The 103,964-nt window shown below is 62.3% G+C and carries 89 protein-coding genes, 1 pseudogene and 2 riboswitches (1 of these 92 only partly in view); of the genes and pseudogenes, 41 read left to right on the top strand and 49 right to left on the bottom strand.

Going from position 1 to position 103,964, the window contains the following annotated elements:
• Nucleotides 1-161: 161 nt before the first annotated feature.
• The 3 genes from ACFRFQ_RS25855 to ACFRFQ_RS25845 are packed head-to-tail and all read right to left on the bottom strand — an operon-like array spanning nt 162 to nt 2,052.
• The gene (locus ACFRFQ_RS25855; RefSeq protein ID WP_378664133.1) at nt 162-1,172 is read right to left on the bottom strand and encodes an NADP-dependent oxidoreductase; all 1,011 of its coding nucleotides are present in this window, start codon (nt 1,170-1,172) and stop codon (nt 162-164) included.
• The gene (locus tag ACFRFQ_RS25850; protein WP_033234010.1) at nt 1,172-1,597 is read right to left on the bottom strand and encodes an organic hydroperoxide resistance protein; all 426 of its coding nucleotides are present in this window, start codon (nt 1,595-1,597) and stop codon (nt 1,172-1,174) included. The genes ACFRFQ_RS25855 and ACFRFQ_RS25850 overlap by 1 nt, the downstream gene beginning before the upstream one ends.
• Nucleotides 1,594-2,052 carry a MarR family winged helix-turn-helix transcriptional regulator gene (locus ACFRFQ_RS25845; protein ID WP_378664128.1) on the bottom strand — a complete coding sequence of 153 codons (459 nt, stop codon included), beginning with the start codon at nt 2,050-2,052 and terminating at the stop codon, nt 1,594-1,596. The genes ACFRFQ_RS25850 and ACFRFQ_RS25845 overlap by 4 nt, the downstream gene beginning before the upstream one ends.
• Nucleotides 2,053-2,195: 143 nt before the next feature.
• Between ACFRFQ_RS25845 and sthA the strand changes: the two are divergent.
• Nucleotides 2,196-3,607: pseudogene (gene sthA, locus ACFRFQ_RS25840) on the top strand (Si-specific NAD(P)(+) transhydrogenase).
• Here sthA and ACFRFQ_RS25835 read toward each other — a convergent pair.
• Nucleotides 3,591-4,628, bottom strand: a complete 1,038-nt coding sequence (locus tag ACFRFQ_RS25835; RefSeq protein ID WP_378664188.1) for a helix-turn-helix domain-containing protein — start codon at nt 4,626-4,628, stop codon at nt 3,591-3,593. The pseudogene sthA and the gene ACFRFQ_RS25835 sit on opposite strands and share 17 nt — an antisense overlap.
• Before the next feature lie 241 nt (nt 4,629-4,869).
• On the opposite strand from ACFRFQ_RS25835, the gene ACFRFQ_RS25830 reads away from it, so the two are divergent.
• Nucleotides 4,870-7,515, top strand: coding sequence for a LuxR C-terminal-related transcriptional regulator (locus tag ACFRFQ_RS25830; RefSeq protein ID WP_378664126.1), 2,646 nt, complete (start codon nt 4,870-4,872; stop codon nt 7,513-7,515).
• Between the two features lie 6 nt (nt 7,516-7,521).
• On the opposite strand, the gene ACFRFQ_RS25825 is transcribed toward ACFRFQ_RS25830, so the two are convergent.
• Nucleotides 7,522-8,277, bottom strand: a complete 756-nt coding sequence (locus ACFRFQ_RS25825) for a TipAS antibiotic-recognition domain-containing protein (protein ID WP_378664123.1) — start codon at nt 8,275-8,277, stop codon at nt 7,522-7,524.
• A gap of 269 nt (nt 8,278-8,546) precedes the next feature.
• On the opposite strand from ACFRFQ_RS25825, the gene ACFRFQ_RS25820 reads away from it, so the two are divergent.
• The 3 genes from ACFRFQ_RS25820 (at nt 8,547) to ACFRFQ_RS25810 (ending at nt 13,529) form a co-directional block, all read left to right on the top strand.
• Entirely contained in the window at nt 8,547-12,002 is a 3,456-nt protein-coding gene (locus tag ACFRFQ_RS25820) for an indolepyruvate ferredoxin oxidoreductase family protein (protein WP_378664120.1), read from the top strand.
• A 151-nt stretch (nt 12,003-12,153) separates the two neighbouring features.
• Nucleotides 12,154-12,960, top strand: a complete 807-nt coding sequence (locus ACFRFQ_RS25815) for a MerR family transcriptional regulator (RefSeq protein ID WP_378664117.1) — start codon at nt 12,154-12,156, stop codon at nt 12,958-12,960.
• On the top strand, nt 12,957-13,529 hold the full coding sequence (locus ACFRFQ_RS25810; protein WP_378664114.1) for a hypothetical protein: 573 nt from the start codon (nt 12,957-12,959) through the stop codon (nt 13,527-13,529). Before ACFRFQ_RS25815 ends, ACFRFQ_RS25810 begins: the two co-directional genes overlap by 4 nt.
• Before the next feature lie 11 nt (nt 13,530-13,540).
• On the opposite strand, the gene ACFRFQ_RS25805 is transcribed toward ACFRFQ_RS25810, so the two are convergent.
• Complete coding sequence (locus ACFRFQ_RS25805) at nt 13,541-15,181, bottom strand: amidohydrolase (RefSeq protein WP_378664112.1); 1,641 nt, start codon at nt 15,179-15,181, stop codon at nt 13,541-13,543.
• 140 nt (nt 15,182-15,321) lie between these two features.
• Between ACFRFQ_RS25805 and ACFRFQ_RS25800 the strand changes: the two genes are divergently transcribed.
• From ACFRFQ_RS25800 to ACFRFQ_RS25790, 3 genes are all read left to right on the top strand, one after another.
• On the top strand, nt 15,322-15,930 hold the full coding sequence (locus ACFRFQ_RS25800) for a TMEM175 family protein (RefSeq protein WP_378664109.1): 609 nt from the start codon (nt 15,322-15,324) through the stop codon (nt 15,928-15,930).
• A 221-nt stretch (nt 15,931-16,151) separates the two neighbouring features.
• Nucleotides 16,152-16,556 (top strand): ABC transporter permease, encoded by a 405-nt coding sequence (locus ACFRFQ_RS25795; protein WP_378664107.1) that lies wholly within the window; start codon nt 16,152-16,154, stop codon nt 16,554-16,556.
• A gap of 164 nt (nt 16,557-16,720) precedes the next feature.
• Complete coding sequence (locus ACFRFQ_RS25790; protein ID WP_378664104.1) at nt 16,721-19,147, top strand: ATP-dependent Clp protease ATP-binding subunit; 2,427 nt, start codon at nt 16,721-16,723, stop codon at nt 19,145-19,147.
• Here ACFRFQ_RS25790 and ACFRFQ_RS25785 read toward each other — a convergent pair.
• Both ACFRFQ_RS25785 and ACFRFQ_RS25780 read right to left on the bottom strand, forming a co-directional pair.
• On the bottom strand, nt 19,140-21,089 hold the full coding sequence (locus ACFRFQ_RS25785; RefSeq protein ID WP_378664101.1) for an FAD/NAD(P)-binding protein: 1,950 nt from the start codon (nt 21,087-21,089) through the stop codon (nt 19,140-19,142). The two genes, ACFRFQ_RS25790 and ACFRFQ_RS25785, sit on opposite strands and share 8 nt — an antisense overlap.
• A 180-nt stretch (nt 21,090-21,269) precedes the next feature.
• On the bottom strand, nt 21,270-22,691 hold the full coding sequence (locus tag ACFRFQ_RS25780) for a short-chain fatty acyl-CoA regulator family protein (RefSeq protein ID WP_378664098.1): 1,422 nt from the start codon (nt 22,689-22,691) through the stop codon (nt 21,270-21,272).
• A gap of 167 nt (nt 22,692-22,858) precedes the next feature.
• Here ACFRFQ_RS25780 and prpD point away from each other — a divergent pair, with 167 nt between their 5' ends.
• From prpD to ACFRFQ_RS25760, 4 genes are all read left to right on the top strand, one after another.
• Nucleotides 22,859-24,361, top strand: coding sequence for a 2-methylcitrate dehydratase PrpD (gene prpD / locus ACFRFQ_RS25775; RefSeq protein WP_378664095.1), 1,503 nt, complete (start codon nt 22,859-22,861; stop codon nt 24,359-24,361).
• Nucleotides 24,361-25,278: a methylisocitrate lyase gene (gene prpB, locus ACFRFQ_RS25770; RefSeq protein ID WP_378664092.1), complete on the top strand. Its 918-nt coding sequence runs from the start codon at nt 24,361-24,363 to the stop codon at nt 25,276-25,278. The genes prpD and prpB overlap by 1 nt, the downstream gene beginning before the upstream one ends.
• Nucleotides 25,275-26,396 (top strand): bifunctional 2-methylcitrate synthase/citrate synthase, encoded by a 1,122-nt coding sequence (locus ACFRFQ_RS25765; RefSeq protein ID WP_378664090.1) that lies wholly within the window; start codon nt 25,275-25,277, stop codon nt 26,394-26,396. The genes prpB and ACFRFQ_RS25765 overlap by 4 nt, the downstream gene beginning before the upstream one ends.
• A gap of 138 nt (nt 26,397-26,534) precedes the next feature.
• Nucleotides 26,535-29,924, top strand: coding sequence for a pyruvate carboxylase (locus ACFRFQ_RS25760; protein ID WP_378664087.1), 3,390 nt, complete (start codon nt 26,535-26,537; stop codon nt 29,922-29,924).
• A gap of 58 nt (nt 29,925-29,982) precedes the next feature.
• On the opposite strand, the gene ACFRFQ_RS25755 is transcribed toward ACFRFQ_RS25760, so the two are convergent.
• The 13 genes from ACFRFQ_RS25755 to ACFRFQ_RS25695 all read right to left on the bottom strand — a co-directional run bounded on the left by ACFRFQ_RS25755 (nt 29,983) and on the right by ACFRFQ_RS25695 (nt 43,871).
• Nucleotides 29,983-31,020, bottom strand: a complete 1,038-nt coding sequence (locus ACFRFQ_RS25755) for a polysaccharide deacetylase family protein (protein WP_378664084.1) — start codon at nt 31,018-31,020, stop codon at nt 29,983-29,985.
• Nucleotides 31,004-31,795, bottom strand: coding sequence for a class I SAM-dependent methyltransferase (locus ACFRFQ_RS25750; protein ID WP_378664081.1), 792 nt, complete (start codon nt 31,793-31,795; stop codon nt 31,004-31,006). Before ACFRFQ_RS25750 ends, ACFRFQ_RS25755 begins: the two co-directional genes overlap by 17 nt.
• 228 nt (nt 31,796-32,023) lie before the next feature.
• A complete protein-coding gene (gene fahA / locus ACFRFQ_RS25745; RefSeq protein ID WP_378664185.1) occupies nt 32,024-33,208 on the bottom strand; it encodes a fumarylacetoacetase in 1,185 nt (394 codons plus the stop codon).
• 2 nt (nt 33,209-33,210) lie between these two features.
• The gene (locus tag ACFRFQ_RS25740) at nt 33,211-34,071 is read right to left on the bottom strand and encodes a hypothetical protein (RefSeq protein WP_378664078.1); all 861 of its coding nucleotides are present in this window, start codon (nt 34,069-34,071) and stop codon (nt 33,211-33,213) included.
• Nucleotides 34,068-35,267, bottom strand: a complete 1,200-nt coding sequence (locus ACFRFQ_RS25735) for a homogentisate 1,2-dioxygenase (RefSeq protein ID WP_138872131.1) — start codon at nt 35,265-35,267, stop codon at nt 34,068-34,070. The genes ACFRFQ_RS25740 and ACFRFQ_RS25735 overlap by 4 nt, the downstream gene beginning before the upstream one ends.
• A gap of 111 nt (nt 35,268-35,378) precedes the next feature.
• On the bottom strand, nt 35,379-35,930 hold the full coding sequence (locus tag ACFRFQ_RS25730) for a MarR family winged helix-turn-helix transcriptional regulator (protein ID WP_138872132.1): 552 nt from the start codon (nt 35,928-35,930) through the stop codon (nt 35,379-35,381).
• A 117-nt stretch (nt 35,931-36,047) separates the two neighbouring features.
• Entirely contained in the window at nt 36,048-38,312 is a 2,265-nt protein-coding gene (gene metE, locus ACFRFQ_RS25725) for a 5-methyltetrahydropteroyltriglutamate--homocysteine S-methyltransferase (RefSeq protein WP_378664071.1), read from the bottom strand.
• Between the two features lie 134 nt (nt 38,313-38,446).
• Nucleotides 38,447-38,648, bottom strand: a riboswitch (cobalamin riboswitch).
• A gap of 107 nt (nt 38,649-38,755) precedes the next feature.
• Entirely contained in the window at nt 38,756-39,190 is a 435-nt protein-coding gene (locus ACFRFQ_RS25720) for a helix-turn-helix domain-containing protein (RefSeq protein WP_138872134.1), read from the bottom strand.
• Nucleotides 39,191-39,406: 216 nt separating this feature from the next.
• A complete protein-coding gene (locus ACFRFQ_RS25715; protein ID WP_378664068.1) occupies nt 39,407-40,015 on the bottom strand; it encodes a response regulator in 609 nt (202 codons plus the stop codon).
• Entirely contained in the window at nt 40,012-41,136 is a 1,125-nt protein-coding gene (locus ACFRFQ_RS25710; RefSeq protein WP_378664065.1) for a sensor histidine kinase, read from the bottom strand. Before ACFRFQ_RS25710 ends, ACFRFQ_RS25715 begins: the two co-directional genes overlap by 4 nt.
• The gene (locus ACFRFQ_RS25705) at nt 41,137-41,910 is read right to left on the bottom strand and encodes an ABC transporter permease (protein WP_378664063.1); all 774 of its coding nucleotides are present in this window, start codon (nt 41,908-41,910) and stop codon (nt 41,137-41,139) included.
• Nucleotides 41,910-42,848: an ABC transporter ATP-binding protein gene (locus tag ACFRFQ_RS25700; RefSeq protein ID WP_378664060.1), complete on the bottom strand. Its 939-nt coding sequence runs from the start codon at nt 42,846-42,848 to the stop codon at nt 41,910-41,912. The genes ACFRFQ_RS25705 and ACFRFQ_RS25700 overlap by 1 nt, the downstream gene beginning before the upstream one ends.
• A 45-nt stretch (nt 42,849-42,893) precedes the next feature.
• Complete coding sequence (locus tag ACFRFQ_RS25695) at nt 42,894-43,871, bottom strand: DMT family transporter (RefSeq protein ID WP_378664058.1); 978 nt, start codon at nt 43,869-43,871, stop codon at nt 42,894-42,896.
• Nucleotides 43,872-43,939: 68 nt separating this feature from the next.
• Between ACFRFQ_RS25695 and ACFRFQ_RS25690 the strand changes: the two genes are divergently transcribed.
• From ACFRFQ_RS25690 to ACFRFQ_RS25675, 4 genes are all read left to right on the top strand, one after another.
• Entirely contained in the window at nt 43,940-44,485 is a 546-nt protein-coding gene (locus ACFRFQ_RS25690) for a CGNR zinc finger domain-containing protein (RefSeq protein ID WP_378664055.1), read from the top strand.
• Between the two features lie 111 nt (nt 44,486-44,596).
• The gene (locus tag ACFRFQ_RS25685; protein WP_378664052.1) at nt 44,597-45,895 is read left to right on the top strand and encodes an NtaA/DmoA family FMN-dependent monooxygenase; all 1,299 of its coding nucleotides are present in this window, start codon (nt 44,597-44,599) and stop codon (nt 45,893-45,895) included.
• A gap of 222 nt (nt 45,896-46,117) precedes the next feature.
• A complete protein-coding gene (locus tag ACFRFQ_RS25680; protein ID WP_378664050.1) occupies nt 46,118-46,435 on the top strand; it encodes a nuclear transport factor 2 family protein in 318 nt (105 codons plus the stop codon).
• Nucleotides 46,435-47,550: a DNA alkylation repair protein gene (locus ACFRFQ_RS25675; protein ID WP_378664048.1), complete on the top strand. Its 1,116-nt coding sequence runs from the start codon at nt 46,435-46,437 to the stop codon at nt 47,548-47,550. The genes ACFRFQ_RS25680 and ACFRFQ_RS25675 overlap by 1 nt, the downstream gene beginning before the upstream one ends.
• Here ACFRFQ_RS25675 and ACFRFQ_RS25670 read toward each other — a convergent pair.
• Genes ACFRFQ_RS25670 through ACFRFQ_RS25660 form a run of 3 tightly spaced genes read right to left on the bottom strand, consistent with a single transcriptional unit; the run spans nt 47,498 to nt 50,375 of the window.
• Nucleotides 47,498-48,295, bottom strand: coding sequence for an ABC transporter ATP-binding protein (locus ACFRFQ_RS25670; RefSeq protein WP_378664045.1), 798 nt, complete (start codon nt 48,293-48,295; stop codon nt 47,498-47,500). The two genes, ACFRFQ_RS25675 and ACFRFQ_RS25670, sit on opposite strands and share 53 nt — an antisense overlap.
• Complete coding sequence (locus tag ACFRFQ_RS25665; protein ID WP_378664042.1) at nt 48,292-49,332, bottom strand: FecCD family ABC transporter permease; 1,041 nt, start codon at nt 49,330-49,332, stop codon at nt 48,292-48,294. Before ACFRFQ_RS25665 ends, ACFRFQ_RS25670 begins: the two co-directional genes overlap by 4 nt.
• Nucleotides 49,329-50,375, bottom strand: a complete 1,047-nt coding sequence (locus ACFRFQ_RS25660) for an ABC transporter substrate-binding protein (RefSeq protein WP_378664039.1) — start codon at nt 50,373-50,375, stop codon at nt 49,329-49,331. Before ACFRFQ_RS25660 ends, ACFRFQ_RS25665 begins: the two co-directional genes overlap by 4 nt.
• Nucleotides 50,376-50,418: 43 nt before the next feature.
• Nucleotides 50,419-50,551, bottom strand: a riboswitch (cobalamin riboswitch).
• A 235-nt stretch (nt 50,552-50,786) separates the two neighbouring features.
• Between ACFRFQ_RS25660 and ACFRFQ_RS25655 the strand changes: the two genes are divergently transcribed.
• Nucleotides 50,787-51,875: a 3-deoxy-7-phosphoheptulonate synthase gene (locus ACFRFQ_RS25655; RefSeq protein WP_378664036.1), complete on the top strand. Its 1,089-nt coding sequence runs from the start codon at nt 50,787-50,789 to the stop codon at nt 51,873-51,875.
• 52 nt (nt 51,876-51,927) lie between these two features.
• Here the strand turns inward: ACFRFQ_RS25655 and ACFRFQ_RS25650 are convergent, their stop codons facing one another.
• The 8 genes from ACFRFQ_RS25650 to ACFRFQ_RS25615 all read right to left on the bottom strand — a co-directional run bounded on the left by ACFRFQ_RS25650 (nt 51,928) and on the right by ACFRFQ_RS25615 (nt 61,733).
• Nucleotides 51,928-52,731 (bottom strand): sugar phosphate isomerase/epimerase family protein, encoded by an 804-nt coding sequence (locus tag ACFRFQ_RS25650; protein ID WP_378664033.1) that lies wholly within the window; start codon nt 52,729-52,731, stop codon nt 51,928-51,930.
• Nucleotides 52,728-54,455 (bottom strand): FAD-dependent oxidoreductase, encoded by a 1,728-nt coding sequence (locus ACFRFQ_RS25645; protein WP_378664030.1) that lies wholly within the window; start codon nt 54,453-54,455, stop codon nt 52,728-52,730. The genes ACFRFQ_RS25650 and ACFRFQ_RS25645 overlap by 4 nt, the downstream gene beginning before the upstream one ends.
• Entirely contained in the window at nt 54,452-55,546 is a 1,095-nt protein-coding gene (locus tag ACFRFQ_RS25640) for a Gfo/Idh/MocA family protein (protein WP_378664027.1), read from the bottom strand. Before ACFRFQ_RS25640 ends, ACFRFQ_RS25645 begins: the two co-directional genes overlap by 4 nt.
• Nucleotides 55,546-56,358, bottom strand: coding sequence for an aldo/keto reductase (locus ACFRFQ_RS25635; RefSeq protein WP_378664025.1), 813 nt, complete (start codon nt 56,356-56,358; stop codon nt 55,546-55,548). The genes ACFRFQ_RS25640 and ACFRFQ_RS25635 overlap by 1 nt, the downstream gene beginning before the upstream one ends.
• Nucleotides 56,355-58,307, bottom strand: coding sequence for an FAD-dependent oxidoreductase (locus ACFRFQ_RS25630; protein WP_378664022.1), 1,953 nt, complete (start codon nt 58,305-58,307; stop codon nt 56,355-56,357). Before ACFRFQ_RS25630 ends, ACFRFQ_RS25635 begins: the two co-directional genes overlap by 4 nt.
• 44 nt (nt 58,308-58,351) lie before the next feature.
• Nucleotides 58,352-59,233: a shikimate dehydrogenase gene (locus ACFRFQ_RS25625; protein WP_378664019.1), complete on the bottom strand. Its 882-nt coding sequence runs from the start codon at nt 59,231-59,233 to the stop codon at nt 58,352-58,354.
• A 66-nt stretch (nt 59,234-59,299) separates the two neighbouring features.
• Nucleotides 59,300-60,676, bottom strand: a complete 1,377-nt coding sequence (locus ACFRFQ_RS25620; protein WP_378664016.1) for an MFS transporter — start codon at nt 60,674-60,676, stop codon at nt 59,300-59,302.
• Between the two features lie 154 nt (nt 60,677-60,830).
• Nucleotides 60,831-61,733 (bottom strand): LysR family transcriptional regulator, encoded by a 903-nt coding sequence (locus ACFRFQ_RS25615; RefSeq protein ID WP_378664013.1) that lies wholly within the window; start codon nt 61,731-61,733, stop codon nt 60,831-60,833.
• Between the two features lie 150 nt (nt 61,734-61,883).
• Between ACFRFQ_RS25615 and ACFRFQ_RS25610 the strand changes: the two genes are divergently transcribed.
• The 4 genes from ACFRFQ_RS25610 to ACFRFQ_RS25595 all read left to right on the top strand — a co-directional run bounded on the left by ACFRFQ_RS25610 (nt 61,884) and on the right by ACFRFQ_RS25595 (nt 65,996).
• On the top strand, nt 61,884-62,576 hold the full coding sequence (locus ACFRFQ_RS25610) for an SDR family NAD(P)-dependent oxidoreductase (protein WP_378664011.1): 693 nt from the start codon (nt 61,884-61,886) through the stop codon (nt 62,574-62,576).
• Between the two features lie 44 nt (nt 62,577-62,620).
• Complete coding sequence (locus ACFRFQ_RS25605; RefSeq protein WP_378664008.1) at nt 62,621-63,472, top strand: hypothetical protein; 852 nt, start codon at nt 62,621-62,623, stop codon at nt 63,470-63,472.
• A 154-nt stretch (nt 63,473-63,626) separates the two neighbouring features.
• Complete coding sequence (locus ACFRFQ_RS25600) at nt 63,627-64,976, top strand: DUF222 domain-containing protein (protein ID WP_378664005.1); 1,350 nt, start codon at nt 63,627-63,629, stop codon at nt 64,974-64,976.
• Nucleotides 64,977-65,186: 210 nt separating this feature from the next.
• Nucleotides 65,187-65,996: a crotonase/enoyl-CoA hydratase family protein gene (locus tag ACFRFQ_RS25595; protein WP_378664003.1), complete on the top strand. Its 810-nt coding sequence runs from the start codon at nt 65,187-65,189 to the stop codon at nt 65,994-65,996.
• A 14-nt stretch (nt 65,997-66,010) separates the two neighbouring features.
• Here the strand turns inward: ACFRFQ_RS25595 and ACFRFQ_RS25590 are convergent, their stop codons facing one another.
• From ACFRFQ_RS25590 to pcaH, 6 genes are read right to left on the bottom strand one after another with little or no spacing between them, the layout of a single operon-like run.
• Nucleotides 66,011-67,222 (bottom strand): acetyl-CoA C-acetyltransferase, encoded by a 1,212-nt coding sequence (locus ACFRFQ_RS25590; RefSeq protein WP_378664000.1) that lies wholly within the window; start codon nt 67,220-67,222, stop codon nt 66,011-66,013.
• A gap of 25 nt (nt 67,223-67,247) precedes the next feature.
• A complete protein-coding gene (locus ACFRFQ_RS25585; RefSeq protein ID WP_378663997.1) occupies nt 67,248-68,072 on the bottom strand; it encodes an IclR family transcriptional regulator in 825 nt (274 codons plus the stop codon).
• The gene (pcaD, locus tag ACFRFQ_RS25580) at nt 68,069-69,250 is read right to left on the bottom strand and encodes a 3-oxoadipate enol-lactonase (protein WP_378663994.1); all 1,182 of its coding nucleotides are present in this window, start codon (nt 69,248-69,250) and stop codon (nt 68,069-68,071) included. Before pcaD ends, ACFRFQ_RS25585 begins: the two co-directional genes overlap by 4 nt.
• Complete coding sequence (pcaB, locus tag ACFRFQ_RS25575; protein ID WP_378663991.1) at nt 69,247-70,575, bottom strand: 3-carboxy-cis,cis-muconate cycloisomerase; 1,329 nt, start codon at nt 70,573-70,575, stop codon at nt 69,247-69,249. The genes pcaD and pcaB overlap by 4 nt, the downstream gene beginning before the upstream one ends.
• A 12-nt stretch (nt 70,576-70,587) precedes the next feature.
• Nucleotides 70,588-71,229 (bottom strand): protocatechuate 3,4-dioxygenase subunit alpha, encoded by a 642-nt coding sequence (gene pcaG / locus ACFRFQ_RS25570; protein WP_378663988.1) that lies wholly within the window; start codon nt 71,227-71,229, stop codon nt 70,588-70,590.
• Entirely contained in the window at nt 71,222-71,941 is a 720-nt protein-coding gene (gene pcaH / locus ACFRFQ_RS25565; RefSeq protein ID WP_378663986.1) for a protocatechuate 3,4-dioxygenase subunit beta, read from the bottom strand. The genes pcaG and pcaH overlap by 8 nt, the downstream gene beginning before the upstream one ends.
• Nucleotides 71,942-72,206: 265 nt before the next feature.
• Here pcaH and ACFRFQ_RS25560 point away from each other — a divergent pair, with 265 nt between their 5' ends.
• From ACFRFQ_RS25560 to ACFRFQ_RS25530, 7 genes are read left to right on the top strand one after another with little or no spacing between them, the layout of a single operon-like run.
• Nucleotides 72,207-73,634 (top strand): aromatic ring-hydroxylating dioxygenase subunit alpha, encoded by a 1,428-nt coding sequence (locus ACFRFQ_RS25560; protein ID WP_378663983.1) that lies wholly within the window; start codon nt 72,207-72,209, stop codon nt 73,632-73,634.
• 2 nt (nt 73,635-73,636) lie between these two features.
• Nucleotides 73,637-74,224, top strand: coding sequence for a 3-phenylpropionate/cinnamic acid dioxygenase subunit beta (locus ACFRFQ_RS25555; protein ID WP_378663980.1), 588 nt, complete (start codon nt 73,637-73,639; stop codon nt 74,222-74,224).
• Nucleotides 74,221-74,532 (top strand): hypothetical protein, encoded by a 312-nt coding sequence (locus ACFRFQ_RS25550; protein WP_378663977.1) that lies wholly within the window; start codon nt 74,221-74,223, stop codon nt 74,530-74,532. Before ACFRFQ_RS25555 ends, ACFRFQ_RS25550 begins: the two co-directional genes overlap by 4 nt.
• A complete protein-coding gene (hcaB, locus tag ACFRFQ_RS25545) occupies nt 74,529-75,311 on the top strand; it encodes a 3-(cis-5,6-dihydroxycyclohexa-1,3-dien-1-yl)propanoate dehydrogenase (RefSeq protein ID WP_378663974.1) in 783 nt (260 codons plus the stop codon). Before ACFRFQ_RS25550 ends, hcaB begins: the two co-directional genes overlap by 4 nt.
• 38 nt (nt 75,312-75,349) lie before the next feature.
• Complete coding sequence (locus tag ACFRFQ_RS25540; RefSeq protein WP_378663971.1) at nt 75,350-75,547, top strand: ferredoxin; 198 nt, start codon at nt 75,350-75,352, stop codon at nt 75,545-75,547.
• Entirely contained in the window at nt 75,544-76,746 is a 1,203-nt protein-coding gene (locus ACFRFQ_RS25535; RefSeq protein ID WP_378663968.1) for an NAD(P)/FAD-dependent oxidoreductase, read from the top strand. The genes ACFRFQ_RS25540 and ACFRFQ_RS25535 overlap by 4 nt, the downstream gene beginning before the upstream one ends.
• Nucleotides 76,743-77,465: a class II aldolase/adducin family protein gene (locus tag ACFRFQ_RS25530; protein WP_378663965.1), complete on the top strand. Its 723-nt coding sequence runs from the start codon at nt 76,743-76,745 to the stop codon at nt 77,463-77,465. Before ACFRFQ_RS25535 ends, ACFRFQ_RS25530 begins: the two co-directional genes overlap by 4 nt.
• A 71-nt stretch (nt 77,466-77,536) precedes the next feature.
• On the opposite strand, the gene ACFRFQ_RS25525 is transcribed toward ACFRFQ_RS25530, so the two are convergent.
• The 7 genes from ACFRFQ_RS25525 to ACFRFQ_RS25495 all read right to left on the bottom strand — a co-directional run bounded on the left by ACFRFQ_RS25525 (nt 77,537) and on the right by ACFRFQ_RS25495 (nt 83,721).
• A complete protein-coding gene (locus ACFRFQ_RS25525) occupies nt 77,537-78,097 on the bottom strand; it encodes a VOC family protein (protein ID WP_378663962.1) in 561 nt (186 codons plus the stop codon).
• A gap of 75 nt (nt 78,098-78,172) precedes the next feature.
• Complete coding sequence (locus ACFRFQ_RS25520) at nt 78,173-78,640, bottom strand: nuclear transport factor 2 family protein (protein WP_378663960.1); 468 nt, start codon at nt 78,638-78,640, stop codon at nt 78,173-78,175.
• On the bottom strand, nt 78,641-79,789 hold the full coding sequence (locus ACFRFQ_RS25515; protein ID WP_378663957.1) for a CaiB/BaiF CoA transferase family protein: 1,149 nt from the start codon (nt 79,787-79,789) through the stop codon (nt 78,641-78,643).
• Nucleotides 79,786-80,400 carry an NADPH-dependent FMN reductase gene (locus tag ACFRFQ_RS25510; RefSeq protein WP_378663954.1) on the bottom strand — a complete coding sequence of 205 codons (615 nt, stop codon included), beginning with the start codon at nt 80,398-80,400 and terminating at the stop codon, nt 79,786-79,788. Before ACFRFQ_RS25510 ends, ACFRFQ_RS25515 begins: the two co-directional genes overlap by 4 nt.
• 15 nt (nt 80,401-80,415) lie before the next feature.
• Entirely contained in the window at nt 80,416-81,588 is a 1,173-nt protein-coding gene (locus ACFRFQ_RS25505) for an acyl-CoA dehydrogenase family protein (RefSeq protein ID WP_378663951.1), read from the bottom strand.
• Between the two features lie 8 nt (nt 81,589-81,596).
• Nucleotides 81,597-82,706 (bottom strand): acyl-CoA dehydrogenase family protein, encoded by a 1,110-nt coding sequence (locus tag ACFRFQ_RS25500; RefSeq protein WP_378663948.1) that lies wholly within the window; start codon nt 82,704-82,706, stop codon nt 81,597-81,599.
• A 10-nt stretch (nt 82,707-82,716) separates the two neighbouring features.
• On the bottom strand, nt 82,717-83,721 hold the full coding sequence (locus ACFRFQ_RS25495; protein WP_378663946.1) for an LLM class F420-dependent oxidoreductase: 1,005 nt from the start codon (nt 83,719-83,721) through the stop codon (nt 82,717-82,719).
• A 334-nt stretch (nt 83,722-84,055) separates the two neighbouring features.
• Here ACFRFQ_RS25495 and ACFRFQ_RS25490 point away from each other — a divergent pair, with 334 nt between their 5' ends.
• The 6 genes from ACFRFQ_RS25490 to ACFRFQ_RS25465 all read left to right on the top strand — a co-directional run bounded on the left by ACFRFQ_RS25490 (nt 84,056) and on the right by ACFRFQ_RS25465 (nt 91,809).
• Complete coding sequence (locus ACFRFQ_RS25490) at nt 84,056-84,871, top strand: enoyl-CoA hydratase/isomerase family protein (protein WP_378663943.1); 816 nt, start codon at nt 84,056-84,058, stop codon at nt 84,869-84,871.
• A 10-nt stretch (nt 84,872-84,881) separates the two neighbouring features.
• Nucleotides 84,882-86,501 carry a hypothetical protein gene (locus ACFRFQ_RS25485; RefSeq protein ID WP_378663940.1) on the top strand — a complete coding sequence of 540 codons (1,620 nt, stop codon included), beginning with the start codon at nt 84,882-84,884 and terminating at the stop codon, nt 86,499-86,501.
• A gap of 18 nt (nt 86,502-86,519) precedes the next feature.
• Entirely contained in the window at nt 86,520-88,070 is a 1,551-nt protein-coding gene (locus ACFRFQ_RS25480; RefSeq protein WP_378663938.1) for a class I adenylate-forming enzyme family protein, read from the top strand.
• Nucleotides 88,067-88,981 (top strand): VOC family protein, encoded by a 915-nt coding sequence (locus tag ACFRFQ_RS25475; protein WP_378663935.1) that lies wholly within the window; start codon nt 88,067-88,069, stop codon nt 88,979-88,981. Before ACFRFQ_RS25480 ends, ACFRFQ_RS25475 begins: the two co-directional genes overlap by 4 nt.
• Before the next feature lie 18 nt (nt 88,982-88,999).
• On the top strand, nt 89,000-90,130 hold the full coding sequence (locus ACFRFQ_RS25470) for an alpha/beta hydrolase family protein (protein ID WP_378663932.1): 1,131 nt from the start codon (nt 89,000-89,002) through the stop codon (nt 90,128-90,130).
• Nucleotides 90,131-90,228: 98 nt separating this feature from the next.
• Nucleotides 90,229-91,809: an ABC transporter substrate-binding protein gene (locus ACFRFQ_RS25465; RefSeq protein ID WP_378663929.1), complete on the top strand. Its 1,581-nt coding sequence runs from the start codon at nt 90,229-90,231 to the stop codon at nt 91,807-91,809.
• 300 nt (nt 91,810-92,109) lie between these two features.
• Here ACFRFQ_RS25465 and ACFRFQ_RS25460 read toward each other — a convergent pair whose 3' ends face one another.
• From ACFRFQ_RS25460 to ACFRFQ_RS25445, 4 genes are read right to left on the bottom strand one after another with little or no spacing between them, the layout of a single operon-like run.
• Complete coding sequence (locus tag ACFRFQ_RS25460) at nt 92,110-93,033, bottom strand: ABC transporter permease (protein ID WP_378663926.1); 924 nt, start codon at nt 93,031-93,033, stop codon at nt 92,110-92,112.
• Nucleotides 93,034-93,046: 13 nt separating this feature from the next.
• Entirely contained in the window at nt 93,047-93,988 is a 942-nt protein-coding gene (locus ACFRFQ_RS25455; RefSeq protein ID WP_378663923.1) for an ABC transporter permease, read from the bottom strand.
• Nucleotides 93,988-94,845 carry an ABC transporter ATP-binding protein gene (locus ACFRFQ_RS25450; protein ID WP_378663920.1) on the bottom strand — a complete coding sequence of 286 codons (858 nt, stop codon included), beginning with the start codon at nt 94,843-94,845 and terminating at the stop codon, nt 93,988-93,990. The genes ACFRFQ_RS25455 and ACFRFQ_RS25450 overlap by 1 nt, the downstream gene beginning before the upstream one ends.
• Complete coding sequence (locus tag ACFRFQ_RS25445; RefSeq protein ID WP_378663917.1) at nt 94,842-95,885, bottom strand: ABC transporter ATP-binding protein; 1,044 nt, start codon at nt 95,883-95,885, stop codon at nt 94,842-94,844. The genes ACFRFQ_RS25450 and ACFRFQ_RS25445 overlap by 4 nt, the downstream gene beginning before the upstream one ends.
• Before the next feature lie 908 nt (nt 95,886-96,793).
• On the opposite strand from ACFRFQ_RS25445, the gene ACFRFQ_RS25440 reads away from it, so the two are divergent.
• From ACFRFQ_RS25440 to ACFRFQ_RS25410, 7 genes are all read left to right on the top strand, one after another.
• A complete protein-coding gene (locus ACFRFQ_RS25440) occupies nt 96,794-98,041 on the top strand; it encodes an ABC transporter substrate-binding protein (RefSeq protein ID WP_378663914.1) in 1,248 nt (415 codons plus the stop codon).
• A gap of 508 nt (nt 98,042-98,549) precedes the next feature.
• Nucleotides 98,550-99,800, top strand: a complete 1,251-nt coding sequence (locus tag ACFRFQ_RS25435; RefSeq protein WP_378663912.1) for an ABC transporter substrate-binding protein — start codon at nt 98,550-98,552, stop codon at nt 99,798-99,800.
• Nucleotides 99,801-99,893: 93 nt separating this feature from the next.
• Nucleotides 99,894-100,775, top strand: coding sequence for a branched-chain amino acid ABC transporter permease (locus ACFRFQ_RS25430; protein WP_378663909.1), 882 nt, complete (start codon nt 99,894-99,896; stop codon nt 100,773-100,775).
• Nucleotides 100,776-100,778: 3 nt separating this feature from the next.
• Nucleotides 100,779-101,903: a branched-chain amino acid ABC transporter permease gene (locus ACFRFQ_RS25425; RefSeq protein ID WP_378663906.1), complete on the top strand. Its 1,125-nt coding sequence runs from the start codon at nt 100,779-100,781 to the stop codon at nt 101,901-101,903.
• Nucleotides 101,900-102,703 carry an ABC transporter ATP-binding protein gene (locus ACFRFQ_RS25420; protein WP_378663902.1) on the top strand — a complete coding sequence of 268 codons (804 nt, stop codon included), beginning with the start codon at nt 101,900-101,902 and terminating at the stop codon, nt 102,701-102,703. The genes ACFRFQ_RS25425 and ACFRFQ_RS25420 overlap by 4 nt, the downstream gene beginning before the upstream one ends.
• Nucleotides 102,696-103,472 carry an ABC transporter ATP-binding protein gene (locus tag ACFRFQ_RS25415; protein ID WP_378663899.1) on the top strand — a complete coding sequence of 259 codons (777 nt, stop codon included), beginning with the start codon at nt 102,696-102,698 and terminating at the stop codon, nt 103,470-103,472. The genes ACFRFQ_RS25420 and ACFRFQ_RS25415 overlap by 8 nt, the downstream gene beginning before the upstream one ends.
• A protein-coding gene (locus ACFRFQ_RS25410; protein WP_378663896.1) for an NADPH-dependent FMN reductase crosses the window boundary here: on the top strand, nt 103,469-103,964 show its 5' portion. The gene runs 80 nt beyond the window's last position; the window shows 496 of its 576 coding nt (coding positions 1-496); the start codon lies at nt 103,469-103,471; its stop codon lies off the right edge, out of view. The genes ACFRFQ_RS25415 and ACFRFQ_RS25410 overlap by 4 nt, the downstream gene beginning before the upstream one ends.

Raw genomic sequence — 103,964 nt, 5'->3', positions numbered from 1 at the left:
TTCCCCGCACAAATTTTGAAACGATGGGGGGTTGTCTAGCCCTTTTGCACTATTTACCACCCGGTCTAGTTGGGGGGGGCCCCACCCAACCCGCCCGCCCGCGAACCCAGAGGTTCGCGGCCGTCGCTGCCGGTCAGACGATTACAGAAGTGGTACCTCGACTAGAGCGTGACAACCATCTTGCCGGTGTTCGCGCCGCGCATCAGATCGATGAACGCCTGCGGGGCGTTGTCGAGACCTTCGACAATGGTCTCGTCCCACGCAATCTTGTTGTCGGCGAGCCACCCCGCCATGTGGGTGCGGAATTCAGGGCTGAGATGGCGGTAGCCGCCAACCAGGAATCCGCGCAGTGTGAGCTGCTTGCCGATCGCTGCCGCCAAGTTGTGCGGGGCAGTGGGCTTTTCGGTGGTGTTGTATTGAGCGATGGCGCCGCACATGGCGATTCGGCCACCGGAGTTCATAGCATCGATCGCAGCCTCGAGGTGCTCACCGCCGACGTTGTCGAAGTAGACGTCGATGCCGTCGGGCGCCGCAGCAGCAAGAAGTTCGGTGACCGGTCCGTCGTGGTAGTCGAACGCGGCATCGAAGCCGAGTTCGAGAAGACGAGCAACCTTGGCCGGAGAACCCGCGCTACCGATCACACGCTTGGCACCCAGGAGCTTTGCGATCTGGCCGACCAGTGATCCGACGGCTCCTGCTGCGCCGGAGACGAATACGGTGTCACCTTCTTTGAACTCGGCCACAGCGGTCAGACCCGCGTACGCGGTCAAGCCCGTCATGCCGAGCGCGCCGAGGTAGGCCGTGGCCGGCGCAATGGACGTGTCAGCGGGAGTTGCCGCTGCCCCGTCGAGAATCGCGTACTCACGCCAGCCGAGGCCGTGGACAACAACGTCTCCGACCGCCCGATCGGCGGCCTTCGAGGCGATAACCTCACCGACTGCACCACCGTCGAGCGCTGCGCCGATCTGGAAGGGCGGCAGATACGACTTCACGTCGTTCATGCGTCCACGCATGTACGGGTCGACCGAGATTGCGATGTTGCGCACCAGGATCTGGCCGTCTTCGAGTTCGGGAAGCGTGACTTCGACCGTCGAGAAGTTCTCGGGGGTCGGCCAGCCGTTCGGCCTGGACGCCAGATGGATCTCGTGGCTGATTGTGGGGGTGGAGCTCATTAATCGTCCTTACTTACTTCGAGGGTGACCTCGATGTTGCCGCGAGTTGCGTTGGAGTACGGGCACACCTGGTGTGCCTTCTCCGTCAGCTCGACGGCCTGTTCATGGGGCAAATGTGGGAGTGAAACTTCAAGTGTCACAGCAAGTCCGAAGCCGCCGGCGTCGTTCGGGCCGATGCCGACGCGTGCGCCCACCGCAGAATCTGCGACATTGGCCTTCTCTGCTCGGGCAACCATTTGCAGTGCAGAGTGGAAGCACGCCGCATAACCGGCGGCAAAAAGCTGCTCGGGATTGGTGCCGTCGCCGCTGCCGCCCATTTCCTTCGGGATGGCCAGGCCGAGATCGAGGCGTCCGTCGGAGGTGCGGGCGTGGCCGTTGCGACCTTCGCCGGTGGCCAGTGCTTCTGCGGTGTACACGATGTTCATGGCTTCTTCTTTCCGTCGACAGCGTTCGATGTTTGAAGGTTCTTGCCTAGTCGGACGAGGACTTCCCGAAGTTTCACCAGTTCTTCGAGATCAAGTCCCGTCGACTCGGCGAGCGTGCGGGGTATCTCTTCTGCCTTGCTGCGCAGTGACACGCCACTCTCGGTCAGATGGATCTCGACGCGGCGCTCGTCGCTGGTCAGACGTCGGCGCTCGATGAGTCCTGAGCTTTCGAGTCGCTTGAGCAGTGGGGAGAGGGTGCCCGTGTCGAGATCGAGTGCGTCGCAGATATCTCGAACCCCGCGGCCGTCACGTTCCCAGAGTGTCAGCAGGACCAGATACTGGGGATAGGTAATCCCCAAGTCCTCCAGCATGGTTCGGTAAGCGGCCGTAGTTGCTCGCGACGCCGAGTAGAGGGCGAAGCAGAGCTGGTGTTCGAGGGCGAGCGGGTTGGTCACAAGAAAGACTGTAGCGCACAGTTTGATTGTGCACAACTAAATGGTTCACAATATTTTCCGTGACTCCTCGATCAGGTGGATCGTTCACGGAGTATTGACACGACCGCCACCTGGCCGACGCGTGTGCACGGTACTTCTGAACGATGACTGATTCGACGGAATACGACTTGGTCGTCATCGGCTCCGGTCCTGGCGGGCAGAAGGCAGCCATCGCGGCCGCCAAGCTGGGCAAACGGGTGGCGATGGTGGAGAAAGGCAACATGCTCGGGGGAGTGTGCGTCAATACCGGCACCATCCCGTCGAAGACGCTGCGCGAGGCGGTTCTCTACCTCACCGGCATGAATCAGCGAGAGCTGTACGGCGCCAGTTATCGGGTGAAGGGAAACATCACGCCCGCAGACCTGTTGGCCCGAACCCAGCATGTGATCACCAAAGAAATCGAAGTGGTGAGATCACAACTCCTCCGTAACCGCGTCGAGCTGCTCGTCGGGGTCGGATCGTTTGTCGATGAGCACACGATTCTGGTCGAGGATGCGTCACGCGGAGACAAGATGACCATCACCGCAAAGTTTGTCGTGATCGCCACGGGCACATTGCCCGCGCGCCCGACCGGGTTTCTTTCGACGGCCATCGAGTCCTCGATTCCGACGGCATCCTCGATCTCACATCCATTCCGGGCACCATGGTTGTGGTCGGTGCGGGGGTTATCGGCATCGAGTACGCGTCGATGTTCGCGGCGCTGGGAACCAAGGTCACCGTTGTCGAGAAGCGAGCGTCGATGCTGGATTTCTGTGACCCGGAGATCATCGAATCGCTCCGATACCATCTTCGGGATCTGGCGGTGACGTTTCGATTCGGCGAGGAAGTGACGGCCGTCGACGTCGGCGCCAACGGAACGCTCACGACACTCGGCAGTGGCAAGCAGATCCCGGCCGAGACCGTCATGTATTCGGCTGGACGCCAGGGCCTCACAGCTCCGCTGGCACTCGAGAACGCCGGGCTGGAGGCTGACGATCGCGGGCGAATTTACGTGGACGAGAACTTCCGCACCAAGATCGAACACATCTATGCAGTGGGTGATGTCATCGGATTCCCAGCTCTGGCAGCCACATCCATGGATCAGGGGCGACTGGCGGCCTATCACGCTTTCGAAGAACCTGGCGCGAAGTTGATGGATTTGCAGCCGATCGGTATCTACTCCATTCCCGAAGTGTCGTACGTCGGTGCCACGGAAGTGGACTTGACCGAGGAATCGGTGCCGTACGAGGTAGGGGTGTCCCGCTACCGCGAACTCGCACGCGGACAGATTGCCGGCGATACCTACGGAATGCTGAAAATTCTCGTCTCCACGGACGATCTCAAGCTGCTGGGTGTACATATTTTCGGCTCAGGTGCAACGGATCTCGTACACATCGGGCAAGCGGTTATGGGCTGTGGGGGAACCGTCGAGTATCTCGTCGATGCCGTCTTCAACTACCCGACGCTGTCCGAGGCATACAAGGTCGCGGCCCTCGACGTGATGAACAAGATCAGGGCTCTCAAGCAGTTCCAGTAGACAACGAGGTTTCAGCAGACAACGTGGTCAAGTGATGGTGAAGGCGGTTGATCGACGGATTTCCGACAGTGCGCCGGCCTTCGAGCCGCACCCGGCTCGGAGTGGTGCCGTAGAAAGCGTCGAATGCTCGCACGAACTGCGGCTTGGACGTGAATCCCCAACGCCGCGAGATCTCTTCGACGGACACGTTCTCGGAACCCGATGTGGTCAGTTCGCGGTACGCCTGCTCCAGCCGTTTCCGGCGGATCACTTGCGCAATCCCGCCGTCGTCGTTGAACGCGCGGTAGAGCTGCGCCCGGGAGACCGTCAGCGCAACGCAGATCGTTGTGGGGCTGAGCCAGCTCTCGCCGAGATGATCGAGAATGTAGGTCAGTGCACGCGCTCGAAGATCCTCGGGAGGTGCCCGAAATGAGCGCTCGGGTGCAACCTGCCCCACGGTGGCTTTCAGCAGCGATTCGACAACGTCTTCGTACTGCGCCGCCGCAGCGAAGTCGAGGTGTGGGAGCGCCTCCGAGATCGATTGCAAGCACTGCGAGAAAACCACTGCCGGCACGCCTGTCAGAACGGTGCCGTGCAGGGAGCGGCCGCGTGACGGGGTCTCGACCAGTGAACGGGGCACAACCAGACTGACCGCGCGGGCAGTGCGCCGCGGGTGCGTCCGGACACTCGCTCGAAGCGGTTTCCCCAAATCGATGAATGACACCTCGTGGGGCTGGACGACGAAGTTGACGCCGTCCGCGTCACCGCTCATCGCGCCGGCTGTCCACCCCTGGACCAAGTAGTGATCGTCGAGTTCGCTTTCCGTGATCAGCCGACGGTTGCGCACGTAGTTCTGGCTGCTGAAGGTGGTCTCGCCGATGAGTGACGTACCGGTAGCCGTCCCGAACATCGTTCCGTGGAGTGGGGCGTCTCGACTCGATCGTTCGGTGAGATAGAAGGGGCGAGTAGCTGCGCGCCAGTAGTCGTCACGGTCCACCGCGTCCACAAATTCCGTGGATACGTCAATCCGGGGGTCATTCATCGGCACGCCGGGATGCTATGCGAAAGACGCCTGGTCAAAGGGTCTTTCCGCGAAATAGATGTCAAAAGTGATCGACGACACATAATGAGACAAAACGGTCATCAAGTGGAGACGGTGTGTACTCGCTTTGCGGTGGACAGGCACCTATGGTCGATAATGTGAGTCGATCTGTGTGGATTTTCTGCTCTGGCCAGGGGTTTGTCTCCTGGCTTCGGGGCTCGTCCGCAGTAGGCGTCGCGTAGTGCCCGGATCGAAGTCCGGTCCGATGGACCGCAAGCCCAGAAGTCGAGTTTCCGTGCGCCGCAGGTTGCTGGGGGCCACGTCGTCGACGCCCCGCGCTCGACTCGTCAAGCTCATGCAATCGCCTTCGGGATTGACTGTTCTCGACGCTCCCCGTGGATTCGGCAAAACCGCTCTTGCCGGGTTGTGGTTGTCGGCTCCGACGCCATTGCTCAATCGGCCGGTGGTGTGGGTGCCGGCACCGGGTGCGCGCACAAACCACGTCGACTACTGGAACAGAGCACTGACCGTAATCCAGGATACCTGCGAGGCAGTTCCGCGACCTGCGGGTGATCACCAGCACCCGGAACGAGAGATGCGCGAGTATCTTGCTGCGTCGACTGTGCCGTTCGTGGTGGTGTTCAACCGCGTCGATCTGATCGAGGGGGACGGCCTCGGCGAGCGGCTCACCGCCTTGATCGACGATGTCCCTGGGTTGAAAATAATTGTCACACTGCAAGATCGAGCGTCCGTTGAAGTCCTCGACAACGTTCTCGTCAACGAGTACCTCTCGGTGGACGATTTGCGGTACACGCCCGAGGAAGCAGTCACGTTGTTTTCCGGAGCCGGCATTGTCTTGCCTGCCAATGATGTTCACTCGATCTGTCAGCGGCTGGCGGGTGTACCCGCGCTGATGAAGCTGGCCGTGGAAGTCGTGAGCGGACTTCCGGAGCGCTCTCGCAGCCGCGAATTGATCCGGCAACGCATTGATCTGGCTCTCTACGGGTACACAAAGCGTCAGGTACCGCCAGGGGCCGAGAACTCCGAGTTGGCGAGATTCACCCGGCAGCTCGCGCCGGCGCGGACGGTTACCGTGGAGATTGCGCAGTTGCTGGCCCCGGGGATCGACGTTGTCCCGCTGTTGAATCGACTCGAATCGACGGGTGTGCTGTTCCGCGACCGGCAACTGCCCCGCTGGCACTGCGCTCCCGCGGTTCGTGACGCACTGATGAGGATCGACGACGAGGCCGGCGGCGCTTCCGGAGAACGTTTACTCCTGCTCTCTCGATATTGCCTCGGGCGCTCCGATATCGCGGGCGCGGTCCACTACGCAATCGACGCGCAGGAATGGGACGAAGTCGCCGACATTCTCAACCGACATTGGGCTGATCTCCTGGTGGAGCACGCCGGTTTGCTCCGAAAAGCCATGTGGTCCATGCCTGGCGAGATCATGTCGGCAAACCGTTCCATGCGGGTCGGACGCGACATGCTGGAATTGCGGTTGCGTACGCCGTCGACGGATTGTGGTACGCGTGGCGCGGCGGCTTCGGAATTTGTGGACGTCGACGCTGCGACTGACACGCTTGCCCGACTCAACAGCGGAACCGTTCAAATTGTCGTGCTGCGCGCATCGGGGGAGTACCGCCGTTCGGCCGACGTCGCCCGCAATCTCGTCCGTATCGCGGACAACCTGAGCGTTGCCCAGATCAGCGAGTTCAGGCGTCAGCTTCCAGCTCTGCGCCTGATCTGGGGTGTGGCATTTCAACTTGTCGGCAGTGTCGACGATGCCGCAATGCAGCTGGCTACCGCGTACCGGGATTCGCTCGAACATGGTCCACGATTTGTCGCTCGACATTCAGCCGGCAGCGCTGCGCTCAATGCGGCTCTGCGAGGTGACCTTTCGGAGGCGTCCCAGTGGCTTCGCGTCGAAGGTGACTTTCCTGACGTCGCAGGATGGTTGGGCCCACCGTCCCACATCGGCGGCGCAATCGCCAGGGTCTTGGTTGCGGTGGATACGTTGGATTTTGCCGCGGCGGCCGCGGCCATCGACGTTCTCGACGGTATCTCACCGGCCGGCGACGCATGGGCCTTCGGAGCGTATGCCCGGACGCGGTGGTCATTGGCCAGGCGTGATCCCTTCGCGGGGCTGGTTACTCTGCAACGTGCCGGCGCCGCAAACGAATCGCCAGTCAGCTGCGACGCCTCGGCCGGCGTCGCAATCCTGAGCGCCGCGCGCATCGATCTGCTCTTGGCAGCGGGCGAAGGTGCCAAGGCAACCAGCGAGGCTGCTGTTCTCGGGAACCGCATGCCGATAGTTCAGGTCTCGGTGGCACGTGCGTACCTGCTGACCGGGAATCCTGAACGTGCCTTGCAGGTGTGCAGGGAAATCGACTGGAGCGCAGATTTCTACCCGAGGGCTCAGGCGGAGGCGACGCTGGTCGAGGCCGCGGCATATCACAGCGTGGGCGAGTGGTCGGATGCTGTCGATTCCTGGTCCAGGGCTTGCGAATTGGTCGAACAAACGGGTGCTCTGTCTGCATTCTCGACCATTCCACGACGAGTGATCGAGGATCTCGAATCGCGCACACAATCACGTGAGCGCGCTGTTGTCGCCTTTCTCGAATCCGCAGCGGTAGAGATTTACCCCGCTACGATCGAACGCCTCGTCCTGAGCAGGCGTGAAGCAGAAGTGCTCCGCGGATTGTCGGACGGGCTTCCCATCGCCGATATCGCCCGGAAACTGTTTGTCACCCAGAACACGATGAAGAGTCATGTTCGACGGTTGTACAAAAAGCTCGGTGTACATTCGCGGGACGAAGCAGTTGCTGCAGCGCACCGGCTCTCCTTGCTTGACGTAGAGCCGGAGCGCCAACGGTCCTCACCGTAGATTTCCTCACCGCAGATTGGTCTCCGCATACACGGTCATTGCGTCTCGGATCAGTTCTGCCGTACCCGGACCGTAGATGTCGTAGTTGGCGCGGAATCGTGGATCGTCGACGTACATCCGCCCGAGTCCGGTAAATGCGTCGGCGCTGGGGGTCTTTCCCTGCCAACCGGTTTCGACCCAGGTGAACTGGCGGTGGGTGATCTCCTGGACGGTCTCTGATTCGGGACGGAGTCCGTCTGCGGCGGCTTTGCCGAAGGCAGCGGCGATCTCCTTGTGGGTGTTCAGGTGAGACTTCTTGTCCTGCTCGGATTTCGAGCGCCACCATGCGTCGCTGCTGGTGTATGCGTCGGAGCCCCAGCGTTCGATCACCTCGTCCTTGTAGTGTGCGTGGTCGAAACCGTCGAAAACCTCTTCGGGCACGAGTGGTAGTCCTTTCTCGGTCTTTCTCAATGTCGTTGTCACCGAATCGATCTGACGTTCGATCCGGGCACGTTCTTGCTCGAGTAATTCGAGGTGAGTGTGTAGGGCGGTTGCTGTGTCTCGTTCGCCGCCCAGGATCTCCGCTATAGCCGGCAGGCCCAGGCCGAGTTCACGCAACAGCAGGATCCGCTGCAGTCGAATCAGCGCGGCGTTGTCGTAGAAGCGGTATCCGCCTGCCCCGGTTCGATGGGGTTTCAGCAATCCCACGTCGCCGTAGTGACGCAGGGTTCTGCTGGTGGTACCCGCAGCCTTGGCAAGCTCCTGGATGGACCATTCGGACACTGTTTTTCACTCCTTGCTTGATCGGCGACGCTGTCTGTCCAGTATGTAAGTTGACGTAGCGTCAAGGTCAAGGGGAATTTCGCACCTGATTTCCGCAGTCGTCACGAACCTGTCTCCAGCTGACCGATTCGATGAACTAACCGGGGTGATCCAGCTCACTTGATGATCGTAATGAATAGTTCAAAGGCCCTCTGTTGACGCTTTCTCATACCTCGATAACGATCACCTGAACAGAACGAAATGTGCTGAAGACAGGAACGGTGGTCACGATGACTGAACTGGTGTCGGGCGTAGCCCAGACCAAGCCCTATGACCTCGACGATCGGTACCGGTCGGGATCGGGCCCGGTGCTGCTGACCGGTGTTCAGGCAATCGCCCGCGGCTTCGTCGAACAGCATGTCCGCGACATCCGCGCAGGCAAGCGGATCGCCACCTTTGTCTCCGGATATCAAGGGAGTCCCCTCGGTGGGGTGGACAAGATGCTCCACGGGATGCCCAAGGTGCTGGCCGAGCACGACATCACCTTCATTCCCGGCTTCAACGAGGAACTTGCGGCCACCGCGGTATGGGGAAGCCAGACGGACCTCCCGGCCGGGACCGCGACCCACGACGGCGTGACCGGCGTCTGGTACGGCAAGGGGCCCGGCGTCGACCGCGCTACCGACACCATTCGCCACGCCAACATGTACGGTGTGAACCCCAAGGGGGGCGTCGTCCTACTGGTGGGCGACGACCCGGCGTCGAAGTCCTCCACCGTTCCTGCCGTCAGTGAGCGCTCGCTTGCCGCGATGGGTGTGCCGGTTCTGTTCCCGCGCAATGCCGAAGAGATCATCACGATGGGTATGCACGCCGTTGCGCTCTCGCGTGTCTCCGGTTGTGTCGTGGCTCTGAAGATCGTCGCCGACGTCGCCGACGGTGCCTGGACGATCGACGGCAGCATCGCGGACTTCGACATCGTGGTTCCGGAGGTGCAGTTCGAGGGCAAGCCGTTTGTCTACAAGCAGCGCCAGATGGCAGCGCCGCCGGACAGCGTCATCGCCGAGGCCGATCTGTACGGACCGCGGTGGGATCTGGTGCACGCCTACGGCGCCGCGAACAAGCTTGATGTGATCGAAGTTGATCCGACGGGCGCCAAGATCGGAATTGCGGCTACCGGAACCACTTTCGACTCCGTCCGTCAGGCCCTGGCAGATCTGGGTGTCGACGACGCGGCCCTGCACCGTGCGGGAATTCGCCTGCTCCGTATCGGTATGCCGTACCCGGTGGTGGGGGAGTCGGTGCGTGAGTTCGCAACTGGGCTCGAGCAGATCATCGTGGTCGAGGACAAGACGGCATTCATCGAGGCTCAGATTCGCGAGATCCTCTACGGAATCGAAGATGCTCCTCGCATTATCGGCAAGCGCGACGGCCAGGGGCGACTCCTGATGCCTGCGAGCGGCGAGCTCACCGCAGGTCGGTTGCTGGCCCCGCTTCGGCGCGTGTTGAAGCCGCACGTCGAGCTCAAGCGCACCCTGCCGGCCCCGCTGTCGCTGAACGTGCTGTCCGCCAAGCGAACCGCGTACTTCTGCAGTGGGTGCCCCCACAATCGTTCCACCGCTATCCCCGAGGGTTCCATCGGCGGCGGCGGAATCGGTTGCCACACACTCGTCACCATGTCCGGCCGCGAGGACAGCGCTGTCACCGGTTTGACGCAGATGGGCGGCGAGGGCAGCCAGTGGATCGGGCAGGCACCGTTCACCGACGTGCCTCACCTGTTCCAGAACATCGGCGACGGCACCTTCTTCCACTCCGGTCAGTTGGCTGTCCAGGCGTGCATCGCTGCAGGCGTGAACATCACCTACAAGTTGCTCTACAACGAGGTAGTGGCGATGACCGGTGCACAGGACGCGGAAGGTGCCCTCTCCGTAGCGCAGCTCACCCACAAGCTGACCACCGAGGGCGTCAAGCAGATCATCATCTGCGCTGACGAACCGGGCCGGCACAGCAAGCGCGCCCTGGCGAAAGGCACCAAGCTCTGGCACCGTGATCGCCTCGACGAGGCTCAGAAGGAGCTTCGTGAGATCAAAGGCGTCACAGTCCTGATCTACGACCAGCACTGTGCGGCCGACGCTCGTCGTCAGCGCAAGCGTGGCACGCTGCCCACCCGCAACACCCGCGTCGTCATCAACGAGGCAGTGTGCGAAGGCTGCGGTGACTGCGGTGTGAAGTCGAATTGCCTGTCGGTTCAGCCGGTGGACACCGAGTACGGCCGCAAGACGAAGATCGACCAGACGTCGTGCAATACCGACTACACCTGCATGGACGGCGATTGTCCTTCGTTTGTCACCGTCGAACTGGTTCCAGGCAAGAAGGCTCCCAAGGCCGCTCGTCCCGTCCCGCCCGTTGTCGCAGATCCTGATCTCGGCCCGCTCACCACAACCCAGAATGTCTTCCTCGCCGGTATCGGCGGCACCGGCATCGTCACCGTCAACCAGGTGCTCGCTACCGCAGCACTGCGCGCCGGCCTCGAGGTCGAGAGTCTGGATCAGATCGGTCTCAGTCAGAAGGCCGGACCCGTTGTCTCGCATCTGCGTTTCAGCGCGGGAACGCTCGAGCCGTCCAACCGGCTCACTCCGGGCAGCGCCGATTGCATCGTTGCCTTCGACCTGTTGACCGCGACCGACAACAAGAACCTCGACTACGGCACCTCCGAGAAGACGGTCTCCATCGCGTCGACGTCGCAGACGCCGACCGGAGACATGGTCTACGACAAGGCTGTTCGCTACCCCGAGGAGACTTCACTGCTCGCCCGCCTCGACAAGGTCTCGCGCACCCTACGCTCCTTCGACGCCCTTGCAGCGGCACAGGAACTGTTCGGAAACACTGCAGCAGCCAACTTCCTGCTGATCGGTGCGGCGTACCAAAGCGGGGGACTCCGTCTGCCGGCCGAGTCCATCGAAGAGGCGATTGGCATCAACGGTGTTGCCGTGGAAGCAAATATCGCCGCCTTCCGCTGGGGCCGCGCGGCGATTGCCGACACGATTGCCTTCGAGGCAGTCACGACACCTGCCAAGTCCGTCCGCACACCCCTCGTGGCGCCGGCACACATGTTCGCCGGGACCACCTTGGCGGGTGAAACTCTGCGACTGGTGGAACTGCGTGCCGCGCAGTTGATCGAGTTCCAGTCCGTCGAGATCGCTGCGCGCTACATCGACCAGGTCCAGGCAGTGTGGACCGCCGAGCGTGCCGCAACCGAGCGCACCGACTTCAGTGAAGCGGTCGCCCGCGGCCTGTTCAAGTTCACCGCGTACAAGGACGAGTACGAAGTTGCCCGCATGCTGGTCGATCCCGCTTTCATCGAAGACGTCAAGTCTCAGGTGCCTGCGGGTGAGAACCTGACATACAAACTGCATCCGCCGATTCTCAAGGTGATGGGACGCAAGAAGAAGATCGGTCTCGGACCCAAGTCGCATGTGGCGCTGAAGGTTCTGGCCAAGGGCAAGAAGCTCCGCGGTACCAAGCTCGATCCGTTCGGTTACATGCATGTCCGCAAGGTCGAACGCGAACTGCTCGAACAGTACGAGACCATGGTCGCGGATCTGTCCCGGGCTTTGAGCGTCGACGGTTACGACCGCGCCGTGGACATCGCCGCCCTGCCTGACATGGTTCGTGGTTACGAGGACGTCAAACTCGGCAACGTCGAACTGTACAAGGCGCGTCTGCGTGAATTGGGTATCGACGGCTGACTCGGTACGAGGGCTGACTCGGTTCGAGGGATGACTGTGCCCCGGCAACCACTGTGTTGCCGGGGCACAGTTGTGTTCCCTGGCCGTGTGTTCTCTGACTGGGGAAGGCGATCCTTGACCTTGACGCTAGGTCATGGTTGACACTGGAGGCATGCGAATAGGACAGCTCGCGGAGGCGGCTCAGACCACCCCGAGGACGGTGCGGCACTACCACCGGCTCGGACTACTCGCGGAACCCGTCCGGCGGGCAAACGGGTACCGCGAGTACACGATGGACGACGTCGTGCGGTTGGTCCGCATACGCTGGTTGGCCGAGCGGGGTGTTCCGCTGGGTTCGATAGCGGCGTTGTTCTCCGCAGACACCTCGGAAGAAGGCGTGAGTGATACCGTCGCCGATCTGCGAGCGCTGATCGGGGCAGTGGAAGTCGAACAGGTAAAGCTGGCGCGTCGCCACGCCGGACTGACGTCGATGCTCGCGGACGCCGAGAGCGGTCGCATCGTCTCTGCTTTGCCCGCAGAAGTTGCGTCAGCTCTGACCGAGGCCGTCGATACCGCGTCGTCGCCGGGAGTGCGGCGCGCGCTCGAGCGTGAACGGGATCTTCTCGAGGTGCTCGCAATGACAGGAAGCGCTCCGGAACAGTTCCTACGCTCCTACGCGGTGGTGATCGCGGACGATCACAAGCGTGCCCGCTACGTTGCGCTGCTGTCGGAATGGTCGAGTATCGAAGGGAAGGAACCGGTTTCGGTCGAGAGCACGATAGAGCGGTTGTCGTGCAGCATCCTGGCCCAGTTCGACGAGCAGGCGATTGCGGACCTGAGAGCCCAGTCTGCGGAGTTCGGTCCCGGCCTGCCGATCTCGCTCGACGATGTTGTACCGGACCCGGCGCAACGTGAGGTAGTGCTGCGGGTTCAGTGCGCGCTCGTGGCGAGAATGGCAAGCGAAGGCGATGGGCGATGACACTCTCGGGCGCAAAATATCGGGCGCTGTGGCTCTGGCTTCGAGGCCGTGACGCAGTGATGGAGAAGGGCGCCGTCGCTGTTCGATCCAGTGGTGGATCATTAGTTCTTCCCGTGGCTTTCGGCGTCGCTACCGTCATCGAAATGGCGGTACTGCACCTCCTTGTGCCGTGGATGTGGCTCCGGGTAATTCTTGCAGTGGCATCGGTGTGGTCGGTGGTGGCGCTGTTCGGCTACCTGGCTTTGGATCGGGTTCACCCACACTTCGTGACGGCCACACGCTTCGTGGTGCGACAGTCCGGCGTAGTTGTCGCCTCGATCGACCGAGAGCTCATGGTGTCGGCCGCGCAAGTGCGCCGATTCGGTACGACAACACCGGAGATTGAAGGCAGCCGGTTGACTGTGCCGAATCTGGACGGCACCAACGTCGATGTGCTTCTGCGACAACCGATCCACGTCGAACTGCCCGCGTTGATCCCGCGTTATCGCCAGAGCGGATTGGTCGACAGAATCAGCCTGTACGTCGACGAACCCGCCGACCTGGTAGGTATTTTGGCGAAAGTGTCGTGAATGTGCTTGGGCTACTGCTGGTTTCGTGCGGTGTCGAGGTGCCGAACAGACCCGGCGACAACCGTCATCGCGATCTCTGTTGTGAGGAGTGAGTCGGCGCCTTCGGTGAACGGGTCTTGCTTCAGGACGACGAAGTCGGCTGCTTTGCCTCGAACGAGTTGTCCGGTCAGGTTTTCCCACCGGCAGGAGTACGCAGCGTCGCGAGTCGCGTGCGCCAAAGCGTCGGCAAGCGGAAGCGCGTACTGCGGAAGGTCGGGAGCAAGCGACGGATCGATGGCCGACCTCCGCGTGGTAGCGACGAACATGTTAGGCAGCGGCGGGTGCGGCGCTGTCGGAGCATCTGATCCCAATGCGAGAACCGCACCGGCCTCGGTGAATTCGGGCCACGGGTAGGCGCGGTTCACACGGTAGTCGCCGAGCATTGCCCGCCAGTTTTCTTGAATCACAGGATCCGCGTGGACCGGTTGCATCGAGGCGACGACGCCGAGTCGGGCAAGACGATTGACGTTGTCCTTGGTGATCGACTCCAGGTGTTCCATCCGGTGCCGCCTGGGAATGTCTCCGTTGGTGGCGATCGCGTATTCGAGCGCGGTCAATCCGATCTCCGACGCCTCATCACCGACGGCGTGCATGGCAATTTGCAGGCCTGCGGCGTCAGCGGCGGTCACGACGGGTATCAAGGACTCCAGATCCCAGATGGGTTCGGCGTTGGTCCCATCCGAATACGGCTCTTTCATTGCGGCAGTGCAGCTGTCGATTACGCCGTCGATGATGATCTTGATTCCGGCAATGCGGAGCCACGGCCCTTGGATGCGTCTGTGGAGCTCGATGGCATCGTGAACTTGCCTGACGTTGTCGGCCTCGTTGTCCTCACGCGTCATCAGCCAGTGTGCAGCGACTCGTAGCGGCAGCGTTCCGTTCCCCGCTTCCAAAGCTCTTTCCAGCGAGTGCAATTCGTCCGGGCCGAGCGCCATGTCCACCGCGCCAGTCACGCCGTCCTCGAGATAACGGCGGAAGGCGAGCGCCAGCGCAGTGTCCCGGTCCTGGTCGGTTGCGAGTTCAGCCAGCTTCGGCCACACGTAGAGCATCACGGCGGTCTCGTACAACATCCCGGTCGCTTCTCCGGTTTCAGGGTCTCGGCCGATCCGACCGCCGATCGGGTCGGGAGTGTCGGCATCGATGCCGAGTTCTCGCAGGGCAGCGGTGTTAACCCAGACCGAATGAACGTCGTTGGCATCGAGATACACCGGACGGTCGGGCACCACAGCGTCGATCATCTCGCGTGTCGGATACTGCCCGTTCAGTGCCGAGAACAACCAACTGCGACCATGCAGACGCGGCGCGTCCGGGTTCGATTCGGCGAATCGCCGGATGCTGGACTGAATGTCGGCTAGATCGGTGGCATCGAGTAGATCGAGCTTCTGCAGCGCAAATCCCATCATGACCAAATGGGTATGGGCATCGACAAAACCGGGAAGTACGACTGCACCGTGGAGATCGACCACCTCGGCGTCAGGAGCCAGGATTTCGGCAAACACGGTTTCGCCTACGAATCTGAGCTGTTGATCCTCGACGACTATCGATTCGGCCCACCCGTCATCGGCAGCCGTGAAAATCTTCCCGTTGCGGTAGTGAGTGAAGCGCTCATTCATGACTTCTGCCTGCCCCTTACGCGATGACGGTGGTGGTGACAGCGGCAAACGGCGTGCGATGAGTGTCGTCGGTGCAATGGCTGTGGCACCGGAACTGGCGTCGCCGGTCTGTTTCTTGTTGCGAAGCTTATGCTTCCGCAATGGCTGAGATTGCGGAACGAACCCGCTACTTCGAGCGCTACGTGACTTTCATCGACGCGATTGTCGCCATCGCGATCACGCTGCTCGTTCTGCCGCTGGTCGAGTTGACCAGCGACCACCACGGCACCACGTCCGAACTGCTGCACGAAAACGCTGCGCAGTTCTACTCCTTCGCCCTGAGCTTTCTGGTGATCTTCCGCCTGTGGTGGTCGCAGCATCGACTTCTTCGTTTTGTGATCGACGCAGACAAGGTGGTTGTGCGCGGACTGGGGTTGTGGGTGCTGACCATCGTGTTCCTGCCCTTCCCGACGGCGCTGGTTGCAGCGCCCTCGCAGGACCTGGGAACCAGGGCTCTCTATATCGGGACGATGGCTGCCAGCGCGGCGTGCCTGGCGGTGGTCGCGTGGGGTCTGGTCCGCAACCCGTCGTTGAGTGAGGAGGGTGCAAAACCGAATTTCACGGCCGAGGTTGTCACGTTCCTGATACTGGTGGTGGCGCTGCTCCTCAGTGTGCTCGTTCCGGTGACGTCGTACTTCCCGCTGTTTCTTCTCCTACTCTCGACGCCGATCGAGAAGCTGTGGGATCGAGTGGCGTCGAAGGTGAAATGAGCTAGGGCATGTCTGATAAACACCGCGTCCACGCGATGACTGCATTCAAGACCGCCATCGGCAGTCCGTAGCCGTCGACGAGCTGATGGATTTTCGTTGAGAGGCCGCCCCGCGAGCGGCCGAGTCACCCGGACATCATCGGCTACTCACTGGTCTCGCATCGAGAGTCGATTGCCGTTGACATCCCGATTGGCGGCCGCGCGCCGGGCTAGGCTGCGTGCGTGTCGAGAGCAGTGTGGTGGGTCTCCGTGGGGGCTGCGTTGGCCTTCACCGTGTGGGTCGGGACCTCGTGGACGATGGCTGAAGTGTCGTTTGCATGCTCGAAGACCGGCGCGAGCGGATCCTCCTTTCGGTGCGATGACCGCATCATCCACGTGCTGGGAGTCTGGCCGCTGATCGGCCTGGGACTGCTGCTCGCGACACCACCTGTGGTGGCTGCATTAGCAGTGCGAAAGTGGGTCTCCTGGTTGGCTGTCGCCGCACTCGTTGGTTTGTCCATCGCCGGGCTGGCGAACTGGACCTCTTTCTGGGGATCGCTGCTCTTCGCTATCCCCCTGACGGCCCTTGGATCGGTCGCCACCGTAATGCAGAGGCATCCTGCACCCGGGAACATAGACATGCCCTAGTCGATGCGTGAAGCTCGTTTTGCCGTTCGACGGTGTTTTTCGAGAGCTGGTACCGATCTTCGTCCGATAGGTGTTGAAAGAAATCTGAGCCCGCGGGAATTGATCGAGGCTCACGCACGTTACTTGAGTCAGTAACGCTCAACTTTCTATTAGGAGGCTTCGGAATGCCAGCATTCTTCGGGCCCGAGGGTCCCGGTCGCATCGACCTTTCCCGGCTCATGAGCAGGGCCACCCAGCAACTCATGGCTGAGGCTGCTCGCGCAGCGTCTGCTCGCGGTGATTCGGATCTCGATGCACTGCACGTTCTCCGCGTCATGGCGGAGCAGGACCCAGTCCGCACGCTCATGCAGCGCGCCGGGGCCGACCCGAAAGCCGTGGTCGAGGCAATCGACCAGCGGCTGCCGCAAGGCCGTGAGCAGGGTGGCTTCGCTGCACCCACACTCAGCAGCGCCGTCAAGACTGCGCTGCTCGAGGCACATCAAGTGGCCCGGGCGCTCGGGTCGACATACATTGACCCAGAACACCTTTTCATCGCATTGGCGGGTGACCCGGATCACGCCCCCGGTCGTCTGCTCGCTTCCGCCGGTGTAACGCCGGAGAAGCTGCAGAATGCCGTTCGGAATCCGAATGCACCGGCCGAGGAGAGTGACTCCGCGACTCCGATGCTCGACAAGTTCGGAGTGGATCTCACCGATCGCGCCCGCAACGGCGGCGTCGATCCGGTGATCGGCCGCGCCGACGAGATCGAACAGACCATCGAGATCCTTTCCCGCCGTACCAAGAACAACCCGGTTCTGGTGGGTGAAGCCGGTGTCGGTAAAACCGCCATCGTGGAGGGACTGGCTCAGCGCATCGTCGACGGTGAAGTGCCGGACTCGTTGGTGGGCAAGAGAATCGTCCAGCTCGAACTGTCCAGCATGGTCTCGGGTACTCGGTACCGCGGTGACTTCGAGGAACGCCTCACCAAGGTCATCGACGAGATCACTGCGCACAAGGACGAGCTGATCGTCTTCATCGACGAGATGCACACCATCGCCGGTGCCGGTGGCGGCGCCGAGGGTGCGATGGATGCCGGAAACATCCTCAAGCCCAAGCTCGCTCGTGGTGAACTACACATCGTGGGCGCCACAACCCTCGACGAGTACCGCAAGCACATCGAGAAGGATCCCGCTCTCGAGCGTCGCTTCCAGCCTGTCCAGGTGGGGGAGCCGTCGATCGAGGACGCCATCGCGATCTTGAGTGGCTTGCGTAGTCGCTACGAGGATCACCACAAGGTGCATTACACCGACGAGGCGATCACCGCTGCGGTGGAACTGTCGGCGCGCTACATCGGCGACAGGTTCTTGCCGGACAAGGCAATCGACCTGATCGACCAGGCCGGCGCGCGACTCCGTCTCAAGACGGCCACCGTCGATACCGCTGCTCTGCAGCAGCGTCTCGAGCAGCTCGAAAGCGACAAGGAGAAAGCCGTCGCCGACGAACTGTACGAGAAGGCGTCGCAGCTGCGTGACGAGATCAACAATGTCACGAAGCGTCTCGAAAAGGCAGGAACCCAGGCTCCCGTCGCCGAGGAAACTCCGGACGTGACTGCGGAGCAGATTGCCGAAGTTGTCGCTCGCGCAACGGGTATCCCGGCCAGCCAGATGACTCAGGCCGAGAAGGATCGCCTGCGTCGGTTGGAGGAGGAGCTGCACAGCCGTGTGGTCGGTCAGGACGATGCTGTTCGCGCAATCGCGCGCGCCGTGCGTCGTAGCCGTACCGGTATGAGCGACCCGAATCGCCCCGTCGGTAGCTTCCTGTTCCTCGGACCCACCGGTGTCGGTAAGACAGAGCTGGCAAAAGCTCTGGCTGCCACACTCTTCGGTGACGAGAACAAGATGCTGCGCTTCGACATGAGCGAGTTCGGTGAGAGGCACACGGTCAGCAGGCTGGTCGGTGCACCTCCCGGATACGTCGGCTACGGCGAGGCCGGACAGCTCACGGAACAAGTGCGTCGTAACCCGTACTCGGTGATCCTGCTCGACGAGATCGAGAAGGCGCACCCGGACGTGTTCAACACCTTGCTCCAAGTGCTCGACGACGGACGACTGACCGACGGTCAGGGCCGAACGGTGGACTTCAAGAACACCGTCGTGATCATGACCAGCAACCTCGGCTCCGACATCATCTCGAGCAAGTCCGGTGGCCTCGGCTTCATCACCGGCGATGCCGAATCGGCTGAGAAGCCGCTGCGGGATCGCGTGATGGCTCGCCTGCGCGAGTCGATGCGGCCCGAGTTCCTCAACCGTATCGACGAGATCGTGATCTTCCGCAAGCTCGATACCGAGCAACTGCACCGGATCACGGACTTGTTGCTCGAGGACAGCCGTAAGCGACTGCAGTCCAAGGGTATCGAGATCGAGTTCACAGCGGACGCCGTGGACTGGATCGCCGAGCACGGGCACCAGCCCGAGTTCGGGGCCCGGCCGCTGCGCCGCTCGATCCAGCGAGTGGTCGACGACAAGATCGCCGACATGCTGCTCGACGATCTCCTCGAAGAGGGCGGCAGCATCACCGTCGCCGTCGACGAGGGTGAGTTGGTGTTCAGCTAGGGGCAGAGCCCACGTGCGCCTTTCCGGTAGTGAACGCTACCGGGAGGGCGCACAGCCGTGTCGCGCCCAGGATCTCCGCAGCCAACGCGTCGTTGTGGCGAAAGAACCCCGCATTGGTGCGTGGACGCGGGAATGCCGCAGACCAGTTGTGGCCCGCGACCCACGGTCCGACCGCGAATCGGCGGGGATGGACTGTGTTGTCGGCGTGGCGGACTCGCGACGTCCCGTCCACAGCCAGCTTTGCGGCACTGTCGGGCGTGGCTCGTAGCTCAACTGCCTCGCCGCGGCTGTGCAGAGAACGCAGTAGTGCGTCGCCGCTTGCGCTGATGGAGGCAACGGGCAAGCGCGCTTCGATGAGGGTGCGCGTAGCCACGATGTCGGTATGAGATGCGCTGCGCGCGACAAACAGTCCGTCTCCGGTCGACGGATCTATCTCGGTGGAGAAGACGGTGTCGGGGCCCAGAAACTGCACTACGCCTGCTTCGTTGAGTGCCAGCAGTTGCTCGAGTCGCTCCGGTGGCGGACCACTGGCAATGAAGCTGAAGAAGGAATGCAGCCAGCCCTCGACGTCCTTGGCGACCGATTCCGCTGGAATTCGGCCACGGCGCAACAACTCTCCGACGGTCATGTACGACGACAGCAGTGCCGAGAAGACGGCGGCATCGGCGCTGAAATACGGGTCCGATCTGCGCGAAATATCGGCTCTGACGTATTCACCGATCCGTTTCTGAACTGCATCCAATCCGTCGTAGCGTTCGTTGCCGAGGGGACGATTGAGCCGCTCCAGGTCGATTCGGTCTTCCGCTTTCGGTACGGCGTTCTCGATCAATTCGTCCAGACGCGGTGATCCCCAACTGAGCGAGGAAAATTCGGAGTCGAACTCTTCCCACGTGCCCACGGTCCGTTCCGGATGTGCAGCAAAAAGTTCGTAATAGTGGGCGCCCGCCAGTTCTTTCGAGGCCAACGGCCAGATATCTTCGCGGAAGTCGAGTGGGCCGTCGCCCGGTACAAGATCTGCGGTGAAGAACTTCGGTAGCGGTGGTCGAGCGTCTTCGATCGAGTACGAGATCTTGGAGTGGTAGGGAACTCCTCGGCGAGATCCTGCATACAGCAGAGGTTCCCGACCTGACGGTGAGTACACGAGGCTGCCGTTGTCGGCTCGTTCGAAGACGCCACCGCGACTCTCGGCGAGGAGAACCATCCAGTCGATGAACGCCAGCCCGAGGCCCGCGATCAACACCGGCTCACCTTCGGCAATGACGTCGGCGTCGAGGTCTGCGGTGTATCCGGGTCCGACGTAGGTCAAGTGGTGTTCGGAGGAGAAGTCCCGCAGTTGAATTTCCCGCGGAGCAGCCAACGCGTCCGGATGGCCCTGAGCCAACAGGACACCTGTTGCTTCGATCACGTCACCGTTGTCCAGATGGACGATTTGCGCACCGTCCGTGTCCTCGATGTCGACCACTGATCGACGATGAATCCGAACGTCGACGTGCAGCGGTGCCGAGTCGACAGCCGACTGGAATACCCAATGCAAATAGCGGCTTTGCAAGGATCTCGACGCAAACGACGCGGGTGTGACGGTCGGTACCTCGTCCGCGATTTCGGGAAAAGCGCGGAGCTCCTCCGCGTTCTGGGCGACCCACTCGGCCAGGGTCGGACCTGGCACGATCGGACCGTCGACGGTTGTCGTGCTGTCGGTGAACATCGTGACATCGGCGGTGGTGGAGTTCATCCACAAGAGTGGGGCTTGGCTGCCACGCCAGATACGTCCGGCGCCGGCTGGATACGGGTCGACCACATGAATCTCGAGCGGCGTGGGGTCTGTGTTCACCGCCTCCTGCGCGAGGATGCGTTCGAGTACTCCGGTGCCTCGAGGACCGCCGCCCACGATCACGATGACTGCGGCATTCCGCACTGACGTGCGGGGTCGGTCGGCGTTCACGAATCCTCCATCGGACCTGGCAGAAAGCACCCACACCTCGATAAGAGGGGGTTGCTGCGACGTCGGGGAGCCAGGACTCTCGATCGCTCGAAGATGGTTGAGTCCCAGTGTTATCCGTGGAGGGTTGTGTGGCAAGGATTTTCGGACATCGGATCAGCCTGAATCAAACTGTTGTCACGATCACTCCTGCGGATAAGGTAGATGGCTACTGCTGTTTTCGCTCACCGATACCGGTCGGCCCAGCTGAGGAAACGCGCGTTGAGCGCACGACGGTCGGTCGCACACCTTGCATCCTGCCCCGATCGGAACGATGGTAGCGGGGTCATCTGTCTGAATGCCGCGTGAATAGACCATGCGGTCGGCGTAGGCGATGTCGCAGCCGAGCCCGATGGCAAAATTGCGCTCCGGGGCAAGATAGCCGAGGCCGCCGCTGTGAGTGGTGCGCGCAATCCACAGATACGTTCGCCCGTCCGGCATCCTCGCGACCTGGGTGAGGATGCGGCCCGGGCCGGCGAATGCTTCGTGCACCACCCACAGAGGGCAGCTTCCGCCCACCCTTGAGAAGTGGAATGCCGTGGCGGACTGACGCTTCGAGATGTTTCCGGCGCGATCGGTTCGCACGAAGAAGAAGGGTATGCCCCGTTGTCCGTGCCGCTGCAGAGTGGAGAGTCGGTGACAGATCGTCTCGAACCCGACCTCGAATTTCAGACTCAGAAGTTCGATGTCGTAGCGCAGTTTCTCGGCAGAGTTCAGGAAGTGCGTGTAAGGAAGCAGTAGCGCACCGGCAAAATAGTGGGCCAGCCCGACGCGGGCCAGCGCAGCCGATTCTGCGGTCAACGATTCATCTTCTGCCACAATCGAATCAATGAGATCTGCCTGGGTGAAGAAGGCCAATTGCATGGCGATCTGGAAGGCGCGTTGCCCCGCGGAGAGCCTGCGGGCCAGGGTGAGAATCGACTTGTCGGCGGCGTAGAACCGTTTGGGCCCCAACTTGTCCGGCTCATCGGTGCGGATTCGGACCGTAACGCCGTGTTGATCGCGCAGCAGCCTGGCCAGCTGAAGATCGAGTGCTCCGATGGACAGTGCGTTGTCGACGAACAGTCTCTCCGCGGCGTCGTCGAGGGCTGAGATGTGATTGCGGCGATCGTAGAAGAAGTCGCGGACCTCTTCGTACGGCATGGGCATCAAGGTGGTCTCGGGAACTGCATCACCGGATAACTGCGTGGAAAATTGATCGAGTTGCTCCGTCGCAGCATGCAACCGCCGGTGCAGCATCACCAACGTGCGTCCGACAGCCGGCATCCGCGCTACCAACTCGTCTACTTCAGCTAGGGATACCTCGCCGGATTCCGATGTCTCGGCAAGAGCTTCCTGGACGTCGGCAACCAGCCGGGCATCGGAGTCCGATGCGAAAAACTGGACGTCGAGGTCGAATTCGGAATTGAGTTTCAGCAGAACCGGGACTGTCAGCGGACGTTGGTCGTTCTCGAGTTGATTGACGTAACTCGGGGAGAGTCCGAGCACCTTCGCGAGCGCAGACTGTGACAGGTTGCGTTCGCCTCGAAGGCGTCGTAGACGGGCGCCCGCGTACATCTTTTTCATCGAATCTCCTCGGTACTGATGGAAGTTCACACTACCGAGGTGAAATTCGCAACGTTCGCAACTTTGCAAGGTCGCTGTTGCATAAATAGGCATGTGCAAGCTCTTTTGCAGGGTTCTCCGTGCTGCGTAGCGTGCAAATAGATACCGAAATACGTGGAAAGAGAATCATGAAGACGCATCTCGTACGCACTCGCCGTTCAGCCGAAGAGTTCCCCAAAGACGAGCATCTGGCGTGGAAGATCGCGGAAGTTGCGACCGATTCAGTCGAGGTCGCCGACGCGAGCGCCGACATGATCGTCAACCGAATCATCGACAACGCAGCGGTTGCCGCCGCCTCCCTCGTACGGCGTCCGGTGGTGAACGCGCGTGCCCAAGCGCAGTCGCATCCGTACACCCCTGGGGCCACCGTCTTCGGTATCCCCGGAACGTTCTCACCGGAATGGGCGGCCTGGGCCAACGGCGTAGCGGTTCGCGAACTCGACTTCCACGACACGTTCCTCGCAGCCGAGTACTCGCACCCCGGCGACAACATTCCGCCGATCCTCGCAGTCGCCCAGCACACGGGACGCGACGGCAAGGACCTGATCCGCGGACTCGCAACAGGCTACGAAATTCAGATCGACTTGGTTCGGGCTATCTGCCTGCACGAGCACAAGATCGACCACGTCGCACACCTCGGCCCCTCGGCTGCCGCCGGTATCGGAACCCTGCTCGGTCTCGACACCGAGACGGTCTACCAGGCGATCGGTCAGGCACTGCACCTGACGACGGCCACCCGTCAGTCCCGTAAAGGTGAGATCTCCAGCTGGAAGGCATACGCTCCCGCGTTGGCCGGCAAGGTTGCCGTCGAAGCTGTCGACCGCGCGATGCGCGGGGAAGGTGCACCTTCGCCGATCTGGGAAGGCGAAGACGGCGTCATCGCCTGGATGCTCGGTGGACCCGAGAAGGAATACCATGTCCCGCTGCCTGGCGCCGGTGAGAGCAAGCGCGCGATCCTCGATTCCTACACCAAGGAACATTCCGCCGAATACCAGAGCCAGGCTCCGATCGACCTCGCGCGTCGGATGCGCTCCCGCGTAGGTGATCTCGATCAGATTGCGTCGATCGTCCTGCACACCAGTCATCACACCCACGTCGTGATCGGCACAGGCTCCGGAGATCCGCAGAAGTTCGACCCCACCGCGTCACGCGAAACCCTCGACCACTCGGTGATGTACATCTTTGCGGTTGCCTTGCAGGACGGTACATGGCACCACGAGCATTCCTACGCTCCCGAGCGTGCACAGCGCCCGGACACGATCGAGTTGTGGAACAAGATCTCCACGCGTGAAGATCCCGAATGGACCCGTCGCTACCACTCGACGGATCCGGACGAGAAGGCATTTGGTGCTCGCGCCGAAATCACCTTGAAGAGCGGCGAGGTCATCATCGACGAACTGGCAGTTGCCGACGCTCATCCGCTCGGGGCGCGTCCCTTCGCTCGCGATCAGTACATTGCCAAGTTCCGCACCCTCGCCGAGGGCGTCATCGAGCCGAGCGAACAGGATCGCTTCCTCGACGCCGCCCAGCGCACAGCGCAGCTGAAGGCCGGCGAGCTCGATCAGCTCACCTTCACCGTTTCCGGCGACGTGCTCGCTCGGGCCCCCAAGGTCACCAAGGGGATCTTCTGATGACGGGCCTCATCGCCGCGTCGACGTCGGCAGCAGACAAGCGCGTCGCTTTCCGGGCAGGCTTGACGTCGAGCAAGATCCAACGTCTGCCCGGTGCGATTAACCCGTTGACAGCCAAGCTGATTCAGGAAATCGGATTCGAAGGTGTCTACGTGTCCGGCGGTGCGTATTCTGCCGGACTGGCGCTGCCCGATATCGGGTTGACCACGCTCACCGAGGTGGCCGGACACAGCAAGCAAATCGCTCGCGTCACCGACCTTCCGACGCTCGTCGACGCGGACACCGGATTCGGTGAACCCATGAGCGCTGCCCGCACGGTCACGATCTTCGAGGACGACGGCATTGCCGGTCTGCATCTCGAAGACCAGATCAACCCCAAGCGGTGCGGGCACCTCGATGGCAAGGCGATCGTGCCGACCGAGGACATGGTGCGCCGAGTACGCGCCGCAGTCTCGGCGAGGCGCGATCCGAATTTCGTGATCTGCGCTCGTACCGACGCCGCAGGAATCGACGGTATCGACGCCGCGATCGAGCGGGCAAAGGCATATGCCGACGCCGGAGCCGATCTGATCTTCACGGAGGCACTCGCCACCGAGGCCGACTTCGAGAAGTTCCGCGCCGCAGTCGATGTTCCGTTGCTTGCCAACATGACCGAGTTCGGAAAGTCGAATCTCCTCTCGGCGAAGACGTTGGAAGAGATCGGCTTCAACGCCGTCATCTACCCCGTGACCACCCTGCGTCTGGCGATGTTCGCCATCGAGAAGGGACTGCGCGAAATTCACGCAGAAGGCACCCAGGAGGGATTGCTCGGCGAGATGCAGCACCGCAGCCGGCTCTACGAAATTCTCGAGTACGAACGGTACAACGAATTCGACAGTGGCATTTTCAATTTCAGCGTGGAGGGGAGTAGGACATGACCGAACAGATTCCGACGATCTACAAGGGCTTAGCGGGAGTTGTCGTTGATACGACGGCTATCTCCAAGGTAGTGCCCGAGACGAATTCGTTGACGTATCGCGGTTACGCGGTGCAGGATCTTGCCGCCAACTGCAGCTTCGAAGAAGTTGCGTACCTGCTCTGGTACGGCGAACTACCGACTCCCGAACAACTCGAATTGCTTTGTCTGCGTGAGCGTGCGGCTCGGCGCGCCGATCGGTCACTGCTGTCACTGCTGTCGAAGATGCCCGACAACTGCCACCCGATGGATGTGGTTCGCACTGCCATCAGCTATCTCGGGGCCGAAGACCCGGCGGAGGACGACAATTCGGCGCAGGAGAATCTTGCCAAGGCCCTGCGCATGACGGCAATCCTGCCGACGATTGTCGCTGCCGATTTCCGTCGTCGTCGTGGCCAGGACCCCATCGCGCCGCAGTCCGAACTGGGTTTCGCCGAAAACTTCCTCACCATGTGCTTCGGGAGTGTCCCGGAACCGGCGATCGTGAAGGCCTTCGAAGTTTCGCTGATCCTGTACGCGGAGCACTCATTCAATGCTTCCACTTTCGCTGCCCGCGTGGTGACCTCGACGCTGTCCGACATCTACAGCGCCGTGACAGCGGCTATCGGTACGCTCAAAGGCCCGTTGCACGGCGGCGCAAACGAAGCCGTCATGCACGACATGCTCGAGATCGCAGACCCCGATCGTGCCGAGGCATGGATGTCGGCGAAGCTGGCAGCCAAGGACAAAGTGATGGGCTTCGGCCACCGTGTCTACAAGAACGGCGACTCGCGGGTTCCCACCATGAAACAGGCCCTCATCGACGTTGCGGAAGTAACCGACGGTGAGAAGTGGGTGCAGATGTACGAGATCCTCGAGAAGACGATGGTCAGTGCCACCGGCATCAAACCGAATCTCGATTTCCCCACGGGCCCGGCCTATTACCTCATGGGCTTCGACGTCGAGATGTTCACGCCGATCTTCGTGATGAGCCGGATCACCGGATGGACCGCGCACATCATCGAGCAAGGACAGTCCAATGCGTTGATCAGGCCGCTGAGCCAGTATTCCGGTGTGCCACAGCGCACCGTCGTCGCCTGAGACCTGCGTCGACGAGGTTCGGTTCTGGCATCACCGTCTCCTGGCCTCGTCGACGCACCCCCTGCATGGCCCGCACGATACGTGCGGGCCATGCGTGTTTCGCCGCACAGAACACCCGACAGCGAAGGTTTTATCTCCATGTTCTCCAAAGTGCTAGTCGCCAACCGAGGCGAAATCGCGATCCGCGCATTCCGGGCTGCCTACGAGTTAGGTGCCGGAACGGTGGCCGTGTTCCCGTACGAGGATCGAAACTCGATCCACCGGTCCAAAGCCGACGAGAGTTATCAGATCGGGGAGAAGGGACACCCTGTCCGCGCCTACCTGTCGGTTCCGGAGGTAATTGCCGCCGCCCGGAAGGCCGGTGCCGACGCGATCTACCCCGGATACGGATTCCTTTCGGAGAACCCGGAACTCGCGGCGGCATGTGCCGAGGCGGGTATCACGTTCGTCGGACCATCGGCGCAGGTGCTGGAGTTGACGGGAAACAAGGCCCGCGCGATTGCGGCGGCTCGTGCGGCTGGACTGCCGGTTCTCGAGTCCTCCGAGCCGTCCACCGATATCGACGCGTTGATGAGCGCGTCGGAGTCGATGGAGTTCCCGATCTTCGTGAAGGCCGTTGCCGGTGGCGGTGGGCGAGGGATGCGCCGGGTCGCTGAACGCTCGCAGTTACGGGAATCGATCGAAGCGGCTGCCCGTGAGGCGGAGTCGGCGTTCGGTGATGCGACGGTGTTCCTCGAGCAGGCAGTGGTTGATCCTCGTCATATCGAGGTGCAGATCGTCGCTGATGGCGAGGGCAACGTCATCCACTTGTTCGAGCGGGATTGCAGCGTGCAACGACGCCACCAGAAGGTCGTCGAACTCGCGCCGGCCCCGAACCTTCCGGCCGGCCTTCGGGAGAAGATCTGTGCCGACGCGGTTGCGTTTGCGCGGGCCATCAACTACTCGTGTGCCGGTACCGTCGAGTTCCTGCTCGATACCCGGGGCAATCATGTGTTCATCGAGATGAATCCGCGAATTCAAGTGGAGCACACAGTCACCGAAGAAGTGACGGATGTCGATCTGGTTCAGTCTCAGCTCCGAATTGCCTCGGGTGAGACGCTGTCGGATCTGGGTCTTCGCCAGGAGTCGATTGTTCTGCGCGGCGCAGCGCTTCAATTGCGTATCACCACTGAGGATCCCGCCAACGGATTCCGCCCGGACACCGGACGCATCACTGCCTACCGCACGCCGGGCGGTGCCGGCGTACGCCTCGACGGCGGCGCGACGCTGGGCGCGGAAGTCGGCGCGCATTTCGATTCCATGTTGGTCAAGCTGACCTGCCGTGGACGCGACCTCCCCACGGCCATCTCGCGCGCCAGGCGTGCAGTGACCGAATTCCGCATCCGAGGAGTATCTACCAATATTCCCTTCTTGCAAGCGGTTCTCGACGATGCGGACTTCCGGGCGGGCGAGGTGACGACGTCGTTCATCGAGGAGCGTCCGGGACTTCTCACGTCACGGGCGTCGGCAGATCGAGGTACGAAGATCCTCACGTATCTTGCCGATGTGACGGTGAACCGCCCACATGGAGAGCGGAAGTCGGCCGTCTACCCGCACGACAAGCTGCCGAAAATCGATCTGACTGCTCCGCCGAGGGACGGGTCCAAGCAGCGGCTCATGCACTTGGGTCCGGACGGATTTGCCGCCGCCTTGCGGGACCAGAAAGCACTGGCGGTCACCGATACGACCTTCCGTGATGCACATCAGTCGTTGCTCGCGACCAGGGTTCGTACGAGCGGTCTGCTGGCGGTGGCCGGTCATGTCTCGCATATGACTCCGGAACTGTTGTCTCTCGAGGCGTGGGGCGGAGCCACTTACGACGTTGCTCTGCGCTTCCTGAAAGAAGATCCGTGGGACAGGCTCGCGGCGTTGCGCGAGGCGGTGCCGAATATCTGCCTGCAGATGCTTCTGCGTGGCCGTAACACCGTCGGGTACACGCCGTATCCTCAGAGGGTGACCGCTGCATTCGTGGACGAAGCAGCCCGAACCGGCGTCGATATCTTCCGGATCTTCGATGCGCTCAACAACGTCGATCAGATGCGCCCGGCCATAGATGCGGTACGCGCGACCGGAACGACCGTCGCCGAAGTAGCGCTGAGTTATACCGGTGACCTGTCGAATCCCGCGGAGAAGCTCTACACACTCGACTACTACCTGCGCCTCGCGGAGGAGATTGTGGAGGCGGGAGCGCACGTTCTCGCGATCAAGGACATGGCCGGGTTGCTTCGCGCACCGGCGGCCGCAACACTCGTGTCCGCACTACGGAGCAACTTCGATCTCCCGGTCCACGTGCATACCCACGACACTCCAGGTGGTCAGCTTGCGACCTATCTGGCGGCGTGGCAGGCCGGCGCCGACGCAGTGGACGGCGCATCCGCTCCCATGGCCGGAACCACCAGTCAACCGGCATTGTCGGCGATCGTGGCTGCTGCGGCTCATTCCGAGTACGACACCGGAATCGATCTCCGGGCCGTCTGCGATCTGGAACCGTATTGGGAAGCGCTGCGAAAGGTGTACGCACCGTTCGAGTCCGGCGTTCCGGCACCAACCGGACGCGTCTATACCCACGAGATCCCCGGTGGTCAGCTTTCCAATTTGCGCACCCAGGCAGCGGCTTTGGGACTCGCCGACCGGTTCGAGGACGTCGAGTCGAAGTACGCGGCGGCAGATCGGATGCTCGGCCGATTGGTCAAGGTGACACCGTCGTCGAAAGTGGTCGGAGACTTGGCTCTGCACCTCGTAGGTGCCGGTGTGAGTTCCGACGAATTCGCGGCGGAACCGGCAAAATTCGATCTTCCCGAATCTGTGATCGGCTTTCTGCGTGGTGAACTGGGAACTCCGCCCGCCGGTTGGCCGGAGCCTTTCCGTACGAAGGCATTGGAAGGGCGTGGGCCGGCGAAACCTGAAGTGCCACTGTCCGAGGATGACAGCAAAGCGCTCGGCGGAGAATCCACACAGGTGCGCTCGACGCTGAACCGGTTGCTGTTTCCCGGTCCGACGAAGGAATTTCTCGAGCATCGCGAGCAGTACGGAGATACGTCCAGGCTGTCGGCTAATCAGTTCTTCTACGGATTGCGCCGCGGCGAGGAACACCGTGTGACGCTCGAACCCGGAGTGGAGTTGATCATCGGGCTCGAGGCGATCTCGGAGCCGGACGAGCGCGGGTTCCGGACCGTGATGTGCATCCTCAACGGTCAACTGCGGCCGGTCTCGGTGCGTGACCGGAGCATCGCCGGCACGGTTCCCGCTGCAGAGAAGGCAGATCGGACCGTCGCCGGACACGTCCCTTCGCCGTTTGCCGGAGTTGTAACTCTGACTGTCGAACCGGGGCAGCAGGTTTCCGCTGGGGACACAGTTGCCACTATCGAGGCGATGAAGATGGAGGCCTCGATCACGGCGCCGTGTGCGGGAACCGTGACCAGGCTGGCGATTGCGCCGGTGGCACAGGTCGAGGGAAGTGACTTGCTGTTGGTGATCGAGCAGTCGTGAGGCCGTTCGAAGCCGGGCACCTTGTATCGACCGCGCCCGGCTTCGAACCCTCGCGTAACTAGAGCCGCTGTCCTCGGAGAAGTCCGTGGTCTTCGCGGAGCCAACGGGTGAACTGATCGCCGTCCATCTCGGTCGCCTGTACCCGCGGCAAGGCGTGGGGGTCGTCGCTGGCGATGGCCGGCATGGGCACGCTGTTGCACGCGACGTCTACACCGAGTTCACGCACCGCCGCGAGTGAACTGTCGTCGAAGCGGCCGTACGGGTACGAAAACCGAGTGACACGACTCCCCGACAACTCTTCGATCTTGCGGTGCCCCGCGCTGATCTGCGCGTGCTGCCGCTCGGCCGGAAGGTCCGTCAACGAAACGTGGTCGAGCGTGTGACTGCCGAGAGTGATCAGCGGGTGATCGGCGAGCCGCGAAAACTGTTCCGCATCAACGGCGACTCGCGACGTGGGCGGCGTCGATGTCCGGCCCGCCCAGGACAGCACATAGTCGATCGCGTCGTCCTGCTCGGTTGGTTCCAACACGACGATCGCGTCCCACAACGCGCGAAACAACGCCTGACGCGAGGTGCTGATCTCGCCACTGTCGGCGCGCCAGCGCGCATTCGCCTCGATGTCGCCGGGTTGTTCATTCACGCTGAAGGCGCGTTGACCGTCACCGAACGGAAAATCCAGGCGATCCGGTAGCGGTTCACCGCTCATCAGAGCCCGTTGCAATCCGTCCCACCAGAATTCGCGGGTGCGACCGACGGCGTTTCCGATAACGAAGATGGTTGCGGGAATCTCGTAGCGTTCCAGCACCGGCAGCGCGACGACAAGATTGTCGACGTAACCGTCGTCGAACGTCACGGCCAACTGTGCACCGGTCCGGCTGTAGGCATCGCCGCCGGCGAAGGCTGCGAGGTCGACAACGGCACGCGCCTGCGCGAGTACGGCCATCTGGTCGTCGAACGCGCGAGCGGACACACAGATCGCCCAGGGGTCGTAGGTCTCCTCGCTGATGCAGTGGTACATCAGGATTCCGCCGCGTCGTCGGTGTCTGCGAGCGCGTTGGCGAAGTGCTCGGGCCAGGGCGTCACGCCGCGACATCATCGCCCTTGCGTGCCGCGACCGTGACGATGACGGGGTACTCGGGGTCGAATACGTTCAGTTCCTGCCTCTTGAGCTCACGGTCGGCCATGCCGTGCAGGAATGCGGTGGCCGAGAGCACATTCCCGAACGCCCGCACGTCGACGCCGTCGCGTGGGAATGGACCGCCGAACAGTCGATTCACGGCCAATTCCGTGAACGACCAGTACCAGGTCGAGTTCCACACCGGGTCGGCGATCTGACTGATGCCGGGTACGGTGCACAGCACCACGCCGCCGGGCTTGAGAATGCGGTGGAGCGTCTGAACTGCGGCGTTCGTGTCGAAGATCATCTGCAGCGTCTGCGTCAGGATGATGCAGTCGTAGGTGTTGCTCGGTACGTTCGGTGCATCGGTGAGATCGGCAACGTAGGTCGCGTCTTCCACGTCGGCGACGTGCAGCATGTCAGAGCGGGTGACGCCTTGACCGAATGCCTGGGTGTACGTCCGCTCGCCGATCTCCAGCACGGATCCGGTGATCACGTGCGCGTGGGTATCCAGGAAGTTCTCGATGTAAAAGCGGTCGATCGGACGCCCACGCTCGAAACCGTATTCACGGCAGATCGGCTCGATCCGTCGGAGGTCGCCGAAACGTACCTTGCCGACACGCGGCTTCTGCCGCCGATCATGGAGCACTCGGAGCACACGGCGGTAGTTGTCCTCGCCCAGAACCGTGCGGGCCAGTGAAGTCCTACTGCGCTGGAGAAGCGTCATCGTCAATCCGTTCTCGGTATCGGCCAACGGAGTAGGGTACAGCCGGCACTCCGGTCGTCCGTGACCTGTGAACCAGCTGTGTACTCCCTGTGAGTTAGGCGAACCTTACCTAAGGTGGGCCTGTCAGTTTTCACGGGGTCCTACTGGAATCGCGAACGGACGAATTCCACCGGAATGACGAAAACGCCGCACAGGAGTCCCGCTGAAGAAAGCGGGATCACCTGTACGGCGTCGGGTCGGGCTATGTCGTTGTGCTTATCGATCTGCTTGCGTGGCCGGAAGGATGCGTGCGCTGACCTCGCCGAACCCGATGCGTGAACCCCCGGTACCGGGGGCGGTGGCCGAGATGGAGATGACGTCGCCGTCTTCGAGGAAGGTGCGGGTCTCGTCGCCGACAGCGACTGGTTCTGCGCCGCCCCAGGTCAATTCGATGAAGGCACCACGCTCGTTCTTTTCGGGGCCGGAAATTGTGCCGGACGCAAAGAGATCGCCGGTGCTCGCGACTGCCCCGTTGATGGTGGTGTGAGCCAACATCTGTGCCGGGGACCAGTACATCTGAGCGTACGGGGGACGGGATACGACGTGCCCGTTCCATTCGACGGCCAGATCGATGTCGAGTCCCCACTTTTCCTCGCCGCGGAGGTAGGGGAGGGGCTCGGGATCCTGAACGGGAGTGTCGATGCGGGCAGCTTCGAGGGCGAGCAGCGGGACGACCCACGGGGAGATGGACGTGGCAAAGCTCTTGCCCAGGTTGGGGCCAAGTGGCACGTATTCCCACGCCTGGATGTCGCGGGCAGACCAGTCGTTCACGACAACAGCGCCGAAGACGTGGTTGGCAAATTCGTCAGGTGTGATGGAATCGCCCATCTTCGAGGGGGTTCCGACGATGAAGCCCATCTCGGCCTCGATGTCGAGGCGGCGCGACGGTCCGAAGTCCGGGTTCGCCTGGTCCGGGCTCTTGCGCTGGCCGCAGGGGCGAATGATGTCGGTGCCGGACACGATAACGGTGCTCGAACGTCCGTGGTAACCCACCGGCAGGTGCTTCCAGTTGGGCATCAGGGGAGCGGAATCCGGGCGGAAGAGACGCCCGAGGTTGGTTGCATGATTCTCCGACGCGTAGAAGTCGACGTAGTCGGCCACAGCGATCGGCAGATGCATCTCCACGGAATCAACGGAAAAGACTGCGTCGGAGGGGATTTCTCCGGCCACAAGTTCGGTGATCTGGTTGCGCACGGATACCCAGCGTTCGCGGCCCTGGGCCATGAACGCATTCAAGGTCGGTTCCGCGAAGACGGAATCACTCAGAGCTACTGCGAGATCGATGACGGAGTCGCCCACTCGCACGCCGACGCGAGGAGCACCGCCCGCGGTGGAGAACACGCCGTACGGCAGATTGTCGAGTCCGAAGAGAGAGTCGGCGGGAATGTTGATGGTCGTCATGGTCATGCGAGTGTTCCTTCTGTCTTCTCGGACCGGTGAATCAGTCCCAGGTCTTCGAGTTCGGTCAGTGGATCCGAGATGCTGCAGGTGCCGAACGAGAGGAAGCGTCGACGCACATCCTCGTCATCGAGTTCGGACACACTGCGTGCGAGAGCATCTCCATCCCGCTGTGCCAGTGCGGCAACAACATCGGAGCGATCTGCGCCGGTCGCCGCGGCACCGACAGCCGACATGATGTTGAGGAAGCCGTGCTGCTCGAAACCCGTCTCGGGATCCGTATTACGTACAGCGTGATGCAGCCCAGCGGTGGCCTTGAACGGAATGCCAGCGCGGACAACGGAAATGATGGCGTCGGCGAGTTCGTTCTCGTCGGGGTATGCCTCGGCTTGAACGCCACCAGTGCGGAACTTCGCGCTGTAGCCGGACTTTTCGAGCGCGGCGATGTAGTCGTCGCGTCGGCTGTCTCGTGGTACCTCGACAAAGATGTCGATGTCGGGATACGCGGTGTGAAGGCGTGCCAGCTCGTCGAAAGCGTGATCAGCCGCTACGTCGGCGGGCGTTCCGACCTCCACGGCGGCGACGTCGACGCCCGGGATGGCCAAAGCTTTCGCCACGGCTGCCGCGGTGGCGTCCGGACCGGCAGGAACTGTGAGACTCAGTGTCACAGGCTGATCGGCGCAGACGTGCGCGGAGAGTTCGTCCAATCGCGGCGCGGGGAAGACGAACGGGCCGACCAGTGCGGAGTAGCCCGCTTCGAGGTACGACTGATGCGACGGAACTGCTTCGGCAAGAGGAGCATTGCCGGGCGGGAACAGGGCAGCGTCGTCGCACAGCCCGCGCAGCAGTGGGGAGATGACGGTCATTGCTGCGGCCCCCGTCCCGCCCAGCTCCAAGCGTAGTTGTCGTCTTCGCAGGCCAACGCGCCTTCGCCGAGTTCGAGCGGCCGGAACGTGTCGACCATGACCGCCAGCTCGTCGAAGAACTCTGCACCAATGCTGCGTTCGTATGCTCCTGGCTGCGGGCCGTGTGCGTGTCCGCCGGGGTGAACCGAGATGGAGCCCTGGCCGATGCCGGAGCCCTTGCGTGCCTCGTAGTCGCCGCCGCAGTAGAACATGATCTCGTCGGAGTCGACGTTGGAGTGGTAGTACGGCACCGGGATCGACAGCGGGTGGTAGTCGACCTTGCGTGGCACGAAGTTACAGATCACGAAGTTGTTGCCCTCGAACGCCTGATGTGCCGGCGGCGGCTGGTGCACGCGGCCGGTGATGGGCTCGTAGTCGGAAATATTGAAGGTGTACGGGTACAGGCAGCCGTCCCAACCGACCACGTCGAACGGATGCGTCGGGTAGACCATGCGGGTTCCGACGATGCCGGCAGATGTGCGGTGCTTGACCAAGACCTCCACATCGGTACCTTCGGCGATCAGGGGAGTGGTGGGCCCATGCAGGTCGCGTTCGCAGAACGGTGCGTTCTCGAGCAACTGACCGAACCGTGAGAGGTATCGCTTGGGGGGAACGATGTGGCTGTTCGCCTCGATGGCGTACGCGCGGAGCGGCTTGTCGCCCTTGGGGATCCAGCGATGTGTCGTGGACATCGGGATGAGGACGTAGTCGCCTTCACGCGCTTCTAGTGCGCCGAAGACCGTTTCCACGGTAGCTTCGCCGGATTCGATGTAGACCATCTCGTCGCCGATTGCGTTGCGGTACAGGGGAGATGCCGCTCCGGCGATGACATAGGACAGGCGAACGTCGGCATTGCCGAGGATCAAGCGTCGCCCGGTCACCACGTCTGTTTCGGCCCAGATGCTCTCCGGGAACAAGTCGTGCAGCTTCAAATGGCGCGGTTTGAGCGGGTGATTGGGGGTGGTGCTCTGGTCGCGCAGTTCCCAGACCGTTGCGTCGACGATCGCCGACGGAATCTCGCGGTGATAGAGGAGTGACGAGTCGGAGGAGAATCCTTCCTCGCCCATCAACTCCTCGTAGTAGAGGTTGCCTGCTTCGTCACGGTGCTGAGTGTGACGCTTCGGGGGGACATTGCCGAGTTGTCGGTAAAACGCCATGTCCGGCCTCCTTCTGTGCTGTTTCCGTCTGACTCACATTGACCAGATAGTAAACACATTAACTAAAATGAGGTGACAGGTGCAACCCTTCGTCGGGTATCTGTTGTGTTGTTAGTTCCGGCCGCGCACGTCGAACTGGCTGCGATTGCTGATCAGTTTGTCCAGGAGCATGACAAGAATTCGCTGTTCTGCCTCGCTGAGGACGCTGACCCAGGCGTGTTCGCGTTCGTTTTGCTCGCGAAACGCCTCGACCATTTCTTCTCGCCCCTTCTCGGTCAGATAGAGCTGCACCGAGCGGCCGTCGTTTGCGGTAGGACGGCGATCGATCAGGCCGTCGGCGAGCAGTGTCTTGGATAGGTTCGATACGGCCGCCCGGCTCATTCCGGTGAGCTCAGCCGCGGCTTTCGGCTCGATCGGCCCGGCTAGCCAGGTGACGAACATCAGGCGAAAAGATGACCACGACCAGCCGCGTGGCCGGTGGATCGAGGACTCGAGATCGTAGGTGACCACGTTGGATGCGCGGTTGAGTGTCAGGAGAACCTCGGTGGCGAGATGGTGGCGAAAGCCGTGCTCGTCGGACAGTCGTTTGTTCGCCAACTCGATGAACGACCAAAAGTTGAGTTCTCCGGCTGTTCCCTGAGTTTCTTCTGCTGCGGCTTCCATGGCGTCACTCTAGCGCGAGAAGCCGGTCTGTTAGTACATGATTTGACTAAAAAGGCACACCCCGGTGCGTCTTTCTGGTAGTGCGCAGTACCAGAAAGACGCACCGGGGGCACAGCCCTACAGTTCCGCTCGTACCAGCTTTGCTGCCTCGACGAGGTTGCGCAACGAGGCCTCGACCTCGACCGGGCCGCGCGTCTTCAAGCCGCAGTCCGGGTTGACCCACAGCCGTTCCACCGGGACCGCCGTGAGTGCTTCGCGGAGAGAATCTGCTATCTCGTCGACGCCAGGCACGCGAGGCGAGTGGATGTCGTACACGCCCGGGCCGACACCCAGGTCGAATCCGACGGCGCTGAGGTCATCGAGAACCTCCATGTGCGAGCGGGCGGCTTCGATCGAGGTGACATCGGCATCCAGGCCTGCGATCGCGCCGATCACGGCACCGAACTCCGAATAGCAGAGATGGGTATGGATCGCCGTGGAATCCGCGACGCCCGACGTTGCCAGTCGGAACGACCCGACCGACCAGTCCAGGTACGCCGGTTGGTCGGCCGCACGCAGCGGAAGAAGCTCGCGCAGAGCGGGCTCGTCGACCTGGATGATGCCGATGCCGGCGGCCTGCAGGTCGATCGTCTCGTCCCGGATCGCCAGAGCAACCTGATTGGCGGAGTCGGCAAGTGGCTGATCGTCACGCACGAACGACCACGCCAGAATCGTGACCGGTCCCGTGAGCATCCCCTTGACAGGCTTGTCGGTCAGGGACTGCGCGTAGGTGATCCAGTCGACGGTCATCGGCTTCGGGCGCGAGACGTCGCCGTACAGGATCGGCGGACGCACACAGCGCGTTCCGTACGACTGAACCCAGCCGTGTGCGGTCGCGAAGAACCCGTCGAGTTGCTCGGCGAAGTACTGGACCATGTCGTTGCGCTCGGGCTCGCCGTGTACGAGCACATCCAGGTCCAACTTTTCCTGCAGCGCAACCACATCCGCGATCTCGGCGCGCATGCGGGAGATGTATTCGTCTGCGTCGATCTCGCCCGTGCGCAGTGCCGCGCGTGCCACCCGGATCTTGGATGTCTGCGGATACGAACCGATAGTGGTGGTGGGAAGCGGAGGGAGCGACAGCAATTCGGCCTGTGCCTTGCGACGTTCTGATGCCGGGGCTCGGTTGGTCGCCGAATTCAGCACGGCGTCAAGGCGCCCACGCAGGGTCGCGTCGTTGAGACGCTTGTCGTCCCGGCGAGTCGACGCGGCGGCGCGGGCCAGACCGAATTCGTCTTCGACGGATTCACGTCCGTGATTCAGTGCGGTAGCAAGTGTGACCACTTCCCGTACCTTCTCGGCGCCGAAAGCGAGCCAGGAGCGCAGCGCCTTGTCCAGATCCGGTTCTCGAGAGAGCGAGTACGGAACGTGCAGGAGCGAGCACGACGTCGAGACGGCAAGAGTGTCGACGCTGCCGAGCAGAGCGCCCAGCGAGGACAGCGCCGAATCCAGGTCGGTTCGCCAGATGTTGCGGCCGTCGACAACTCCGGCGACAACAAGTTTCCGGGCGAGTTCGGGGACGGAACCGATCGAATCATGTCCTGCGACAAGGTCGATCGCCACACCGTCGACGCCAGTGGACGCCAGGGCCGGAAGTGCGTCGCCCAATGATCCGAAATACGACGCCAGCAGGATTGCCGGTCGATTCGGCAGCGACGAGAGCTGTTCGTAGACGGAGCGTGCGGCTTCGATCTCCTCGGCGGTGCGGTCACCGACGAGCGCGGGTTCGTCGATCTGGACCCAGGCGGCCCCGGCGTCGGCGAGCTTGCCGAGAAGGTCGCCGTACAGCGGAATCAGTTCGCCCAGTCGAGGGAGCAGCGGCTCGTCGTTTCCGACTGCCTTCGAGAGCAGCAGGAACGTGACGGGTCCGATGACAACGGGGCGAGCGGGGATTCCGTCGGCGAGGGCTTCCGCCAGTTCGCCGAGCACCTTCGAGGCATCGAGTGAGAACGTCGTGGACAGTGAGATCTCGGGGACCAGGTAGTGGTAATTGGTGTCGAACCACTTGGTCATCTCGAGCGGGGCGATGGTGTCGGTGCCGCGTGCGGCCGCAAAATAGCGGTCCAACGGATCGGCGACGGACGCGACCCGTTCCGGCAACGCTCCGAGAAGCACTGCCGTGTCGAGCATCTGGTCGTAGAAAGAAAAGGTGTTGATCGGGACGGAGTCGAGGCCCTGGTCACGGAGGTCGGCCAAGCCCTGCCGACGGAGGTCACGGGCTACTCGCGCCAAGGCGTCGGCGTCGATACGCCCCGCCCAGTAGCTTTCGATTGCCCGCTTGAGTTCGCGATGAGGACCGATGCGCGGAGAGCCCAGCACGGTCGCGGTGAATGTAGTTGTCACGGAGTTTCTCCAGATTGCCAATGCACTGATGGCCACTGCCGGCAGACGGGTACACCTCATGAGGCCGCATCAAACGTGCGACCACTTCTCGAGATCTACGCGCCCATTCCACGAGGCGGTGGACCGTCGGGCACGGCGTGCCCGACACAGTCGGCAGGTCTTCGGACTCGCGGGCTCTCGATCGAGGTGATCGAACCTACTGGCCGTCGCTTCCCAGACAAGTTGCCCAGTGCATGTAGACGGCGGTCGTTCCTGCTTACCGCTGCGGGACAGTCCCGGATTTTCACCGGGTTCCCTCTCACTCCGTCAGCCTGAGCTGACGGAGCTTCGACGCCAGGAACGGTCTTCGGGGCTCCTCATGACCGCGCCGGGCGAACCAGCTGCATTGCTCAGCATAGGGTCACGAGCGTCAGAGCAGGAAAAGGAGTGCCTGTATGCCTGGGCTAGGCGCGCCACGAGTACGAGTTCGAGTCGGGAGGTACGCGGGGAAGATTCTCCGATGATCGGAGGTTCTCTGCCATTTCGACCAGCAATGCCTGTGAGGCTGGGGAGAGGTCGACGACCCGAGACGTGAGGTTGCGTAGGCGATCGTTGTGAAGCTGGGCGAGCAGCAGGTGATCGGAATCGCCGCTTGCGAGAAATGGCACCTCTTGGTCTGGGTTGAAAAAATAGTCCGGAGTCACTTCGAAGAAGCGTGCGAGGGCGGCGACAACTTCGGGTGACGGGTTGGTTCGGACGCCCGTGCGGAGTTGTGACAAGTAGGGAGTCGAGATGCGGCAACCGTCTTCGGTCATGCTGCGCACAACCATGGCGTTGGTGACGTGATTGGGGGCGGACTCGAAGAGCGCATTCAATCGTTGGCTGAATCTCTGCGCCATGAGCCTTCCCCCCGTGTTTACCCGTCCACCAGTTGATAACTAGGAAATAACCACAGATAGGTGGACACTCCGTTAGTTGGTTCCGCACAGTGTTCCTGTGGAATCAGATAACAGGATACGTGAATATTTCGGTTCGAACTGCAGGCGTGAGCGGGATTGACGCTCATTGCGACGGAATTGCCGGAAACGGGACTCGATGTGGGGACCCTGTTCTCCTCACAACCAACCATTGGCTTCGGCAATTCGAGCGGATTCTCCGCGGGTTGCACCACCGGTCTTCCCCATCGCAGACGACAGGTGATTGCGAACGGTGCCAGCTGAGAGGAAGAGTTCGGCCGCGATAGCTGCGACGGGCGCGCCGGCCTTCGCGGCGCGCAATACTTCGGTTTCGCGATCGGTCAGCGGAGATTCGCCGCTGACGAGGCTGTCTGCCGCCAGTGTGGGATCTACGACGCGTAATCCGGCGTGGACGCGTCGTACCGCGTCGGCGAGTTGCCGTGCCGGGGTGTCCTTGACGACAAAACCCGTGGCCCCGGCATGCATCGCCTTGCGAAGAAACCCCGGCCGCCCGAAGGTTGTCACGATGAGTACCCGGGTCTGTGGGAGCACTTCGAGCAACGCCGACGTGGCGGCAATCCCGTCCAGTCCCGGCATCTCGACGTCCAGGAGCGCAACATCGGGGCGGTGTTCCATCGCTGCCGCAACAACCTCGTCTCCTCGGCCGACTTCTGCGACCACGCTCAGATCGGTTTCGAGATCGAGGAGTGCGGCAAGGGCGCCGCGGACCAATGCCTGGTCGTCGGCAAGTAGTAGCCGGATACTCACGTGTTCTCCTGTTCGTGGACCTGCAGTGAAAAGCCGTGTTGCGCGGCGGCGTTGATGGTCAGACGGGCTCCCGCTGCTGCGGCGCGTTCACGCAGTCCGGTCAACCCGTTGCCGATCGTCGTATCCTCGCCGCAGATGCCGTCATCCGCGATCTCGACGCTCTTCTCATCGATGGTGATGGTGCATTGTGTTGCGGCGCTGTGACGTACGACGTTGGTGACACCTTCCCGGACGGTCCACGCAAACAACTCACGCAAGTGGCGCGGGACCATCTCGGTACTGTTCGGGGCACGATCTTCGATGCCCGCAGCACGCAGAGCCTCCCGGGCGCGGGCGATCTCGACAGGAAGCGAGATGGTTCGAAATCCGTCCACGGCAGAGCGCACATCGGCTAACGCGTCTCGGGAAAGTCGTTCGAGATCGTCGAGTTCGCTGCGGGCTCGCTCGATGTCGACGTCCAGCAATCGGTTGGCCAGTTCGGCTTTGACGGTGATGACAGTGAGTGAGTGTCCGAGGATGTCATGGAGATCGCGCGCCATTCGTGCGCGTTCCTCCACGACGGCCCGCTGTTCCTGTTCTTCTCGTTCGTGGGCCATTGCAATATTGCGTCTGATGAGGGACATGACGCCCCGTGTCGCAAACGCGGCGGCGCACACTCCCAGTGACAGGCCGGAATAGTTTCCCCATCCGGCGCTGACGCTGACGATTTCCACGGAAGCCGCAAAAGTCAGGGTGAGAATGCCACCGGCCACGGTCGGAAGGAGTGTCACTGCTGTGACCGCGAGGTAGGGGGCAGTTGCGAGACCGGTCGGGCCGACGCTGATGATGATCACAGCCGCGAGTGCGGTCAGACCGGCCAACGTGAGTACCGCGCGGCGAACTGTCGGTTCCGCGCTGAGCGTGAGACGGCGCTGCTGTACGCGGGCAAAGGTATAGAGGTAGAGGGCGCTGAAGGTTATCGTCGCGAGAACCCCTACCCAGCCTCGCAATTCGCCGCGAAGGTTCCATCCTTCGATGAGTGGACCACCGAGAAAAACCATCCACACGGCGGCAAACAGAATGCCGAAACGATTCCGTCGCGGCACCGCGACGGAATCGCTCGGGCGGGTGGTCTCCGACAACTACACACGCTCCGTATCTCGTTGGAACCGCCAGATCGCTCCGGCGGCGAAGGCGGCGAACCACACCACAATATTGACGATCCACGTCCAGTGGATGCTATTGCCGGTCAGCGGCGCGTGAGCCAGCGCGTTGATACCGAACATCGGAGTGAATTGAGCGATGGTCGCCCACACCGAACCGTCCTGGAGCGGTACGAAGAGACCGCCGCCGAACGCGAGCAGTGCGAGTCCGGGACCGAGCAGTTGCATGACGTTCTCACTCGGCAGCAGGTATCCCATGAACAAGCCGAAGGCCGCGAAGATCGACGATCCCAACCAGGCGATCAATGCCGTTGTGAACCACAGTAATCCGTCCATCTGGGCGGAGGTGAACGAGCCGACAACGTAGACGACGAGGATCGACGCGAGACCGAGCAGCATTGCCATGATCAGCTTGACGGCAATGTAGGCGACCGGAGTCAACGGTGTCAGCCGAAGTTGCCGGCTCCATCCGGATGCGCGCTCGATCGACACCATCGCACCGCCACTGGTGGTGGCGAGCATGGCGCCGTACAACGCCATGCTGATCATGATGTACGCCGCGACGTTGCCGTGTCCGATGTCGTGAGCGTCGTCGTTCTGTCCCAACCCGAACACCAGGTAGAAGACCACCGGCATGACAAGCGTGAAGAGCATCGTGCGCCGATTGCGGGTCAGACGACGCAGTTCCAAACGCAGCAAGGTCGTGTTGAATCCGCCCAGTGGTACGACGGTTCGTGCGGTCGAAGTGGTCATCACTTGTGTCCTTCCGACTTGTTCGACGTGAGTGCGATGAATGCGTCTTCGAGTCCGCGCGAGACGATTTCGAGATCGCGCGCCGCCGTGTTGGTCAGGAGAAACCGAGCGACGGCATCGGTGTTGCCCGAGTGCACCGTCAATGCCTCGCCGCGCAGTTCTACGGCGTCCGAGTGCGGTATCGCACGCAGAAGTTCGTCGGTCAGGCCGGGAACTCTCGCGTGCAGGGTTCGCCCGGACGCCATTGCCTTGACCTCGGCGGTGGTTCCGTCGGCCACGATTGTTCCTTGTCGGACCAGAATGATGCGGTCGGCGTACACATCCGCTTCTTCGAGATAGTGCGTCGCAAAAAGCACGGTGCGACCTTGGTCCGCATCGGATCGGATGGCCGACCAGAAGTCCCGGCGCCCTTCGACATCCATGCCGGTTGTGGGCTCGTCGAGGATGAGAAGGCGTGGGTCCGACAGGAGGGCCATCGCAAATCTCAGGCGCTGCTGCTGTCCGCCGGAGCACTTGCTGACGAGTCGGTCCGAGATGTCGAGGATTCCGGCGCGGCGCAGGACTTCGTCGACGGGGCGAGGACGAACGTACAGACTCGCTGTCAGTTGCACGGTCTCGGCTACGGTCAGTTCTCTGAGAAGCCCGCCGGTCTGCATGACCGCTGAGACAAGCCCGCGGGCTATCGCTGCGCGCGGCGCCATCCCGAAAACGCTCACGTCACCCGCCGTCGGCCTCGACAGGCCGAGAATCATGTCGATCGTTGTTGTCTTGCCGGCGCCGTTCGGGCCGAGAAACGCAACTATTTCACCGGGCCGGATGCCCAGGTCGATGCCGTTGACGGCACCCACGTCGCCGAAGCGCTTGTGAAGTCCGGTCAGTCGAATGGCGTCGTGTGCTCGTCCGTCAAGGGGTGGATGCAGTGCCTGTGCTGAGGTCATACCTAGAATCTGCCGCTTTCCGGCAGGCGAACCCTCGTCGATCCGTCATTCTTCTGCCATGACATTTGTCATTGCTTGGGTAGTTACAGCTTGGGCAGTTACAGGTTCGGTAGTTGCCGGTTTCGGTGTCGTTTGGCCGAGGCGTGCAAGTACCAGACCGGCGATGATCGCTGCGGCGCCGATGCTTTGGGTGACGGTGATGGACTCTCCGACCAAGATCCAGGCTGCGATCACGGCGCACAACACCTCGGTCAGGGCTACGAGAGACCCGATTGTCGGTCCCAGCAACGTGATCGCGGCGATGCCGGTGAGATAGGCGATGACGGTGCTGACGACAACCAGAACCACTATCGGCAGCCACACTCCCACCGAGTGATCTGCAACGACGACGTTCGACGACGAGAATGCAAGGGGGAGTGCGCCGATCATCCCGAGTAATCCGATGAGTACTGCGCTGACTGTCAGCCCGGACGCCGCGAGTACAACCGGATGCAGATCGCCGTCGGCGCGTTCGGAAATGACGAAATACACTGCGAGGCAGGCAGCTGCGGCCAGACCCCACGCAATGCCGATGGCACTGATCTCTGCCGAACCGAAAACGTCGATGACCACGGCCGCGCCAACCAGGGCGATTGCCGCGCCCAGAAGCGTCTGCACGCTCGGCCGTGCGCCCTTGGTAATCCACACCCATCCGATGACGATGATCGGAGCCAGGTATTCGAGCAGAAGTGCCACGCCGACCGAAAGATGTTGCACCGCATTGAAGAAGCACAACTGCACACCGGATATCGCGAACACTCCGTAGAGCAGTACGGTTCGTGCGTGGGACGTCACTTGCCGCATGCGATGCCACTGGGTGCCGAGTGCGATCACCATCATCACGAGTGCTCCGCCCGCCACGCGCGCGAACACCGCGCCGCCCGGAGACCAGCCGGATTCGATGAGAGACTTTGCGAAGGGGCCGGAGACGCCGAAGGTCGCAGCGGACAGTAGGGCGAAGATCAAGCCGTTGCGTGAGTTCACGTCGTCACCCGTCAGGAGTAAAAGCGATTACGATGATGACATTAGGTCGACACTGCTCAGGAGTCAAAGTGAATTTTGCTGATGACACGGAATCGGCGCTCGTCTTCGCTGCGTCGTTGGTGAACACAGCTCGGGGAGGTATGGAACTTCTGCCTGATCAGGAAGAACTGACTCGATTTCTCGATGCGGACAAGTGGACCGGACGACGTGACGGTACGCGGAGTGAACTGGAGGCGGTGCGGACGCTGCGTCCACGCCTGCGAAAGTTCTGGGAAGTGACCGAAGTAGACGACGCTGTCGTGCTGGTGAACACGCTGCTGGGCGAATCGGGAGCGCAGCCGAGACTTACCCGGCACGACGAACTGGGCTGGCACTTACACGTCACGGCGGATGACGCGCCACTCGTCAACCGGATGGCGGCGGAAGCAGCGATGGGTGTGCTCGATCTGATCCGAACCGGGGAATTCTCGCGTCTGCAGTGGTGTGCTGCTCCGGATTGTGCCGCGGTGTTCGTTGATCTGTCGCGCAACCGCTCGAAGCGGTACTGCGACACCGGAAACTGTGGAAACCGAGCAAATGTCGCAGCGTATCGCGCGCGAAAATCCGGGGTGTGACCGAGCGGTATTCGGAGGTTAGGACCAGGCTGAGTGAATACCTTGTCCGGAGCCAGGATCGGTCTAGCGTTGTGAATTCGGAACAGATTTCGCGAAGCCAGGAGGATGTCGGTGGCCGATCGTAGGCGTCAGCTCAAGACAGTGACCGGTGTCAGCGGGGCGGCGAGTATCTACGACGCCGCAATCAATCCGACGACTTCGACGGTCGCGTCCGCAATCGAAGTCGCAAAGACGGCCGAAGCGAACAGGATCGACGGACTGTTTGCCGCGGACCTGTTGAGCTTCGGTGCGCAGGGCGCGATCGGCGCGCAGGAACCGCTGATCTTTCTTGCCGCGCTGAGTGCTGTCACCACCCATGTGGGGCTCATCGCGACCGTCACAACGACATTTCACCACCCGTTCAACCTGGCGCGGTTGTTCGGCACCCTCGACCACGTCAGCAATGGCAGAGCTGCGTGGAATGCAGTCACTTCCTCACTCGGAGAAGAGAACTACAACGACCGTGAACTGCCGAGTCCGGAGGAGCGGTACGCCCGAGCGGCCGAATCGCTCGAGGTCGTCAACGCGCTGTTCGACAGCTGGAAGCCTGGCGCCCTGGTCCGGGGAGAGGGCTCTGCGGTGCTCGATCCGTCGAGGGTGGTCCGCATCGAGCACCGAGGCAAGTACTTCACCGTGCAGGGGCCGTTGAACATCCCCTCCCTGCCGCAGCGTCGTCCGGTCCAATTCCAGGCCGGCCAGTCTGCCGGAGGTATCGAACTGGGTGCTCGCTTCGCGGAGGTCGTCTTCACCTCTCTCGCAACCTTCGAGGACGCGGTCACCTACACGAAGACGATCCGCGCCCGGGCGGCAGAGTTGGGGCGTGGGGACGAACTACCACTGATTTTCAGCTCGTTCCACGCAACGTACGGCGCTACCGAGGCCGAAGTCGAACGATTGGTCAGAGATACCGAGGAATCGACGGACTTCGACGCCGGACGCACGAGGCTTTCCGACATGTTCGGCGGCGACGTGGATTTCTCCGAATTGCCGCTGGACCGGCCGATCCCGGACTCGTTGATCCCGGACCCGTCGTCGGTGAATCGCCGACGGGGTCGGGTCGAGATCTTCGGTAAGCTCGCCGCGCAAGGAAAGACGCTGCGTGAATTGATCATCGCGTCCAAGGACACCGGTCACTGGGCAGCGGCAGGCACCCCGGAGCAGCTCGCGGACGCGATCTCGGAGCGATACGACGCGGGCGTTCTCGATGTCATCACGCTCGGTGACCTTGCCGATCCGCGCACACGCGATTTCGTCACGAACGGTCTGCTGCCGGAACTACGCCAGCGCGGAATCGTGGGAACGGACTACATCGGCGGTACGTTCCGCGAAAATCTCGAGTTACCGCCACTGCCACCGGTTTCCGGCGACTAGTTGTTGGAAACCGGTGAGCGCATGAAGAACATGAGGTTGTCCGCTCGATGAGTGTGGCGAGCTCGAGTGCGGCGTCGATCATCGTGGGATGTCCGTGAGACCACCCTCGCTGACTCGCGCACCCCGGTGTCGCTGGGGAATTCTCGAACGCGATTCAGTTGGCGGCGCCCGCTCCGCACTGAGGTCGTCGAACCTGTCGGACCCCAGCAGTACTCTTCGCGAATGATCGACTCAGCGAAGGTTCCAGGCGCAGCGCGCGCGTACTTCGACGGCGGCGACGTCCGCGATGTGTTCACCGATGACGCGGTGGTGCGTGACGACGGCCGGACGTACTTCGGCATCGAAGAAATCGTGGCATGGAAATCCGCGGTGTCGACGGCGTTCACTTTCACTCAGAATATCGAGTCGGTACACACCCCTGCCTCGGCGGTTGTCGTATCAGTGAAGGTCGAGGGTGATTTTTCCGGAAGCCCCGTCCGGTTACACCACCACTTCACTCTTGACGGTGATCGGATTTCCGCTCTCACGGTGTGCCCCTGATGCCCACAGCAGACGAACTTCTCGGGGTAGCCGTCGTGGCCGATCTGGCAGACTGTCTCGAGCGCGCAACTGGTGATACGCGCCTTGCCCTCGTTCGAGGTAGTTCATCCGAATTCGACGGAATGAGTCTCGGCGAGCGCACACGCGTCGTACGGGACGCGATGATTGCCGAACTACCAGAGGACTATCCAGTCTTCGCCGAGATCATCCGCCGTGCACTTACCGAGGAGACCTTCACGGGGTGGATGATCTGGCCGGTCACCGAAGCTGTCGCCGTGTCGGCCACGCGCGGCGAGCGGCTCGAGGATTTCGACGACGGTATGGCGCTGCTCGCCGAGTTGACGTCACGGTTGACCGGAGAATTCGCGATCCGGACGTTCCTCGACGCGAATCCCGCGCGAGCGTTGGAGATCGCTCTCGGATGGACAGATCACGAAGACGAGCACGTTCGACGCCTCGCCAGTGAGGGCACCCGACTGCGTCTGCCCTGGGGTAGGCGGGTGAAAGCGTTGACGGAGAACCCAGAGTCCACCGTCTCGATTCTTGACGCGCTGTACCGTGACGAGTCGGAGTACGTGCGGAGATCGGTTGCGAACCATCTCAATGACCTCAGCCGCGCGGACGCCGCGTTGGCGGTGTCAATCGCGAAGCGTTGGCTCGGCGATCCCGATGAAACGACGTCCAAAGTGGTTCGCCACGCACTGCGCAGCCTGGTGAAAGCCGGCGACGTCGACGCGTTGGCCCTGCTGGGCTTTGCGGCGCCTACGGATATCGCGATCTCGGACTTTGTGATCGATCGCGAGGCTGTTGATCTCGGCGGGGACATCGGATTCGGCTTTGCCGTGAGTAACAACGGTGGTGAGCCCGTGACCGTGGCAATCGACTACATAGTCCATCACGTCAAGGCCAACGGACTCACCACTCCGAAGGTATTCAAGCTGACCACGCGCTCGCTCACGCCAGGGGCCAGTGCACAGATCGCGAAGCGACATTCCTTCAAGCCGATCAGTACGCGGCGGTACTACGCGGGTACACATTCCGTCGAGGTACAGATCAACGGTGTTACACAGGGCCTGAGATCTTTTCAGCTCGGAGTCGCTGCGGACGATAGCTGACCGAGGGATAGCCGTCCTCAGGATCGATCGTAACTTTTGCTCGAACGCGGTAGACCTGTTCGACCAGTTCCTCGGTGAGCACTTCGACCGGTGTACCTGTCGCAACCACCCGCCCGCGTTCGAGCACAACAAGACGGTTGCAGAACATCGCCGCCACGTTGAGGTCGTGCAGCGCAATGTAACTGGTCACCGGCAGGGTCGACACCAGCGACAGGATGTCGAGTTGGTGTGAGATGTCGAGGTGGTTGGTCGGTTCGTCGAGCAGCAGCACGTCCGGTTGCTGAGCCAGTGCGCGGGCGATCTGTGCGCGTTGACGTTCACCACCGGACAGTGTGTGCCACAAGCGTCGTCGCATCGACGTCATGCCGGTGTCGGCGAGTGCCTGATCAATCGCGTCGTCATCGGCTTCCTCCCCGGAACCGAACAGCGTGCGGTGCGGAATGCGGCCGAGCCGGACGACGTCGAGCACACTGATGTCGACTTCGGTGTGGGCGTGCTGATCGACCACTGCGATCTTGCGGGCGACTGCGCGTCGGGGAACGCTGCTGATGCCGGTGCCGCTCAGCGTCACTTCGCCGGAATCAGGAGAGGTAACTCCAGCCAGGATGCTGATGAGCGACGACTTTCCTGACCCGTTGGGTCCGAGGATCCCGATAGTGTCACCCGGTTGTGCAGCGACGCTTACGTGGTCGAGGATCAGGTTCTTTCCGCGATGCCAGACTATGTCGTGCGCTGCGAGGCTCATGCGCTTCTCCTCATTCGGAACAGGATGACCGCAAACGCCGGAACGCCGATCAGGGCGGTCACCACGCCGACCGGAATCTCCTGGGGCGCAAACACTGTGCGTGCGATGGCATCAACCCACACCATGAAGATCGCACCGATCAGCGCCGTTGCGGGGAGCAATCGACTGTGCCGCGAACCGACCAGAAAACGGGCTGCGTGCGGAAGTACCAGTCCTACAAAACCTATCGCCCCGGCAGCGCTGACAAGTGCGGCAGTGATCAACGCGGTGATGGTGAGGAGGAGTAGTCGAACGCGCTGGACGGGGATACCGAGTGTCGCTGCGGCGTTGTTGCCGAAAGTGAAGGCGTCCAACGCCGGAGCTTGAGCGAGACACACAAGGATTCCACCGGCAACCACCACGCCGCACACTGCGACGTCCGTCCAGCCGGCGCCGGCCAACGAACCGAGCAGCCAGAACAGGACGCCACGAGTCTGCTCGGCGTCGGCGGAGGAAATGACGATGAACGACGTGAGTGCCGAGAACAGTTGTGTGCCGGCAACACCCGCCAAGACCACCCGCGACGTGCCGCCGCCGGCGCCCGCCGCAAGCAGCATCACCAGGCCGAACGATACGACGGCCCCGGCAAATGCACCGGCGGACAGCGAGATAACGCCGCCGCCGATGCCGAGCACTGCCACCATCACCGCGCCGGTGGATGCCCCGGACGAGATCCCGAGAACAAAGGGATCGGCCAGCGGATTACGGAGCAGCGACTGCATGATGACGCCGCACAACGCGAGCCCCGCTCCGCACACCGCAGCCAACAGTGTTCTGGGAAGCCGCAATTCCCAGACAATGCCGTCCTTGATCCGGCTGACGCCGGACGACCCGACACCCCAATGTTCGAGCACCACGGCGTACACGTCGCGAACCGACAGATTGGCCGGGCCGATCGTTATCGCCAGCGCGATCGAGAACCCGAGAACCACGAGGCCGGTCAGGAACAGAAATCCCAGAGTTGATCGGGATTCGAGACGCGCAGTGCGCGTGCTCAATTGGCCAAGCCCCAGTCTCGCAGTGCAGTGGCGGTCTTCTCGACGCCGTCGATCGTGCGGATCGAAGGGTTGAGATCAGCGCCGTTGACGACGATGTACTTCTTGTCCTGGACAGCCTGCAGACGCGAGGTGACAGGGTTGGATTCGAGGAAAGCGATCTTGCTGGCCAGTGCGTCGCCGTCGATGCTGCGTCGACTCAGGTCCGCGAGAACCAGGGCGGTGGGGTTGAGATCGAGGATGGTTTCCCAGCTGACCTGGGGCCATTCGTCCGTCGTATCGGCAAAGACATTCGTCGCGCCGACGGATTCCGTGATAATTCCGGACGAGCCACAGCATCCCGCCATGTACGGCGTCATGGTGTCGGCAAACCAGAACGCGAGTGAGACTCCGGACGCGTCGACGGCGTCGGACGCTGCAGCGAATCGAGCCTGGAGTTCGGCGACAAATTGCTCGCCTCTCTCGCGTACGTCGAAAATCGCTGCCAGATCCCGGACCTCTTGATACACCGTCTCGATCGTCAACGGTTCGGTTCGTGCGCCGTCCGCGTTCGATGCCGAGGACACCTTGCCGTCGCAACCGTTGTCGGTGGGCGAAAGGTACGTGGGCACGCCGAGCGCGGCGAACTGATCCCGGCTCGCGACGCCGCCCTCGGCGATCGTGGACGCAAACGAGGCCGACACGAAATCGGGTTCCGTGTCGAGGACAACCTCGAACGACGGCTTGTTGTCGGCAAGACGGGGGACTCGATCGTTGTCGGCTGCGAGGTTCTCGCGAACGGGGTCCGTCCACGTCGCGGTGCCGACCATGCGGTCAGCGAGACCGAGGGACAGCAGAATCTCCGTGGAGCCCTGGTTGAGGGACGCCGCACGTGTCGGTGGTGCGTCGACAGTGACTTGTCGACCACAGTTGTCGATGGTGAGCGGGTAGTTCGACGATGTCGCGTCACTCGCGGTGACGGAGTCGTCGGAGGCGCCGCAGCCGGCCAGGCCCAAAGCGAGAGCCGACGTGGCAACTACTACTGACGTGAAGCGCGTAAAACGCATGAAGAGGGAACTCCTTGCTCAGGGCTCGATTCGCGGAGCCGAGAATTCGCCGTGCTCGATCAGCGAGTATCCGGACTTCGATCCCTGAAGAAGGTTCGTCACCGTTGCGCGTCAGCCCTGGACTTGCACCAGGTTCCCTCGCCGATCGTGGCCGCACTAACGGCCACGTCAACCATACCGAGACGCTTGTTTCTCCCCGCGAACGCCAGGGGTGGAATTGACCACCTCGGCACTCGAGGTATCGTGGCCGTCATGCAGCGCGTCTATTTCTGGTTTAGCAGGCCGGCCCCGGGTGGGCCTGCCGGCGTAACCACGCGCTGACAACCTCCACCCAAGAGCCGGATTACAGACCGGCTCGCTGGAGTTCATTTCATCTCTGGGGTCGGCCTGAGAACAGGAAACCGAAACCCCATGACTGTCACCATCGACACCACAGCCACAGCGGACAGCCTCGACGATCAGCGCACTGTGAGTATCAGTCCGCTCGTATCGCCGGCGACTGTGCGCGCCCAGCACGCTCCCGACGAGGTCGCCTCCGCCACTGTGCGCAGCGGCCGCGCCGATACTGTCAACATCCTGAACGGCACGGACGATCGTCTCATCGTTGTTGTCGGACCGTGCTCGGTGCACGACCCCGAAGCCGCGATGGACTACGCCCGCCGGTTGGCTGCCAAGGCCGAAGAACTGCGGGACGACCTGCACATCGTCATGCGTGTCTACTTCGAAAAGCCGCGCACCACGCTGGGTTGGAAGGGCCTGCTCAACGATCCGCATCTCGACGGCACCTACGACGTCAACACCGGTCTGGGCATCGGACGCAAGCTGCTGCTCGACGTGTCGAGCCTCGGCCTGCCGGTCGGCTGTGAGTTCCTCGACCCGATCATGCCGCAGTACATTGCGGACCTGGTCAGCTACGGCGCAATCGGCGCTCGGACCGCTGCGAGCCAGGTGCATCGCCAGCTGTGCAGTGCACTGTCCATGCCTGTCGGAATCAAGAACTCCACCGAGGGTGATGTGCAGGTAGCCGTCGACGGTACCCGCGCCGCTGCCGCAAGCCACGTGTTCCCCGGAACCGACCTTGACGGTCAGGCTGCCTTGATCCGCACCGCCGGTAACCCCGATTGCCACGTCATTCTTCGCGGCGGCAGCGACGGACCGAACTACGACGCCGAGACCGTCGCGGATACCCTTGCCCGCTTGCGTAAGTCGAACCTGCCCGAGCGCGTGGTCATCGACGCGAGCCACGGCAACAGCAGCAAGGATCACGAGCGTCAGGTGATCGTGCTCGACGACATCGCAGCTCGTCTCGCCGCAGGTGAGCAGGGAATCGCCGGCGTCATGCTGGAAAGCTTCATCGAGGCCGGCCGTCAGGACCTGACCTTGGGCAAGGCGGACGAGCTCACCTACGGTCAGTCCATCACCGACGCGTGCATCGACTGGGCCACCACGGCAGCGCAGTTGGATCGTTTGGCACAGGCTGTTGCGGCTCGGCGCGGCTAGCAACTGTGCGCCTTTGTTAACCGCGGGCGGTTAACAAAGGCGCACAGCAGGTTTACGCCAGAACCTCTCGCGTGGCCGTGACCAGGCGTTCCAGCCAGGCATCCGTGCCGACGGCGCGGCGCAGCGGTTCGTTGGGCAATTCGATGCTGACCGGCAGACCGGCAGGCAAAGTCGACCAGATGTCGGCTAGGGCGATGCCTCCGGTGCCGGGCACCAGACGCTCCTCGCGGGCGTGACGGATCAGTTCTGCGTCGTCCTCGGGAGTGGGCGTCGAACCGTCGCACATCTGGGCGTAGTGCAACCATTCGCGCGGGATCGACTCGAGATCCTCGAGCGTTGTTGCCGAGCGGTCGGTGTGCAATGCGTCGACGAGAACGCTTCGAGCGGGACCGTCTGCGGCCGAGACGATCTCGATCGCGGCCCGCGCATCGGGCACAGCGGTCCACGGCATGAACTCGAGGGAGGCGACGATGCCGTAGTTCGCGCACAGTTCCGCGAGGCGGGCATAGGAGTCCGTGAGACGAACGCGGTCGCGGTCGTCGCCGCCGACCAGAACGGCCTTGGCGCCGAGCTGTGCTCCCGCCTCGAGGAGCGGAACGTAGTCGGCGGGATCGAAGTCGGCTGCAAGACGGATGATTTCGAGATCGAATACCTCGACCGGTGAATCATCCAGTCGACGCACCAGTTCGTTCAACCCCTGCTTGTCCTCGTGCAGGGGGTAAGCAGTAGTACCCGGTGCCGCGGGCATCAACCGGATGCCGATGGTGTCGAAGCCGTGCTTTTCGGCCAAGTCGACGTGCTGCATCGGCGCGGTATCGAGCACGGTGAGGGCTGCCAGCCCGAGTAAGAGTGTCATACGTGCGCTCCAACTGTCTTGGCGCCGGCCAGTTCCCGGCCGGCCAGGTAACCGAACGTCATGGCCGGGCCGAGGTTGATGCCGCCGGACGGGTAGTGCCCACCCATCACGCTGGCCTGATCGACGCCGACAGCGAGCAGTCCTTCGATGGGGCGGTCGTTGTCGTCGAGCACCTGCGACGACGAGTCGGTGACCAGTCCGGCGAAGGTGCCGAAGCTACCCGGTACAACTTTCACCGCGTAGTACGGGCCTTTCTGCAGGGGTGCCAGCGACGGGTTCGGCCAGGGATTGGCGGTATCACCGGATCCTCGGTTGAACGGTGTTGTGCCGCGACCGAACTCGGGGTCTTCGCCACTGCGGGCTCCGGTGTTGAAGGTCGAGACGGTCTTCTCCAACTGCGCCGGATCAACACCGATCTTCTCGGCCAGTTCCCGAACCGTGCGCCCACGTGTGAGGTATCCCGAGCGTAGGTACGGCTGGATCGGGATCGGCAGTGGCTTCGCCATACCGAGTGGGAGGTAGCGCACGTACTGCTGATCGGCGATCAACCACGAGCACACCTCTTCGCCCTCGGGAACCTGCTCGACCATCGCGAGCGTGTAGTCGTGGTAGCCGAGTGCTTCGTTGACAAACCGCTTGCCGTCGGCGAGAACTCCGATGACACCGGGCTTTCCGCGGTCCAGAATGTGCGGGAATACACCTTCCTTGCCGTTGCGGTAACGAACGATGGAGACGGGGCAGTACGCGACGGGGGAGGCGAGCGTGCGGTCGAGTCGTCCGCCCACGGATTCGCCGAGGGTGATGCCGTCGCCGGTGGTTGTCTTCGGGGTGAGTGACCAGTGCTCGTTGCCGGTGGGGGTGCGCGGGAACAGTTCACGTCGGCGGTCGATGTCCTGTGCAAAGCCGCCCGTTGCAAGAACGACACCGCGATTGGCAGTCACCGAGTACGCGCCGTCCGGACCTTCGAGGCGGACGCCGACAACGCGGCCGTCGTCATCGGTCTGCAACGCGGTCGCGGACGTGTTCACCCGAAACTCGACGCCCAGATCGAGGGCTGAACGCAGCATCATGCCGACCAGGGCGGTACCGTTGACGAGTTGCTGACCACGACGCTTGGTGGCGAGGTCGAACATGTGCTTGGTGACACGTACACCGCAGTGCACAAAGGCTTTCGGTGACCGAGTCGAGTGCAGGAACGCCTGCAAGTCGGGTCCGGCCATGATGCCCATTCCGAGGAATGACGTCTCGTACAACTGTCGACGCAGTAGCGCCGCAACATCTGGTCCGAGCTTTCGCAGACTCACCGGTTTCGGTCCGACGGACCGGTGACCGGTGCCGGCACCCGGTGTGTCGCCGTGAATGTCGGCGATCTTGGTTCCGGGAACGAACTTCAGTGCGGTCTTGCGTTCGAAGAACTCGACCATCTCCGGTGCGCCGTCGAGGAGTGCATCCACTTTGGCGGCGTCGAAGTTGTCGCCGAGTCGGTTCTCCAGGTAGGTACGGGGAGCGGATCGATCTTCGACAACCCCGTCGGCGATGGCAAACATGTTGCGCGGAGTCCACATCCACCCGCCCGACCATGCCGTTGCGCCGCCGCAGGTGTCGGCCTTCTCGACCACGAGGACGGACGCGCCGCCATCTGCTGCGGCAATTGCTGTGGAAAGCCCGCCTGCGCCGGAGCCCACGACAACCACGTCGTAGGTGAGGGGGGAACTGCTGCTCATTTCTGCTCCTTGGCAGTTGTTGCGAGGGTCGGCGTCGACGACAGTTCGACAACCTTCCCGGTTCGTGACGATTCGTAGATTGCGGCGATGATGGCAAGCGACGCGCGGGCGTCGCGTCCGGTGACGGCGGGTTCGCGCCCGGTCAGGACGGCGTCGGCGAAGTCCTGCACCTGCAATGTGTGGAAGTCGGTCAGTGCCGCATTGACCGCGCCCACATCAAGATTCGCGTCGACGTCCGCGGAGTACGGCGACTGGAACTCCACTTCGCCCGGCACGGTCCAGATTTCGTTGACACCCTCGTGTCCTTCGGGAAACTCGAGGACACTGGCGATGGCACCGGAGCGCCCGATCACCGTGACGCGGTTACCCAGGTTGTGATTGGCACCCGTTGTTGCAGTAACGGTTGCGGTACCACCTGAGGCAAATGAAATCACAGCCGACGCGCTGTCCTCCGTCTCGATGTGGTCACCGTGAGTATGGGTGCGGATGAAGCCACTGACCGAGACGGCTTCGCCCATGAACCAGGCCAGCATGTCGATCTGGTGCACGGCCTGAGTCATGAGGACACCGCCGCCGTCGGTGTCCCACCGTCCACGCCACGCGTCGGCGGAGTAGTAGTGCGGCGGGCGATGCAGAATCACTGACGCCTCACCGAGCGTGGGTAGTCCGATCCGGCCGTCGTCGATGGCGTCGCGGATACGACGCGCTGCCGGCCAGAAGCGGCGTTGGAAGAGGACTCCGAAGGTGATACCGGCTCGATCCGCGGCCTCGATCATGCGGTCGGCCGCAGCAACATCCACCGCGATGGGCTTCTCGCACAACACATGAACACCAGCTTCGGCAGCGGCCACGACAACCTCTTCGTGTACCGGGTGCGGCGTGCAGACAGTGCAGGCGTCGAGGCCGAGAGCAAGCAGTTCGTCAACGGAACGTACAGCTGTGGGAATCTCGTGGAGTGCCGCGAATTCCTGGGCGCGTCCGAGATCGGGGTCGCAGCAGCCGATTACCTCGACGCCGGGTACTTGTTGCAGGGCTCGGGCATGGTTGCCGGCGATCTTGCCACAGCCGACGATTCCGACTTTCAACGTCATCAGAAATGTTCCTCTGCTTCGACGTCCCGAGCGGCGGACTCGCCGCGATCGAGACTGTTCAGTGCGGCGACGTCCTCGGCGGTGAGTGTCACGTCGAGAGCCGCCAGATTCTCGGCCTGGCGCGTCGGATTTGCGGACCGCGCGACCGGGACCACGCCCTGCGCGACATGCCACGCGAGGACAACCTGCGCTGGGGCGCAACCCATTCGACCGGCGATATCGCCGACAACGGCATTGTCGAGTACGTCGCCCCGGCCGAGCGGGCTCCACGACTGGGTGAAGATGCCGAGCTCGTCGTTCGCGCGGCGCACCGGGATTCGCGCGAGCGACGGGTCCATCTGAATCTGGTTGACGGCCGGCGCCTCACCGGCTTCAGTGACGAGCCGGCGTAGATGGTGCTCCAGGAAGTTCGACACACCGACGTACCGAACCAGTCCGGCGTCGCGGCAGGCCAGCATGGACTCGAACGACGCGACATAGCGATCGATTCGCGGAAGCGGCCAGTGAATCAGGAAGAGATCCAGCTGGTCGAGCCCCAGTCGCTCCAGGCTCTGCTCGAGGGCTCCCCGGATGTCGCCGGAAACCTGGTCGTTGCCACGAAGTTTGGTGGTGACGAACATTTCTTCTCGAGGAAGTTCGGACTCAGCTAGCGCTACACCGACAGCGTCCTCGTTGCCGTAGATCGCGGCGGTGTCGATGAGCCGGTATCCAGCCTCGATGCCGGAAAGAACGGACTTCGTGGCGTCGGCGCCCACCAGGGGCCAGGTTCCAAGTCCGATGGGCGGCAGCGCGGTTGTGATCGGCGCGGTCATGCGTGAACCTCCTGACGGGCCGCAGCGGCGGCGGTGATCGTGACGGCGACATCGGCTGCGGTCACGAGTGCGGCATGAATGGAACCGCCGTCTCCGCTCGCATCGCCGACAGTATGGACACCGAGTCGCGGTGCCAGTGAACGTAGTTGGGCCAGATGTTCCGAGCGCGGCTCGACGCCCTGCGAGATCAGCAGTTCGCCGGGAGCGTCGACCTCACTCAGCACACCGCCAGTCGAGATCGTGACACGGTCGGCGGCGACCTTGGTGACGATCGAGCTCAGGTAGGTGGTGAGGTTCTCACTTGCGGCCAGGCGCGGCAGGAGCACGATCTTGCCGCGTCGTCCGACGTCGTGCGCGATCGTTTCCTGGGGGCCGATCATCACGACCCGCGTGCCCTTCTGGAGGAGATCGTCGGCGACAGCGGCAGCCTCGCGGTCGGCTCCGAAAATGGTGACAGCGGCGGGGGCAGGATCTCCGGAAACGAGGAACTCACGGACGTCGCGGACGGTTCGTGTCTGCGCGCCCGGAAGCTCCGTTGCGGGGCCGTGCCCACCGGCAGCAAGAACGATCGCGTCGAAGTTGTTGCCTGAGAGCAGCGCTGCGTCAGCTCTGGTCGAGGTGTGGCACTGCACCCCGAGTTCAGCCAGTTCGGCGAGGTACCAGTCCACGATCCGCCCGTATTCGGGGTATTCGTGCAGCGCCGACGCCAAAGCGAAGTCGCCACCGAGACTGGGGCGTTCGTCGTACAGGTCGACGTGATGGCCGGCAAGTGCGAGGTCACGGGCAGCAGCCATTCCGGAGGGTCCGGCGCCGATGACGGCAACCCGCGCAGTGGCATCAGCAGGCTTAGTGGGCTGATCCAATTCACGTCCGACCCAGGGGTTCACCGAGCACGGGATCGGTCCGGCGGCCAGGCTGTCGATGCAGTAGTTGCACGCGATGCACGGACGGTAGCGCCCGCCGTCGATGGCGCGATTCGGGAAGTCCGGATCAGCGTGGAGAGTGCGAGCCATGCTGACGAAGTTCGCCTGCCCGGATTCGATGATCTGCGCAGCGATTTCAGGTGACGTGATGCGGCCGGCTACTCCCACCGGGATGTGGAAGTCGCGCTGGTACTGCTCGGAGTACGGCGCGAGGAGGCCACGCGACCATTCGCCGGGTTGGATGATCCACTGTCCCGCTTCGTAGTTGCCTGCGGAGACGTCGAGGAAATCGAGTCGGTCCGTGTCGATGGCGTCGATCCGGGCACGGGTCGCCTCGGCATCGAGTCCACCTTCGACGCCCTCGAAAGCTGAGAATCGAAGTCCGAGAGTAATTCCCGGAGCATGCTCGTGTACCGCAGCGATGACTCTGTTGACGAAGAGAGTGGGATCCGCCCATTCGTCGTCGCGGTGATTGTAAGCCGGGGAGAGGAACTGGTGGATCAGATACCCGTGTCCGCCATGCAGGGAGATCACGTCGACTCCGGCCTTCTGGCACCGTGCAGCAGCCTCACCGAAGCACTCGATGATGTGCTCGATGTCGTCGCCGTCGAGTTGTTCGGGCATCTCGCCGCCGACAACCAAACACGGAATCGGAGTCGGGGCAACGGGAACAAAGCCGCTGACCGAACCCTGAGCCGTGCGGCCACCGTGGTTCAGTTCGACTCCGACGAGCGCACCGTGCGCGTGGATCGCGTCGACCATCTTCTTGATGCCGGGAATTCGTTCGTCGACGTCGACGCCCATCTGCCGGATGCGGCCCTTGCCGTCGGCGCGCACATAACTTGCCTCGGTGAAGATCAGTGCTGCACCACCTTCGGCGCGCCGGGCGAGGTACGCGATGTACTCGTCCGTCATGGTTCCGTTGACTTCGCAGTAATTGCGTTCCATCGGAGCAGATACGAATCGGTTCCGGAGCCGTACCTTGCCCATGTCGAGAGGTTCGGCAAACGGCTGGGTTGCGTTCATGAGTGCTCCTGGAGCATTTCGCGAGAGTGTGTATTCGACTGTGCTCATGCGCTTGCCATTTCGGAAAGCATCTCGCTCAAGTGGTGTCGCATCCGATCCGTATCCGCTTCGACTCCGGTCAGGAGGGTGAAGGTGTCGGAGGCTTGCGCCACCAGCATCTGACCACCGTCGAGCACCTGGCATCCGAGAGCGAGTGCAGCGTCGAGCAATTCTGTGCGCATCGGCCGGTAGACGATGTCGGCAACCCACAAACCGGAGTGGAGCGCAGCGGGATCGAAGGGGGTTCCCGGGTGGCCGACCATACCGATCGGAGAGGCATTGACGACGCCGTCGCTTGTCGCCAGATTGTCGGCGATCTCACCGATTGTCAAAGCAGTTGTGCGCGTGGCGGGGAATGCGGAGGCGACGCGCGCACACACGTCGGCCGCGCGTTCGGCGTCGACGTCGGCGATGCGGAGATCCGTCGTACCGGCCGCGGCCAGTGCGTACGCCACTGCCGAACCCGCTCCACCGGCGCCGGGGAGGACAACTCGATCCAAGGCGGCGTCGGGCAGACCGCGCCTTAGTGCGGTGAGGAATCCGCTGTGATCGGTGTTGTGGCCGATCAGACGGCCGTTCTCGACGACAACCGTATTGACGGCACCGAGCAGTCGGGCATTGTCCGACAGCTCGTCGAGGGCGTCCACGACAACCTGCTTGCACGGGTGCGTGATGTTCAGCCCGGTGAAGCCGCCGGTGACGGCTGCGCGTACCAACTCGCCGGTCTTCTCGACCGAGACGTTCCTTGCCTCGAGGTCGATCAGTTCGTAGCTGTAGGCGGCGAGACCGAGTGCTGCCGCTTCGTGAGAGTGCAGCGCCGGCGAGAGCGAGGTGGTGATTCCCGCGCCGACAAGGCCGATCCGGTGCGTGGTGGATTCGGTAGGCATGACATTTCTCCTGCATAAGTGGGGACGGCCCCTCGCGGCGCGAGTCAGCGCGAGGGGCCGGTCCGGTCAAGCGTTGTTGCTGGTGAGCTCGGGGTCTTGCTTGGTGAGCGACGTCGATTTCGGTTCGCCGAGTTCCGCTGTCGGCGTCCGGTAGGTTTCCGGGCCGCACATGGCAGCGATGGCGGAGACGACGGCAAAGCCGAGGCACATCCACGCGACTGGCGTCCAGTTGCTCTTGTCGCCCGCGGAAAGCGCCTGGGCGATTGCCGGTGTGAAGCCGGCGACGAGAAGGCCGAGCATGAGGCTTACGGCCATACCGGTGTAGCGAACCTTGGCGGGGAACTGTTCCGGGAAATACGCTGGGTATGTCCCGTTGGGCATGGCGTAGAAGATGCCGATCATGACGATGCCCGAAGCGAAAACCATAGGAACGCTTTGGGTTCCGATCGAATGGAAGAAGACGAAGACCATCAGGCCGGCACCGATCGCGCCGATGACGAAGATGGGCTTGCGGCCGTAGCGATCGGAGAGAATGCCGAACAGCGGCTGGGTAAGTACTGCAACGAAGTTGGCGGTGGCAATTGCCCACAGCATCGTCGAGCGTTCGAAACCGGATTCGACGGCGTAGGCCAGGGCAAAGACGTTGACGATGGTGTTGATCATCGCGAACGTCGAGCTCATGCTGATGCGAATTACGGTGCGCCAGTGCGAGCGGAACATTTCGACGACGGGAATCCCGGCGGTGTTGTCCTGTTCCTTCAGCTCTTCGAATACCTCCGGCTCGTCGAGGGCGCGTCGTAGCCAGAGTGCAACGACGGTCACGATGATGCTGAGCCAGAAGGGAACTCGCCAACCCCACGAGTAGAGGTCTTCGTCGGGCAGGCTTGCCACGGGGATGAATACCAAGCTCGAGATGACGATGCCGAACATGATGCCGCTCATGGTGAACGACGTGAAGAACGAACGGCGATGATCCGGTGAGTGTTCGAGCGTCAGCGCCGACGAGCCGGGTGATTCACCGCCGGCGGACAGACCTTGGAGTAAGCGAAGCAAGACGAGGACGATCGGTGCTGCGATGCCGATCTGGTCGTACGTCGGCAGGCAGCCCACGACGATGGTCGCGACACCCATGAGCAGGAGGCACGCGAGGAGTGCGTTCTTGCGGCCGTAACGGTCACCGAGGTGTCCCCACAACACTGCGCCGAGCGGGCGGGCGACGTAGGCGACGCCCAGCGTGCTGATGGAGAGCAGCGTCGCTGTGGAGCCGCCGCCGGGGAAAAAGATCTTGGGAAACACCAGTGCGGCGGCAGAGCCGTAGATGAAGAAGTCGTAGTACTCGAGTGTGCTGCCGAGAAAACCCGACACTGCGGCTCGCCGAGCGTTGGAGTTCGGTTTTTCGTCGGTCCCGGTGGTGGAAGCTGCGGGGGTAGGCGGAGGCGCCATGGGTAGTCCTTTCGTCCCGATTGGCCGACGGTGGTGGCACGTTTTGTGATGCGCCACGCATCGGTGACGTCCCTCACCTTTCGGCGGCGCAGACGACGATGCCATGAAGGACTATGGCGCGTCCAACACTAAATGAGTCTCAGATAATGACGAATTACGTCTTAATCTCGGGGGTGGGGAGGATTTCCTCCGACGTGGCGAGTGCAACGGCGAGGGCGTCGGTCATGCGGCGGGGTGACCAGGCGATTCCATGGTTCATGTAGGTCGGCTCGCCGGTGAGCGGAACGAAGACGCTACCGGGAGGGGTGATGCCCGCCATTCCCGACGGCATCAAGGCGACGCCGACACCTGCAGCGACGAGCATCAGGATCATGTAGGGGTCGGTGATTTCCTGAACCACGCGCGGGCGGAAGTTGGCATTCATGCAGGCCCGCATCGCAGTCTCCTGCAGGGCGGAACCGGCAGCCATGGGCGTGGTGACAAATCCGTCGTCGGCCAGTTCACGCAGGTCGATTTCCGTCTCGGCAGCCAGTCGGTGATCGATCGGCAGTACGACGCCAAAGGCTTCACGACGGATCAGGCGAGTGGACAACGGCGCCGCAGCCACCGGCAGGCCGACAAACGCCAAATCCAGTGCTCCGCTCTCGAGTTGTGTCACTGCGTCGCGGGTCATGATGCGGCCGAGGAGCGTCAATTCGACCTCGGGGTATCGCTGGCGCAAGGCTCGCGTCAATGGTGGCAACGCCTGGTGGTTGAGCACGCCCGTGAAACCGATTGCCACCCGGCCGTAGACGCCGCCGGTTGACGCGCGGGTGGCTTGACGGGCGGTTTCCATGTTTTCGAGAACCCGATAAGCGTGTGGCAGGAAAGCATGTCCACCGGAGGTGAGCGCGACGGTGCGGGTGCTGCGCTCGAACAGTTGCACGCCGATGTTCTTCTCGAGTTTGCGAATCATCTGACTCAGCGGCGACTGAGCCATCTGCAGCCGTGACGCGGCCCGGCCGAAATGTAACTCTTCCGCGACCGCGACAAACGCGTGCAACCAGCGAATTTCCATCGATGTGTCCTTCGTTGATGTCGACTGTTGATTTTGACGACTCTGCCCGACGCCATATATTCAAAAATCGTACACAGTGTGACGCAGATTATATCTATTCGCAGCTTAAATTGAGTGCCGAGCGCACATGATCTCCGGGAGATGAGACTGATGCAGAGCTATCCAGAGGGCGCCGTTGCGCTGATTACCGGCGGCGCCAGCGGAATTGGTGCAGCCTGTTCGAAACTGTTGTCCGACAATGGTGTTCGAACCATCACGGCTGACATTGCAGAGGGGGCCGACGAGCGCCTCGACGTGACAGATGCTGCCGCAGTCGACGATTTGCGCGCGCGCATCGGCAAGGTCGACATCGTGATCAACAGTGCCGGCATCGTGGGACCGTCGGCGCCGCTGGTCGATGTCTCGCTCGCCGACTGGCAGCGGACGTTCCGGATCAACGTGGACGGAACCTTCCTCATGTGCCGTGCCTTCGTTCCCGGCATGGTCGCGTCAGGGTGGGGGCGCGTGGTGAATCTGGCGAGCATTGCCGCAAAAGACGGTAACCCAAACCAGAGCGCGTACTCCGCGTCGAAGGCGGCCGTCATCGCACTCACGAAGTCGCTGGGTAAGGAGATCGCGACCACCGGCGTGCTGGTCAACGCCGTGGCTCCGGCGGCCGTCGAAAGTCCGATGAATGAGGGCACGGATCCCGCGATTCTCGCTCGCTCGCAGAGTTTGACGCCGATGTCACGGATGGGTACGTCGGACGAAATTGCCGAACTGATCGGCTGGTTGTCCTCGACTGCCGTGAGTTACTCGACCGGTGCGGTGTACGACGCCAGTGGAGGACGCGCAACGTACTAGTGTCCAGGTGAGATAACCAGGCATGAAGGCGAGGGGGACGTCGAATGGCAGGGGAACGTCTGTGGCCTGTTGCAGATCGCGCGACGCGTGTGTTCTGGCGCGGAGTCGGCCGCAAAATCGACCTGTCCGAAGACGCGTGGTTACAAGCGCCGACAGCGGTACGCGGTCCGGTGGAAGACAGCTGGATCCCCATCGAAGCGTTGCGCATCGGTGGCACCGTTGTTGCGCAAGCGTCAGTCGAGGGTCTCGTGCCCTGCATGGACACATTGGCGGGGCCGGAATTTGATCCGTCACGATTGACGCCGTCCATCCGTGACTTCTACGAGCGAACCTCGACATGGCGAATGCAGGCGTGGACACAATGGTCGCCGGGATTTGCGCCATGGGGATCGCTGGTCGAGCGGTTTTACGGCCGGCGCGTGCAGCAACTTGCGCTGCCCGTAAACCCGATGTCAGTTGCGTATGGCGTCGACAGTTCGATAACGCGCGTACTGGATGCAGACGGCTTGCATGCGGGTTCGGCCTGGCTGCGAACACTGCGAAAGTCAGGTGACTACCTCTTCAGCGGGTACTACCGAATCACGTTGCTGCCAAACAGTGCTCAGCCCTGCGTTCACGTCACCTTCCCCCTGGAATCCGGGAATGTTCAGGTGTTCCTGCGTCCCGAAGTCTGCGACGACGGTTCCCTGTTGCTGACCTCGGGGCCGGGAGCGTTCGGGGACGTCGGAGCGTATGTCACCGTGGTGGAGGGTGGAAAAGTCTACGCAGCCAGAGTTCCGATCCACGAGCGGTTCCACGTGTTCGAGGACTCTGAAGGGGTGCTGCGCACCGATCATGAATTGCGTCTGTGGCGAGCGCGGGCCATGGCCTTGCATTATCGGATGGATCCTCGTTAGTTGGGGTCAGGCAGTGCGAGTAACGCGCCTACGAGTGACTTCGAATTTGATCAATGCTGATGGCTGTAAACACTATTCGGCCGAATGTGCCCGATATGTCTCTTGATTCGAATGGATGTTCGAGTATACTTAGGCCAAGGGTGGGGAGGCCTTGATGACTACTGTTTTCGATTCTATTGCGGTGGGGGATGTTGTAGCCGGTTCGGCTGTGGGTGTGCGTGGCAGGTTGTGGCGGTTGCAGCCGGCGGAGGTTCGTGACGTGGCCGTCGCTGCGTCTGCGGAAATTCTTCGGTTGGAAGCGATTCGAGTTGCCGCGGTCGACGAGCTGGCACTGAATCCAGACGAGCAGGTGCTCTGTTACCGCGGTGTGGGCCGGTGGTTGGCAGCGAATACGATGCTGCAGACCTCGGCCGGCAACAAGATCGCCGCTCTCGGTGCCGCACTGCGGACATTTCCCGATATTGCTGCGCAGTTCGAGGCGGGTGACCTGTCGTTCGATCATGCGGCGTTGATTGCCGCGTTCTGCGAGTCCCCACCAAAAGGGATGCCAGAGAGTGCTTTACCGCACTGTATCGCAACGCTTCTCGCCGCCGCATTCGGAGTGGAAGCGACCACCACGAAGCTGCGGTATGCGATTGCAGTTTTGGAGCGGATTTTCGAATCCGACGAACCTCCGCCCGGTGAGGATGACGATCTGAATGCGTTACGTATCGCGCCGACATTGAATGGTCGGGTCGTCATCAAGGGCGATTTCGACGCACTCACCGGCGAGATGTTGTTATCGGCGCTGTCGGGTCTGTCGATGCCGAAACCGGCTGCGGACGGGACCCCGGATGCGCGGTCGGCAGCCAAACGCACCGCCGACGCGTTCACGGAGTTGATCCGCCGGTATCTGGACAACGCTGTCACCGGCATTGACGGTGGTCAGCGTCCGCATGTGAATGTGCACATCACCGCGAAAGACCTTGCCGAGCATCGGGAATGCGCCACCATGCGAGCCGAGGGTGATGACGCGCCTGATCTGGATGACGAGTCTGTGTTCGAGGATCTCGATGTCGGGTACATGCCGTGGATGGGACCGCTCAGCGTCAGTAAAACTCGGATGCTCGCGTGCGATTGCATGCTCTCGACCGTCTTGATGGACGGTAACGGCGCACCCCTCGATGCGACACCGCTCAAGCGCCTCGTCACAGCTGAGCAACGTATCGCGTTGATCGCCCGGGACAAAGGTTGCGCCTTCCCGAACTGTGATGCCGTTCCGGCTTGGTGCGACGCGCACCATATGAAACCGTGGTCAACGGGCGGTGTGACGGTGATGGACAACCTCGTGTTGCTCTGCCGGAGCCACCACACGTTGATTCACAGCACCAGCGGGTTCCGCGGTATCTGGGAAATCAAAATGGGCGATGATCGCAAACCCTGGTTCATCCCACCAGTAGCGATCGACCCGAAACAACGCCGCCGACGCTCCACCACCCGCCAAGGCCCCGTCCACCGGGACTGAATCCGGCTGCGCCGGAACTACATACCGTGTGGAAGCTTCGCATCACCAGCCAGCCGATGCGAAGCTCACACGCATGCGAAGGTTCAAAGGTCAGCTCTCGGGCCTACGTGCTGATCACACGAACGGCTGACGATTCATTTCCCGCGTGGCAGTGTAGACACGTGGCAGTGTAGACACAGGGATCCTGTCCGCGGATAGTGAGGAAGCGCAGTGACTGACTCGGATCGCCCACTCGGCGATGTCTATGTAGAGCGCGAGGGTGGCGTCACCACCATCGTCCTGAACCGTGCGGACAGAAAGAATGCCGTCGACGGACCGATGGCCGCGCAGTTGCGTGACGCATTTCTGGATTTCGAGGCTGATGATGCGGCGCAGGTCGCAATACTTTGGGGCGCTGGTGGAACATTCTGTGCCGGAGCCGATCTGACGGCCGTGAATGATCCGTCGCGCTTGCATGAGTTGGACCCGGAAGGTGGCGGTACGGGGCCGATGGGCCCCAGTCGGCTGGCGCTGTCGAAACCGCTGATCGCCGCTGTCAGTGGATATGCCGTAGCTGGCGGGCTGGAATTGTCCTTGCTGGCAGATCTGCGCGTCTGTGAGGAGGACGCCGTTTTCGGTGTCTTCTGTAGGCGCTGGGGTGTTCCCTTGATCGACGGTGGAACCGTGCGCTTGCCGCGCATCGTGGGGCAGGGGCGCGCACTCGACATGATTCTGACGGGACGACCCGTCGATGCTCAGGAAGCGCTCTCGTTCGGTCTGGTGAATCGTGTTGTTCCGGTAAGTGAATCCTTGGCTGCAGCGAAGGAATTGGCGCAGCAGCTCACAACGTTTCCGCAGTTGTGCATGCTGGCAGATCGGGTATCGGCGTACCGGTCCTTCGACCTTCCGCTCACGGAAGCGCTGCGAGCGGAAGGCGCCGCGGGTTGTCCGATTGTCGCGGCGGAAGGTGCGCGTGGAGCCGCGGCATTCGCCGCCGGCGAGGGTCGCCACGGACGGTTCGAGAACGACCCTCAGCAGTAAGTGCGGTGCAATTCTCAGGTGAGGCGTTCGAACACGGCAGCCAAGCCTTGGCCGCCGCCGATGCACATGGTTTCGAGGCCGTAGCGGGCTTCCCGGCGATCCATTTCGCGCAGCAGAGTCGCAAGGATCCGCCCGCCGGTTGCACCGACGGGATGGCCTAGCGAGATTCCGGAACCGTTGGGGTTGATTCGGGAGTCGTCGGCTTCGAGTTTCCACGTACGCAGAACTGCAAGTGCCTGCGCGGCGAAGGCTTCGTTGAGTTCGATGACGTCCATGTCTGCCAAGGTGAGGCCGAGACGCCCAAGTGCCTTCTCCGACGCCGGAACCGGGCCGATGCCCATGGTGCGGGGAGGGACGCCGGCAACACTCCAACTGGCAAGGCGGGCAAGGGGACGCAGTCCGAGCGCCTTGGCCTTCTCTGCCGTCGTGACAATGGCGAGCGCCGCGCCGTCGTTCTGGCCGCTGGCATTGCCGGCGGTGACGGTGGCATCGGGATCGAGCTTGCCGCGCATGGGGCGAAGGCGTGCAAGGGATTCCATCGAGGTATCGGCGCGCGGGTGCTCGTCGGTATCGACGAGGAGCGCGTCACCCTTGCGCTGGGGAACGGAGACCGGAACGATTTCCTGCGCGAAGACGCCATTTTTCTGTGCCGCGACTGCGCGCTGGTGGGATTGCACTGCCAGTGCGTCTTGATCTTCGCGGCTGATGGAGAATTCGGCTCGCAGGTTCTCGGCGGTTTCGATCATGCCGCCGGGAACGGGGAAGTCGCGGCCGCCGGCGGTGACGCGGGCGCGGGCGAGGCGGTCGCTGAGTGCGACGGCTTCTCCTTTGACGCCCCAACGCATTCCGGTGGCGTAGAACTCGGCTTGGCTCATGGATTCGGCGCCGCCGGCGAGAACCAGATCGCTGCCACCGGACTGGACCTGCATGACTGCTTGGATGATTGCCTGTAATCCGGAGCCGCAGCGGCGGTCCACCTGCATGCCGGGGACGTCGATACCGAGTCCGGCGTTGAGCGCGGCGATGCGTCCGATGGCCGGGGCCTCACCGTTCGGGGATGCCTGACCCAGGATCACGTCGTCGACGTCGGAACCGGAAATGCCGGTGCGCGAGACGAGTTCGGTTATCAGGGTCGAGGCGAGGTCCTCCGGTGCGATGTCGCGGAAGACACCGCCGAAGCGGCCTACCGGTGTGCGGAGCGGTTCACAGATGACAACGTCAGGCATGAGTTCTTCCTTGGTGTGTGCTCGATCAGCGTGTAGCGGCCGAGTGATTGTTCGAGGATTGAGTGCGGCCGAGATCGGCGGAAATCGCGTCAGCGGTGGTAATTGCAGCCGGAACAAGTTCAGCGAGAACCGCTTCCGTGCTGTAGCGCGCAGCCTGAGTGGAAATATTCACCGCGGCAACCACGTCGCCGTTGGCATCGCGAATCGGTGCTGCGAGTGATCGCAACCCTTCTTCGAGTTCCTGATCGACCACCGAGTAGCCGTCGGCGCGAATCTTGTCGAGTTCAGCCCGCAGTTCTTCGGGAGTGGAGATGGTCTTGCCGGTGAGGCGGGAGAAGGAGACTCGGGACAGGTACTGATCGAGCGCGTCGTCTGGCAGACCGGCGAGTAGTACCCGTCCCATGGACGTGGCATAGGCCGGGAAGCGAGTGCCGATGGTGATCGAGACCGTCATGATGCGGCTGACCGGTACGCGGGCCACGTACACGACGTCGTCGCCGTCGAGGATGGAGACCGAGGTGGATTCCCGGACCTTGGCGGACAGTGCCTCCAGATGCGGTCCCGCGAGCTCGGGCAGCGACAGGCTGGACAGGTAGCTGTACCCGAGTTCGAGAACGCGTGGCGTCAGCCAGAACACCGAACCATCCGTACGTACGTATTGGAGTTCGACGAGAGTGAGCAGGAACCGACGCGCTGTCGCGCGCGTGAGGTCGGTGTGCCGCGCGACTTCACTGAGCGTGCGCCGGGGATGCTCGCCGTCAAATGCCTTGATGACGGACAACCCGCGGGCCAGCGACTGCACGTAGTCGGGTGACGGCCCCGGCGACTGGTCGCTGTTGGTTTCGCTCATGGTGTCGTGTTCTCCTCGGGCTTCGGCGTGAGGTCTGCGAGTGCCTGCTTACCCAGCGCAAAAGCCTGATTGCTGTTCGGCACACCCGCATAGACCGCGGTATGGAGAAATACTTCCACGAGTTGATCCGGATCCATCCCGCCGCGCAGTGCGGCGCGGATATGCATGTCGAGTTCGTGTTCGTTGCCGACTGCGGTGAGTATGGCGAGAGTCAGCAGCCTGCGGGTGTGGTGATCGAGTCCGGGACGTGACCAGATGTCGCCCCAGGCAGTGCGAGTGATGAAATCCTGGAACGGCGCGGTGAAGTCGGTGGCGCCGGCAATGGACCGATCGACGTGAGCGTCGCCGAGAACCTGACGACGGACGGTCATCCCTGCCTCTACCGCGGCACTGCGCTGAGCATTGGCCGGTGTGTGCGAGGAAATATGCGCCGCAAGCAGTTTGGTGACGCGTCCGGCCTGCTCGACACTCGCGAGGTGCGCTCCGGGATCGACGACGTGCATCACGGAATCGGCGATACCATCGGCGATCGCTGCCAGGGTGGCCGGGGGAGTCGCCGGATCCTGCTCACCCGCGATGAGGAGCGTCGGAGCGACGATACGGGCGAGGTCGGCGCGGCCGTCCCACACCGCGAGTGCTTCGCAGCAGGCCGCGTATCCCTCGTCCGGTGTTGCCTCGACCATCGCGACATGCCGTGCAACAAGTTCCGGATCGCTTTCGGCAAGTCCGGGTGTGAACCAGCGTCCGACAACTGCCGCAGCGATAGAGGCAATACCGTCGGTGCGGACAGTCTGCGCTCGTTCGATCCACGGCTGGGTCGGGGCAAACTGCGAGGACGTGCACAGCAACGCCAGGGTGTGGACGCGAGTGGGATGGTGCGCCGCGATCCACTGGCTGACGGCACCACCGAGGGAGAGACCGACCAGATGAACAGACTCGAGTTCGAGGGAATCGAGCAGGGCGACGACGTCTCCGGCCAGGTCCGCGACGGTGTACGGGCCGGCGGGCACCGGGGATTTACCGTGACCACGGTGATCGACGGCGATGACGCGGTAGCGGTTCGACAGCGCATGAATCTGCGGCGCCCACATCGACAGGTCGGATCCCAGCGAACCGAGGAAAACGACGGCGGGAGCGTCGGGATTGCCGGTCTGGTGAAAGTTGAGCTCGACGCTCATCGTGGTCCTCCTGTTGGGCGTTCGGCGAGGGCCCGATCGACCAGGTCGGTGGCGTGGCCCAGATAGTGTGCTGGATCGAGAAGTTCGGTGAGTTCGGCCGCGGTCAGGTGTTCGGTGATGGCGGGATCGTGGTCCAGTCGCGTACCGGAAGCGGCTGCGGCAGTGACGATGTCACGAGCGCGATCGGTATGCGCCGAGAGCGCCTTCGTGACCCGTTCGGCAAGAATCAAGCCGCCGGTGATGTCGAGGTTGTGTGCCATCGAATCGGTGTGCACCTGTAGCCCGGCAAGACTGACCGACAATTGATGTGCCGCTCCGCCGGCCAGACGTAGGAGATCGGTGACGGTTTCCCACTCCGCATGCCAGGGACCGGCTGCCCGCGCGAACTCGTGATCCATGTTGGACAGGGCCGTGGCCACGAGTGCGGGAACACGCCGTGCCGCAGCGCGGGCCGTGATGGCGGCAACCGGATTCTGCTTGTGCGGCATGGCTGACGAGCCGCCTGGAGTTTTCTCGGCGACTTCAGACAGTTCCGTCGACGCCATGACGGTGATGTCTGTGGCCGGTTTGGACACGGCACCGGCGACGATACCGAGGGTGGTCGACAATTCGGCGATGGTCACGCGATCGGTGTGCCACGGAACAACTTGTCGAGCCAACCCGAGTTCGTCGGCAAACGCGTCGGCGAGCGCAAGACCATCCGGGTACGAGGCCGCGAGCGTGCCTGCGGCACCGCCGAACTGGACGGGCAACGTCGACAGCACGACGTCGAGCCGGATTGCAGCGGCGTCGAGCGCGGTGAACCAGCTGGCCGCCAGTAGTCCGAAAGTGGTGGGAAGTGCTTGTTGCCCCAGCGTTCTCGCCACCATCGGCGTCGAGCGATGAAGGCGGGCGAGATGAGCTGCAGAGTCTGCCGCCCGGGTCAGGTCGGCAAGCACAACCGACCCTGCACGCCGCGTCAGCAGCATCAGCGCGCAATCCATGATGTCCTGGCTGGTGGCGCCCGGGTGAACAACGTTGCCGGGTACGCCGTCTTGCGCGACTCGTTCACGCAGGATCTTCACGAGTGGGATGACCGGATTGCCGCCCGCCGCTGATGCGCGACCCAGCGCGACGATGTCGAGCCCACCAGGCTTGGACAACTCGGCGGCAGCGGCCGCCACAGCGGCGCACTGGGTACCGTCCGCCAACCCGATCGTGGCTGCCGCACAGCTCAGTGCAGCTTCCACGTCGAGCAACGCAGTCACCCAGGCCTGGTCTGACAGATGCTCGGATACCGGGGTGGCACCGAACACCGGATCGAACAGCGCGCCGCGAGTGGACATGTGTACTCCTCTTTACAGCTCGAAGAAGGGCGTCTCGACGCCGTGTGCGTCTTCGTCCTGAACATAGACCGTCCAGGAGTACCCATCGTCGACCTTGGTTGCAACCAACTTCGCGCGTTCGGTTTCGGTGAGCGAACTCAGAACCGGATCGGTGGTGTGCGCGTCTGCATCTTCCGGGAAGTACAACCGAGTGACCAGACGATCGAGCATGCCGCGGGCGAAAATCGAGACGTTGACATGGGGTGCTTCGTCGATTTCGGTTTCGGTGGGAAGCGCGCCGGGCTTGACGGTGTGAATCAGGGCTGTTCCGGTGGAATCGGCTGCGCTGCGGGCAAACCCACGAAATCCGGCCGGGGTGAGGCTCACTGCGCCGCGGGGATCGTCCGGATGATTGAACCGCCCGAGCGTATCGGCCTGCCACGTCTCGATCATCGCGTCGGCTACCGGCGTGCGATTGCCGTCGATCACCGTGATGGTGAGCGTGATTCGGCCGGGAGCGTCGGAAGCAGCCGCGTCGGGCCCGTCCGTCCAGGGGAGGCCGATGTGCCAGTACGGCCCGACGGTTTGCGAAGGTGTGACTCCGAAGGACGCCGAGGTGAAATCACCGGGGACGACCTCATAGGTAGGTGCGGGCTTCGCGGTCTGATCAGTCATCGTGGTCTTCCTCGTTCTCGAATACGGAGGCATTACGGCCGCGCAGGACGATGTCGAAGCGGAACCCGAGAGCCCAGTTGGGGACCGTGGCGTCGTAGTCGAAGACGCTGACCATGCGATGACGGGCCTCTTCGGGCACCGCGTTGTAGATCGGATCCTGGAAGAACATCGGGTCGTCAGGGAAGTACATCTGCGTTACCAGGCGCTGCGTGAATGCCGTGCCGAACAACGAGAAGTGGATGTGGGCCGGTCGCCACGCGTTGTCGTGGTTCATCCACGGGTAGGCGCCGGGCTTGATGGTGGTGAACGAGTAGTGGCCGTCGGCGTCCGTCACACAGCGGCCGAGGCCGTTGAAGAACGGGTCGAGCGGAGCCGGCCAGTTGTCGCCCGTGTGGCGGTAGCGACCGCCGGCGTTGGCCTGCCACACCTCGAGCAGGGTGTGAGGGACCGGCTTGCCGTCGCCGTCGAGGACACGGCCGTGCACCACGATGCGCTGTCCCTGTGCTTCACCGCCGTTGGCGATGGTCAGATCGTTCTCACCTGCGCCGACGCGGTCTTCACCGAAAACCGGCCCGGTCAATTCCGTGAGGCGCTGGGGGAGCAGCTTCAGGGGTTGCTTGGGGTGACGGAGGGAGGTGGTCTTGTAGTCCGCGAAATCAGCCGGGGCGTTGACGCCGGTCGGCCGCTGGTACCTCGGCGGTAAATGCAGCATGGGGAACCTCGTCGTTCGTGTGTTCGCAATACGTACTTGGGTTCACAATACGCACACTTTATGTATTTGTCGTCAATATACCGGCCAAGCCATTTTCGCTAGTGCACTCAATTGTCTCTGGTTAGCAGATGCTCGCTCTCCCCTAAGGGGGGAATCGGTCGAGGGATTGAGATCAGGGGTGACGCGAACTGGCGGTTGACATCAAGGCTTCCTGAAAGCAGAATAACTTTCTGTACATCAGAAAACTATCGAAATGAGGCTTCTCATGCATGACGCGGATGACGTTATTGCGAACGTCCGAAGAGGCATGCTCCCTGCGCACATCTACAACGACGCAGAGGTCTTCGAGGCCGAAAAGGAGCGACTGTTCAGCCGCGCATGGATGTTCGTTGCGCACGAGTCGGAGTTGCCGCAGGTCGGCGACTACGTCGTACGCCGCGTTATGGAGAACTCGTTCATCGTCAGCCGTGACCAATCCGGCGAGATTCACGCGATGTTCAACATGTGCCTGCACCGCGGTATGCAGGTGTGCCGCGCCGAGCAGGGCAATGCCTCGCACTTCCGCTGCCCCTACCATGGCTGGTCCTACAAGAACGACGGCCGCATTGTCGGCATGCCGTTCCACAAGGAGGCCTACGGCGGGGAGGAAGGCTTCGCGCGCAAGGGTCAGCGACTGCTGCCGGCGCCCAGCCTGGGTATCTACAACGGGCTGATCTTCGTGTCGATGGACCCGAACGCGGAGCCGCTCGAGGACTTCCTCGGCGACTTCAAGTTCTACCTCGACTACTACACGAAGCAGAGCGCCAGCGGCGTCGAGATCCGTGGACCGCAGCGCTGGCGAGTCAAGGCAAACTGGAAGATCGGCGCCGAGAACTTCGCCGGCGACATGTACCACACGCCGCAGACCCACACGAGCGTCGTCGAGATCGGCCTGTTCCGCGAGCCGAAGGCGGAGAAGCGCAAGGATGGCAACACATACTGGGCCGGCAAGGGTGGCGGCACCACGTACAAGCTGCCCCCGGGAACCTTCGAAGAGAAGATGAGCTACGTCGGCTACCCCGACGAGATGATCGAGCGCATGAAGGAGCAGTGGTCACAGGAGCAGGTCGACGTCATCGGACGTGACGGCTTCATGATCTCGGCCGCCTCGGTGTTCCCGAACATCAGCCTGGTCCACAACTGGCCGAAGGTCGCTGAGGGCGACGATGTCCTGCCCTTCATCTCCATCCGGCAGTGGCAGCCGATCAGCGCCGACGAGACCGAGGTTCTCTCGTGGTTCGTCGTCGACAAGGAAGCCCCGGAGGAGTTCAAGAAGCTCTCCTACAAGGCCTACCTGATGTGCTTCGGCTCCAGCGGCATGTTCGAACAGGACGACGTCGAGAACTGGGTCTCCCTGACCAACACGGCCGGCGGCTCGATGGCTCGTCGACTGCTGCTCAACGGCCGCATGGGCATGCTGCACGACGACAGCCCCGTCGTACAGCCGCTGACCGAGGAAGAGTTCTGCGGTCCCGGCGTCGCACACGTCGGCTACGGCGAATACAACCAGCGGCACCTGCTCAACGAGTGGGCCGACTATCTGGAGAAGCCGGCACCGGTCACGGAGAACATCCAGGTTGGCGCTCCCCAGGTTGACGGTGAGTGCAGCAGTGAGACGGCAGCGCAGTGCAGCAGCGAGAAGGTGGAAGCGTAACCATGAGCACCTACATCCCCATCGACTCCGCGAGTTCGCCTCTCGGACAGGATGCGTCGAAGACCGCGGCCGTGGGTTCGTCGCTGGCGTTCGACGACCAGCGGCACCTGACGGCGTACCGCTGGCTCGTGGAGGAGGCTTACATCCTCGACCGGCAGGACTACGACGCCTGGCTCGATACCCTTGCCGAGGACATCCACTACTTCATGCCGATCCGCGTCACCACCGCGCTGGGTACCGGCTACGACACGGCCAAGGACATGGCGCACTTCGACGAGGACAAGTACTCGTTGAATCGCCGCGTCGCACGCTTCGACACCGGCCACGCGTGGGCCGAGGATCCCCCGTCTCGCCTGCGTCACCACTTGTCCAACGTCCGTACCTTCGCGACGGAGAACGAGAACGAGCTCGTCGTCGAGTCGGCAGTCCTGTTGTTCCGCAGTCGCGGCGATGTGCTGGAGCCCTCGCTGCTCTCGGTTGGTCGCGTCGACCTGCTGCGTCTCGAGGACGGCGTCTGGCGTCTGGCTCGCCGGCACATCGCTGCCGACGAGTCCGTGCTGCGCATGCAGAACCTGGCGGTGTTCCTGTGAAGCTCACCTGGGAGGGTGAGGCCGAGGACGCAGCAGCGGCAGCCCGGGCGACTTCCCGGCTCGGCGTGCTGCAGGACCAGCGCGACGGTGAGACCATCGTCGTCGCCAACGAGTTCGCCGATATGCGAATCTCGAAGGTCCACACCCGCAATGGTGTTCGGCTGCTCATCGAATCGCCGAAGTCCGGCCAGTGGATCACGCTCGACGCTCTCGAACTCGAGGCGCTGACGTGGCAGAACGAGACGACGCTGTCCGCGATGGTCGGCAAGCCGTTCCAGTCGCTCCTCGAGACGGAGGATGCTTCGTGACCGGCTGGCTCGACGGTAAGCGTGCGCTTGTCGTCGGGGCCGGCTCGGGCATCGGGCGCGGCGTGGTCGACGCCTTCCTTGCCGAGGGTGCCGGTGTCGGCGTCCTCGAGCTCGACGCGGCAAAGTGTGAGGCTCTCGCGGCCGAGCACCCCGAAGTCGAGGTTGTACAGGGCGACGCCACCAAGGCTTCCGCGAACCAGGCTGCAGTCGCTGCCGTCGTGGATCGCTTTGGCGGCCTGGACATTCTGGTGAACTGCGTCGGTGTCTTCGACTTCTATCGCAAGCTCGAGAGCATCGACGCCGACATGTTGGATCAGGCGTTCGATGAGATGTTCGCCATCAACGTCAAGTCGCACCTGCACAGCGTCAAGGCTGCGACACCCGCGCTGCGTGAGTCGGGCGGCTCCATCGTGCTCACCGAGTCCACGTCGGCCTACTACCCGGGCCGCGGCGGAACCCTGTATGTCGCATCCAAATTCGCGGTCCGCGGATTGGTCACCACCCTCGCGTACGAGCTGGCACCGGACATCCGCGTCAACGGCGTCGCACCCGGCGGAACCCTGGGCACCGATCTGAGCGGGCTCGCGACGCTGGGTCTGACGGAGAACCGGCTCGACGGACCGGATCGGGCGAAGGAACTTGCCGGCCGCAACCCATTGGGAGTTGCACTCTCCGGCATCGATCACGCGTGGAGTTACGTATTCCTCGCTTCCGACCGATCACGTGGCATTTCCGGCCGCGTTGTCCACTCGGATGGCGGCATGGGTATCAAAGTTTAAGAGTCGCACTACGCGACCTACCGAAAGAAGAACCTTCAATGGCAATCCTCAAAGCGAACCTCGAACTGTGCCAGGGCTATGCAAATTGTGTGGTCGCGGCGGACGACGTCTACGACATGGACGACGACGGCGTCGTGGTGTTGCTCAAGACCCGTGTGGACGAGTCAGACCGCCAGCGCGTCGAGACTGCCGCGAAGAGCTGCCCTGCCAACGCCCTCTGGCTGGAGGACGAGTGAGCGGCGGGGTTCTCATCGTCGGGGGTTCCGTCGGCGGTATCCGTACGGCCCGGGCGTTGCGTAATGAGGGCTACGCCGGGGCCGTAACGGTCGTCGAGGCCGAGCCGCACTTGCCGTACGACAAGCCGCCGCTCTCGAAGGTGCCGCTCGACGGCGATGCGCACGTGCCGCTGCTCACCGCCGAGGAGGCGAGTGAACTTGACATCGAACTCGTGTTGGGCAGTGTTGCAGTCGAATTGCGGGCGCAGACCAACCAGCTGGTACTCGCCGACGGCACAGTTCTCGACTTCGACGAGCTCGTGATCGCTACTGGCGCTGCCGCTCGGCCCTCTCCGTGGGTCGGTCCTGGTGTACATGTACTCCGCACTCTTGCAGACGCTCGCGCACTGCGTGAGAGCCTCGAGGGTGCAGTGCACCTGCTTGTCGTCGGTGCCGGATTTATCGGCGCGGAGGTCGCCTCGCTCGCACGTAAGCAGGGCATCGATGTCACTATTGTCGATCCGGCACCCATCCCGATGGCTCGCATTGTCGGAGTTGGACTGGGAGAACGTCTTTCGGACCTGCATCGGGTACACGGCGTGGAGACGAAATTCGGCACCACCGTCAGCACGCTCGATCGTATCGACGGTGGTCTGCGTGCGAAGCTCTCGGACGGTTCCGAATTCTCCGTTGATGCCGTCGTTGTGGGAATCGGTGCGGTTGTGAATCTCGGGTGGTTGGAGTCCTCGGGCCTGACGCTCGACGACGGTGTTGTGTGCGATGAATACGGCCGCACACCCGACTTTGCGCACATCCACGCCGTTGGGGACATCTCGAAGTGGTACCAGCCGAGGCTCGGCAAGTCGGCGCGCGTCGAACACTGGACCAACGCTGTTGAGCAAGCAAACGCGTTGGCTCACAATATTGTTCACCCAGAACATCTCCAGGCGCACGATCCCGTGGCCTATGTGTGGAGCGATCAGTACGACTGGAAGATTCAGTTGTTCGGAACCCGTGACACCACGGCCGATCCGCTAGTGGTGGAGCAGTGTGATCCACTGCGGGTGGCAGCGATCTGGCAGGACTCCGATGGCCGGGCGAGCGGCGGATTCACCGTCAACTGGCCCAAAGCGTCGGTCCAGCTCCGGCGGACTATCGCTGCCGGAGGCCCTGCTGCCGCGGTGTATGCGCAGCTTTCAGCTCCGGCGGTGAAGCGATGATGTCCGTGGAGCTGGACGAACTACGCGAACTAGTGGCGGAGGGCTGCCGGGTTTTGGCGGCTCGCCAACTAGCGCCCGGCATTCTCGGGCATATCAGTCATCGAATCAACGAGACGAAGCTGCTGGTTCGGTGCCGTGGCGCGCAAGAGCGCGGATTGGCACATACAACGGCGCAAGATATTCGGTTGGTCGAATTGACCGGCGAGCCAGGAGCTCCCGGGGAACTCGACGGCTACACCGTGCCTTACGAGCTGCCGCTCCACAGCCGGGTGCTCATTGCTCGCCCCGATGTCATGTCGGTAGTACACGCGCACCCCGCCAACGTTGTGGCGGCCGATCTCGCTGGGCTTCCCATCCTGCCCATCGTGGGGGCCTACGATATCCCGGGGGCCGTTCTGGCACACGGGGGAGTGCCCGTATTTCCCAGGGCTGCTTTGATTCACAGCCCTGCGCTCGGTGACGATGTCGCTGGTTCCCTGGGCGATCGACCAGTAGTTGTCATGCGCGGGCACGGCCTCACGTCCACCGGTACCTCGGTGCAGGAGGCGGTGCTTCGTGCCATCTCGGTCGACACGATTGCGTCGCTGTCGTTGGCCGTCGTCTCGGCGGGCGGCACGCTACGCCCGATCAGCGCACAGGACCTTGCGGACCTGCCGAACCTGGGATCCGGCCTCAATCTGGGCGCCGCGTGGCGGCACGAGGTATCCCGGCTCGGCTGAGAACGAAACCCGGAACCAGTCGCAATACCTAGTGTGGCCGCTCACTCCAAGGAGTGAGCGGCCACAGATCGTCAACGCATGCTCGTCGACGGGACTCCGTACTTGTTGACCGGCGCATGGGCGACGTCTCCGTCGCGCAACTCCCGAGTCCAGGCCGCGAATTCCAAGAGAATGCCGTCGGGGTCGAAGAAATAGATCGACCGAACGTAGGTCCCATCGTGTACGTCCCGCGTGACGCCACGTTCGCTGTCGTCGTGGTTCAGCAGCGGACCGGTCACGATGCCCTTGGACTCGAGTTTGGCCTTGTACTCGTCGAATTTGTCGACCGGGATCTTGAACGACACGTGATTCATCGACGCATGGGCGGTCTCGAATTCGAAACTGAGGCCGGGAATGTTTGCCGCCGAGGCGATTCCGGGAGCACGTTTAGGTGCATTGCGGAACCAGAAGAACGCCAAGTACTGGCCGGCGCCCATGTCGAAGAAGAAATGCTGGCCGCCGTCGGGTAGTGCGACGGTTTTCGCCAGCTTCATGCCCAGGATGTTGGTGTAGAAGTCGACGGTGCGCTCCATGTCCTCACATACGAGGGCGAGGTGACACACTCCGCCGAGTTCGAATTCCGTGTTGGTCAACGCTTCTCTCCTTTGCAGGCTGTCTGGGTGTGTCTCTGAGTTCGAGTTGTGATCCAGCAATAAGTGCAACTGCGCCTAGACGTTGAGCTTGCCCAGCCTCAGTACCTCGCGATTGCCAGTGCACCAGCGCTGGATTGCCCGTACCGCGCTGATTCTCCATCCGTCCTCGCAGCGCTGCAGACGCATGTCGTACTGGCCGCCGGAGGTCCACATGGAATCCCCGGAGTTGTTGGGCTTGACGTGAACTGCCACTACTTGGGAGATGCACCAGGCTTCGTCGCCGGAGCCGCTCACCATGTGCCCGGACACCAGGTGTTGTGTCGCGTCCAGATTGCCGAGCAGGCGCTCGGCGTTCTTGATGTACACCGCACGTGGAGTGTCTGTCGGAGGGCCACCGAACAGGTCGCCGTAGTCGAGGGTGATCGACTCGGTGAACACCGTGTGGAGGTCAGCCCACTGGCGCTCGTCGATCAAATAGGTCATCTTCGTGCAGGTTTCGATGATTGCCGCTCGATCGTCGGCAGTGAAGGTTTTGTCGATCATTCAGTGTTCTCCTTCATGTGCAGGTTCTAGAGGGCGCTGGCTGACAGCTCCGGTCGCGAGAAGGGTTTCGATTTCGGCAGCGTCGATGCCCCAATCACCCAGAACTGCACGGGTATTCGTGCCGGGACCAACGCCAGGCGGTGGGATGTGGGAAGGTGTGCGGGAGAATCGGGGGGCCGGAGCCGGCTGGATGACACCGCCGACCTCGACAAAGACGTCTCGCGCGAGGTTCGCCGGATGCTTGGTGGCTTCCGTCGGCGTGAGCACCGGCGCGAAGCAGGCATCGGTGCCTTCGAGTAGATCGCACCACTCTTGCTGGGTGCGACTGGCGAACAGTTGGGTGAACCCGGCACGCGCCGATGCGTCGTCGGTACGGTCGAGAACTACGCCCAGGCGTGTACACAGATCGTCGTAGAACCGAGACTCGAGAGCACCGATCGTGACGAATCGGTGATCGGCTGTCTCGTATACGTCGTAGTAGGCGGCACCGCCGTCCAAGACGTTGGAGCCGCGCTCCTCGGACCATTCCCCAGAGCTGATGAGTTCGTGGATCGCGGTGGTGAAGAGCGCAGCTCCGTCTACGATGGCGGCATCGATTACTTGGCCCCGACCCGACGACTTAGCTTCGAGTAGAGCGCTGACCACACCGAGAGCGAGAAGCATTCCGCCTCCGGCGAAGTCGCCGACCACATTGCCGGGCGGAACCGGCCGATCGCTCGGGCCGATGCCGTGGAGGGCACCGGCGAGTGCGATGTAGTTGATGTCGTGACCGGCGGTCTGGGCCAGCGGACCTTCTTGGCCCCAGCCCGTCATACGCCCGTAGACCAGGCGTGGGTTTCGCGCTGCGCAGGCCACCGGGCCGATGCCGAGGCGTTCTGCAACGCCGGGGCGGAAACCTTCGATCAACGCATCCGCACTCTCACACAGACGCAGGAGTGTTTCCACGCCCGCAGGATTCTTGAGGTCGAGCGCTACAGAGCGTCGGCCTCGGGCAACAGGTTCGTGCTCGACGAGCGCCTCGGTGCGGGGGCCGACGCGATCGATGCGTACGACGTCCGCGCCGAGATCCGAGAGCAGCATGCCGACGAAAGGCAACGGACCCATTCCCTGCAGTTCCAGCACGCGAATCCCGGCCAGTGGTCCGCTCAACGTGCGGCTACCTGCTCGGTGAGCCTCACGTCGGCGGGCTCGACCGTGCGAATCAGTTGAACGAGGTTATCGAGCAGGCGCCCAATGAGTTTCGTGCTACCCGAGTCGGTGAGAACACCGTCTTCGAATCGGGTGTGCGCGCGAGTGACGAAGACCTCCGGACTGTTCACCACATGGGAATCCGTTGCCACAAACGACTGGCGCAGTTGGGATTGAGCTCGTGCCGTACCCAAGATGCTCGGCGATGCGCCCATCAGGGCGATCGGCTTGCCCTCGAGTCCGGAGTTGCCCGGAGGCATCGAGATCCAGTCGAGTGCATTCTTGAGCACTCCGGGTACGCCGTAGTTGTACTCCGGCGTCGCGATGACTATCGCATCGGCAGCGCGAACCGCCGCCTGGAGTTCGGCCACGGCTTCCGGTGGGCCCAGGCGGGCCTGGTCCTCGTTGAACAACGGAATTTCCGCAAACCGGGGGAACTGGTAGATATCCAGTTCATCCGGGCTCAGGCGGATGACGTTGTCCAGCAACAACTGATTGTAGGAATCTGTCCGAAGGCTGCCTACTATCGCAACTGCGCGGAGCTTCCGGGGGCGGGTCACATCACTGGTCATTGTCGAGGGCCTTTCTCACTGCTGTTGGGGTCGTAGTTCGCGGGGAAGACCCAAAACCCGTTCTGCTATAGCATTTTTCATGATCTCGTCGGTTCCGCCGCCGATCCGCATCCCCAGTGCGCCCGTGAGCAGTTCGGTCCACGGGTTCGCAAGGACCCCGTCCGGACCGAGGGCACGTAGCGCAGTGTCTGCCGCGAGGTACTGTCCGTCTGTCGAGAGCAATTTCGTGATGGATCCTTCCGGTCCCGGAGCGCGACCTTCGCCGGCCGCTGTGCGCAGTCGGAGCTTCAGGATGCCGAGGATGTGCTGGATCGTGTACACGTCGGCAAACTGCCGGTGAATCGCCGGGTCAGCGGGGTAGTCGTTGGTGTGCAGAAGTTTCATCAGTGGTTGCGCGCCCACCATTTCCGGTTCGAGCGAGTAGCGCTCGGCCATCAGGGTACTCATCGCTACTTCCCACCCCTGGCCGCGCTTGCCGAGGACCGCGTCGTCCGAGACCACCGCGTCGTCGAAGAAGACCTCGTTGAAGGTATGCGCTCCCGTTGCCTGCTTGAGCGGTCGAACCGTCACTCCCGGTTGCTTCAGGTCGATGAGGAACGCGGTCAGGCCATGGTGGCGGGGAGCGTCCTCGCTGCGGGCAATGAGGTAGCCGAAGGACGCGTACTGAGCGTAGGACGTCCAGATCTTCTGCCCGTTGATCACCCAGCCGTCGGCAGTCTTGCGTGCGGTGGTTCGGATGGCGGCGAGGTCGGATCCGGCGTCCGGCTCGGAAAACAGCTGGCACGACAGTTGCCGGCCGGACAGAAGTGGCAGGAGGTGCCGCTCGCGCTGCTCGGAGGTGCCCCACTGGGCGAGGGTCGGCACGACCATTCCCATGGTGACCGATTGAGCGTCGAGTGGTAGCCGGTATCGGCCCTCTTCCTCGGTGAACAAGAGCTTGTGGGGGATGCTACCGCCTGAGCCGCCGTACTCTTTCGAGACGCCGACGCCCGCCCAGCCTTCTGCGTGCTTGTGGGCCTGCCAGGCAAGTGACTGTTCTACGTGGGCAACGGATTCGGTGCTCGAGCGAAATCCGAAGACGCTCAATCGTCCCGTGTCCGGCTCTTCGAACGCAGGTGCGTTGGTCGCAAGCCACGCTGCGGCCCGTTCCCGGTAGGCGACGTCATCTGGCGAATCAGAGAAATCCATGGGTGCTCCTAGCGGGTCTCGGCGAGCAGAAGTCGGACGGCAACCGCGTCGCGGTGATCGTCGGAGCTTCCGAGTGTCAGTGCGCGGCTACGGGATCGACGGAAATGCAAGTGAGCATCGTGTTCCCAGGTGAATCCGATACCGCCGTGGGTCAAGAGATTCGCCTCGGCGGCCTGGACGTAGGTGTCCGAACACCACGCCTTCGTCATCGACGCCACCAGAGTGAGTTCTTCGGTCGCGCCTTGGTCGGCGAGCCAGGCAGCGTGGTACAGCAGTGAGCGCGCTCCCTCGACCTTGACGAGGACGTCGGCGCAGCGGTGCTTGATAGCCTGGAACGACCCGATCGCTCGCCCGAATTGTGTTCTGGTCTTCGCATATTCGACGCAGTCGTCGAGGCAGGCCGCAGCGCCACCTACCTGCTCGGCTGCCAATGCGATGGTCGCGAGTGCGAATGCACGCTCGACCTTGTCGGGGTCCGGAGCGCCGAGTCGAACGGCGGGGGTGTCGTCGAATCGGACCCGGCTCGACCGAGTAACCAGGTCGTAGGCCGGAGCGGCAGAGTCGGCTGGGACATCCAGATCGGCCCGCTGAACAGCGAATAGGTCTGTGCCGTAGGAGGTTTGCGCCGGCACGATCAGGAGATCTGCAGATTCGGCATCGATGACTGCTTCGGCGACACCGGTCAGGCGTCCGTCATCGCTGGCGTGGACCGGAAGGTTTGCCATCGAATGGACGCCGACGGGTAGTGCGAACGTGGCGATCAGCTTGCCGCTGGCGATGCGGGGAAGGTATTCGGCGCAGGCCGGCCTGTCGCCGCTTGCGAGCATCGCGGTCGAGGCAAGGCCGATACTGGCGAGGAATGGCGAGCGGGTGAGACGTCGACCGAACTCTTCCAGGATGATTGCGAGTTCAACCATTCCTGCACCGGCACCGTCGAATTCGACAGGAATCGGTACGGACATCAAGCCGAGTTCGTCTGCCGCCCGGCGCCACATTGCTCTGTCGAAGGGGAGGTCGGAGTCGATCAGCTGGCGAGCCTGCTGTCGATCGGACGTGTCGAGGAATCGGCGTACGCTGTCGCCGAGGGCGGCTTGTTCTGGGGTGAAACCGAATTGCACGATAATCCTCCTAGGTGAGAAGGTCAGCCATGAGGCGAACCGCCTCGGGCTGTCGGGTCATGAGTGACATGGACGTAATCGGCGCCGATGTCCAGGGTTCGATCAGTTCCTTGATTCGCTCAGGCGGGCCGCACAGCGCGATTTCGTCGACGAGATCGTCCGGTACCGCGGCGATCGCTTCTTCCTTGCGCCCGGCCAGATACAGATCTTGAATCTTCTCTGCGGCATCCGCGTAGCCGTACCGGCAGGCGACGTCGTTGTAGAAGTTCTTTCCGCGAGCGCCCATTCCACCGACGTAGAGCGCAATGCTCGGCTTGACCTGGGCGCGGCACTCGGCGGCGTTGTCCCCCACGACAACATCGAGGATCGGGCACAGGTCGAAGTCGGGTCGAGGAGTGAACCCGGAGGGAAGGATGGCGTCGTACCGGCGCGGCGAGAAGAATACGGGGAACCATCCGTCGGCAATGTCGCAGGCCAGTTCGATGTTGCGCGGCCCGATCGCTGCGAGATAGATCGGGAGGTTCTCGCGGTGGGGATGCAGAATCATCTTCAACGGCTTGCCCAGACCGGTGCCGTCGCTTCCCGTGTAGGGGACGTCGTAGTACGTGCCGTGGTGCTCGAGGGGCGCTTCGCGGCGGAGTACCTGGCGGACTACGTCGACGTACTCGCGGGTTCGCTTCAACGGCTTGCCGTAGGGAATGCCATGCCAGCCTTCGACGACCTGCGGTCCGGACATGCCGAGACCGAGTCGGAATCGGCCGTTGGAGAGATGGTCCATAGTGGCGGCGGTCTGCGCGGTGAGTGCGGGGGAGCGTCCGGCCATTCCGAGAACTGCTGTGCCGAGGCCGATTCGGGACGTGTGGCCTGCCAGCCAGGCGAGGGGTGTGACACCGTCCGATCCGTAGGCCTCGCCGGACCATACGCAATCGAATCCGACGTCTTCTGCAAGTTGCACGAGATCCAGGCAGTCATCTCTTCCGGAGCCCCAGTATCCGAGGTTCAGGCCCAGTTTCATGACGTCCTCCAAAAAACGGATGCGGGCAGGGATGATGTGCCGCCGATGGGTGTGGGCACATCACACTTGCCCCGCTGATGTGTGGTGTATCACGAACCGTATCAGATTCTGGTGTGCAGATTGAGTTTCTGCAATCACTTGTGTCGTGTTCAATCTCGTGGGATGCTCAGACGGCGCCGATCGCACTTCGAGGTGTTTTGATCGCGCCGATCGTAGTGTGCGCCAACCGAAACCGGTTGGCCATGCGATCGCCATCCCAATTCCCCCTAGGTGACGAGTCGCAGCCGAACAACGGTTTCGAGGGCTCGGTTGCCGTCTGATTGGAGTCCTTATCATGGCCGCTGATAGCCCAATTGTCGTTTCCAGGCCTGCTCCGGGAGTTCAGCAGATCACGTTCAATCGTCCCAGCCGACTGAACGCGCTCAATCCCGACCTGATCATCGAACTCACCAAGGAGCTCGACGCACTGGTGCGTGCCGACGACGTCAAGGTCGTCGTGCTCACCGGCTCGGGCCGGGCTTTCTGCTCGGGTGCCGACTTGTCGGGTGAGGTTTTCCCGACGGGCGTCGAAGGTGACCCGAATCGGCACTGGACGGCCGTTCAGTCGTGGTACTCCGGCGTTATCGCCAAGCTGCGCCGGATTCCCCAGCCGGTAATCGCGGCGGTCAACGGGCCGGCCGTCGGCGGCGGCTTCTCGATCGCGATGGCAAGTGACATCCGGTTGGCTGCGCCGGAAGCGTACTTCTCTGCAGCGCAGATCAATATCGGCCAGTCGGTTTCGGAAATGGGTGCCAGCTATCTGCTCCCACGGATCATCGGCGGCCGGGCAACGGAGATCCTGATGACCGGCCGGCGGGTGCAGTCCGACGAGGCTGAGCGCATCGGCTTCGTCAGCCGAGTATGCACCGGCAACGTCGTAGACGAGGCTGTAGAAATCGCTGAGATCCTTGCCGCCAAGGCGCCTTTGGCCCTGCGGATGTCGAAAGAGGCACTTAATGCCTCTCAGGAAATCGGTAGTCTCGAGGCCGCATTGGCGATGGAGGACCGCACCCAGGTGGTCTGCGTTCTGAGCAAGGACCTGGCCGAGGGAGAACTTGCCTTCCGCCAGAAGCGCAAAGCCGTCTTCTCCGACGCTCCCGTCGTGGTCTAGGGGATGTCGGATGAGTGAAAATTCGAGCAACGCCACAGTCTCTCGATTCGACATCTACCTGGACACTTCGCCGAGTGCGGCGTCAGGGTGGACGTTGGAGACCGTCCGGGAGCCTTCCCGACTGTTCGGCGCGAACGGTGTGCGACTTCATGCGGACGGCAGGCTGTGGATCTCAGAGCTTGTCGGAGAACATCTTTCAGCGTGGGATGCGGACAATGACGTCCTCTCGAATGCCTCGCCGATGGGGTCTGAGCTCCGCGGGCCCGACGACATCGCCTTCGATTCCGAAGGGATCGTGTACGCCGCCGAAACGATGAACGGGCGAATTACCGGTCTGCGCGCAGACGGTACGTACTTCGTGCTGGTCGACGAATGTCCCGCGGTGAACGGGATCACCGTCGATCCCGTGACCGACAAGCTGTACGTCGACGAGATGCGCGAGGGCGGCCGTGTCCTCGAAATCGACAAGCATGAGCGAAACAAGGTTCGCGTTATTGCCGAGAACCTGGATTGGCTCAATGCCTTGGAGATGGGGCCGGACCGGCGACTGTACATGCCGCAGGTATTTGCGGGCACGGTGCTCGCGGTGGATCCGGAATCCGGCGCTATCGAGACAGTGGTCGACGGTCTCGCGCATCCGACAGCGGTCAAGTTTGCACCCGACGGGCGTCTGGTTGTCGCTCAGGCGAGTATCGGTGAGGTCACGGCAGTTGATCTGAGCACCGGTGAGTGGACGCGACTGGTCAGTCTCGAGCCCGGCGTCGACAATTTCGACATCGATGAGCGCGGATACATCTACGTCTCCAATTTTGTGGAGGCGAGTGTGGCGCGGTACTCGATGGAGACCGGTGAACTCGACAAGGTTCTTTCAGCAGGTTCATTTCTGGGTCCGTACCAGATTGCCAGCGCTACCGAAGGTTTCGTAGCAGCGGATCACGGGAGCGTGTGCCGTGTCGACCGTGAAGGCAACCTCGCGCGGCTCAGTCGACTGCTTCTCGACCAGCCGTTTGTTGCCGTCGGTATCGCCGAGGTCGGGGGCGTCCTGGTGGCGCTGACCCAGGCCGGCGAAGTGTTCCGTCGAGACGACTCGGGGGACTGGGTCAAGATCTACGGTTCGCTCGACGGGGCCAACTCCGAGTACTTCGGCCAGGATTCAGACGGGGTCAATGCCATCGGTGTCGGCGACGGTCGGTTGTTGGTCGGGATGCGACACGGCGATGTCGTGGTCCTGGAACTGGACGGCACCGTCACATCCCGAAAGCCGTCGGGTCTCGCGACGATCACCGGGATTTCCGGAGACGGTAGCGCAATCGTCGTCAGCGACGAGACTGCAGGATCGGTGCTCGTTCTCGGTGAGGGAGAACCACGCATGCTGAACGGATTCAAGCGACCGCAGGGTGTGGCGCTCACCGAAGACTATGTCGTTGTCGCCGACCAGGGTGAGCGGCAGATCGTCTGCGTGAGCCGCGACGGTGAGCGACGCGGGGCAGTGGCAGTGGATCTCCCACTCGGGCTGCCCCGACTACAGGCCGATGACGGTCGCCGTTCGTCGGTAACCATCGACAAGGACGGGTCGATCATCGTCGGATGCGACGGTGACGGGAGCATTCGCCGCCTCGTCCGCAACTGAATTCCTTCAGGAGAACACATGAATCTTGCTGGACCACTGAGGTACTGGGCGCAACGAGACCCGGATCGCATGGCGATTGCACTAGGCGATCACGAATTCACGTGGGCAGAACTGGACGATCGCACCTCGAGGCTCGCGCAAGGACTGCGCGGCCTCGGGGTGGGGCTCGGCGATCGAGTCGCGACGCTGGTACCCAACTGCATAGAGTTCTGCGAAACGGTATTGGCGTGCTTCAAGATTGGCGCGACGTTTGTGCCACTGAACTACCGACTCGCTCCGGCGGAGCTGGCCGAAATCATCGAACGCAGCGGTACGACGGTGATCGTTGCAGACCGCGCGATGCTCGACGCACTCCTCGGGTGCGGTGAACAATCGGTCGATCGGCTTCGGCGGGTCGTGACAACCTCGGCCCGAGCCGACGAGGTCTTGTTCGAGGAACTTGTCACGGAATCGGTGCCCGAGGATCCACGGGCGCACTTCGCGGGCGAGCACCCAGCATTCATCTGCTACACGTCGGGAACGACCGGTGCGCCCAAGGGTGCGGTTCTCAGTCACCGAAATGTACTCGCGGCCTGCTCCGAGCGGATCGCGATCGATGCCTGGAACTGGACGGACAGCACTTACTTCCCCTACGCGCTCGCGTTCACCGGCGGATTGATCGGGATGTGGATGCCCCTGTACTCGGTGGGTGGTCAGACTGTTCTCGACGCCGAGTTCGATCCGGGCCGGACGCTCGAGGTCTTTGCGGAGCGCGGTATCACCACGTTCATCGCTGTCGGATCGATCCTGGAATCAATCACGCAGGCAACAACTTTCGAGACGGTTGATCTGTCCAGCTTGCGGACGCTCGGTACCGGTGGTCAGGCAATCTCTGTTGCGATGCTGCAGGCATTCGGGCGTCGAGGTCTACACGTGTGCCAGGGCTACGGTCTGACCGAATGCGGAGGATTGAGTCTGGCTCTGCCTGGTGCGATGGCGGAAGCGAAGTTGGGTTCCACCGGTATCCCGACGCCGCAGACGACGACACGGGTGGTGGACGGGTTCGGTGAGGACGTGCCGGTGGGCGAGGTCGGCGAGCTGCTGCTGCGCGGGCCTCAAGTCATGGAACGTTACTGGGACGATCCTGCGGCGACGAAAGATGCGTTTGTCGACGGTTGGCTGCGCACCGGCGACCTCGTGAGGCAGGACGAAGACGGGTACTTCTACGTCGTTGATCGTGCCAAGGACATGCTGATCTCGGGGGGCGTCAACATCTACCCCGCAGAGATCGAACGAGTGCTCGCTGGCTATCCCGGAATCCTCGAATTGGTGGTGATCGCGGCCCCCGACGAGAAGTGGGGAGAGGTGCCGGCGTTGATCGCACGACGCGCCGAAGGGGGTCCGACGGCCGACGACCTGATCGAGTACTGCCGTCAGCGATTGGCGCGCTACAAGGCGCCCAGATACGTCCTGTTCCAGGATGATCCGCTCCCTCGTGGAATGTCCAACAAAGTACACAAGAACGAGGTTCGTCAGCGGGCTCTGCAGCTGCTCGGCCTCACGGCAGACCAACCCCGGACCACGGTATGACGGCCAGCTCGATCATTGGGCGGTATGTCGGGGTGGCGATCGCCGTTCCCGACCTCACCTCGGCGGTCAAGCAGTATTCGCGCCTGGGCTTTGTACTGTCCGATCTCTCGTATCGCACCGAATGGGGTGCGAAGGTAGCGACATTCGGCTTTGACGACGGGAGCTATCTCGAGCTGATCAGTGGGGTGGACAGCAGCAAACGCAACGGAGCCGCGATCGCCGCATTCGTCGAACGCTTCGGTGCACGTACCTATTTGTCATGCTATGACGTGGACGATATCGGAGCCGCCTACGATCGCGTTCGAGAAGCCAGGATCAATGTCCTGGGCCCGCCGCAGCTCGCCCCCGAATCGGTGGGGGAGCGTGCCGAGATGTTGTGGTTGAAACCGGCGGCGATGGGGGGTGCGTTCACTCAACTCCTCCAACTTCACGACGGTCCAAGGAAATTCGAGAAGACGACGCCCACTACCAGGCCGTTCACCCAGGTGCTCGTTGCCTCCGATTTCGATCCGATTGTTGCGACGTTGACCGGGCTCTGCGCGATCGCGAACCCGCCGTACGACGTTCCGGAATGGGGACTTTCGGCGACGGTGTTCGAGCTGGCCGGTGACACCAACATCGAAATCAGTGTCCCGACCGATACGACGCGGCCTCAAGGTGCAGCACTGCAGCGTGCCCTCGATTCGGGTCGGTCCGGCCACTACATGACCACATTCGAGGTCGACGACGTCGATCTGCTGGCGGAGCGGTTCGCCACTGCCGGGGTCAAAACCCTTGGTCCGCCTACTGATTCACCTATGCAGTCTCCTTGGGGGCCGTGCCGTCAACTCTGGGTACACCCAGCCGAATCGCCAGGCACATTCATTCAATTCCTGACCAGGCTCTCCCGTTTGGCAGAGCCGCATTCCTGATGGAGGCATGAGAAACTCGTGACGCAGCTATCCGAGATCGAGACCACGTTCGTTGGTCTGGCCGCGCCGGGGCAGTCCCGGGCGGGCGCCGGTGGATGGCCTTGCCAGGGCGTCTACCACCGCCCCCGGGGAGCGCGGCCGAAGGTTGCCGTGATTGCAACCCACTACAACGTCGACTTCTCCCAGCACTACATTGCAGAACATCTGGCGGCACGTGGATACGGATTCTTGGGCTGGAATACCCGATTCCGCAACGATCCGCTGCACTTCCTTCTCGATCGGGCGCTGGTCGATATCGGAGTCGGAGTGCGGTGGCTCCGTGAGGAGATGGGCGTCGAGACGGTGATCATCCTGGGAAACTCCGGGGGATGCTCACTGATGGCGGCATACCAGTCTCATGCAACTACGCCGAATGTTGTTGCGCTGACAGGGATGCGACCCGCTGACGGACTCGACGACCTCGTCGCGGGTGACGCGTTCATCGCGCTGGCGGCACACCAGGGGCGCCCCGACGTGTTGACCAGTCAACTCGACCCCGCAGTCATCGACGAGAACGACCCCACACTCATCGATCCTGAACTGGATCTGTGGAATCCGGAGTTGGAGCGGCCTTTCACTGCCGAATTCCTTACTCGCTATCGCGCTGCGCAGCGCGACCGCAATGCGCGGATCACCGCGTGGGTCAAGTCGGAACTGCGACGCGTCGCGGCTGCCGGCCAGCGCGATCGAGTTTTCACAGTTCCGCGGACGTGGGCGGATCCACGGTTTGTCGATCCGACCATCGACGGCAACGAGCGTAGGCCGGACTGGTGCTACCACGGTGAGCCCAAGCAGTCGAACGGCTCGACGTGGGGCCTGGTGACCTCGTGCACGCTGCGCACCTGGCTCTCGATGTGGAGTCAGGAAACCTCGCAGTGCAACGCCGGCCCGCACTTGGCGAACATCTCGGTGCCGAGTTTTGTCATCAACGGCTCAGCCGATACCGGAGTGTTCCCGAGCGACGCAGCGGCACTCTTCGATGGACTCGCGTCGATCGACAAATCTGCCGTCGAGATGCCCGGTGATCACTACTTCGACAAGCCCACCGATACCCGCTCGGACGTCGCTGACGTGATTGCCGAATGGATCGAAAAGCGCTTCCAGCTATAGCCCTGAGTGCTCGTAGTGCATCTGTAGAGCAATTCCCTACCGGTACCCGGTTCCCTGGGTACCGGCGTCGACATCACTTCTGTGAGAGGAACCGATCTATGAGATTTCCAGGCGTCAAGATATGCGGTGCCGCGGTGGTATTGGCACTGGCGGTAACCGGATGTGGTGGTCAAAGTGTCGCATCCAACGGTGAACTCGCCACCCTCGATGCTTCTGCCGCGAACCCTTCCGGTCATCTGCGGGTGGGGTACTTCCTTCCTCCCCGCCCGGTCGATCCGTATACGGTCCCCTCGACCGTCGCAGCATTTCCTTACCTGACGCCACTCTACGATCGCCTCACCCAAATCGTGAACGGGGAGAACGGGTCCGAGCTCGCCCCGATGATTGCCACGGGATGGGAATTCGGGCCGGACGGACGATCCCTGACTTTCAAGCTTCGTGACGACGTCACTTTCTCCGACGGTACGGTCCTCGATTCTGCGGCGGTGAAGGCATCGTTGGAACGCGCGAGAAGTTTGCCGGGATCGACTGTCGCCAGCTATTTCTCGATGGTGTCGGACATCGAAACTCCGGACGCGTCGACGGTGACAATACGAACGAATCGCCCGGCTTCGGATCTCCCGTACGTACTGTCGGGCGTCGAGGGAATGCTCATCAGTCCGAAGGCTGTCGGCAACCCTGATCTCGACGTGCGTCCCGTCGGGTCCGGCCCGTACGTCCTGGACACTCTGCGCGTCGGCGACTCGGTGTCGTATGTGCGTCGGGACGGATACTGGGACCCGTCAGCGCAACTCCCGGAACGGATTACCATCACGGGATTTGCGGACGGCAACGCACGCATGAACGCGCTACGTTCAGGCCAGATCGACCTCGCGTACGCAATGCCCGGCGACTACACCCAGGCATCGAATCTCGGTCGTGGATTCGGGTTCTACTCATACCCGCCGTCAACCGCTTACGTCGTCAATGTAAACACCAACTCCGCCAATATGGCTCGTCCGGAGGTTCGTCAGGCGATGAACTTCGCGATCGATCGGGACGGGATCAACAAATCTATCCTGCACGGTCAGTGCATGCCCAACCCGCAGGCCGCGACGCCAGGGCAGGTCGGCTTCCTCGCGGAACCGCCGATCCGGTACGACTTCGATCCTGAGCGTGCCCGCCAGATCCTGGAAACGGCAGGCGTCACCAACCTCGAGATCGACATGATGGCTCCTGCCCGAGTGTCACCGGTGGTCGAAATCGCGACTGCCGTTCGCTCGCAGTTCGAGGCCATCGGGATCAAGGTCAACTACCAAGAGGTTGATCAGGCAGAAATGAATACACGATTCACCCAAGGCGACGCCTACGACGCGGTTCTCAACGGCCGAGTGCCGCGGCCGAGTTCGCTGCAGTCGTTCCAGTACTGGTACCGTTCGCCGGCGCTGTTCCCCGGGCCGCGCCCGGCCGGTTTCGACGAAACTCTTGACCGTGCTTTCGACCCGTCCCTCACAGCGGATCAGCAAGCTCGAGCTCTCGAGGACGTAACGTCGATCGCGACCGAGCAGGCGATGAACGTCTTCATCTGCGCTACACCGACGCAGTTCGCATTCTCCGACAAGGTTATCGGAGCAACCGATATGGCAATGTCCCATATCCAGGGCATCCCGGATCTGCGTCATGTCGGTATCGCGAAGTAGACCGGGCCACTAGGTAACCTACTAGCTCACTTGCCGCAGCGAACAGAACTGATTTGACGTTCTGTTCGCTGCGGCATTTCCTGTGCGCGGATCAACATTATCCGTCTGCTCATGCTCAGGATGGCGGAATACCTTGCGGAACAGTGCGTGCCGCTGTGCTGGACGGGGTGTGAGCGGACGGACTCATGATCCGTCTCGGTGATGGTGATGGCGCGTGACGATCGGTCAAGGGTACAAATGTGGGGTCCAATCGACGACGAGCTCGTCATCGATCGGACCCCGGAAGCGTTGCTTCTCAATCTACTTGCTGCGGCTGAGCAGCCTGATCTTTCGAGTGGTGCCGGTGCCTTCCAAGGCGTCACGAAGGCCGTCGCCGAACGTCGAGAATGCCAGAACGGTTGCGACGATCATGATCGCGGGGGCGATCAATGCGGTTGGTGCTGTGTAGACGTTGTCGAACGCGTCTCGCAGCATGCTGCCCCAGGATGTCTGCGGCGACTGAACACCGAGTCCGAGGAAGCTCAATGATGCCTCGGCGACAATGGCGACTCCTGCGGAGAATGTGAGCTGCACCAGAATTGGGGACGCGGCGTTGGGAAGTACGTGACGCCACAGTAGGCGCCACTGGGAGCAACCCAGTGCTCGGCACGCTTCGATATAGGTTTCGGTAGCGACTGACTCGGCGGCGCCGCGAGCGAGGCGGAACAGCGAGGGGGCCAGAACAATACCGATCGCAAGCATCGCGTTTGTCAGGCCCGGTCCCAGGATGCCGACGATCGCGATGGCCAGGATCAGGGGCGGCAACGACTGCAGAGCATCGGAAATCCGAGACAGCACTGTGCTGACTGCGCCTCCGACGAGTCCGGCGAGCAATCCGAACGGGATCCCCAATACCGCGGCGACACCGACGGCTTGAACGATCGCGGCTAACGTGACCGACGCTGCATCCAAGAGTCGGCTGAGCATGTCGCGGCCGTAGATGTCGGTACCCAGCAGGTGGGATCCACTCGCAGGGGCGAAGCTGTTCGACAGGTCCTGCGCATTAGGATCGTAGGGCGCGAGCACGCCACCGAAAGCGGCCAGCAGGATGACGAAGACGAGGAACCCCAACGAGACCATCGCGAGTCGATTGCCTCGGAGCAAACGAAGCGGACGACTGGTGGTCCAGAAGTGAACAAAGGGATTCGGTGGACGTGTCACATCGGCAACGGTCTTGTCGTGCATGATGATCGGCCTTTCAGACGCGGACGCGGGGATTGAGGTAGCCGTAGGTGGCATCGACGAGCACGTTGATCAGCACGATGAGCACCGCGCAGAGCATGACGATCCCGAGGATCACCGGGACATCGCGAGAGAACACGGAGCTCACGGCGAGGGTTCCCAGCCCGGGAAGGGCGAAGACGAACTCCACCGTCACCGCTCCGGCCAGTACGCGTGAGACCTGCAGTCCCAGAACCGTGATAATCGGAATACCAGCGTTCTTGAGGCCGTGTTTTCCGATGATGGTGCTCCGCAGCAACCCTTTTGCGCGAGTGGTACGAATGTAGTCCTTGCCCAATACGTCGATGAGTGAGGCACGGGTCTGCCGGGCAAGTTCGGCGGCCGAGATGGCCGCAATCGCGATGGCCGGAAGGATCAGATGCTGCAGCCACACACCGGCTCCGTCAGCCAACGGCGCATATCCGGTGGCAGGGAAAATCGGGCTGAGGATTGCCAGGGGGATCACCAACGCCAGCGCGACGATGAACGGCGGTACCGCCATTGCGACACTCGAGAGCACTGTCAGAGTCCGGTCCAGCCACGAGTTCGGATGCACCGCAGCGAAAATTCCCGCGGGAAGCCCGACAGCTACCACGATCAGCATGGTGACGAGTGTCAGCGAGAGTGTGACCGGAAGGCGTTCCCCGAGAATGTGTACGACGCTCTGAGTGCTGTACAGGGAGGTTCCCAGATCTCCGGTCAACGCTCCACCGAGCCATTCGAGATACCGCATGATCAACGGTTGATCCAGGCCGAGTGCCTGCCGAGTCTGTTCGATCTGTTCGGGGCTGGCATTGTCACCGGCCAGCACGGCCGCAGCGTCGCCTGGCACGAGATCGACCATCGCGTAGACGAAGAAGCTGACGAGCAACAGCATCGGGACAGCCGACGCGATTCGCTTGACGATCAGGTTCAGCATCACAACTCCTTCACAGTGCCGGAAATTGCTGGGCCCGCAACGGCGTCGGTTCGTAGATCGAGAAACTGCGCCCGCGGATCTGGGATCGCTTGCAACAACGTCTTGGTATACGGGTGCTGAGGATCGGTGAAGACCTGCTCAGTGGGGCCGGTCTCGACGATGACGCCCTTGAGCATCACCGCGACCCGGTGCGCCAAAAACCTGACCAGCGACAGGTCATGCGAGACAAACACATACGCTAACCCTCGCTCACGTTGCAGGTCGATGAGCAGGTTGAGGACCTGAGCCTGAATCGATACGTCCAGTGCGGCCACCGGCTCGTCGCAGACGATGAAATCCGGCTCTGTGGACAGCGCACGTGCAATGGCGATGCGTTGCAGCTGGCCGCCGGAGAACTCGCGTGGATACTTGTCGAGCTGGTCGGCCCGAAGTCCGACCCGCGTCAACAGCGCAACGACAGCGGCATCGCGATCCGCTCCCTTCAAACCACGGTGGATCGTGAGCGGCTCTCCCACTGCAGCGCGGATCGTCATGTGCGGATCGAGGGACGAGAAGGGATCTTGGAAGATCATCTGTGCCCGTTGACGGAACGTTCGCAGCTCCGTCTTCGACAGTCCGAGTACGTCCTGGCCGTCGAACTTCACGAAACCTGAGTCCGGCTCGATCAATCGCAGTGCAAGTCGACCGACGGTGGATTTGCCGGCGCCGGATTCTCCGACGATTCCCAGAGTTTCACCGCGCTCGACGGTGAACGAGACATGATCGGTCACCGTGGTGCGTTCTCGTACGCGTCCGAGCATAGTGCGCTTCGACGGATAGGTTTTCACCAAATCTGACACTTCGAGTAGCGGGTTCATCCTGTGATTCCTTCCAGCAACAGATCATTCGCGCGCACGCACCGCACTGCACGAACCGATTCGCTCGACGCGTTCGACGCAAGCGGAATTGTTCCGGATTCGCATTCCGGCCTGGTGTGAGGGCACCTGGGCGCAAACCGGCACGACTGCGACCAGTCCCACGGCGCCGGTACTGCTCCCGGAATCGCCTTCAGCGGGGCCGATCGGTCGCGGTGGTCGGGAATCGCGTCGAGCAACCCTTGGGTGTAGGGATGCTGCGGGGAAAGGAACAGGTCCCGAACCGACGCGGACTCGATTACCTGGCCCGCGTACATGACGTTGACGGAGTCACACATTTGTGCGACGACGCCGAGGTCATGGGTGATGAACAGAATGGAAACGTCGAACTGCTGCTGCACTTCTCGCATCAAGTCGAGCATCTGCGATTGCACAGTTACGTCCAACGCGGTGGTCGGCTCGTCGGCGATCAGTAGCTTGGGTTTGCACACCATGGCGATCGCGAGCATCACACGCTGGCACATTCCTCCGGAGAACTCGTGTGGGTAGGCACGGGCGCGTATCGCCGCGTTGTCGATTCCCACCGCATCGAGCATTTCCACCGCGCGCGCCCAGGCAGCTTTCCGTCCCACCCGATCGTGCCGGCGCACCACCTCCGCGATCTGGGATCCGACTGAGAAGGCGGGATCCAGGCTGCGCCGGGGTTCCTGGAAGATCATCGACACCTCCGTGCCGCGGACGTCAGCCAGTTCGCGGTCGGTCAGACCGACGAGTTCTCGTCCGGCTACCCGGATCGACCCGGTTACTCGCGACGTCGCTGCCGGCAACAAGCCCATTGCCGCAAGCGAAGTCACTGTTTTGCCGGACCCGGATTCTCCGACGACGCCGACAATCGAGCCCGCCGGTGTGGACAGATCGATTTCGTCGACGACGCGGGTCCATCCATGGTCGGTGATGAAATCTACCGACAAGCCTTCTATATGCAACACCGGTTCTGTTTCGGTGTGCGCGGATATCCCGTTCTTATCGATATCGATACTCATGCAACAACTCCCGAACTCTGTGGGTTTGTATCCATTGGCCACCACGGGCCTGCCGCCTCGATGGGTTTGCTGTGGACCTGGGAATCGAAATGCGTAGCAGTGCGAGATATTTCGCATACGTACATCAAAGTAGTCAGGTGCGGTGTCGAACGTCAATAGCGAAAGGACTTGAAGCGGGTCCGTTGATCGTGAAGGATTTCGCTCGCTGAGCGAGCGAAATCCTTCACGATCGGAGTGGCTGAACATGTTTGGTGTCAATTGAGCTGCGGCCGTGAGACTTCCGCTGACCTCGACCAGGGAAGTTTACTGCTCTTGCTGTGTCGCAAAAAGATTCGTGGTGCGGTGTCCAGTGGCGCGTCAGATGCGGCGGAATTCTGTCCGGAGTTGCCGCTGTCGAATTCGACCGGTGTCGACTTCTGTATCGACTGACCGGTCATAGTTCTCGGTTTCGCTTCTGCTTACGTAGGGATACGACAGTCTTTGTATGCAGAAATCGCTAGTTTGACGCTCTATGGTCAAAATTTGCGATAGATTGTGTACAATCTGAATTGTCTGGAGCTTGGTGAATCCCGGTTTCGGCGTTAGGTGGCGGGTGGTGCGTGTCTCGGGTTGTGAAGTCCGATTCGCGATATGTCATGACGGCGAATATTTCTCGTCGACATGGCCGGAACCGGCGAGGTGTTGCTGTCGAATCGGGCTTGTCGGTTGCGCGCTCCCGGGGCACGGCGTTCGGCAGAGAGCTTCTCTGCAAGGGGAAATTTGTCAGCATTAGGCCAGGTTGAGTGACTAAAAGAATTGCCTTAGCGATCGCTAAGATGGTCTTGACTTGACGGCCTGTGTGCCTGTTCAATGCTCAGGACCACAGTTTCGGTGTGGGTCAGGTCACAACCCGAAGGGACGTACTGAAGATGTTGAGGAAAGCTGCTCCAGCCCTCGCAATCGCCACGATGCTCACGTTGACTGCTTGTGGAGGGTCGGCCGGTGGAGACTCCGCCAGTACAGATGGGGTCAAGACCGGAAAGGGTGTCAGCGACACCGAGATCAACCTCGGGATCCTCACCGACTACTCCGGTCCGATCGCTCAAGCGGCAACTTCCGGCTCGATCGGCCTGGAGATCAAGCTGGACCAGGTCAATGCTGCCGGCGGCATCTGCGGGCGTCAGATTGTTCTGCACAAGATGGACACCAAGTTCGACCCCCAGGTCACCACCCAGCAGTACCGGGCCATCGCGAACAAGGTTGTGATGATTCCGCAGGTGATGGGTACGGCCCCGCTGATGGCTATCAAAGACAGCATCGCGAAGGACGACATCCTGACCTTCTCGGCATCGCTCAACTCGTCGTCGCTCAAGCTCGAGGATGTCTCCATCTACACCCCGCCGTTCGAGGTGGAGTTGATCAACGGCCTTGTCTGGGCAGCTCAGAAGATCGGCGCCAGCGCAGCCAATCCGCTCAAGGTCGGCGTCGTCGCGGCCGCGGACGAATACGGAACGACCTACGCTGGTGCGGTCGAGTTTGCCGCGACGCAGATTCCCGGCGTCGAGGTTGTCTCCAGTCCGACGTACAGCCCCACGGACAATGACTTCACCGCGCAGGCTACGGAGCTCAAGAACTCCGGTGCGCAGGTCGTAATGCTGTCCAACACCATGGCTCAGACGCCCGGTTTGGTCGGTCAGTCTGCCCAGCTCGGCTTCAAACCGATGTGGGTCGGTTACTCGGGATCCTGGAACGCAGCACTGGCAAAGCCGCTCGCGGGCCTGATCGACAACTACTTCATCGCCTCCAGCTACGGCGCTCTGAACGATGACGTCCAGGGCATCAAGGATATGAATGCCGCCTTGGCGGAGTACGCGCCGGACGAGAAGCCGAGCAACTTCCAGGTCGCCGGCTGGCTGAGCGGTGTGGCTACCGTGGCAGTGTTGGAAAAGGCATGTGAGAACAAGGATCTCACCCGTGAGGGTGTTCTGGCGGCGGTGCAGGACCTCGATATTGATTTCGGTGGCATCCTGCCGGCTGTCAACCTCGGCACCGGTGACACGATTGTCAGCTACAAGAGTCGGATGAACAGCATCAACGCTGACGGCCTGCTGATCCCGATCACTGACTGGGCCGAGACCGATCAGGCTCGCGCCTGGGGCGAGGCAAACGGTTTCTGACAGCAGGAGGTCGGAGGCCGTTCGACCGATCTGAGCTGTCAGCGCTTCGCAGACACCTCCGGATGTGCATGACGGGGCTGAAAATGGGGTCCCTTCGTCTCGATGTGGGACGGCGTGTCCTGGTCTTCGCGTACCTCCGGGGGTGTTTGTCGTATTTGATCCCGATGTTTCCGACGATGCGATTCGCCGTCCATCGGATTGCTTGCTCGGATTCCCGGTGTGATCGCTCTACCGGAGAATTTTCTGAGTGAATCTCGTAGATGGGACGTACTTGGATGTCTTTCCTGCTTGATTTCTGAAGCCCTGCCCGTATTGCGGTTACCTGCATGTTTGGCAGAAGTTCTTTCTGCACAGAGAAACTTTGCAGAATATATGCAGCTAGAAATGCTCGTGTTTGGAACTTAGCGATCGATAGACAGGCCTTGACTAGAAGGCCGCGGAACTGTTCAATGCACAGGAGCGCCGATTTGATGTGCGTCAGGTCACAGAGTGAAAAAGAGGCATTTGGATGATGTTGAGGAAGACGGTTCCGGCAGTCGCGGTCGCTGCGATGCTCACGCTGACCGCATGCGGTGGGTCGGGCAATGGAGACACCACGAGCTCCGGCGGCGTCAAGACTGGTGTCGGCGTAACTGACACCGAGATCGATTTGGCGTTGCTCTCCGACTACTCCGGTCCTATCGCCCAAGCAGCTACCTCGGCCACGATCGGCACACAGGTGCAGGTGGACGCGGTCAACGCCGCCGGGGGCGTCTGCGGCCGCAAGCTGGTTCTGAACAAGGTGGACACCAAGTACGACCCGCAGGTGGCAACGCAGCAGTACCGCGCTATCAACAACAAAGTGCTGATGATGCCGCAGCTGATCGGTACTCCGGCGATGATGGCTCTCAAGGACAACATCGTGAAGGACAACATGCCCACCTTCGCGTCCTCGCTCAATACTTCTGCAATCAAGCTCGACAAGGTCTCCATCTACACCCCGCCCTTCGAGGTGGAGCTGATCAACGGCCTCGTCTGGGCCGCACAGGAGGCCGGCGCAAGCGCTGCCAACCCGCTCAAGGTCGCTGTCGTCGCGCCTGCGGACGAGTTCGGTGAGGTCTACTCCGGTGCGGTCAAGTTTGCTGCCGGGAAGATCCCCGGCGTCGAGATCGTCGCCAGCCCGACATATACGGCCACCGATAACGACTTCACGGCGCAGGCCACCGCGTTGAAGCAGTCCGGCGCTCAGGTTGGGGTCCTGGCCAACACCATGGCCCAGACCGCAGGCATCGTGGGCCAGTCCGCCCAGCTCGGCTACAAGCCTCAGTGGGTCGGCTACTCGGGCGCCTGGAACGCTGCGCTGGCCAAGCCGCTCGCGGGCCTGACCGACAACTTCTTCGTTTCCGCCAGTTACGGCACGCTGAGTGACAACGTCCAGGGCATCACCGACCTGAAGGCGGCGCTGGCGCAGTACGCGCCGAATGAGCAGCCCAGCAACTTCCAGGTTGTCGGTTGGCTCAGCGCCGTGGCAACCCAGGCAGTGCTCGAAAAGGCCTGTGAGAACAAGGACCTCACTCGCGACGGTGTGCTTGCGGCGATGGAAAACCTCGAAATCGATTTCGGTGGCATCCTGCCCGCCGTCAATCTCAAGGACGGCGACTCGATCGTCAGCTACCAGACGCGGATGAACCGCGTCGGGGCTGATGGACTGACGGTCCCGGTCGGAGACTTCCAGGAGTCTGAACAGGCCAAGGCCTGGGGCGCCGCGAACGGCTTCTAACTGGATTCCGGAATGCCCGCCTCCGCAAGGCTGCGGGCAATCCGACGGCACATCAGGACCACACACTGTTCGACTAAAGGAGTAGAAGGGGCAATGTCGCTCTTCTTACAGCTCGGCTTCCAGGGTATCGCCCTAGGGATGGTCTACGGCTTGATCGGACTCGGGTTCGTGATCATGTTCAAGGGCTCCCACACATTCAACTTTGCCCACGGGGAGATTGTGGCGCTGGGCGCCTACTCGGTGCTGGCCTTGATGGCCGTCATGCCCTGGGGGCTGGCGTTCGTCATCGCCGCCGTCATCATGGTGGTCCTTGCGGTCTTGATCGAGGCAGTCTTCTTGCGCCGCATGGTCGGCAAATCCGTAACGACCGTTGTGCTTGCGACACTGGGTATCTCGATCATGCTTCACCAGGCAATCCTGATGATCTGGGGTGTCGGAACACATGGACCGGCGGGTCCCGTCGGCTCGGGCACAGTGAATATCGGCTCCGTGGTGCTGCCGTGGAGTGGTATCGCGACGATCGGCACTTCCGTGGTGGTCCTCGCTGGGCTGGCCTATTTTTTCCAGAAGACACCGTACGGACTGGCGCTCCGCGCGACTGCAAGTCACCAGGAAGCAGCCCTCGCACAGGGAATCGATGTGCGGCGGATGTTCGCACTCTCGTGGGGTCTCGCGGCCTTCCTCGCCGTTGTGGCCGGTGTGTTCCTGGCATCCTTTCCTCGGGTCGTATCGCCGTCCTTGGGTGTCGTTGCACTGCTTGCCATTCCGGCGATCGTGATCGGTGGAATGGACTCACTGGTCGGCGCGATCGTCGGCGGCCTGATCGTCGGCCTGATTCAGGTGATGGGGTCTTACTACCTGTCGGACATCGGGGGCGGCCGACTGCACGAGGTCCTGCCCTACATCGTCATGTTTGCCGTGCTGGTGGTCCGGCCCTACGGACTCTTCGGCAGCAAAAGCATTGAAAGGGTCTGACCGATGACAACAACTCTCGAACCCGCATCTGTCGGCGATGACACCACAGGTGGTCCCCGCGCGGTCGTGCCGACCAAGAAACGAAGCACGCGTGTGTGGGTTGCAGTATGGGTCGTGGCAATGCTCGTTGTGCCGTGGGTGCTGCAGTCCGACCTCTGGATGGGCGTCGGAATCTTCGCGTTGATTGCGGCAATCGGTGCCCTCGGCATGCAGGTCATCACGGGATTTGCCGGTCAGATCTCGATGGGCCACGCGGTATTCATGGCGATCGGTGCGTACACCTCAGCCTGGCTGGGAGTCGATGAGGGACTCCCGGTCTGGGTGTGGTTGCCTGCGGCTGCCGTGGTTGCCGGACTTGCGGGTGGTGTGGTCGCTCCGGCGGCAGTGCGCATCCGCGGGCTCTACCTGGCAGTCGCGACATTGGCCCTGATTTTCATCGGCACGTACGTCTGGGAAACCTGGACCAGTATGAGCGGTGGCGTCAACGGCCGGACGGCCCCTGCGGTCGAAATCAACGGGCAGGATCTGCTGGACGGCTACTGGTCGTCGGGAGGCGAGGAGATCCTGACCTCGTTCCAGGCATGGTGGTACTTCGCGCTGGCAGTGCTGCTCGTTGTCACAGTGCTGACGTGGAACCTCAAGCGCTCGCGGCTCGGTCGTGCCTTCATGGCTGTCCGAGACCGGGACATCGCCGCCGGCGTCGCGGGTATACCGGTGACGCGGACCAAGGTCGTCGCCTTCGTCATCTCCTCGGCCCTCGCCGGTGTCTCCGGGGCACTGCTCGTGTCCTACATGGGCTACTTCACGCCGAGCCAGTGGACGATGATGGTCTCCGTCGACTTCATCGCCATGGTTGTCATCGGCGGTATGGGGACTGTCGCGGGCGCGATACTCGGCGCATTCTTCATCAAAGCGATGCCCGAGATGGTCAACGTGGTTTCGCCGTATCTTCCGTTTGTATCGAAGGATGCCAGCGCCGAGGGCGGCGTCACCGCGCCCCTGCTCTCGCAGTTCCTGTACGGGTTCGTGATCGTGCTGGTTCTCATCTTCGAGCCCAAGGGCTTGGTCGCCCTCTTCAAGCGGCCTGTCGACTGGATACGAGCCCGAATCTCCGGAGGTAGCAAATGAACTCGCTGGTTATCGACAGCCTTAGTGTCCGCTACGGCGCAGCTTCGCTGGCACTCGAGGACGTGAGTCTCACGGTTCCCGAAGGCCAGATCGTCAGCCTTCTCGGGCCGAACGGCGCCGGTAAGTCAACGCTGATGCGTGCTGTCTCAGGTCTGCTCGGCGTGCACGGCGGCACGGTGGCTTCGGGCAAGGTCGAACTGCTGGGTAAGGACGTCACCAACGAACGCTCGTCGAAGCGCGTCAAGGCAGGACTTGCCCAGGCTCTCGAAGGCCGGCAGATCTTCCCGGGACTGACCGTGGCGGAGAATCTGGCCAGCGGCGGTTACGTACGGCGCTATCGCAAGGCCCAGGAACTCGAGGCGCGCGAGCGGGTGCTGCACCATTTCCCGCGTTTGGGCGATCTGATGCAACGTAAAGCCGGTTACCTCTCGGGCGGCGAGCAGCAGATGCTCGCGATCGGGCGAGCAATGATGTCGGCGCCGAAGGTTCTTCTGCTCGACGAACCAAGCCTCGGATTGGCACCGAAAATCGTCGAGGACGTCCGAGACGTGATCGTTGCCATCAACAAGGAGGGCACGTCGATCTTGCTTGTCGAGCAGAACGCGGCAATGGCGATGGCGATTGCCCAGTATGCCTATGTTCTCGAGGGTGGCCGTGTGGTCAAGGAGGGCAAGGCGGAGGATCTGCGGGGCGATGCGGAAATTGCAGAGCTCTATCTGGGGGCGTCGGCAGTGGGCACAGCCGCACCCGCAGCAGAGCCCGCGGGAATCGATACCGAAGGAGCGATCCAGCATGTCTGAGACGCGTGCAAACCTGTTGGAGATCGAGGGTCTTTCTCTGAGCTTCAGCGGGGTCAAAGCCATTGACGGCGTGAGCTTCTCGATCGCCGAGGGTGAGTTGTTCTCCGTTATCGGTCCGAACGGTGCAGGCAAGTCCTCGTTGTTCAACTGCATCTCCGGCGTGTACTCACCGCAGTCCGGCTCGGTGCGCTTCGCCGGTGCGGAACTCCTCGGTCTCCCGGCTCACAGGATCGCCAAGAAGGGCATCGCCCGGACTTTCCAGAATGTGGAGGTCTTCCCGGCTATGACGGTGCTGGACAACCTGCTGCTTTCGCGGCACAACGCGATGCGCGCGGGGGCACTCGAGAACATGCTGTGGCTGGGCCGCTCGGCGCGCGAGGAGAAAGCGGCGGTGGAGAAGGTTCGCGAGGTCGCCGCGATGATGCAGATCGAGCATCTCGCCGACACCCCCGTCGGATCGCTGCCGCACGGAACTCAGAAGCGTATCGAGTTGGCGCGGGCAATGGCGATGGAGCCGCGGTTGATCATGCTCGATGAGCCCGTCGCAGGAATGAACCACGACGAGTCCGCCGAGATGACGGAAACCATCGTGAAGGTGAACCGTGACCTCGGAGTGGCGATTCTGCTCGTCGAGCACGACATGAAAATGGTCATGGGCATCTCGAATCGCGTGTGTGTCCTCAACTTTGGTCAAAGAATTGCCCTCGGCAAGCCTGCCGAAGTTATCCGCGACGAAGCTGTCGTCGCGGCCTATCTGGGAGCTGCATGATGAAAGACGGAAAATTTGTGATCTGCGCGATTGCGGGCAGTCTCCGCGCAGAATCGTGGAACCGCAAGCTCATCGAGGCGACCGCGGCAATGGCGCCGGACGACGTCGATGTGCGGATTACGAAGCTTCTGGGTGAGATCCCGATGCTCAACGAAGACGATTTCGGCAACGAGGCCGAGAGTGTCCACGCGCTACGCGCCGAAGTCGCGGCCGCTGATGCCCTGCTGATCGCGACGCCGGAATACAACGGCGGCATCCCTGGTGTCCTCAAGAACGCGCTCGACTGGCTCTCGCTTCCCCTCGGACAGTCGGTACTCGAGCGCAAGCCCGTGGCGATCATGGGCGCGACGCCCGGCCGACTCGGAACAGCGCGGAGCCAGTTCGAACTGCGTCACACCTTCGTCTTCTCGCGGTCCCCAGTCTTGCCGGGGCCCGAGATTCTCCTCAGCTTTGCGCCCAATCACTTTGACGAGCAGGGCCGACTGACGGATC

The organism is Rhodococcus sp. NPDC056743, assembly GCF_042790355.1.
Lineage (GTDB): Bacteria > Actinomycetota > Actinomycetes > Mycobacteriales > Mycobacteriaceae > Rhodococcus_F.
Note: the sequence above shows the minus strand (reverse complement) of the source record. Positions and strands in the feature narration are given on the sequence as shown.

Coding starts and splice junctions, on each gene's coding strand:
- pcaG (WP_378663988.1), bottom strand. CDS start 71,229: ATGACTGATCAGACCGCGAAGCCCGCACCTACCTATGAGGTCGTCCCC.
- ACFRFQ_RS25660 (WP_378664039.1), bottom strand. CDS start 50,375: ATGCGTTTTACGCGCTTCACGTCAGTAGTAGTTGCCACGTCGGCTCTC.
- ACFRFQ_RS25730 (WP_138872132.1), bottom strand. CDS start 35,930: ATGGAAGCCGCAGCAGAAGAAACTCAGGGAACAGCCGGAGAACTCAAC.
- ACFRFQ_RS25475 (WP_378663935.1), top strand. CDS start 88,067: ATGACGGCCAGCTCGATCATTGGGCGGTATGTCGGGGTGGCGATCGCC.
- ACFRFQ_RS25415 (WP_378663899.1), top strand. CDS start 102,696: ATGTCTGAGACGCGTGCAAACCTGTTGGAGATCGAGGGTCTTTCTCTG.
- ACFRFQ_RS25460 (WP_378663926.1), bottom strand. CDS start 93,033: ATGCACGACAAGACCGTTGCCGATGTGACACGTCCACCGAATCCCTTT.
- ACFRFQ_RS25740 (WP_378664078.1), bottom strand. CDS start 34,071: ATGACCGTCATCTCCCCACTGCTGCGCGGGCTGTGCGACGACGCTGCC.
- ACFRFQ_RS25520 (WP_378663960.1), bottom strand. CDS start 78,640: ATGATCGACAAAACCTTCACTGCCGACGATCGAGCGGCAATCATCGAA.
- ACFRFQ_RS25670 (WP_378664045.1), bottom strand. CDS start 48,295: ATGAGCCTCGCAGCGCACGACATAGTCTGGCATCGCGGAAAGAACCTG.
- ACFRFQ_RS25835 (WP_378664188.1), bottom strand. CDS start 4,628: ATGAATGACCCCCGGATTGACGTATCCACGGAATTTGTGGACGCGGTG.
- prpB (WP_378664092.1), top strand. CDS start 24,361: ATGACGGGCCTCATCGCCGCGTCGACGTCGGCAGCAGACAAGCGCGTC.
- ACFRFQ_RS25445 (WP_378663917.1), bottom strand. CDS start 95,885: ATGAGTATCGATATCGATAAGAACGGGATATCCGCGCACACCGAAACA.
- ACFRFQ_RS25650 (WP_378664033.1), bottom strand. CDS start 52,731: ATGACACTCTTACTCGGGCTGGCAGCCCTCACCGTGCTCGATACCGCG.
- ACFRFQ_RS25555 (WP_378663980.1), top strand. CDS start 73,637: ATGAGCACCTACATCCCCATCGACTCCGCGAGTTCGCCTCTCGGACAG.
- ACFRFQ_RS25705 (WP_378664063.1), bottom strand. CDS start 41,910: ATGACCACTTCGACCGCACGAACCGTCGTACCACTGGGCGGATTCAAC.
- ACFRFQ_RS25700 (WP_378664060.1), bottom strand. CDS start 42,848: ATGACCTCAGCACAGGCACTGCATCCACCCCTTGACGGACGAGCACAC.
- ACFRFQ_RS25610 (WP_378664011.1), top strand. CDS start 61,884: ATGCAGAGCTATCCAGAGGGCGCCGTTGCGCTGATTACCGGCGGCGCC.
- ACFRFQ_RS25855 (WP_378664133.1), bottom strand. CDS start 1,172: ATGAGCTCCACCCCCACAATCAGCCACGAGATCCATCTGGCGTCCAGG.
- ACFRFQ_RS25765 (WP_378664090.1), top strand. CDS start 25,275: ATGACCGAACAGATTCCGACGATCTACAAGGGCTTAGCGGGAGTTGTC.
- ACFRFQ_RS25440 (WP_378663914.1), top strand. CDS start 96,794: ATGTTGAGGAAAGCTGCTCCAGCCCTCGCAATCGCCACGATGCTCACG.
- ACFRFQ_RS25800 (WP_378664109.1), top strand. CDS start 15,322: ATGGCTGAGATTGCGGAACGAACCCGCTACTTCGAGCGCTACGTGACT.
- pcaH (WP_378663986.1), bottom strand. CDS start 71,941: ATGCTGCATTTACCGCCGAGGTACCAGCGGCCGACCGGCGTCAACGCC.
- ACFRFQ_RS25625 (WP_378664019.1), bottom strand. CDS start 59,233: ATGCCTACCGAATCCACCACGCACCGGATCGGCCTTGTCGGCGCGGGA.
- ACFRFQ_RS25435 (WP_378663912.1), top strand. CDS start 98,550: ATGATGTTGAGGAAGACGGTTCCGGCAGTCGCGGTCGCTGCGATGCTC.
- ACFRFQ_RS25620 (WP_378664016.1), bottom strand. CDS start 60,676: ATGGCGCCTCCGCCTACCCCCGCAGCTTCCACCACCGGGACCGACGAA.
- ACFRFQ_RS25605 (WP_378664008.1), top strand. CDS start 62,621: ATGGCAGGGGAACGTCTGTGGCCTGTTGCAGATCGCGCGACGCGTGTG.
- ACFRFQ_RS25630 (WP_378664022.1), bottom strand. CDS start 58,307: ATGAACGCAACCCAGCCGTTTGCCGAACCTCTCGACATGGGCAAGGTA.
- ACFRFQ_RS25450 (WP_378663920.1), bottom strand. CDS start 94,845: ATGAACCCGCTACTCGAAGTGTCAGATTTGGTGAAAACCTATCCGTCG.
- prpD (WP_378664095.1), top strand. CDS start 22,859: ATGAAGACGCATCTCGTACGCACTCGCCGTTCAGCCGAAGAGTTCCCC.
- ACFRFQ_RS25530 (WP_378663965.1), top strand. CDS start 76,743: ATGATGTCCGTGGAGCTGGACGAACTACGCGAACTAGTGGCGGAGGGC.
- ACFRFQ_RS25485 (WP_378663940.1), top strand. CDS start 84,882: ATGAGTGAAAATTCGAGCAACGCCACAGTCTCTCGATTCGACATCTAC.
- pcaD (WP_378663994.1), bottom strand. CDS start 69,250: ATGAGCGTCGAGCTCAACTTTCACCAGACCGGCAATCCCGACGCTCCC.
- ACFRFQ_RS25585 (WP_378663997.1), bottom strand. CDS start 68,072: ATGAGCGAAACCAACAGCGACCAGTCGCCGGGGCCGTCACCCGACTAC.
- ACFRFQ_RS25425 (WP_378663906.1), top strand. CDS start 100,779: ATGACAACAACTCTCGAACCCGCATCTGTCGGCGATGACACCACAGGT.
- ACFRFQ_RS25655 (WP_378664036.1), top strand. CDS start 50,787: ATGACTGTCACCATCGACACCACAGCCACAGCGGACAGCCTCGACGAT.
- ACFRFQ_RS25635 (WP_378664025.1), bottom strand. CDS start 56,358: ATGACCGCGCCGATCACAACCGCGCTGCCGCCCATCGGACTTGGAACC.
- ACFRFQ_RS25640 (WP_378664027.1), bottom strand. CDS start 55,546: ATGACGTTGAAAGTCGGAATCGTCGGCTGTGGCAAGATCGCCGGCAAC.
- ACFRFQ_RS25590 (WP_378664000.1), bottom strand. CDS start 67,222: ATGCCTGACGTTGTCATCTGTGAACCGCTCCGCACACCGGTAGGCCGC.
- ACFRFQ_RS25720 (WP_138872134.1), bottom strand. CDS start 39,190: ATGGCGCAGAGATTCAGCCAACGATTGAATGCGCTCTTCGAGTCCGCC.
- ACFRFQ_RS25815 (WP_378664117.1), top strand. CDS start 12,154: ATGCGAATAGGACAGCTCGCGGAGGCGGCTCAGACCACCCCGAGGACG.
- ACFRFQ_RS25680 (WP_378664050.1), top strand. CDS start 46,118: ATGATCGACTCAGCGAAGGTTCCAGGCGCAGCGCGCGCGTACTTCGAC.
- ACFRFQ_RS25540 (WP_378663971.1), top strand. CDS start 75,350: ATGGCAATCCTCAAAGCGAACCTCGAACTGTGCCAGGGCTATGCAAAT.
- ACFRFQ_RS25790 (WP_378664104.1), top strand. CDS start 16,721: ATGCCAGCATTCTTCGGGCCCGAGGGTCCCGGTCGCATCGACCTTTCC.
- ACFRFQ_RS25735 (WP_138872131.1), bottom strand. CDS start 35,267: ATGGCGTTTTACCGACAACTCGGCAATGTCCCCCCGAAGCGTCACACT.
- ACFRFQ_RS25420 (WP_378663902.1), top strand. CDS start 101,900: ATGAACTCGCTGGTTATCGACAGCCTTAGTGTCCGCTACGGCGCAGCT.
- ACFRFQ_RS25805 (WP_378664112.1), bottom strand. CDS start 15,181: ATGAATGAGCGCTTCACTCACTACCGCAACGGGAAGATTTTCACGGCT.
- ACFRFQ_RS25615 (WP_378664013.1), bottom strand. CDS start 61,733: ATGGAAATTCGCTGGTTGCACGCGTTTGTCGCGGTCGCGGAAGAGTTA.
- ACFRFQ_RS25600 (WP_378664005.1), top strand. CDS start 63,627: ATGACTACTGTTTTCGATTCTATTGCGGTGGGGGATGTTGTAGCCGGT.
- ACFRFQ_RS25430 (WP_378663909.1), top strand. CDS start 99,894: ATGTCGCTCTTCTTACAGCTCGGCTTCCAGGGTATCGCCCTAGGGATG.
- ACFRFQ_RS25495 (WP_378663946.1), bottom strand. CDS start 83,721: ATGAAACTGGGCCTGAACCTCGGATACTGGGGCTCCGGAAGAGATGAC.
- ACFRFQ_RS25560 (WP_378663983.1), top strand. CDS start 72,207: ATGCATGACGCGGATGACGTTATTGCGAACGTCCGAAGAGGCATGCTC.
- ACFRFQ_RS25480 (WP_378663938.1), top strand. CDS start 86,520: ATGAATCTTGCTGGACCACTGAGGTACTGGGCGCAACGAGACCCGGAT.
- ACFRFQ_RS25780 (WP_378664098.1), bottom strand. CDS start 22,691: ATGAAAAAGATGTACGCGGGCGCCCGTCTACGACGCCTTCGAGGCGAA.
- ACFRFQ_RS25675 (WP_378664048.1), top strand. CDS start 46,435: ATGCCCACAGCAGACGAACTTCTCGGGGTAGCCGTCGTGGCCGATCTG.
- ACFRFQ_RS25455 (WP_378663923.1), bottom strand. CDS start 93,988: ATGCTGAACCTGATCGTCAAGCGAATCGCGTCGGCTGTCCCGATGCTG.
- ACFRFQ_RS25490 (WP_378663943.1), top strand. CDS start 84,056: ATGGCCGCTGATAGCCCAATTGTCGTTTCCAGGCCTGCTCCGGGAGTT.
- ACFRFQ_RS25850 (WP_033234010.1), bottom strand. CDS start 1,597: ATGAACATCGTGTACACCGCAGAAGCACTGGCCACCGGCGAAGGTCGC.
- ACFRFQ_RS25465 (WP_378663929.1), top strand. CDS start 90,229: ATGAGATTTCCAGGCGTCAAGATATGCGGTGCCGCGGTGGTATTGGCA.
- ACFRFQ_RS25810 (WP_378664114.1), top strand. CDS start 12,957: ATGACACTCTCGGGCGCAAAATATCGGGCGCTGTGGCTCTGGCTTCGA.
- ACFRFQ_RS25505 (WP_378663951.1), bottom strand. CDS start 81,588: ATGGATTTCTCTGATTCGCCAGATGACGTCGCCTACCGGGAACGGGCC.
- fahA (WP_378664185.1), bottom strand. CDS start 33,208: ATGACGACCATCAACATTCCCGCCGACTCTCTCTTCGGACTCGACAAT.
- pcaB (WP_378663991.1), bottom strand. CDS start 70,575: ATGTCCACTCGCGGCGCGCTGTTCGATCCGGTGTTCGGTGCCACCCCG.
- ACFRFQ_RS25820 (WP_378664120.1), top strand. CDS start 8,547: ATGACTGAACTGGTGTCGGGCGTAGCCCAGACCAAGCCCTATGACCTC.
- ACFRFQ_RS25760 (WP_378664087.1), top strand. CDS start 26,535: ATGTTCTCCAAAGTGCTAGTCGCCAACCGAGGCGAAATCGCGATCCGC.
- ACFRFQ_RS25755 (WP_378664084.1), bottom strand. CDS start 31,020: ATGATGTCGCGGCGTGACGCCCTGGCCCGAGCACTTCGCCAACGCGCT.
- ACFRFQ_RS25645 (WP_378664030.1), bottom strand. CDS start 54,455: ATGAGCAGCAGTTCCCCCCTCACCTACGACGTGGTTGTCGTGGGCTCC.
- ACFRFQ_RS25510 (WP_378663954.1), bottom strand. CDS start 80,400: ATGACCAGTGATGTGACCCGCCCCCGGAAGCTCCGCGCAGTTGCGATA.